Below are 115,343 nucleotides of genomic sequence, written 5' to 3'. Positions count from 1 at the left end.
ACTGCGTTAATATCTTTACTGAATTACTTCTCGTTGGTTGTTCATCACAACCACTTAACAACATCATTCCCATTAACATTATAGATAAAGAAAACACATGCCAACGAGATTGCTGAGTTGAAACTTTCATTAAAATGACTCTCGCAAAGATAAAATCGCAGATCGATGAACTAAACGCCATACTGGCCATGCTCCAGCAACAAGCAGTGCTAATAAAGCCGTGCCTAATGTCATAAAATAATCATAAGGGAAATATTGGACTTGCATCGTCCAACCAAAGGAATATTTCAACACAACATCAATCAAAAGCTGTGCTAAAAGTAAACCTAAAGGCAATGCTATCAGTGCGGTCATAAGCCCTATAACTAACAATTGACCGCCACCCAATAACGATAATTCAATGCTTGTCATTCCCATACAACGTAATAATGAATATTGTCGTTGTCGTGAAATTTCACCAGCAATAGTGGAAAAGAACAAACCACAAATAGCAATGAATAACGTTAGATTACCTAACGTTGATGTCACGACAAACGTACGATCAAATACGGTCATTGCTTGTTTCATTAACGCGGCATTATTGCGTATACGTTCTGGTTGTAAGCGGAATCGCTCACCTAACTTTGCTAATAATAATTCGGATTTTGCACCCTTTTTCAAATGAATAGCTAATCCGACTTGCCCTGAATGCGGCCAAAAACGTTGCCATTTTTGCTGAGAGATTAATACTTGTCCGTAAGGGTTACCATAATCATAATAAATACCCACCACTCGCCATTTCTGATTCATGGGAGCGGGAAGATTAATAATATCTCCAGGCTGCCAATGGTGTTTCAGCGCCATAGACTCACTGACCATTACCGCACGATCATGATGCAGTTGCTGCCAATAATTATTAAGGCCCACTTTTACCGACAGCGCTTTTTGCTCACCGGATGTTTGGCCAATACTCATAACTTGAATCGTGCCATTATTTGAGCGAGTGGCTTTTTGTCTGCTCCACCACACTTGATCCACTTCGGGTTGTTGTTGAAGCCATTTTGATATCCGTGGTGCCATGTTCATTGATGGGCGAATATAAATATCCGCAGCTAAACGCTGTTCAAGCCAGTTTTCCGTTGTATTACGAAAACTGCCAACCATAGTCTCCATACCGATGTTAGAAGCTAACGCCAACATAAACGCCATTGCTGCTATACCGCGATAACTTAAACTGGCAGCCGCATCAAAGAAAAACCATCGCATGCGCGCTTTACTGCTGATATTACCGAGAAAATGGAACAGCAACCACAGTAAATAAGGCATCATCAAGCCAGAAGCTATAAGAATAAAGGCGATTAAAACAAAACCTGTTAACTGGCCATGAGCAAGCTTATAAACAATCACCGCACCAATAATAAAGATGCAAGAAAACAAGGCTTGCCACGCAAATTCTCGCCCACTAAATCGAACTAAAGATAAATGTGTCGCTAGTCGTGCGGGTGGCGATTTAATTAAGCGCACAACCGGCCATGTACAGGCAAATGCACAACCAAAAATCGCAATTGCTAAACTTGCAGCACCCCATTGCCAATTCCAGTGGACTTGTAAACCAACATTGGCGTTATATAAATCATTCAATGATGCCGCAACAGATGGCAGTAATTGTTGAGCTAATAATAGCCCAATAAGATTACCACCAACCAGCCCAACGAACACCCACAAACACAGTTCACCAATAAGCGCTCCAGCGAGTTGCGTACCATTAACGCCTAATTGACGTAAAATACCAACTAACGGCTGTCGTTGTGCTAACGAGAGCGACATTGCTTGATAAAAAATGAACAATCCCACCACAAACGCCAGCATTCCCATCGCAAACAAATTCAAATGAAAGGCATTGGTTAAGGGTTCTAGCTTGGCGTTTTGTTGACGTTCAAGTGTTAATCCTGGTGGTAAAATATGCGTCAGTTTCATTAACTGCTTACTGCTCATTTCACCGCAAACAATCGCGCTAAATCCAGAACTAGGTTGTAATTCGCGTAACAAAGCAATATCAGCAATCATACGTGAATCATTCATACGGCTGTCATTGATCACTTTCATCGGACCTATTTGACGCCCAGAATTAAGTGTCAACATATCTCCATTTTTGATACCAATATAATTAGCTAAATTTTCACCTAACATAATCGGATATGGAGGACGCATTAGTTGCAATAATTGAATTTTACTTTCATCAATGGCGCTATTTTGTAACGCACCAAAAATAGCCACAGGGTCAATACCGAGTAGCTGAAAGTCACGTTGTTTTTCTGTAATGATGCGATGTTCAACTAATGGCGCACATGTCTTAAGCCCGGCTCGACGCATTTGAATGTAAAAACCTTGCGGTACATTCATGCCTATTTGAGCATGGCGTATACGATATGGAAAAGGATTAGAAAAAAGTTGTTCGCCTTTACGATAGCTTTCTTTTGCTTGTTGATTAACTCCCATTACACCGACTAATAATGCAATACCCAGTGTTAATCCAAGCCACACTAAAACAATTTGCAATGGGTGGCGACGATAGTGTCCCCAAAGTGCACTAGCTACGGGGCGTAACATGTAACTGACCTCCCTGTAAGCGAATACAGCCTTGCATATGTGCTGCAACTTTCTCACTATGGGTAACAACTAATAAAGTGCAATTAAGGTGTTTTGTTAATGTAATAAGTAACCGAATAACAGCATCTGCATTTCGTTCATCTAAACTTCCTGTTGGTTCATCTGCTAATAACAATATCGGTTCCATATAAATTGCACGTGCAATAGCCGCACGTTGTTGTTGTCCCCCTGAAATCTCTTCAGGATAACGTGATAATAATGACATTAAATCCAATGCGGAAATTAGCTTTAACCATAACTTATCGTCGTCAGGTAATCCTTTTAGCTGTCGACAAAAACGAATATTATCAGCCACAGTTAAGGTTGGTAATAAATTATATTGTTGAAAAACAAGGCCAATATTTTCACGACGAAAGGCTGTTCGCTCACGTTCAGAAATTGCATGTATTGCCGTATCACCAAGCCATATCTCACCTGATTCAGGTTTATCAAGCCCAGCAATTAAATTCAGTAATGTACTTTTCCCTGAGCCGCTTTCTCCCATCAGTGCTAATTGCTCTCCAGAATGTAAAGCCAAATTAGCGCCCTGAAGCACAGAATGAAACTCGGTACCGTCTAGATACCCTTTGCAGAGTTTAGATAGTCGTAACATGTTCAATCACCAACGTTTGCTTGCATTACAAATTAACCACTATTTATTTTAATAATCGAATAATTAAAATAAATAGTTATTCAATACTACCTATTTTATTCCTCACAGAACAGCTTAGCTATATAAGTATTACCATTTATCACGCTTTCTTATTTGAATATTCTTCTTTAACAACAATCGACTACCATTAGGGTTAAAAAACCGTCATTAAATACAATTTTTATATTTCTAATTTGAATTTAATAACTATTATATAAAAACACATATAAATTAACTAACAACCATACGGATTGTTTAATTATCCATCTGATTTAGCTAAATTATATATCTCGATTTTGTTATTAAATGAATTATCACAACCATATGCATAAAAACCCATAATAATTGTGGTGATAATAATCATATTAACCTGTAAAAACTATCATCTTTTGCAGTTTATTATTGCTTTTAATCAATAAAAAGCCATTATCTTTAAAGGCGATATTAAAAAATTTAATAACAGAATTTTTTGCCTATCTATATCGCAACACGGAATTCAGAGTGGTTATTTAATGAGCAGAAATATTCTTGTCGTTGGCGCTTCAGGTTATATTGGCAGTCATCTTGTGCCGCAACTATTAAAGTTAGGCCATCACGTAACAGCAACAGGACGGAACCTCAAGCTCTTAGAGAAACGTGGCTGGGGAAATATTGATAATCTAACATTGGTTGAATTAGATTTAGATATTGACCAAGACTTAACGGATCTATTTGCAGATATCGATACCGTTTATTTTCTGGTTCATGGTATGAATCATGGTCATGATTTTATTGAATTTGAACTCGATTGTGCTAAACATTTTAGTCAGTATCTTGCCCTCAGTAACGTTAAGCATCTTATCTATCTTGGCGCCTTACAATCACCTACCAGCCAATCGAAACATTTAATGGCACGCAAAGAAACCGGTAATATTCTTCGTGATAGTGGAAAATGTGTTACTGAATTACGGGCGGGTATTATTATTGGGCCAGGATCAGCCGCATTTGAAGTCATGCAAGACTTTGTTTATCACCTACCCATAATGTTAACTCCGCGTTGGGTCACTTCACGTAACTCTCCTATTGCCCTACGCAACTTACTCTATTATCTCACTCAGCTTATTGATTGCCCTCAAGACAAAAATCTAATCTTAGATGTCGCGGGGCCCGAACAAATGACCTACCAAGATCAAATGGTTCGCTTAAGCAAAGTTCATGGCAAAACAATCCGAGTTATTCCATTAAAATGGTTAAGCCCTCAAATGGCGACCTATTGGCTTCGTTTTATAACGTCGGTTCCAACTAATATTGCCCGCGCACTTATTGGAGGACTAAGTTGCGATCTTCCCGCTGACGGCAGTGAACTTCAACGTCGAATACCTCAACATTTGATCAGTTATGAAGAAGCCATTCAAGAAACACTGATAATGAATACTGAAGTCGTTAAAAGCGAAATCTGGGGATTTGATCCTGATGCCCTACTACGCTGGCAAACAGGTTATGGCTACTATCCGAAACAAGCAGGTTACACGCTTAAAACAGATGCCAGTTGTGAAGACTTATGGCGCCAAGTACAGCTGGTTGGCGGTGAAGAAGGTTACTTTTATGCCAATGGATTATGGCGAGTACGAGAATGGATGGATGCCATGATTGGTGGTGATGCCCTCAAGCGTTATCGGCGTGATCCTCAACAATTACAATTGGGCGATCAAATTGATTCGTGGAAAGTGATCAGTCTTGAAAAAAATCATTTCCTATCGTTATTATTTGGTATGAAAGCCCCTGGCTTAGGTCGATTAGAGTTTACCATTGAAGATTGTGGTGATCATCGCACTATCGACATTCGTGCGTGGTGGCACCCAAAAGGCTTTATGGGGCTACTTTATTGGTTTGCGATGATGCCAGCTCATTTGTTTATTTTTCGAGGCATGACCCATGCCTTAGTGAAACGCTGTAAAGCAAAAATACAACAAGGCAATATCGAAACAAAATAATACGGCTTATCTAATTATCAACCACATTACTTATCGCTAGTATCAATGTGGTGATGATTAGATAGTCATTAAAATAGAGACATAAAAAAAACCGAAAGCATGACACTTTCGGTTTTTTGTATTACTAACTGAATGTAAAAATCACATCACACACATTAAGCCGCCTTGGCTACTTTAGATGCACATGTCATCTTCCATGCCGCAACAGGACCACTTAATAGTGTTAATCCAATCAGCAATGAAACAGGTACCGCGGTAATAACAATAAAGGATTGTAGTGCATTTAAACCACCATCCCCGGCTAATAACAATACTGCAGCCACGACACCCATAGTAATCGCCCAGAATAAACGGTGCTTACTACTAGGTTCATTATCACCCGAAACGACCATCGCAATCGAGTATGCCATTGAGTCACCTGTTGTGACGACAAAGGTTGTAGTTAGCACTAAAAACGCAGGTAATAGAATATAACTCAGAGGTAAATTAGACAGTGTTGCTAATAATACTGAAGGTAGACCACCATCATTCAATGGTCCTGAAATCATACCTGGGTTATTCAGTTCTAATGAAATACCTGTACCACCAAGCACAGCGAACCAAAAGTTAGTCGCAATCGGTGCACCAACAGCAACACATAAGATTAAACTGCGAATACTACGGCCTTCAGAAATACGGGCAATAAAGATCGCCATCATTGGTGCAAAACCAATGAACCAACCCCAGAAGAACCATGTCCACCATAAATTCCATTCAGGCTTTACGGTCGTCAAACTCATTGAACCCATGTTTTGTAAGTAGCTACCAAACGCAGAACCAAACTCTTTCAATAAGAAAGTTGTTGGCCCTAAGATTAGCATTGCCGCTAACAGTACAAATGCACCGATAACATTAAGGCGTGATAACCACTGTAAACCTTTGTCCATTCCAGAAGCCGCTGAAGCAGAATAAATAGCGACAACAACAGCTAAAATAATCAGCTGTGATTGGGTATTGTTTTCTAAGCCCGTTAATAACTCAAGGCTATAACCTAATTGAGAGGCTAAAAAGCCTATAGGTCCAATAGTACCTGCAGCCACAGCTATAATTGAACATGCGTCAATAACACTGCCTACCCAATGATTTTCTAAACGATGACCAAAAAGCGGAAATAATAAAGCGCGTGGGCGAAGTTTAATGCCATGTTCATGGTGAGCATACATTAAAACAATCGTTGAAAGCGTACCGAGTACAGCCCAAGCAAGAAAACCCCAGTGTAAGAAGGCTTGATCTAATGCTGGTGTTACTGCGGCAAGCGTACCCGCTTCTACACCAGGAAATGATGGAGACGGGGTCATGAAGTGATAAATAGGTTCTGCGGCAGACCAAAAAACGCCGCCACCAGCAAGTAGCGTACACATGATCATTGCTAACCAACGGAAAGTGCCAATGGTTGGTTTAGCAACACTGCCCATCACTTTTTTACCTAATGGACTAATCGCTACAATTAATGCTAGAAAAAAGTTCACCAACATCAACCACTGCCAACTTGAACCGAAGTTATTTGCAGCAGAACTGAATGATGTTTGAATCATTGAGGTAAAAGCAGGCATATCAATTAAAGCAGAAAGAACGAATAAGGTGATAAACCCAATCGTTAGAGCAGGAACGAGTTTATTGTCTAAACCTTTTAGTCCCATAACTATATTTGGAGCTACGTTGTTGCTAATTTGACTTGTATTGCGTCGCATAAATGTCTCACGCTGTGTGTGAGGGAAGACACACTATCAGCATCCAAACCGTAACGCTAGTTAAATTTTCCCTATGATTTTCAAAGGAAAAAGGATTTAAGCCGTCATTTAATAGGATTGTAATTTGAAAACAGAAACTTATAACTTGTTACATAAACCTGCCCATTAAGAAATAAAAATAATCGAAACCATCAAAAAAACTCATTAAGCTTTACTTGCATAAGAACAATAAAATAGTTACTGAACAAACAAATTTCAAATTAATAGATGCAAACTTAGTTATCAATTAATGCTTTTAAACGATGTAATGAGTGTGATATTTCACGCAAATACCCCTATTTCTATGCCCTATAGTAATAAGCACTTTTTTAACGGCAATGGAGAGGTATCTTATGAAATACACATTACTTTACGCTGTGGTCGCGGCAACAGTTTCCCCGTCAATTTTAGCTTGCACAACAATTCTTATCGGTAATCAAGCCACAACTGATAGTAGTTATATTATTGCGAGAAACGCAGACCATAGCCCATTAGTCAATCCACACTGGTTTAATCATCCTCATCAAACGAATAAAACGGGTGAATTTCGCTCTAGTAGCAATGCGTTTACTTACCCTTTACCTGCAACCAATCTTGCTTATAGCAGTTTTTCTAAAGCAAAAACGCATGACACTTCTTTTGGTTCTGCGGGTTTTAATGAGCTTGGAATTGGAATGTCAGCCACGGAAACTATTTATAACAACCCCACTGTCCTTGCCGTTGATCCTTACAATGAAAAAGCCGGTATCAATGAAGATTCGATTGTTAATGTTATTTTACCGCGAGCAAAATCAGCCAAAGAAGGCGTACAACTCTTAGGTGAGATTATTGAAAAACAAGGTGCTGCAGAAGGTTTTGGGGTGGCTTTTGTTGATAAAACGGGGATCTGGTATTTAGAAACAGGCAGCGGTCACCAATGGATGGCAACCAAACTCGATAATAACAATTATTTTGTTTCTGCTAATCAAGGGCGATTACAACATTTTGATCCTGACAACACCGATAAATACCTTTCTAGCCCAACGCTGATCAGTTTTGCTATTGCTCAAGGTGTATATAAGCCTAAACAAGAGGGTAAGTTTAATTTTCATCGCGCCTATTCCATCGATAACAACAACGATCGTCTTTATAATTATCCACGCGTACACGCCTTACAACATATGTACAGTAACGGCATTAAAACAACCTTAGCCGATCCACAGGCTTTTCCTGTCTTTGCTGAGCCTGCACATAAATTATCGGTCGAGGATGTTAAACAAGGACTACGAAATCATTATCAAGGTACCTCACATGATCCCTATGCTAACGTTAATCCTAAAGAAACTTATCGTCCTATCTCAGTATTTAGAACCTATCAATCCCATATTCTTCAAATTAACCCAGCATTACCTCAGGCCATCGGCGAAGTGGCTTACATTGGCTGGGGCATGACCGATCTCACCCCTTATATCGCATTTTATCAAGGTGCAAAAATTCCGGCTATTTACAAAACAGGCGTTGGCACCATCGCTGATAATATGTCAGCTTATTGGCAATTACGTAAGGTACAGACCCTTGCAATGACAGACTATAATCAGTTTGCACCAATGGTGAAAAAAGCCTATGCCGAATTTGAAAAGAAACAAACTGCACTCATGGCACAAACACAAAAAGATTATTTAGCAATCTATAAAACTGAGCCTCAAAAAGCACAAACACTGTTAAATAATTTTGAATTAACCGTCACTAATCAAGCAATGGCAACAGCCAATAATCTTCAAAATAGAATTATTACCAAGATGACATCAGATACCAATGCCATTTACCCATTCAAGGGGGCTTAATTAACACTGTTTAATATTTATAATTGAACAATAAATATAATAGAACAGTAAACATCGCTGATTACGATTACCACCGATATTAAAAAGGCAGCCTATTTAGACTGCCTTTTCAATATTACACACCACAGGTTAATCAATAATTAAGTCATACTGCGTACAGTGATGATTAACAATATGTGTAATGGTTTGACGCGGAATTTTTTGCCATGAACCAGAATGATCTAATGGCTCAGAAGCAATAATAGTTTTTTTGTTTGAACACTGGATAAACACTGGTGGTGGTTGATGGTCAGAACTATAACGCACCACCCAAAATTGCTCACCATCAGAGATACAAAGCGACGTTTTTAGCGGCCCCGTTATCGACTTATCTTCCATTGCTTGTTCAATTTCATATAAAGTCTGATTAATCGCGGCAATAGGATCAATGCGAAGCCCATTTTTAATCATCATTAAGAAAATTAATTCGCTATCCGTCGTGCCAACTCGTTTTAAAAATAATTCTTCCGTTAATTGACGCACTAACGTGAATTTTACCTGATCAAAGCCACTGATCTGACCATTATGCAAAAACATCCAATTATCGAGCACAAACGGATGACAATTAACTCGAGATACTTGGGATCCTGTTGAATGGCGAATATGTGCCATAAAACGATGTGAACTAATATGATGCGCTAGTGAGCGTAAATTCTCATCACCCCATGCGGGTAAAATATCATGATAATAGCCCGGCAATGCACGATGAGAATACCAACCTAAACCAAAGCCGTCGCCATTCGCACGAACAGTGCGCTTTTTATTCGATTCGACACTTTGCTGAATTAATGAATGCTCTGGCTGATAAATCAATTCATCCAAATAGATACTGTCACCATGATAGGCTAACCATCGGGACATAACGTATTCCTTACTCAAAACAATACAGACTAAACAAGTTACTTAATTTACCACGCACAACCACTGATCACTATGCTTATATCGTTTATCACAACCCACTTATTTCAATACACATATTCATCATAATAGTCATTAATTATCGTTGCTTCATGTATTGCTTTGGCGGTCGCCCTAAGGTTTTTTTAAAAAACAAAATAAATGCGCTCACTGATTCATAACCTAAATCTTCCGCTACCCGTTGTACCGACTCCCCCATCGAGAGCTTTTGTAATGCCACTACAATATGTAACTGCCCACGCCAGCGACCAAAAGTGAGGCCGATTTCTTGTTTAACCAAGCGTGCTAATGTTCGTTCACTCATTGCAAATTGTGCCGCCCACTCACCCACGGTTTTTCTATCACCAGGATTTGTGAGTAAACGTTGCGCAATTTGGTATAACCGAGCTTCAGATGGAATAGGAAAATCAAACTGCTCGGTTGGCATTACTATCAATTCATCAACCAACACATCAACTAAACGTGCTACTGCGCCTTCTTTAGCATAATTTTGCTGCTCTTGTGCTAAACGAATAATTAATTCACGCAATAATGGGGTAACAGACAGTGTGCACGCTTTATTTGGCATTCCAATAATATCTTGATCAACAAACAGCATACACACATCAGCATCCATCGAAATTTGATTGCTATGCGGTACTTGACTCGGAATCCAAACAGCGCAATGTGCTGGCACCATCCACACTGCATCGTCAATATAACATTTAGCAAACCCAGTTAACGGCATCACTAATTGCCCTTTATGATGATGGTGGAATGGCGCTTCCTCTTCTTTTTCAATACCTGCAACCCGTAATGCTAGTACCTTTTGTGAGTATAGATCGGTATCAAACCCCATAACATTGGTTTTAACATTCATAATATGACCGTTTTAGGCTATAAAATGTCAATACAACCAAATAAAGAAATGAATGTAAAGTCTATTATGACCTCCATATTTTTATAGGAGGCAGATATGTCACACTCCATTCGTAAAGTCGCGCACCCCGTGTTAATGATTATCAGCATTTTATTAATTGCCAGTAACCTTCGCGCCCCGATTACCGGTTTAGGTCCTATTCTAGAGTTTATCTCGCATGATCTTCACTTATCCCCCACACAAGGAGGCATGTTAACAACACTACCTTTGCTTGCCTTTGCGCTTTTTTCACCTATATCTTCTGGGCTAGCAAGAAAAATAGGCCTTGAATCTTCGTTGATGATCGCCCTGACACTGATTTCATTAGGGATTATCATTCGTTCATCAGGCTCAATAGCAACACTTTTTTTAGGGACTTGTATTATTGGGATAGGTATTGCTATTGGTAATGTTTTATTACCCAGTTTGCTTAAAAGAGACTTTCCAACTCAAGTACCAACATTAACAGCCATCTATGTACTTGTTATGGGGATTGGCTCAACCATCAGTTCTAGTACTGCTATTCCGCTGTTGAACTTAGCAGAAAAACTCCACATTACAGCAATACCATCGTGGGCATTTTCATTAGCTAGCGTTATTATCTTTCCCGTAGTCTCTATCTTGATGTGGTTGCCACAATTAAGTACTCATACTCGACCATCAGTCGATACGGCAGATATAGATAGCCATAGTTATTTATGGCGTTCAGCTGCTGCGTGGCAAGTGACAATATTTCTCGGCCTTAACTCATTTATTATGTATATATTTATCAGTTGGTTACCAAGCATATTAGTTGATAATGGCTATACAGAGAATCAAGCGGGTTATATTCACGGTATTCTTCAATTATCAACAGCAATGCCGGCACTGATCCTTATTCCACTAATGGCAAAAATAAAAGATAAACGCACAATGAGTGTCATAATCGCAATATTGTCATTCTCTAGTATTCTAGGACTGTTATTGATGCCTGAACACGCTATTGTGTGGGTGATTTGTATTGGTTTTAGTTGTGGTGGAGGCTTTATTCTTGGTCTGTCTTTTGTTGGTATTCGTACTCACGATGCACATCAAGCCGCAGCATTATCAGGCATGGCACAATGTATGGGTTATCTATTAGCGGCCAGTGGTCCTCTCATTTTTGGTTCGTTACACGAAATGACAGCCAGTTGGTCATTGCCCTTATTAATGACCACAAGTGTTTGTGTGATATGGGCTTTATTGGCATTGTATGCAGGTCGACCCCAAATTATTATACGCACACAAACAGGCAACGATATTATTATCGATAATACCCACCCCCGACATCAGTCTTAATCGAGCCTACATTATTTAATGACTGCCTTATAACAAAAAAGGTCACTCAAAAGTGACCTTTAATAAACCATAATAACGGTTAACCCAATTGCTGCTCAATCTGATCCGCTTTAATAAACTTATCATGCGTTGCTAATTGAGCTTGATAGCGTTGAATATTAGGATAATTCACAATCATGCCGTTATTTTGCAGTATTTCAGCAATAAACGACATCATGATATCTGCTCCGGTGAGCCGTTCTTCAACTAAATACGTTTTGCCTTCAAGGCTCTGCTCAAAATAACTGATAACTTTTTCAGCTTCTACGTCTGCATAGCCTTCTAAGAAATTAGTTTTAGCACCATCTTTAGCAACAAACATCTTTAATAATAACGGTAAAATAGCTGAACTTTCAGCAAAATGAAGCCATTGTAAATATTCAATATAAGCTGGTGTTCCCACTTTAGGTGCTAAATTAGGATTATAAGTCTGAATTAAATATTCAGTAATAGCGCCAGATTCAGCAATCACCGCCCCATTGTCTTCAATAACTGGTGATTTTCCCAACGGATGAATATTTTTCAATTCTGGTGGTGCTAAAAACGTGACGGCGTCACGTAAATAAGGCTTAACTTCATATGCTAAGTCAAGTTCTTCTAATAACCAAATAATGCGCTTTGAACGTGATTTATTTAAGTGATGAAGTGTGATCATATTCTATTCACCTTATTATTGAGCTTGATTGGTTTGAATAACCAATTTGCCAAAATTCTTACCGTCTAATAAACCAATAAACGCTTGAGGAGCATTTTCTAGCCCTTGCACTAAATCTTCACGATAATGGATTTTGCCTTCCGCTAACCATTGGCTCATATCTGTGGCAAATTCATCATAACGATCTGCATAATCATCAAAGATAATAAAACCTTGCATCTTGATACGCTTAATCAATAGCGTGCCCATTAGCATCGACATGCGATCAGGCCCTTGCGGCAATTCAGTGGCATTATATTGAGAAATCAAACCACATAATGGAATACGAGCGCCCGTATTAAGTAGCGGTAATACTGCATCAAAGACTTTACCACCGACATTTTCATAATAAATATCAATGCCTTTATCACAAGCAGCTGCTAATTGTACTGCGAAATCATCAGCTTTGTGATCAATACAATCATCAAAACCTAGCACGTCTTTGGCATAGCGACATTTTTCTTCGCCACCTGCGACACCCACAACGCGACAACCTTTAATTTTACCAATCTGGCCCACCATTGAACCCACGGCACCTGTTGCAGCCGCCACAACAATCGTATCGCCAGGCTTAGGTTGACCAATATCAAGCAAACCCATATAAGCGGTAAAACCCGGCATTCCCATCACACCCAACGCATAGGATGGATGTGTTGGCTGCATGCCTAATTTAATTAATCCGTCACCATTTGAAACAGCATAATCTTGCCAACCTGAATAAGATAACACCCACTCACCTTGTGCAAAATCAGCATGATTAGACTGCTCAATTTGACATACCGTACCACCAACCATAACCTCACCTACCGCAACAGGATCAGCATAGGATTTAGCATCACTCATACGACCACGCATATAAGGGTCTAATGATAAATACACACTACGCAATAAAATCTCCCCTGCCGCTATCGTAGGAATAACGGTTTGTTCTAGACGAAAATTATCAGCTGTTGGAGCACCAACAGGGCGAGATGCTAATACGATTTTGCGGTTTAGGTTTGTCATTGAGCTATCCTTTTCTTTTTATTAAATATTAGACCAGTCGTCTAGTTTTAGGTTTTAAAAAATCCCATCATAAAATAATGGGATAATTAATAAGCAACCGCCATTAAACGACTAGCTGTAGCTGCGTTTTAGTCGTGATTAGCGCTTGCTGTAATACTGTGACATCTTGGCTAAGTTTATAAAACAAACTCGCACCCAGCCATAATTGATATAAGGTTTGAGCCGTTAATTGACTGTCTGCTACCGTAATTGAGCCGTCTTTAATACCATCATCAATGCATAATGCAATCAAGTTTACAATGCTATAAGCTCCTTTTTTTAAGGCCTCACGCATTGGTTCAGACAAATCAGAAACTTCAGCACTGAGCTTAACCACCACACATTTATTGACGTTACAGGTGCCATTATCAATAATTAACCAACGTGAAAAATAATCAGTTACGCGATCAAAACCAGTTCCAGTGCCTTGCTCTAAAATTGCGCTAACGTGTTCTAAATACTGCTCAAAATAGTGTTGAATTAACGCCTCACCAAATTGCTCTTTTGACTTAAAATAATGATAAAAAGAACCTTTTGGTACCGCTGCTGTTTTTAAAATTTCAGACAGGCCAACATTCGTGAATCCCTTGGTGACCACAAGTTGGTAACCAATATCTAAAATATGCTGACGTGTATCGTTTGTTTTTGTTTTCATGTGATAACTATAAACGCGACTAGACCAGTCGTCTAGTCCTATGGCCTAATTATTTTAAATAGTACAGTTGCCACTGGTAATGAATAACTTGTTTCTATCTTATTTATATCGACGGATATTAATAGACATACAGCGCTGAACACGTATGATCATCAACAATTAGCAAAACACCTGTATTACACTGTCAATTGGAATATCGTTTTGATTAGAGAAAATGTCTTTACCCCTTTTGCAACTTGGAGCAAACCTTTAGTTTCTGAAGTTGCAGAAGCAATTAACCTATTAAAAGATAATGGGTATGATGCCAAGCAACTTACTTTAGCAACAGGTCTACAAGAAAAAAACATCTGTAATTGGACTGCTAAATATAAAAAAGAGCCACTAGATGTTTCTTCAATTCCTTACCCTTGCTGGTGTTTTATTGCCGCACTGATTGGCCGACCTAACATCGCAACCAATGGTAAAGTGATTGAAGTTGACGAAATCAAACGTGTATTACGCTTATTTAAGCCTTCTGCATTTGGCAGTCAAAATACGTTTGTTTGCCCGACTAGTGATCAGTTCGCAAAATTGATCGACAGCGGTTTATTTGCAGAAATGACCACTGAAAATATCGCGGCATTATTTAACTGGAAACCAGAGAACGTCACTGAAAGTTTAGGTGCAGGTAAATTACCTTACTTAAACTGGTGCCTAATCATGATGATGTTTGGCATTAACATTCAAAAAATGGCATTAAAAGACTTGGACAATGAAATTACTATTAACCAGTAATTCTCCTCGTTAGTCGCTTAAACATACGCCTTGTGATTGGTCTTTACCCACAAGGCGTTGTTTATTTATTAATATCTGAACCAGTAATAACTTGATTCATCGTAATACCTGATTAAAATAGTCGATTATTCTCGCAGTCAGGATCTCACAGCATATGCCAACGACAACTCACCATTTGGCGTTAAAACCTACCACCTTATTTACGCTCTATTGCATTATCTTCCTTGGCTCTGCGGGCTTTTTTATTACAATCCCAGCGTATGTGAGTTTATTTTTAACTGATCACTCACTTGCTATCGCACAAAATATGCCAATCGAACAACGTCGTACTTTATTTGGTACGGTAATGTCAGCCGCTCCTTTTATCTCCATGTTTTTTACCCCACTCATTGCGCGTTTTGCTGACCGCTTTAGCCGTAAAGTAACCATGGTCTTATGTTTGATCATTGCTGCGATTGGTTTTGCGATGCCTATCTATGCCATTGTGATCGGATCTATTGCATTATTATTTGCAGGTAACATGATCAATAGCCTTGGCTCTGCTAGCCAGCCGATTGCACAAGCGATTCTTGCTGATAATAGCCGTGGCAAAACCAAAGCGACATTAATGAGTATGGTCGCGATCGTAATGACAGCGGCGATGTCATTTGGCCCAGCATTAGGCAGTAAATTGTCAGCAACCTATGGCACTCAAGCACCATTTTACGCTTGTCTTATTATTGCTATCTTTTGTTTAATACTACTAAATCTTATTCGGTTACCGCCGCAAATCGCCTTACACAACGAAAATCCACTCTCTTTTGTTGCCCCATTAAAACGTAGCCAATCGGGCTTATTGGCTTGTTTAGCGATCGTTTTTATTTGCCAATTTAGTTGGAGTTTATACTTTCAAAATATCGCGTTTATTTTCCCTCAGAAATGGGGCATTAGTGTAGAAAGCAGCTTCTACCAATATTTTATGATGGCTATCGGTGTAGTCATGATCTGTTCGCTATTACTGCTTCCTCGACTCATTCTAGCGCGTATTAACGTACTCTCAGCATTGCGGATCACGACCCTATTTGCTGCGATTGGTATGATTTTATTAGCAATAACGCCTACACCTAATACACATATTGCTGCGATGATATTTACCGCCGTTATGGTGGCGATTGCATTTCCATTTTACATTACGGCGTTATCAGACAGAGCCAGTGAAGCAGATCAAGGCTGGGTTATGGCAATGTCGAGTGCAATGGTAGGCCTTGCGTGGACATTAAGCGGCTATTTAACCAGTGTATTTGTCAATATTGATTTAATTCTACCGACAGCGATTGCCGCCATCGGTTATGTGATTGCGATGATTATCGTCCCTAAAAAGGCAGCAACGCTCATTACGGCGGCTAATTAAGATGATGAATAGGACAACATACATGACACCATTAACCAGTGCACTTCAAGCTCATCAGTTTCATGCGGTGATCCCAGAGCCACTTCAATTTGGGCGTGGACTCATTGTTGATCTTTCCCCTGCCAGTGCGCTTTGGCAAAGTGTTAGCACCAATCACAGTTTTGCTGATGAAATAGCCCGTCAGTCAACAGCAATGAACGCACAAATAGTGATTGGTCGTTATGCAGAACAACGGCTAATTTATCAAGATAAAGAAAATTTTAGTGACAGTAAAAATCGTACCGTTCATATGGGAATCGATTTGGGTGTCCCCTCTTTAACACCTGTCTTTGCACCGCTTGATGGCAAAATCCATAGTATTGCTAATCATCAAAATGAAGGTGATTACGGTCCCACTATTATTTTACGCCACCAGCTTGAGGGAATAACCTTTTTTACTTTATATGGTCATCTTCACCAAGCCGCACATACACAATTGCAGGTTGGCGATCTTATAAATGCAGGTCAACAATTTACGGCAATCGGCACCACAGCAGAAAATGGCGGTTGGGCTCCGCATCTTCATTTACAGATCATTGAGAATATGGGATCTAACACTGATGATTATATTGGCGTTGTTGATCCCATTGAATTAGATTTTTACCGCAATAACTGCCCTAACCCTAATTTGATTCTTAAACGATCCGATCTTGATTAAAAATTAACGGCTAAAGCTTAAATCGCATATTGATAAATACATGATATGCGATTTAAATTTTATGCTTAATATACCAACAATAATCTCGGCATTATTTTCTAACGCTATCAAGCCAGCTATACACCGTTTCTAAGGTTTCATACGATGGTAAACGATTATTGCGCGCTTGAATTTGATCAACTGTATAAATATCACTCGCCCGTCCATTAGCTAAATAGTGTCGCTTTAACCCTATGGTGACGCGTTCTGGCATATGCATTTTATACACTAAATACTCACCCTTAATAATCCGATGATGGTAAATAGCGACATAGTGATTTTGTTCTATACCTTCAAGCTCAAGCTGCTGATAATTTCGAATCGGTACAATATTACTATTGCCATCATAAGGAATCTCATACTCCTTGTCGCAACTTGGATCTGGTATAACTTTTGCTGTTTTTTGAGCAATTAACCATCGATCATGTAATTTTTTCAATTCATCATACGATGTTACAGCATGAATACGTCGCACTGAATCAACATCAAGCACACGATAACCTAACTGAAACACATCCGATAATATCTGATTAATTCGCAGTCGTTCTCGCGGTGACGCTTTAATTAAATAAAAGCCTAATTTTGTGCCCGTTAATGTTGGCCATTGTAAATACACTTGCAACGTTAAAGTCGTGATTGCTGAATAATGCCGAAACAGTTTAAATGTCATCATTTCAGGATCGAGCAAACGATGGATCACAATCACCACAGAACGAGTGGAAAAATCACTTTGAATACGATCAATAAAACGCAACGCTGAACGGCACGATGCTAAGCCTAAATGAGCTAATATCTTACGTTGGCCTAGTTCACATAAAGCTAATACTTGTTCATGATCTAATGGATAACGTTCACACATCAGATAAAGTAATATTGGACGTTGGGCTAATAAATGGCGAGCTTTATCACTCATTGCCGCCATCTTGAGCATGTACACCCCCAAATCAGCATAAGCGCGGGCTTTATCAACCAATCCTGCGGGAATACTTTCAATCCACGCTTTACCACCAGCCAGTGATTCAATATGTTCGATATAAAACGAACAACTGCCTTCTAATAACTCACGGTGTCCATCACGATAAGCACGATACATAATCAAACCATCTCGCCAATCATAGAACTCCAATACAAATGGAAAGAAAGTTAATGTCTCATCAAACGATAAGATCAAAGGTGTAGAAATATGAGTAGACTGGTGTTCAGTACAACAAACAGGCATAGATGTCCCTATTAATCTGTTATCCCTCTCACAGTGACAATAATTATTATCTTAATACTATCTGTATTACTGCGGTAATTAATAAGTCTATCATGACTTATTAATATCAATATTCAACTTAAAAAATATCAAGATGAGAGCTTTGCGTAGAATAGATATTCTACAATATTACAGGTTATTTAAATGTTTATTTGGCGTTAAATCTTCGCAAAAAACGAGTCAATAATAACAAATATTCATCTTACCGCGATGACAATTAAAATATATCACCTCTAAGAATTACGATTTAGATTCAAGCATAAAATTCAGTGGCGTGAATCCTGTTTTTTGACGAAAGAAACTAATAAAAGCACTATCATTCGCAAAACCTAAACGGTATGAAATATCAGTAATACGCTGATGTTGCGATAATAATTCAATTGCGGTTAACAATCGCCATTGTTGACGCCAACTCTGATATGGCATTGCTGTTTCTTTATTAAAAATGCGGGTAATGGTTTTCTGGCTCGCCCCCACTAACAGACTAAGATCAGCTAACGTCGGCGCAATAAAATCGGGTTCATTAATCTCTTCAAGCCACTTAGATAATCTAACATCATCAGGTAACGGCAGATTCAAATGACTTTCAGTGGCAGAATTAAGCTCTTCTATCAATAAATTAACTGAGTTTAATTGCTCATTATTGGGTTTATCAAACGGCCACATTGACATTCTTTCAAGCAGTATCGCCATCAATGGATTAATATCAATAATCTTCATTTCACGACTTAGTTGTGACTGTAAAGCTAGATCAAAATACAACGAGCGATACTGAGTTACATTGGTCATCTGCGCATTATGCAACATCCCAGCAGGGATCCAAGCTGCGCGCATAGGAGGCAATACACACTTAACCCCTTCAAGAGTGATTACCATACAACCATGGTGTGAGAATAATAGTTGATCTTTGTCATGCCGATGCTCGCCAGAATTATGATCACCAACATTCGCCGCCAGACCGACAACTAAACCATCAAAGTCATTGGGACAAAATTGTTGACCTTCTTCAATATATGCCATTACTGACGTCACCTGTCCTTAATTTAATATATATAGTCTTTATATTAATATAAGTTCAAAAATGAGCACCTTATAATAATTACCATATTGAAACAATACGTATATTCAAGATAGCAATCCTACGCATTAATAAAAAGAATCGTTTTAGCTTATATTTTTAGAACGACATCATGGAATTTATAAAAAATCATATGAATAACAATATTAATAAAATATCAATGCCGTTAGCGGTGACATTATTAATGTTTCCACAAATCATCGAAACCATGTATAGCCCAGCATTAACGTCAATTAAAACCCATTTTAACGTTACGGGTTCAACTGCAGCACAAGGCATGTCGGTGTTCTTTATCACCTTTGCTGTTGGGGTCGTTTTTTGGGGTAGAATGTGTGACATCATTGGTCGTCGTTATTCGACACTGATTGGACTCATTATTTTTATCAGCTCTGCTGTTTTCACTTTATACGCATCGACATTTACATTACTTCTTATCGGCTTTGGTTGTTGTGCCTTTGGAGCGGCGGTGGGTTCAGTCTGTACTCAAACGATCCTTCGTGATTGTTACCAAGGTCCAGAGCTCGGACGGGTATTTTCTATTATTGGAACATCCATTGGCATCAGCCCTATTATTGGCATGATAACGGGCAGTTGGTTAACCGTTAATGGCGGCTATAAATGGGTGTTTATCGGCATGATAATACTAACCAGTGGCTTACTCTGCTGGAGCTTATTGCAATTACCCGAAACAAAACCAACTCAAACCCAACGAGATAGCTTGCTCTTTATCGGCACCAAAATGCTGAAAGATCTTCACATTTGGTACATCATGTTGATGGTTGCCATTTTTAACATTGCATTATTTTCCTATTATAGCCTTGCCCCTTTTATGTTTGAAAAATTACATGTCAGCATTAAATTATTCGGCTATACCAGCGCTGTACTGGCGTTAGGCTCAATCCTTGGTGCAATGCTTAATATGCGATTACTACGTCGACATGTCATATCACAAACTATCATCACCCTTGCATCTATCATACTGCTCATAAGTAGTATTGGCGTTTATCTATTACAAACCTCAATTTGGTTTTTCTTACCGATGATTTTTATATCACTGTCATTTGGTTTAGCTTTACCTAATTTATTAAGTACCGCATTAAATAATTACCGTGATCATTTAGGCACTGCTGGCGCATTACTGGGGTTATTTTATTATCTCGTCATTGGAGCCGGTTTACATAAAGCCGCTATAGTGGGCGATCTTGGTATCACACTTATCATCTGTGCCATCCTTGCGATAACACTGGTACTCTTTCATCATATTAATAGATGGCTTCAATAAAACCAGTACGATAACCACCTAACGCTATTTACCCTCTCTTTCTTCGTTTATCTCAAATACAACTAAGCCGCAATAATGCGGCTTAGGGGGTAAAATCAATTTAGTTTATAGTATTCGAGTCGGTAGCTCTGGCAAATGAGTACCCGTATTTGATGGGTAAATAATGTATTCCCCATGAAATTTAACTTTAGACTTATAGTCAGTAATTTTGAATAACAAAATTCCATGTTGGTAAGCCGTATCAATAAACTGCTGCACATTACCACGTACGTACAAAGATAGAGGTTTAACTAACTCACCCTCATCATTCATTGATGCTGCATATTGCGCTGAACAAACAACTAATGATGCTTTACCGTCTGTATGGTGACTCACTTTACGATTCACTTCGTATTCATTAGTCACTAGCCAATCTTGCTGTTCTAACGCGGTATAAAACGTTGTCATTACTGCTGATGTAATCGCAATTGATTGTCCTTGCTCATCAGTGACTTTAGCGTAAGTTTCCGCTAAACGTTCAAAATGCAATTTTAGCTGTGCATTTTTACCCATGGTTCGTGATTGTTGCTGCCATTCCTGCAATGTTTTCACTACACAGCGATCAAAACTATGTTGTTTAAGCACTTTTGTTACCCAAGCACTCAAAAAAATACTTTCACTGACAGGGTTCTTCTGTGCTTTACCTGTTGCTTGTGCCTCTTGTAAAGCCACTAACCCGCTGTTAACTACATTGTAAATTTCATTAAAAAAAATGGTCATGATTTATTTCAAACAATCCAAAAATATCAAATCACCACACAACCTTTAAGCTGTGCGGGCAAGGAACCAATAAAAACCAGCCGATAATATAGCACATGATGCCATGGTCAATGCCATTGGCCATGCATTACTATCCGGCATTAATGCAACCAGACCACCAACAATAGAACCAATACCAAACCGGAACGTTCCACCTAAAGAAGAAGCAGTACCCGCCATTTGTGGATAGCTCGATAATAAACACGCCATGGTGTTACTACCAATAGTAGAGAGTGTACCGATAAATAACGCAACCGGAATAACAACACCCCATAAGCCTAACCCTAGCCATTGCCCCAAAAATAGCAACACACCAGCGGTTAATTGTATCGCTAACCCAAACCGCAACATCCAATGGGTACCTTTTCGTTTCACAAAACGGCCATTGATACTCGTAAACAAAATCATGCAAAGAATGTTCAAACAAAAGTAGTAACCAAAATTCTCAACACTGACGCCATAAATATCAATGTAGACAAAAGAGCCAGCGGTTAAGAATGTAAACATACCAGCGAAAGAAAAACCACTGCAACACACTAAGCCAAATGCAACTGGATTAGATAGTAGTCGTTTGTAATTTTTTATGATTGACGATAAATGAAACGGCATCCGTTTTTCTTTGGGCAACGTTTCTTTAATTTGGAAAAGAATAGACACTAAAACAATAACAGCAAAAACAGCTAACGCCCAAAAAACCGCACGCCAACCAAACCAAACGGAAAGATGACCACCCAACACTGGGGCAACTAATGGTGCGATAGTCATAACCAGTGTCACAAATGACATGGTTCGAGAGAACTCTTCGCGTTCAAACATATCACGCACAAGTGCGCCAATAATAACCGCCGCAGCCGCACCAGCAAAACCTTGCGCTACACGCACAATAGTTAACTCGGTAATATTAGTACTTAATGCACCTAAAATAGTTAACACTAAAAAGCTCACCGTACCAGCAATGAGCATCGGACGACGACCATAACTATCAGCTAATGGGCCATGAATTAACTGACCAAAAGCAAAACCTGCGGTATAAGCGGTTAAGGTGACTTGAACAGCACCAGGAGAAACTAAAAAGTCTTTGGCAATATTGGGCATTGCCGGTAAATACATATCAATAGCAAAAGGAGTTAAAGCGGCAATTGCACCGAGAATGAGAATGAGCTGTAAACTCAATTTAGATGAGGCTTGTTGAGTCATAAGGATTCTTTTTTATAAAAATAACAACGATAGGCCGAATATAATTGCTATTGAAGAGACAATGACCCTATTGTACGCTAAAAAACAACAATCATTCTTTCCTAATAGGAAATAAAAAATTTCTAACGGTTGTAACCCAAAGAGATGTTGTTGTTTAATATATCACTTATAAAAAAAGCACAAATAAGGCTATTTATGCTTTTTAGTTTTTAAAACAATCATTAAGATTATTTAGCTAGAAATGATGCAATCTCTTCATCCGTTAATGGACGGTATTGACCAGGTTCAAGATCTTCATCTAGTTCAACCGTACCTACGCGCTCACGGTGTAGACCGACAACACGATTACCTACCGCAGCAAACATACGCTTAACCTGATGATACTTACCTTCAGTGATGGTTAAGACACCCTCACGTTCACCTACAATTTCTAACTTTGCAGGTCGAGTAAGCTCTTTCTCACCATTCAGTTGTACACCAGCTTCAAATTGCGCAATATTTTCAGCAACAATAGGATCAGCCGTTTCTACAAAATACACTTTCTCACACACATGGCGTGGTGAAGTAATACGGTGTGACCATTGGCCATCATCTGTTAATAATGTTAAGCCGGTTGTATCACTGTCTAAACGTCCAGCCACATGCATTTTTTCAGGGCTAACTTCATCAAACAATACAAAAACAGTCGGATTGAAATCATCAACATGTGAACACACAAAACCTTGTGGTTTATTCAACATGAAGTAACGAGGCCCTTGCAGGCGAAGTGGACGACCGTTAAATTCTACATTGTTATCGTCACCGACAGAGAAAGAAGCACTGCGAACAATTTCGCCATCAACTTCAATCATTTTATCACGAAGAAGTTTACCGGCTTCTCTACGGGTGATACCTAAAGTGGTACCTAAGAATTTATCAAGCCTCATTGACTGGCTCCGCTACTTACAAAAGATTCGGTATTATAGGAAGCAAATCACAGATATGCATTAAAAACTTCATTTTCGAACACATTCATGCTTTAAACACATTGAAACGGCAACAAACAACAATAAAAATAGTTAACGCTGCCGTTATTTCATTAAAAATATGAACATTTCTATGACTCAATTGTCATATATCTGCTAGATTACAAATTAAAAAAATATTCACTCTATGCAAATACAACAACTTACTCACACGTTGTAATCAATAAAGCTTTCAAGATAAGGCTTTAACTTAGGGACTCAGTATGAACATTTCTCTTCGCACACCAATACTTTCTTCATTAGATAAATTTCTTCAGTTAATCGATGAATTATTTGATTATGAGGCCTTACCTCAAAAGGCAGAGCAGACCATGATCGCGGCGAAGCAACTGCTAAGTAATCCAGAATTGGGACAGGCATGGTTCATTGAAGTAGAACAGCACGGCGTTAAACATATTGCTGGGCATATTATTGTTAGCTACAGCTTCAGTCTTGAGCATGGTGGTAAAATTGGTTTAATCGATCAGTTCTATTTAAAAGCAGATTGGCGTCAACATGGCATTGGAACTGAATTATTACCACAACTTGAAGCATTGGTCATTCAAGATGGCGTTAAAGCATTATCACTTGAGGTCAATATCGGTAATGCGGGTGCACGTAATTTCTATGAAAAGCATGGCTTTACACCACGTCGTCAATTTTGCATGATGACAAAAAACTTAACAGAATCTCCAGTACCAGCCACTCTTGCCTCATAAATTAACCTAATAATGACGATTAATCTGCATTTAAGCCTTGTTTTGACAAGGCTTTTTTCGTTATAACTAAAGGAAACCTAAATACAGGTAGCCACACCCCTTGTTCCTCGCTACTGGTTTATATAAAGGAAAATAACAATGTTAATAAGTATAATCGTCTTTATAGCACTGGTTGCTGGGTTATATATTGCAATGCGCAACAGCCTTATTGGTAAAAAGAACCAAGTAGCAAATGCAGAGGCAAGCATTGATGTCATGCTGAAAAAGCGATTTGATTTACTCCCCAACTTAATTGAAACCACTAAAGCTTACATGAAGCATGAGCAGTCGGTTCTAACTGAGTTAACCGCATTACGACAACAATCACAGCATGTCGATACGGCAAATAAACCACAATTAGATAAACAGCTATCAGAAGCTGTTTCTCACTTTAAAATTGCGGTTGAAGCCTACCCTGATTTAAAAGCAAGTGAGAATACAGCCCTGTTAATGCGTTCAATTAATGAAACGGAAGAGCAAATTTCAGCCGCTCGTCGTAGTTTTAATGCCGCAGTAACACGTTATAACAACGCCATTGAAATGTTTCCATCAAGCTTTATCGCCAATCAAATGATGTTAACCACTTTACCGTTATTTGAAATTACAGACGTAGAACGCACTAACATTGATGCGGCACGTTTATTTAAGCAGTAGGACATCAGTATTTATGGATAGTAAACTTACTGTACTTTACGAAACCCATCTTAAACCTCAATTAGAAGCGCTTGATCAGGATCGTAAAAAAGTCATCAAACAATATTGGCTATCATTACTGCTTGGTGTCGGGTTTGCCGCTATTATCATTCCATTAAGCTTTATGTATAACTTTCAAGCTTTTGGTATTATTTTTTCGATTATTATTGCCATCGTTATGCACCGTTTATACAGCAAGCGATGGGATCAATATAAAAAAGATTATAAGCATAAAATTGTCACCAAATTAATCAGTTCTATTGATAGCAGCTTTAGTTATAAGCCAACACAATGTATTGATAAACTAGATTATAAAAATAGTGCCCTCTTTGGTCGCCACTATGATCGCTATCGCGGTGAAGATTTTATTGAAGGCCAAATTGATAAAACATCGTTACGTTTTTCTGAGTTACACACGGAATATAAAACCCAAGGTCGAGATAACAATGGCAAAAGCCAAGACCAATGGCACACGATTTTTAAAGGGCTCTTTTTCGTTGCTGATGCGAATAAACATTTCTCAGGTCAAACGACCATCATGCCGAAAAATCATAGTATTTTTTCAGCGATGGGACAAAAACTCTCCGATATTTTCAGCAATAACCAACAACAAGTTATTCTTGAAGATCCAGAGTTTACGCAACTGTTCAATGTGTACAGTAACGATCAAGTAGAAGCACGTTATTTACTGTCGCCAGCAATGGTGCAGCGGCTGATCAATTTCAGTAACCGCTCAGATCATACGATAGCCTTCTCATTTGTTAATGATCATCTGTATATTGCAATTTCAAGCTCTAAAAATTATTTTGAACCTAAATTGTTCCAACAAGCTGACTCACTAACATTTATTGCTTCTATTTATTACGATCTAAAGTTTGTTATTAATATCGTTGATGAACTCGATCTCAATACTCGAATCTGGACAAAGCCATAACAACCTGTCATAGATTGCAGCCATAAAAAAACGGAAGCTCAAAGCTTCCGTTTTTATTACATATTATATGGCAACTAATCGTCTAATCTGCCAGAAATGCCGCTTCCAAAAAGTATGATGTAAATTTGAAATAGACACCCCTCGCGAGCTTGCTGAGTTCATAAAATCACCATTAGAAAGATAAATCCCCACATGACGTTCATTACGTCCTGTTTTGAAGAAGACTAAATCCCCTAACTTGGCTTGATCCTTACGCACTCGTCGACCTAGCTTTACCTGTCCTAACGTTGTTCGAGGTAAATATCGATGAAATACCTGACGGTACATCTTCATCACAAATGCAGAGCAATCAATCCCTCGATGGCTTGAGCCACCAAAATGATAAGGTGTCCCTTTCCATCCATAATAAGCATGGAAAATTTTACGTTTCACCAAGCGAACATGTCGTCGTTCTTGTGCCTTTGTAAGGTGATGAGCCTTACGTACATGGTGTTTATAGTGTAATGTGTGCCCTTGTCGCTTACTTTTATGTAAGTAATGACGATGAATACGAGCATGATGCACTGTTACATGAGCAGTCGTTCGCGTCGTCGACGCAGCGGCATACCATGATAAAAATGCCGATAAAACGATAATAATTCTGAAAATATAAAGCATTGGTCGAATTTTTAATTATAAGTAAAGATTATAGCTAAGTTACAATGTAACATTATTATTAGTGCTACATTGCCCTATTTATGCAATATATAAATTCAATAACGACCACGGCTATTACTTCAAAATAAACCTTATTTCCTTGACAAGTTTTATTTTACGCACTCTAACCAATTGGACGTTCATTCAGTAAATTATTGCTCTCTGTTTAGCAACCGTTAGCACTTGCCAAAACACTGGTTAAATGTACACTAGTAACAGTTCATTTGTCATAGATTTGCTGTATGTATACTTTACGTCCTTACCAACAAGATAGCGTTAACGCTACCATTCATTACTTTCGCAAACATAGCACACCCGCCGTTCTTGCTCTGCCTACTGGCGCAGGTAAAAGCCTCGTTGTCGCAGAATTAGCACGTATTGCTAGAGGCCGCGTTCTGGTGCTCACTCATGTAAAAGAGCTGGTGGAACAAAACCACGCTAAATATGAAAGCTATGGTCTTAAAGCGGCTATTTTCTCTGCGGGATTAGGACGAAAAGAAACCGATCAACAAGTGGTATTTGCTTCAGTTCAATCAATGGCAAACAGTCTTAATAAATTTCATGAACAATTTTCATTGCTGGTTATTGATGAGTGTCATCGCGTGCCTGATGATGAAAATAGCGCTTACCGCAAAGTTATCAAACATGTACAAACCGTTAATCCCAATATCAAAGTGCTTGGATTAACTGCCACCCCTTATCGATTAGGTACAGGCTGGATCTATAAATACCATACCCGTGGTCAAGTAAAAACGGAAACCGAGCGTTTCTTTCGCGATTGTATTTTTGAATTACCTATTCGTTACTTGCTTGATGAAGGTTTTTTAACTGAACCTAAAGTAATGGATATGGCGGTATTAGGTTATGACTTTTCATCACTGACACCATCCAATACAGGTCATTATAAAGAATCAGATCTTGATAGTGTGATTGAACAATCAGGCCGCGCTACACCAATGATCATCGAACAAGTCATCGATTACGCCAAAGATCGCCGCGGTATTATGATCTTTGCCTCTACCGTTAATCATGCTCAAGAGATCATGGGTTATCTCGCACATGAAAATGCTGCACTTGTTATCGGCGACACTCCTCTTGATGAACGCGATCGAATCATTAATGATTTTAAAGCACAAAAAATCAAATACCTTGTTAACGTATCCGTATTAACCACCGGTTTTGATGCGCCCCATGTTGATCTTATTGCCGTATTACGCCCAACAGAATCAATTAGCCTTTATCAACAAATCGTCGGCCGTGGTTTACGGTTATTTGAAGGTAAAAAAGACTGCCTTATTCTTGAATATGCGGGTAACTGTTACGATCTCTATCAACCTGAAGTAGGTGATCCTAAACCGAATGGCGACAGTGAAGTGGTAATGGTTCCCTGCCCTGCATGTGGTTTCAATAATAGCTTTTGGGGCAAGCTTGATCCTGCTGGCTTCCTCGTTGAGCATTATGGTCGACGCTGCCAAGGCTATTTTGAAGATGACGATACGGGTGAGCGTGAAGAATGTGGCTACCGTTTCCGCGCTAAATATTGCGAAGAATGTGGCGCAGATAATGACATTGCCGCTCGCCGCTGTCATCAATGTGATGCGGTGATGGTTGACCCTGATAAAAAGCTACGCGAAGCATTAAAGCTCAAAGATGCAATGATAATGAAATGCACCGATATGCGCTTAGAACCGGGTAAGAATAAGTTTGGTAAGCCACAACTTAAAGTGGTTTATATTGGCGAAGAAGACAATGAAATTAACGAGATTTGGCAGTTATCAACTAAGACTCAAAAAAGTGACTTTCTCACCAAGTTCATTAATCCGCACTTAGTGGATAGGCATCGCCCCTTTACCGATACCGCCCCGACAAAAGTGGCGAATAACGAACATCGATTACGCCCACCAGAAATCATTATTGCCCGTAAAAGTGGCCGCTTCTGGGCAATTCGCGATAAACTTTTCGATTTGGATCAGTATCAGAAAGGCTGAAGCAATAACTGATTAGCTGTACTAACTTTTACTCGTCTTACAGCTAAGATACTGGTTTTGAAGTTTATAGTTGGCTAGAAGTTAGTTAGTGATCGGACTCTAACCAAGTGGTAAAGCATGGGGAATAACAAACAATAACGTTCAGATTATCTTTATGAACAACATGTTACCTACCTAACTTTACAAGGAAAACGTCCAGCTACTATTGATAGTTATAGTCGTGCACTTCATCATATTACTCACCATTGAATAAATCGCCTGATACGTTAACCACCGATGATCTCAATTGATAATTGGCTCAATTAATTAAAGCCCATTCATGGAGCACCGTCAGAATTGATCGTAATGGATTGTGAAAGTTATGAGTGTCCTATGTTTTTCTTATCTGTTATGTGCGCACTTTTCAATCTATCAATTTAAGATCTTTTATTGCAAGTTCTCTAGTTATAGCAATAATATCATTAACAAGAATCCCACAAGCTTTATGATGTTCAACAGACCTTTCAAGAAAGTCTCCGGTATCTTCATTATCATCTTGAGATATCTTTTCGTCATAAAGTTTTGATCTAAGCTTACTTAACAATGCCTCAATACCTTTAAGCTCTGGATCAAGGTACAATGATTTAATAGAGAATACACTTTCTAAATTTGTGAAACTTTCTCTTGTATGATTTGATAATTCTTTACTTGCCTTAATTGCAACCTCAGACTGATATTTTTCATTAAATGCATCTTGTTCATCTTTAACATACTGAGCATAAGATTCCTGATGTTCTTCATTTTCATAATCATAACAGCCAGATCCAATATGAATAAAACTATACAAATAATCATTCATATATAACATTTGTTCATCTAAGTATTTTTTCGTTAAATGTAAACATTCCAAAATGTCTTCATAAGCAACTCTTTTTGTTTCCCATACCTGCTGCTTTACCCAGTACTTTTCATTTAATTGACTCTTTATGCTTTCTACTGCATCAGTACTTTTTTTCAGTTGTTCTATTGCACCATTAAAGTCATGTTTTGTTGCTAGATTCTTCACTCGATTTTTAACATATAAGCCAGCAGGCCCCACAATACACGCTGTTACCATTGCTGGTATAAAATCTATAAATTCCACAAGGATTCCTATTGTTGATATTGATTAGCAGTTAACGCCTGCATAACACGTTTACTATTATGCAATTATACTTAATATTGACACCTTAAAACGAGAAACACCCGGCAAACTGAGATTGCCGAGTGTAGTAAATCGTGCTGATGCATTTGTTGAACGAAGCCGCTGTGCGGCAGAGTAAAGCAGACAGCGATTAAGCTACCTTTAATACTCCTTATAATGAAGTATTAAAAATGAATCACTAACAACAGCAACGTTAAGATTATCTTTATGAACAATATGTTACCACCTAAATTTACAAGGTAAACGTCCAGCTACTATTGATGGTTATAGTCGTGCACTTCGTCGCATTACTCACCATTGAATAAATCGCCTGATACGTTAACCACTAATGATCTCAAACGATACTTTACTCAACTGATTAAAACCCATTCATGGAATACCGTCAGAATTGATCAAAATGAATTACGAAAGTGATGGGTGTCCTATGTTTATTTTTCCTTAGCCTAATATCCGTCATCTCGGAAGTGAGGCACGAACTATCCGTGATCTACTCAACGCGTGATCGAGCCTTAAAGACGTCAGTGAAACACGTTAAATTTCACGTAGAAACATAGAATCTATAACACTGAATAGTAGATTCTCTATTACTCATATTGAATAAATTGACTGATACATTAACTACAGAGGATCTCAAGCGATACTTAGCTCAACGGATTACAACCATTTATGGAGTACCGTCAGAATTGATCAAAATGGATTACGAAAGTTATGGGTGTCCTATGTTTTCAACAAAACAAAACATTGGACAGCCATATGTTTTTTCACGTCATTAGTAGTATTTTTTCGATAATAGAATCTATCAATAGCTTTAGATATATGAAGTTCAGCAGAAGCACCTTCCGAAGGGGTTTCACTAGCTTTATTTAATTCAGACTGTGTATTTATAAACATAATTACTCTCTATTTTCTACTTAAAACTATGCTTATTTTTCAGCTTAGCCTGCCTAATAACTTTAGATTGAGGTGCAGTAGCAACATAACGCCTTCATAACACGTTTGCTACGATACAGACCTAGCTGAATTTTAATGCCTTAATCACTAAAATTAAAGGCAAACTGACAACGCCGAATGTAGAAAATCATGGTGATGCAATTATTATAGCGTTCCATCAGTTAAATACTTAGACGCTACCCAACCTTTAATTTTTCCATCACTAACTAAAGACCAACCATTTTGATTACTCTCGACAATTACCCTATCACCTCGAATAACTTGATTTACAATATTCGCTTCTGCTGATGGCTCAGAACGAACACGCAAGCTTTTCGCTGTAACGGTTTTATAAACTAATTCAACATCACTGTCATTGCCATTTAATAAGGCTGAAAGCATAAAAATAATACCGAGCCCAACTAATATTTTAGTAAAAAGTGAACCTGTATTTTTTGGTGACGATACTTGTCCTTGAGAGGAATTTTTCGATAAGTTCTGGCTATATGAAAAACCAGAACCAGGAACTCCAACCGTCGCCTTAACTCCTTTTTTACCAATATTGATCGTTGCCCCTGGCTTTCCAATAGATGTACTAATCCCACTTTTGCTTAGGTTTATATTAATACCAGGAGCAATTTTGATTCTTTTTCTAAATTTAAAGCCCATATCTAACCTGTAATCTTATAATTTTCAGCCTGAAATTATCACGTTTTAATAACCATGAAAATAATAATGATAATTAGCCTTGAGATAGTGCAAGAGATAGCTCATTTTTGAATTCGAAAAGGAATCGTAAAGAGCTATAACAACTTATTATATTAACGACTTGCCCGAATTTGTTCTTTGAACCTGCGCCTGTATTTTATTCGTAATTATACAAAAAACATTACAAATCAAACATATTATTATATTTACCACCCGATATAAGTCACAAAATTAAATATATTCCTTTTAGCTTTATTCCTAATACTAATTCGGGTATCCATTAACAAAACATTCAAAACATTGGACAGCCATATATTTTTATTTTAAATAGAATAGAATCAAAAAAAAACCGACGAGTTATTTGCACGTCGGTTTTTATTATTTGAGCTTACTGTTTGTCGTCGTTCTAATGAATACGACCAATACGGTTGAAGCGAACGCCATTAGGTAACCAATGCGGCCACATTGAACCAGCATCATGATTGAAGGTAAAGCTGATCCAAATAAAGGTCGCTTTACCAACTAAGTTCAGTTCTGGCATAACAATCACTTGGGACAGCCATATATTTTTATTTTAAATAGCATCTAAAAAAAACCGACGAGTTATTTGCACGTCGGTTTTTATTATTTAAGCTTACTGTTTGTCGTCGTTCTAATGAATACGACCAATACGGTTGAAGCGAACGCCATTAGGTAACCAATGCGGCCACATTGAACCTGCATCATGATTGAAGGTAAAGCTGATCCAAATAAAGGTCGCTTTACCAACTAAGTTCTGCTCTGGCATAAAGCCCCAGTAACGGCTGTCTAAACTATTATCTCGGTTATCACCCATTGCAAAGTAATGACCTTTTGGTACAACCCATACGCCCATTGGTGAACCTGGCTGTTGGTAATAACGGTAAAGTTGTTCTGGTAATGCAGGATCTCGCAAAATATGATGATTAACTTTGCCTAGTTGCTCGTTGTATTCATCTAACCGCACCCCTTGCTCAGTAAAGTTAGTTAAGCCAACATATTGTTTAGGCACTTCTTGCGCGACAGGGCAGACTTTTCGACCATTACAAGCAGGTTTAATATAAAGGGTTTTATTTTGGTAAATAACGGTATCACCCGGTAAACCAACAATACGTTTAATTAAATCGATCTTTGGGTTAGACGGATCAATAAATACGGTAATGTCACCACGTTGTGGCTTACCCGTTGGAATTAATGTTTTATGGAAGATAGGATCGCGTAGTCCGTAAGCGAACTTTTCTACGCCAATAAAATCACCAGGAAGTAAGGTTGGTTGCATGGAACCACTTGGAATTTGAAAAGGTTCGATAATAAATGATCGAATAATCAAAATAGCAAACAATACAGGAAACAGTGAGCGAGCTTGAGCCACCCAACCTGATGCACTCTCCTGTGTTAGCTCTGCTCGTTTAGGTTGCCATACAAACTTATCTAACGCGAACATAATACCTGTTATTAAGGTCGCAAGAGTAAGAATAAGTGAGAACAATTCTGCTGCGTTGAATACTGAAAGCATGTTCAATCCCAAAAACTGTTTAAATAGAATAATCTATGAATAAAATACGTCTTATTAAACATGATTAATGTACTAAATAAAACGGTCCGATTTCGTAAACTATGATCTCACTGTGTTAGTAATCACTTTAATAACAATTTGGACAATTTAACAATTTGGACAGCCAAATATTTTAGTTTCTAAATCGAGCCTCTAAAAAATAAACTATTCCACCAGTAACAGACTCTTTTACTGTAAAAATTACCGCTTATTTTTATATTCTTGGTTAAATCGATTCTATTCCCATATTTCAGGATCAACAACGCCTACAATCCTGATGGTTATTGCAGTATTTTTATCTCATTCAAAGAAGCTATATTTAATTAGGATGTAACTGATAACTCGCTGACTTCCCTTTACACCAATGCCCACCTACATGTTGTTTGAAAGCACACATTTGGGACCATTTACCACTCACATTGGCATAATGCTCCATAAACTGTTCACTGTGTTCAAGCCAAGCATCTGCTGTTATTCCCATTTGCTGTAAAATCTTGGGTTGATTAGGTGCAATAAAGCCTTTTTTATCATTTCGAATACAGCGACCAGTCCAGTCAATTAGTTCAAGGTAATCGGCAAAAGCAAAGTTTATCCCTGCGGTTTTAGCTTGATGTTCTGCGCCAACAAAGGGTAATAATTGGAAATGACTTTTGTTTGATGAGGATGGTTTAAAGGGAGTTTTCGTTTGATTATATTCACGAATACGCTGCTGAATTGAGGTAAAATCTGATTGTTCTAGCAATGGTGTAACTCCCGCCCTGATCGGATTTAAATCAACGTACATCATGCATGATAATAACGCTTGTTCGTCGAGTAATGCTTGAGACTTAAACCGCCCTTCCCAAAATGCACCTTTACATTGATCTTCTTTATTGGCTTTTCGCGCAATTTCTTCATTAAGACAGCGCATAAACCAGCTAATACTACCCAATCGTTGCTGCCATTCAGCCACTAAATTTGATAATGCTTGTTGTTTATCTATCGCTATTTGTCCATCTTTTAAAAAATCGACAGCGATTGGATGACCATTAAATAGCTGTAACCAGCGTGATATTACCGCTTCTTGAAGTGGCATAGTTAATTTGGCCACCTAGTTAGAGGTGATATCATCACCTCATAATTTAATAGGTGACACTATGACTAAAAGAATACGCCCTAATTTTACACCTGAATTTCGATTAGAATCAGCACAACTCGTTTTAGACCAAGGCTACTCTGTAAAAGAAGCTGCGGAAGCAATGAATGTTGGTAAATCAACAATGGATAAGTGGGTTCGACAGCTGAAAGATGAACGTGGTGGAATGACACCGAAAGCAACACCAATGACGCCTGATCAGCTTAAAATTCGTGAATTAGAGAAGAAGATTAAACGGATTGAAATGGAGAAAGAAATACTAAAAAAAGCAACCGCTCTTTTGGCCTCGGACTCATTCAAAACTTCATATTAGTTGATGAATTAAAAGCTTATTATCCTGTATCTATCCTTTGTCATGTCTTTGATATTCATCGCAGTAGCTATAAATATTGGACTAAACGGCCTAAAACGCAGTCAAAAGAGCAAGTGCTATTATCTAGTGAAGTGAAGGCTGCACATCGTGCCAGTAGTGGCTCTGCTGGAGCCAGAACAATTGCAGGTATCGTTACGACTAAAGGCGTGCCGTTAAGTCGATATAAGGCAACTAACATCATGAAACAACTAGGATTAGTCAGTTGTCAGGTTAAAAAACATCGTTATAAAAAAGTAGAAAATGAACATTTAAATATTCCCAATACATTAGATCGCCAGTTTGCAGTTACTGAGCCTAATCAGGTTTGGTGTGGCGACGTGACATATATTTGGTCAGGACAACGTTGGTTGTACCTTGCTGTTGTGATTGATTTATTTGCCCGTAAAGTGATTGGTTGGGCAACGTCAGGCTCACCCAATACAGATCTAACAGGTAAAGCCCTTTCGATGGCTTATGAAGTTCGAGGGGCGCCTAAAAGTGTTATGTTTCATTCAGATCAAGGCTGTCATTACACAAGTAAACAATATCGCCGATTACTTTGGCGGTATCAAATTACACAAAGTATGAGTCGACGTGGAAATTGTTGGGATAACGCCCCAATGGAACGATTTTTTAGAAGTTTTAAAACAGAGTGGATGCCAACTGCGGGTTATCGCTCATCGAATGAAGCTAAAGTGGCGATCACTGAATATATTATCCGATATTACAACCAAGTCAGGCCCCATCAATATAACGGTGGCTTGACGCCTAATGAATCAGAACGCCGATTTAATAATGAATACAAATCAGTGGCCAATTTTACTTGACCACTTCATCTGGAGTTAACTTTTGTTGTTGCTCAGTATCTATTTTTAGCACTAAATGATAATGGTTATTCATCACAGCATAAGCACACACATCAATACAAAACACAGCGGCTAATTGTTTGATTTTATTTACTATCCAACCACGACGATGCTGATAGTTTTTACCATTATACGGGTCATCACCACACAAATAGGCACGCCGTACACAGCGATTAATAACATGATAAAAAGGTGTGATTTGAGGCTCGATCAATTTACGTCTTGAGATTGTCATTCGTATAACCATAAGCAACTTGAAGCTTAACTATAGTAGCTCATGGTTGATGTGCAAGGTTATGGCTGTCCATTGTTTCTCCAAGATCCTCTTTTCGATACCATCACATTGCACAAAACGCCCATATCATTGAAATATATTTACAAGCCTATGTTCTGTATTGAAAACGCTCCATAAAAGTTTTAGCTTATAGAAAAGCCTTTATTTTCAACACTCCCCTGATGCGTATGCATTCAATAACGCTCACTATTCTGAGCCACATCATCGGTCGAAAAAGGTTAAACCATCAACTAGGCCAAGAACATGAATATAGATAATCCTAACAATGCCCCTTTCGGTACTTTACTCGGCTATGCAGCGGGGGGTATCGCTATTTATTCTTCTGATTACAGTACGATAGATGAAGATGAATATGCTGATGACTCTGCAATGAGGAGTTATGTTCATGGTGAATACATGGGATATAAATGGCAGTGTGTTGAGTTTGCGCGTCGTTTTTTATATATCAACTATGGATTGGTGTTTACCGATGTAGGAATGGCGTATGAAATTTTCTCGTTACGGTTCTTACGCCAAGTGGTTAACGATAAAATTTTACCCTTATATGCTTTTGAAAATGGTTCACGTCAAAAACCAGTTGTTGGATCATTATTGATTTGGCAAAAAGGAGGGGAATTCCAAGACACAGGCCACGTTGCGATTATTACTCATATTGAAGATGATAAAATAATGATTGCTGAACAGAATGTGACTTTTGCTCCCTTACCACTAGGTCAACAATGGACTCGTGAACTTACGTTACATGTTGAAGATGGTGGTTACACCATTGAAGATACCTTTGATGATACCGAAATTTTAGGTTGGATGGCTTACAATGCAGATGCAACTTATAGCCTACCCCAACCCTCACCTACCCCTGAGTTACTTAACATTCAAGCAGCTTGGCGATTAAATAGCGGTCAGTTTGCAAACGACTGGTTAGATAGTAATGACGAGCTAGAACAAACGTACTCGCGCGTTAATGCTAACAAGTTACTCAATGATGATATCTACCGCTATTTCACTATTTCAGAAAGTGCGGAACAAGAGTTGGCTAAAGCAACCAATGAATTGCATCTGATGTACTTACATGCAACAGATAAAGTGCTGCAAGATGATAATTTATTAGCACTGTTTGATATTCCAGAAATCCTATGGCCACGGCTACGTTTATCATGGCAAAAACACCGCCATAGCATGCTAACAGGTCGTTTAGATTTCTGTATGGATGAAAATGGCTTGAAAGTTTATGAATACAATGCTGACTCAGCCTCTTGCCATACTGAAGCTTGTTTGATAATTCAAAAGTGGGCCGAACAAGGTGGCGACCTTACTGAAAATAGCCCAGCAGAAGATTTACTGAATGAACTTGCCAGTGTATGGAAATACAGTCAGAAATATTCTTTCGTTCATATCATGCAAGACGATGATGACGAAGAAGATTATCACGCTTTATTCATGCAAAAAGCCCTTACTTTAGCAGGCATTGATAGCAAAATACTGAAAGGATTAGACGGTATTCACTGGAATCCAGCCGGGCAATTAATTGATGATAATGAACGTTTAATTGAATGTGTCTGGAAAACATGGGCGTGGGAAACAGCCATAGATCAAGTGCGTGAAGTTAGCTCTACCGAATATGCAGCAGTGCCGATTCATACTGGCTATCCAGATACAAAAGTACGTTTAATTGACGTGTTATTGCGCCCTGAAATCAAAGTATTTGAGCCACTATGGACGGTGATCCCAAGCAATAAAGCAATTCTGCCCGTATTGTGGTCATTATTCCCTCATCATCATTACTTATTGGATACCGATTTTCACATTACAGATGAACTCAGCCAAACAGGTTATGCAATTAAACCGATTGCTGGGCGTTGCGGCAGTAATATCGATTTAGTCAGCCATAATGAATCAGTATTGGATAAAACCGATGGTCAATTTAACGACCAGAAGAACATTTATCAGCAATTATGGTGTTTACCAAAAGTCGCTAATAAATATATTCAAGTCTGTACTTTTACTGTCGATGGTAATTACGGTGGTGTTTGTTTGCGTTCTGATAATTCATTGGTCATCAAAAAAGACAGTGATATTGAACCATTAATTGTTCTCGAAGACAGTGCATTTCTAAAAAATCTATAACGCTTTAATTGTTAAAATCAAAAAAGCCGTGTTAATGAACTTTACATTAAAAAGATCATAACACGGCTTTATTCTTACTGTTTTTTAGCCCATAAAAGCTTAGAAATCGTAGTTAAGGTTGATACCAAAGTTACGTCCAGGCTGACTACGACGATCAATACCATCAGTCGTTTTGCTTGCACCTGCCAGATCTTGATATTCCCAATACTCTTTATCTAACGCATTAAACAATCCCGCACGAATAGTCATATCTTTTACTGGATGATAATACGTCGTTAAATCAACTACGGTGTAGCCAGCAACATTTAGATTATTTTTATCTTGCCAATTATCTTTTGCTGCAACCATCTTAATATCTACCGCAGTACCCCACGTTTCATTTGGTGCATCATAACCCACACCAACAACGGATGTTAACGGCGTGATTGTATCAAGTGTTTTACCCGTTTCTTTATCTTCACCATCTTGGTAGGCAATAGTAGCTTTAGCATAGGTACCCATAGGGGCATTAATAATTTCATCTAACCACACGTTTGCCGATAGTTCTGCACCGTAAATACGGGCTTTATCTATATTTTCATTGGTCGTAATATCGATATTATTAGAGTTTGTTGTCACTTTCTGAATAAAATTAGAATAATCATTATAGTAAACAGATGCCGTTACATTACCGATACGATTTTCTGCACGTAATCCTAACTCATAAGAATTACTTTCTTCAGGTTTAAGATTAGGGTTTGATTTAATAATGTACCCATGTGCAATATTATTTTTATCGTAATACATTTCATACAGTGTTGGCGCTCTAAATCCTTGACTGTATTGAGCATAAGTACTGAAATTATCGTTCCAATGATATACCGCACCTAAACGGGCAGTAAACGCTTCACTTTTATGATCTTCCAAACCAGAATTTGAATCGGGCTTAGCTTCAAATTCATCATAACGTGCGCCAGCTGTTACCACGGCTTTATCATTAAGCATGAAGATCTGATCTTGAATAAACACACCACGTTTTTCAGATTTCGCCTTCGGCACTTCCGTCGGCCCAGGCTTAGAAGTGCCATTGTCTACATTATAATCAATGTAATTTAAATCAAACTCATCATTGACGATCGTCGCACCGTAAGTCAGTTTGTGGCGTGATTGCGTTAACTCAATGGCTTTAGCAAACTGAATATCAAATTGCTTACTGGTATCTTCCCCTTCACGATAACGGTTACGATTACCAAACATATCGGTATGATCATAATTATCATGTTGGCTATGTTGTTGTTGCCAATTGACTTGCCATTTTAATGAATCAAACACGGCATTATTTGCTAGCCATTCATGCTCAAAACCAAATCGTTTACGATTATCCTCATCGACACCGCGAGTTTTAGTATAAGTAAACCCAGGCATAACGCTATAACCATCACGAGACAAAATATCGCCATTAGCACTACGCGTATAATACTCACCCGTAAATCCAATGCGGTTAGCGTTGTTAATCTGATAAAACGCTTTCGCTAACACATTATGCGACTCTATATTCAATGGATCAGCTGACTTACGGTTTATCCCTTTGCTGTTGTCATGAGTATCATAAGCATCGGTCTCATGGCCATTACGGTAGGTATAGATGAACATTGTCTCTAAGTCACCAATTTGCTTAGCCGCTTCAACACCTAACTTATATTGATCATCAGCACTTGCGTAACCACTCTTTAAACCTACATGCGATGATTCACCGTTTAATAAGTCTTCAGGATTTTTAGTACGCATAATCACTGTGCCACCCAAAGCATCACTGCCATATAAGGTTGATGTTGGCCCCTTATTGATTTCAATTGCTTTTAATGTATCAATTTCATAATTATTGCTATTTTTACGCATTGCATTTGCGCCGGGGTTATAAGATGTTGGTTGTTCAACACCATCAACTAATACTTTAACGCGACTACCTTTCATTCCTCGAATGGTAATATCTTCCATACCAAATCGACCCTGACCATTGACTGAAACCCCTGGCTCATATTTCAATGCTTGCTTTACATCAGTAGCTAAATTTTTATTCATTTGTTCAGAAGTAATTTTAGCAACAGAGGCGGGTATATTTTTTATCGATTCTTCTGTTCGAGTGCCTGAAACAACAATTTCATCAAATTGAGAAACGCTATCTTGCGCATAAAGTGATGGTGAAGAAAATGCCATAACGAGTGAGCTAGCGATAAGTGTCAGTTGTTTGTTCATAATTCCCTGCTTTAACAATAATCCAACAATGTAATTCGACGATGATTATACATATCTAAATGATAATTACTATCATTATCATTGGTATTATCGATCAAAATAAGCAGATTCTTAAATTAATTAACTATTTGAATGAATGAAAATAAACCAGCTGATTACATATCCATCTATCGCAGACGAAAACAATAAAAACTGATAAAATCGTAGCCAATGTTCTTGCATATAACAATATTGGTTGTTAGTATGCGCGCTCGTTTTACGATACTAAGTAAGGTCGCATTACTTAGTAAATTATTAAATCAAAGAGTATTGATTATGAAATTTAATGCAATTGTACGTACAGACCTTGGTAAAGGTGCGAGCCGCCGCCTACGTCTTACTGAGCACTTCCCTGCAATCGTTTACGGTGGCGAAGCTGCACCAGTAGCTATCACTCTTAAGCACAGTGATATCATCAACCAAATGGATAAGCCTGAGTTCTACGAAGGTTTTGTTCTTGTAATCGATGGCCAGGAAGTTAAGGTTAAGCCTCAAGACATCCAACGTCACGTGTACAAGCCAAAGGTTGAGCACATGGACTTTAAACGCATCTAATTGCGTGTTCATAAAACTCTTCAAAAAAGCACTCTTCGGAGTGCTTTTTTTATGGCTTCGATTTTTGAATATCATCAAATATAAATTGTTGTTGCGGTGATGAAATACTACTCTCTTGAGTATCAGTATTTCGCTGACGACGCATAATACGTAAATAGCGCTGTCGGCATAATTTTATAACGTTAATCTTTTGATCTGCAGTCATCTGTTGCCAATAAAATCGCTCATCCCGACTTCGATAACATCCTTTACAATAACCTCGATTATTGACTTGGCAACAGCCAACGCAAGGACTTGGCACATCAAAAAAATCAAGTTGCTCCATGTTGCTTCACTCTTGAATGACTCTATTCTCCTTTCTTGATCATAAACCATTCTCATCAATTCGCATTTAAATCGTAACCGTATATACCACCAAATAATGTTATTAAAGCAGTAATATTGTGTTTATTGTTAATATTAATTGTTATTTTTGTGTGTTGATTTTTAGTCACTAATTCTGCTAAGGTTATTAGCATTGTCACGGCAGATAATTATTTATCACTTAAATGTTTCTATTTATTGATTAGAAAATAAAGACATTAACTGGAGGGAACCATGGATTTTTTCGTACCATTGGCTAAAAATGTTGATCAAGCACAATCTGTTTATTCATCAATTGCAGAACATGTATCAGCGCCAAAACCAACGAATGATAAACGTATTCAAAAATTAGTCTGGACTCATGAAGGCGTTGAATGTATTGGTGAAATTGGAAAATTACCACCTGAAGTTTTTCGTGCTAATGACGAAATTTTAGCGATTTTTGAATGTGATAATGTTTATAAGATTTGTACTCAAAATCGTGGTGTTATTAATTTTGACCCTATTTTAGCAAGTACTGATACTGTAAAACACGTGACTTATTTTGATTAATTGTCTTTAGTTCAAAAGAGAAGCGCGCTCAATACAGCGCGCTCTAAATTATGTCTTAACTACATCTGTTTGACTATTGTAGCTGGAAAAATATGCATTTTATTTAATTGCATCCCTATATACTTAGTTCCAGCACGAGTTGTATGACGTCGATCAGAATAGAAAATATTATTATCACCATCAATAACATCACACTTATCGTTATGACACATAATCTTAGTCATATTAATAAAATGATAATTATACTTTGCTAAAACTGATTTTGATTCAAACAATTTATTCTGGAATACCCTGTTCTCTTTATTATTACTTGCGATATTTTTCGCAGCATAAGAACCAATATCTATTTTTTTACGATAAGCATCGTAAACAAGTGTTGATACCTGAGTATTAAAAGATTTTCCTCCAACTACATATATTTCTGCATTAGGATTTTTCTTTCTAATATTTTCAATTGATTTAAATATCCAATCCATATTTACATTTTGCCAATACATAGCAAGAATTATCACATTTGCATCTTTTAACGCATTACCATCATCAACATGCTTTATGAATTTTTTACATTTATTCTGCCACATTGTACTGTTTTTGATTGTTGGCGACTGTAAATATGCACTTTCTTGTTCATTTGGTGTTAAATAGAAGAACCCGCAATCTGCTTCTACCACACGAGTAACTATTTCAACATTTTTAGTTAATTTCGCATCATAAAAAGCATTTAAAAAATCACCCGCTTGCGAATCACCAATCACTAACACTTTATTTTTAGTATGCGTAATAAAGTCTATTTGCTTATTCAGTTTTCGAATCCTACTCCACGTATAAGCACCATTATGATCAGTTTTCGTATTAGTCACAACAGCTTTAAATATTGATTTAGGGATATTATAAAAAATATTTATATGTGATAAAACAATATATGATAGAAGCAACACAAATAAATAAGGAATAAAAATAGCTTTTAATTCAAACCGTTTCTTTTCAATCAAGGTATAACTTAAAAAGCCCAATAATACAGAGCTTGGAATACCAATTACAGCCCAATATTGAATATCTAAATAACGACCAAGAACAACAATAGGCCAATGCCATAAGTAAATAGAATAAGACCATAAGCCAATTTTTTGTATATATTTATTACTCGTAATTATACTATCTTGATTTGCAGCTAATATAACTAATGCAGCTCCAAAAACAGGTATTAATGCCAAATATCCTGGCCACATATCTGTTTTTGAAATAAAGAAATAACTGGCAATGATAAAAAATAGCCCACTATATTCAACATATTTCTTTTTAGATACTTGCATATTAATAGGGTATAGAAAAACTAGTCCCCCCATCATCATTTCCCAAGCTCTTGTCGGAAATAGATAATATGCAGGTGATGGCCAATAATATGATGCATAAATACTAAATATAAAACCAAGCATGGTCATAATAACTAATATTTTTTTAACCACATTTAGAGAGAAGATTTTACTCAGCAGAACTAATAAAATAGGATATAGTAAATAAAATTGCCATTCTACTGATAACGACCAAGTATGTAATAACCACTTAGTTTGAGATGATGTATCAAAATAACCAGATTCTTTCCAATATGTTATATTTGACATGAAATTAAGGCTACCCATAACATGTCGACCAAGTTGTTCAAACTTTAATGGTATTAATATAAAATAACACAGTAATAAGACCGTTACACTCATAACGAGTAATGCAGGTACAATCCTAATAGCTCTAGCTTTATAAAAAGAAAGAATTGAGAAGTTATTATTATTTATTCCTCTAATGATAATACTTGTCATTAGAAAGCCAGATATCGCAAAAAAAACATCTACTCCAGCAAAGCCACCAGAGAGTAATGGAGTATTAAAATGAAAAAGAACAACCGCTATAACAGCAATTGCTCTTAAACCATTTATATCATGTCTAAATTTCATAGTTATCACCAATTAAAAATCAAGGTGATTATATATGAACGCAATACCATATAGTTTAAAAAAAAATAAATTATTATAAATAAACAATCAAAAATAGATTGAATGAATATGTAGTAATTAATACATAACTATTGTTGTTTATTAAAATAAACCTAACTGTGGTGCCGTTATGTTGTCAAACGATTTTCCTATGAAAATAAGAATGCCGTCAGCTACAGGTTTTAATTGCTTTTCTAAATAATGATTATAATCAATCACGTTTTGGCGATATTCAACAGGCTCAGCACCTGATGTTGTAAACACATATTCTATCGCACCTTTATGTTGATATTGCAACGGACGCCCTAGCTTAGTATTCATTTCATCTGCCAACCTTGCCGCGCGCACTTGAGGCGGAATGTTTTTCTGATAATCATCTAAATTACGACGTAAACGCTTACGATAAATTAACTGATCGTCAAACTCCCCAGCCAACGTTCGATTGGTATAATCACGCACATAATCATCAACATCGAGATCATGAAAGACCATTGAATATAATGTTTGCTGAAAATGTTGAGCTAATGGTGTCCAGTCTGTGCGTACAGTTTCCAAACCTTTAAATACCATTTGTTCATTATCACCTCGCCACACAAGTCCTGCATAACGCTTTTTACTGCCCATTTCTTGGCCGCGAATTGTTGGCATTAAAAATTTATGATAGTGCGTTTCATATTCAATTTCTAATGCTGATACTAAGCCGTATTGCTGCTGTAAATGTTGTTGCCACCATTGGTTGATATGTTCAACCAGAGCATTACCAATATGATTTGCATCTTGCTGAGAATGGGCTTTTTTTAGCGAAACAAATGTCGAATCTGTATCGCCATAAATCACTTCGTAACCTTTTTCTTCAATCAGCTCACGAGTGAGCTTCATAATTTCATGACCACGCATGGTTATTGATGACGCTAAGCGGTGATCAAAAAAACGACAACCCGATGAACCTAACACACCATAAAACGAGTTCATGATGATCTTAATTGCTTGTGAGAAAGCTTTATCACCCTCTTTTTTAGCACGATCACGAGCAGCCCATAACGATTCAATCATCTCAGGCAAAAAATGACGTGTTCGATGAAATTGACCACCACGAAAACCAGCAATAGCTTGGTGTTCAGCTTTTCCCTCTTCTAACAATAAACCTTCCACCAGCCCCATTGGATCAATCCTAAATGATCGAATAATAGAGGGATACAGTGACTTAAAATCTAACACTAATACGGAATCATATAGTCCAGGCTTAGAGTCCATAACATAACCGCCAGGACTAGCGATCCAATTATCACTTTCAAGATTAGGAGCAATATAGCCTGCACGATGTAACTGCGGCATATAAAGATTGGTAAACGCAGCCACTGAACCGCCGATACGATCAAGTTCAACTCCCGTAAGACGACTTCGCTCAATTGCAAACTCTAACAAATGTGTCTGTTTAAAGATGCGTGTCACTAACTTACAGTCTTGTAGGTTATATGTTGCCAGTGATAATTTGTCGTGCTTAAACATATGGTTAATTTCCGCCATACGATCATGCACATTATGAATGGCTTTACCTTCCCCTAATAACTCTTGCGCCACCGCTTCTAATGACCACGAGCGAAAATTATAAGATGCAGTTTTTAAGGTATCAATGCCATCCATGACCACTCGGCCAGGAATACTAATAAAGCCTTGATTGGCATTTTGAGTCGAACGTCGATAATGCGGGGTTTGTTTACCTCGGCCGATACGAAGGCTAATTTTATTCCATTCCGCGCGATGCAGTAGTAATCGAAAATCAAAATCAATCACGTTCCAGCCAATAATAATGTCTGGATCGTACTCAATAAACCATGCTTCTAGCGCCAACAATAATGCTTTTTCGTCAGCCACCCATTCAATATTAAGTTCAGAATTAGGTTGATAATCAACGGGCTTATCTCCCACCATAATGACGCGACTGTCCATCTGGCTATGAAAACCAATCGAATATAAAACACCTTTTTCTGAACACTCAATATCCAGTGATACCAAACTCAGATCAGGGATATAATCTGCCGCTTTAGCCTTTGTAAATAATACATCATGGTATCCATTACGCTGCCTTACCTCACCAGTAAAAACCAACCCACCGCGAATAAAACGTTCCATCAAAAAACGATCAGCTAATCGAATATCCGCTTCAAACGCCTGAATACCCTCAGCTTGTAAGCTTTTACTAATGGCGTAATTATCACGAATAGTATCGCTATAGCAACCAACGATATCCTGATGCTGAAATGTTTTTAAGGTTAATGGCTTCCATTGCACTTGAATATTAATCGCTCGAATAATATCCATGGCTTGCTGTTGCTGATGAGCACAAATAAAAAGCACAGGTTTGTCGCCAATAATAGATAATCGACAAGGACCCGTGGCGGTTTTCACCCACAGAACAATTTCCGTTTGTCCTTTTATGTCTCGACTTTGACGAGTTAATACAAACCCAGTTGAATGTGACTGCAAAGAAACCTCAATCTAACCTTGATACGACAAAATAAGTGTTAACCAATTTTTCGTTCGATATTATTAAACTCATTCACAATCCATGCCCCAAATTGCGATAGCATAAAAATAGACGCTTTCTTTGGCACTTGTGGGCCATTAATTAACACAAATAGCCGTTCAATCTCTGTTACTTTATTTGGATAACGTGCCAGAAAAAAATTCGCACATTGTTGATCAGTATATGCCCAACCATCAACATCAATGGCTACCAGCATAAAACAACTTCTTAGCATTTTTTTACCCGCGCACCGACAATAATATTGGTATTCAGTGATACTTTTAGTGCGTCTAATCTGTTTTTCTATAGCAACTAAAGCCGCGGCAATATCGTGATTAAACGCTTTTGCTATTTCCCAACAAGGTTCAAAATTACCAAATTGTTCACTGAGATTAGTACCATATAAACACACGCTGCAATGTTTTAGCCAAAAACCCCATTTAAAGATAGATGCAATAGATAACACATCATCAAGCAGTACCCATGTAATATCAACTGCTGAGATCACAGGATAATTACGACTTAATGTCTGCGACACACAGGCGATACGATGTTGCTCTTCCACTGTTAACGGTGATGTGATCACTACGGTCAGATTCAAATCGGAAACACCACTTGTTGCCTGCCGATATGCAATACTGCCATTCAGATAAATACTGTGTAAGGCTGTTACTTGCGCTTGTAAATCTGTAACAACCGCCATAAGCAATGGCATAAAATCTAATTGAAAAGAGGTTTGACTATCCAACCGAGGTAAAAACTTAGCCACAAAACATACTCATTACATCAACTAACACATATTAATGACGTTTTATTATCAATCTTGGTCATTAACTTACTAAATAAACACCACTCTTTCCCCCTACTATATCGACCTCAAGCATGACAATCATCAGTTTCGCTAACGATTATCGCTAAATATCGCATATTCCAAGGGTTTCGGTATAATAACACTACTAAACACAGATAGAGATCAATCAGTATCATGGAAACAGAAAACCTTATTTCATACGATGATGTTATTGACGTTGCATACGATATTTTTCTAGAAATGGCAGCGGATAACTTAGAGCCAGCTGATGTATTGCTTTTTACCATGCAATTTGATGATCGCGGCGCTGCTGAGGTTGTTGAAACCCGTGATGATTGGGAAGAACATTTAGCGTGTGAAATCGATAAAGACCTTTACGCAGAAGTATGTGTCGGCCTAGTTAACGAAGAAAATGACGAACTTGACGATGTTTTTGCTCGTTTATTGATCAGCCGCGATCCTGAAAACAAAGGCTGTCATATTTTATGGAAGCGTGACTAAGTCAATACGCTATCTATAAAAAAGGCGCGAGATACACTTTCAACTAGATATTAACTAGTAAAAAGTCATATTCCGCGCCTTTCATTTATCTAACCGTTGCTATTAGCTAATCAACTTTATAACCAGTAAATATGATTAACGAGCAAGAATTGTAGTGTCTTGTTTGCTGTAACGGATCCACCATAAACTCATGATAACGATAATCGCCATCACCGTCATAACAGCACCTAAGCTAAATTGGCTTTGTGCATTTAAAAATGATGCAGTTAGTGTGGCGGCACCCGCCCCTACATTTTGTAAGCCACCCAGCACGGCGCCCGCGGTTCCCGCATGATTAGGAAAAGGTTGTACTGCCGCTGTCGTCGCAACAGGACATAGCATACCTGTACCAACAAAATACAAGAACGCACCACCAATCAAACTCTTGATTGTAATTAAGCCCGCAAAGCCAGGAATAATAATCGTCACCGCACCCAGCACAAGTGCAATCATGCCGATAACCAACACTCGATCAATACCAAGGCGTCGTACTAATCGACCCGACAACCATGCCCCACCTAAATATCCAGGTAAAGGTAAAATAAACAACCAGCTCACGGTGATCGGATCTAGCTTTAATACACTACCCAATAACACACCCGCCGATGCTTCAAATACTGCAATACCCGCAAAGGTAGCAATAAGACAAATCACATAGCCTTGAAAGCGGCGATTACTTAATACATAACGGTAGCTTACAAGTACACGCTCAGCATGACGCTTTTCTGGTGGCAATGTTTCGGTAAAGTATTTCATCATCGCAACAGTAACAACAGCACCAAAGACTAATAGAAATGCGTATACCGATTCCCAACCAAAATGCTTAGAAAGATAACCGCCTAACACAGGAGCAATCAGTGGTGATAAAATAACCCCCATACTAATTAAACTATTTGCTTGGTGTAAATCATCACCATCATAACTATCACGAGGCACAGTACGACACATTGCACCACTACAACCGGTACCACAACCTTGGATAAACGTAGCAACAAGGAACCAATGGAAATTCGATGACAATAATGCGCCAAGGCTACCAATAAGGAAGATCACCATGCCAGAAATAATGACCGGACGGCGTCCAATACGATCAGATAATGGACCATAAATAAACTGTGATAACCCGTAAGGGATAAGGTATACAGCCATTACCGCTTGTAAATAAGCGGATTTGATCGAGAAAAATGTTGCCATGTCAGGAATAGCTGGCACATACATTGTTTGTGTCATTTGTCCCACAGCAACTAAAATAATAAGTAAGAATAATAACTTACCCATGTTGCTAGCCGAAGATTGCTTAATCACAACCATCACCCTCAAAAAGATTAATATTGTTAGTTAATTATTGATAATCAACATATTAAATAAGAAGAAAAATATAGAATAGAGTATCTTTGCTATTGAAGACGAAGCTAGTTCGTTTAAATAGTATCTATGCCTATAAAATCAGCGCAAATAGTAGTCTTCTGATCAGTAACTAACAAGTGAATCTTGTTGATAACGCACGATAGTTTATTATGAAATGCATTAGAAAAACTAATCCATAGCAAATATTGGTTTTTAGATGCAATTTTTAGTTAAAAAAAGCCTCATAATACTTTCAACAACAAGAAAATATCATGAGGCTATTTTATTTTATAAATATTAGTCAAATTTTAAGCGATGCTTACCATGTGAAGCTTTCACTTTTAAATAATTTTCATTGCCGTCTTTAACATGCGCTTTTGTACCAACGACTTCAACGATGTTGATGCCATTTGCTTCTAGGTCACAAATCTTTTTGGGATTGTTCGTCACTAAACGTACTTCATTAATACCTAGCGCTCGCAACATCTGCGCAGCTTCAGAGAACTCACGCAAATCATCACCAAAACCAAGATGATTATTAGCCTCATAGGTATTCATACCTTGAGTCTGTAATTCATAGGCATCGATTTTATTATATAAACCAATGCCACGCCCTTCTTGGCGTAAATAAAGAATGATACCGCCAACTTTACCCATTTTTTCGATGGTTTCATCAAGTTGTTCACCACAATCACAACGTGAAGAATGGAACACATCACCCGTTAAACATTCTGAATGCATACGAACCAACGGGGCTAACGTTTTATCTGCACCTTGAAAAATAATAGCAACATGTTCTTTTCCTGACTCAAGGCCATTGAACGAAAGCAATTCAGCGGGGATATTGCTGCTAAGACCTACTTTAAAAGGCACTCTTGCCCTAACATTTACCATATTCTTCCTATGCATTTCTTCATACCCCTGTCGTAGAGGAATATTTAATTATGACTAAATAATACCGAAATTAGGGTACTAACAACAACAAAATCAATCAGGATTATTGATCCTATCAGTTCTGAATGCGTTACATTACCACTTAGCACCCTAAATATAAATGTTATATTATAACAATTTTCACTAATGAACTGTATTACCGTTAAAATGATAAAACAAATACATCTTTAATGTCCACGCAAAGCTAATAATTAAATGCTATCGGCTAAGGCCATCAATTGCTCAAAAATATGCTCGCCATCAACACGTAAGCCATTATGCTCATATTGATTCGTTTGCCATGATTTTGCATTTGCCAATAAAGCTAAGGTTTCACAGCTATAACGATATTCAACATACATATCTTCAACATACACAGCTGCTGCAACAGGTACGGTATTTTTAGCTAATTGTTGCGCACAATATAATGGAGACCAGTCCTCTTTTGCTGCTAAGAAATGTGCCGCTTCACGTAATGGTTGCAGGCATGTCATTTGATCAAACATCCACGGATAAACCATTTCTCCCGTAAAGCTTACATCATCACCTGTTTGATATTGGTATTGAGGATAGTGCTGACGTACCCGCTCTGCCGCCCATTTAGATGCACACTGTTGACAATAAATAGCTTCATGTAAAATCGCATAAAGAGGATTTGTTTGATAGCTCTGTTGATTTAGCATTGTATTAAGGAAGTCATAACTCAGCACTTGTTGCCCTTCTATATCAACAAATGCACCTTCTATAGTGTAATACATGGCTAAATCACCACCTGTCCCCCCTAATGTTATACCCCATGTTTGAAATTGCTCAACAGTGAACAATTGTCCATTTGGCAAATAGGTCTGATTATTTGAAAGATACTCAGCAATGGCATTACATTGTTGTTGTGCGCCAGCAAAACGCTTAAAAAATGCCTTGTTCTTATCAGCAACTCTTTTATACGTTGCCTGATATACCTCATCCGCTGTTGCCGTAATTGAAGGTATTCCGCCAGTAATAAACACTTTGGATAAACTTTGCGGATAAAAAGACAAATAATGTAATGCGCAGAACCCCCCAAAACTTTGTCCAAGTAACGCCCACTGTTTAATATTAAGGTGTTGACGTAATTGCTCGGCATCACGAACAATATTATCTGCACGAAAATGGCTTAAATATTCAGCTTGTTGCTGAGCTGACTTTGAAGCTAGCGTTTGATGAGTAATGGCACTACTTGCACCTGTGCCTCGTTGATCAAGCAAGAGAACACGATAATGTTTTAATGCGGCTTTTAACCAACCACTGTTAGCCTCAGGTCGTGGTGCAGCAAAACCTGGACCGCCTTGTAAATAAACCAACCACGGAAGATCTGCATCAATGTTTGATTTATGTACAACCTCTCGAGCAAAAATAGCCAAGGTACCGTCTGTTATTTGTTCATAATTCACCGGCACATTAATATTTATATTTCGAAAGCAAAGTTCATTATTCTTAATAAAGTCTTGCAATGGTTTTCTCCTTTACCATAATAAAAACAATTATCATTTAACATCGTCTAAATAATAATACATTTAACAATAATATTATTCCGTATTTTTCTTTCATTTTAAAATCAACAAATAAAAACAATAATTATCAATAAGTTAAATATTCACCATTCCCAAAAAGCTATTCAGTAACATTAATAATAATTATCAGTTAATGATTTCATATTTGAAATCTTTTTTCCAAAAATTAAATAGTCTTATTTATAAAAAAAAGCGTATATTTATTCCATTCACAAAATAGGCAATAAAATCTATTTTGTTGCTATAAATGATAACTTATTATAATAATCTTTATAGCGGGAGATGATGTTCCTCCTTTAACCGCCTTATTGGATTCTTTAAGGATAATGACGTCTGACAACATTCGGCTTTTAATAGTCGAGGACCGTGTTATTTTGTTACTTAATATCTGATGATATTTGTTTTTAAACACGTCGCGTTGTTTGCGTATAACGTCCTCTTCTTATTATCTGCACGATAACGAATTATCAATTCTACACTGCTAACTGTAATAGGTTAATACATACCATTTGTATTATCTTATTGCTTATAATGCGGTGTCTATGAGGCAGAGCAATGCAATACTCAAGTGAAGTTCAAAACATGTGTCCTATCTCTCGTGGTCCACAACACGAGTCAGCACCAATCCCTGTAGAAGGTCGTTGGGTTAGCCCTAAAGACGTTATTGCTATTTCTGGTTTAAGCCACGGTGTTGGTGCTTGTGCGCCTCAACAAGGTGCTGCAAAACTAACGCTTAACGTTAAAGATGGCATCATCGAAGAAGCTCTAATCGAAACTATCGGTTGTTCTGGTATGACACACTCTGCAGCAATGGCTTCAGAAATTCTTACTGGTAAAACTATCCTTGAAGCACTAAACACTGACCTTGTGTGTGATGCTATCAACGTTGCAATGCGTGAAATCTTCCTTCAATTTGTTTACGGTCGTACTCAAACTGCATTCTCTTTAGACGGTCTACCAATCGGTGCTGGTCTAGAAGATCTAGGTAAAGGTCTACGTAGCCAAGTAGGTACACATTACGGTACTCGTGCAAAAGGCCCTCGTTACATGGAGATGGCTGAAGGTTACGTAACTAAAGTTGCATTAGATGACAACGAAGAAATCATCGGCTACCGTTTCGTAAACGTAGGTAAGATGATGGAATCTATTGGTAAAGGCGTTCCTGCAGCAGAAGCTATGGAACAAGCTACTGGTCAATACGGTCGCTTTGATGAAGCTGCTCGTACTATTGATCCTCGTCACGAGTAATCATAGACCTATATCACACAAGTAAATGACGCTTTTATTTCGACTCTCTCAAGAGTTACAGCGTCACTGAAATTGTTTTTACCGAATTAGAGGAAACTCCATCATGGCTGCATTATTTGAAAGTTTTGATCGTCGTATTGAAAAAATCACTCCAGTACTAGAGCAATATGGTTTCGCTTCACTAGAAGAAGCTCGTGATTACTGTAACGAACATGGTGTTGATGCATACAACATCGTTAAAGAAACACAACCTATCGCGTTTGAAAACGCATCTTGGGCTTATGTTTTAGGTTCAGCTATCGCACTTAAAGAAGGTGCTAAAACAGCAGCTGAAGCGGCTGAATACCTAGGTCTTGGTCTACAAACTTTCTGTATTCCTGGTTCTGTTGCAGACCAACGTCAAGTAGGTCTTGGTCACGGTCGTCTAGGCGCTCGTCTACTAAGCAACGAAACACAATGTTTCGCATTCCTTGCTGGTCACGAATCATTTGCAGCAGCTGAAGGCGCAATCAAAATTGCCCTAAACGCTAACAAAGTACGTACTAACCCACTACGCGTTATTCTTAACGGTCTTGGTAAAGATGCTGCTTACCTAATCGCTCGTATCAACGGCTTTAACTATGTTGAAACTAAATTCGATTACGTTACTGGCGAACTAAACGTTGTTTCTGAGCGTCGTTTCTCTAAAACACAACGTGGTGACATCAACTGTTACGGTTCTGATGATGTACGTGAAGGTGTTGCAATTATGCACCGCGAAAACGTTGATATCTCAATCACTGGTAACTCAACTAACCCAACACGTTTCCAACACCCTGTTGCTGGTACGTACAAGAAAGAACGTCTAGAAGCAGGCCAAGCTTACTTCTCAGTAGCATCAGGCGGCGGTACTGGTCGTACTCTTCACCCTGATAACGTTGCTGCAGGTCCAGCTTCTTACGGTCTTACTGATACTATGGGTCGTATGCACTCTGACGCTCAGTTTGCAGGTTCTTCATCTGTACCAGCTCACGTTGAAATGATGGGTCTTATCGGTATGGGTAACAACCCAATGGTTGGCGCAACTGTTGCTGTTGCTGTTGCGATTGAGCAAGCTCAAAAAGCATAAGCTACGTAGCTAAATAAAATTTATCTTCAAATAACGAACAAGGCGCAAGATTAGACACTTGCGCCTTTATTTTTTATCCATAATTGTTATTTCTGCAAAATACTCTACAATCTTCCCGCACCACAGTTCTTGATTACTCTTATTCCTGTAAAACACAATCTCTTCTAGGTATAATCAGTAAAGAACCAAGTTAGTCTTATATATGTTACACAGCACATGCTGTGACAGATAAAGTAAAGGAAATATCATGATCCAAGTTGTAGGTCACAAAAACCCAGATAGTGACAGTATTTGTTCTGCACTCGTTTGTACTGCATTTCTTAAAGCTCGTGGTCTTGAAGCGACAGCAATTCGTCAAGGCGAAATGAATCGTGAAACTCTACACATTCTTGAGCTAGCTGGCGTTACAGCTCCTGAGCTACGTACAAGCGTTGCTGGTGAGAAAGTATGGTTAGTTGACTACTCAGATCTAGCTCAAGCACCTGATGACCTAGCTGAAGCAGAAGTTGTGGGTATCGTCGACCACCACCGTTTAGGTGATGTGATGACTATCAACCCAATGGAAGCTTGGATCTGGCCTGTAGGTTGTACTTGTACAGTACTCTTTAACCTATTTAAAATCGAAGGTCACGAAATTACACGTGAACTAGCGGTTCTAATGATGTCAGCTATCCTATCTGATACTGTAGGTTTCGCATCTCCAACTTGTACACAAAAAGATAAAGATGCGGTGCATGAGCTTGCTCAAATCGCTGACGTACAAGATCTAGAAGCATTCATCAAAGCACTATTAATTGCTAAGACTGACATCGAAGGTCTAACCGCTGCACAATTAGTTGAAAAAGACCTTAAAGGTTACCCTTTCAACAATCGTGATGTTGTTGTTGGTCAAATCGAACTTGCAACACTTGAGCAAGTAGATAGCATGATTGAAGAGCTTCAAGCTGATCTTCAACGTCGTTGCGACGAAGAAGGCCTAGGTATGGCTGCATTAATGCTAACTGACATCACAACAAGTACAACTCGCCTACTTTACACTGGTGATTGGAATCACATCCTTGATACACACGCAACTGACGGTGTATTAATGATGGAAAATACGCTAAGTCGTAAAAAACAAGGCTGGCCTTGGCTACAAACAGTACTTGCAAAATAATTATTTCAACTAATTATTGATAACAAAAAAGGCTCTTTTTAGAGCCTTTTTTTTGTTTTAATCACTGAAAAATCCCGCCAACAACGGTTCAATAATCCCCGCTTAGTCAACTATTCATTACAACACTTTCGATATTAGAGCAAATACTTTAATTTATTTATCAATCGAAATATATCTATAAAGCATCAATATGCACAAAGTATAACCAAACAAACTATTTTATTGTGATATTTGTCTATATTTGCTTATTATTCTCTTGAGGTATAACTATAATTCTTCCTCTTTTAAATCCAACCTTCTTTGAAGGGTGAGACAGCAAGAAGCTACTAGAAATTATAGAGAGACAGTTTAATGTCCATAAATAAAAAATATATCGCCTTCATTATTACAGCCACACTTTCAAACCAAGCACATGCTGCTGGCTATCAAGTATCAGAACACTCGGCTGCAGGTCTTGGCCGTGCATATGCAGGTGAAGCTGCCGTCGCTGATACCGCTGCAGTACTAGCGCGTAACCCTGCTGCAATGACTCGCTTTAAACATGCTGAAGTTTCAGGCGTAATGAGTGTCATCAACCCATCGATTAATATTGATGATCATACCCATAATGAAACCGCAAAAGATATTTCACCAATCAGTATTGTACCTGCGGCTTACTATATTCAGCCGATTAATGACAGGACAGCCATTGGTTTAGCCATTTTCAGTAATTATGGTGTAACAACTGACTATCCTACAGCAATGCAGGCTGGCAGCTTAGCAGGCAAAACGTCATTAGAAACGGTTAACTTCAACCCCAATATTGCTTATCGTCTATCACCACAATTAAGCATTGGTGCAGGTGTAAGCCTTGTTTACGGTACTGCAGAATTTAACCGTCGTTTAGGCTCTTTAGCTTATGCTGCGCCCAGCCATAACCTGATCGATATGGAAGGCACCGACTGGAGTTGGGGCTGGAATATTGGTGCATTATACGAACTCGATAATAATAACCGTTTTGGATTAAGCTACCGTTCACAAGTCGATCTCAATTTTCATGGCCATTTTACTGACTACTTGGGACAAGCAACCTCAAAGCCAAATGAAACTGTTGCAGCACAGCTTAATCTTCCGCTGCCTGCCATTGCTGAATTTTCTGGATTCCACCAGCTGAATCAACAATGGGCTATCAGCTATAGCGTTCAATGGACGCAATACAACAAGTTTAAAGAAATTAGAGCAACAAGTTCTCAATGTGCAACTGGCACCTGTTTCGTTAAAAAAGAAAACTTCAAAGATACTTACCGTTGGGCTGTAGGTACAACTTATACGCTAAACCCAACATGGACACTGCGTTATGGTTTTGCCATTGATCAAAATGCAGGACAAGCAACACTGAGTATTCCTGATACTGATCGTTATTGGTATTCAGCAGGTGCGACTTATCATTACAACCCTGCTCTATCTGTCGATCTAGGCGTTGCTTATATTCACAGTAAGAAAGCTGATTTTATCGAGCAAACACCAACAGGTGAAAATGATAGTTTTACTTCATCCGGTAAAGCTTACCTTGCAGCCGCTCAAGTTAATTACCGCTTTTAATGCGTACTAAACTATAAAATCATTAGGAATAACAATGAAGATACGTTCAATAGCATTATTAGTCACCTCGGCACTGAGTTTAATTGGCTGTAAGGGTAACGGTACCTTAGAAAATCAAGCGCCGATTGATCCGAATATCGCAGCAAGTTTACAGGCTGAAACTCAAATTAATTTTGACCTTTTGTCTGCTAATAAGAAGCTTATATTACCCACATATTTAGCAATGGATGTACAAGACGGTACCCTTGCAACAGAAGCAATGGCGCAAGATCAAACCAATACTTCAGATCCCTTGGTTGCTATGGGGCAAACCGATGGTTGGAGCACAACCCAGCCGATCACAATTAATTTTACAGGTAAGAATTTAGATCCATCGACAGCTGCGCGTGGTTTCTATCTAATTAAATCAGGCGATCCGACTAACCCTGCAGATACCACAAAACCAACCCGCTTAACTCAACAAGCGGGCGACTTTATGGTAACGGTTTCAGGTGATAACTTAATTGTGATATTACTAAAACCGTTAGATCCTGCGAGTAACTACATGTATGCCGTTACTGACGATCTAAAAGATGTAAACGGCCAAGCTGTAGGCATGAGTAACTCATACGCATTATTAAAGTCGCATAATCTGCCACCAGCACCTGCATTATTACCAGCACAAAAGATCACTCATGCCACTGAAGAAGCTTTCCATGGTATTGTGCAACAACGCGATATTATCTTCTCATCATGGTTTACGACATTATCATCTGGTGATGTGTTATTTGCAGCGAAGATGGCAACAGAAGAAGCTATGGCGCTAGGGACTAATAATGTATGGCAAGGCTCTGCTATTGCAAAGACAATAACGCCAGAGCAACTTTCAACATTATTTACGTTTTCTCAACCCATAAAAGTTGACGATCCAAATAAAGTTGATGATAAAAGTAATGTCACAATCTATCAAGGCACTGTTTCATTACCATACTACCTCGATATTCGCGCTAATAAATTCATGAATACCCCTTGGCAAAGTGGTATGCCAAGCCTTGCTAAGATTAAATATGTATTAAGCAATGGCAGTGAGGCGGATAAAGCGACTATTTTAGCTCAATTGGCAGATGTGAAAGTTACATTAGCAGACATGGCGCAAGTGGCAACAAACCCACAAGTGCAGATTAAAGTGCTCACTCGCTTAATGGGTAAAACACTTTATTTAGCGAATGGTAATCAACTCGATCCTAAGCGTCTGATCACCCGTTATAGTGCCGTACCTGAACTTAAATCAGTACAAACAATTGATTACACATTAGTTTTGCCTAACAATAAAAAATGTCAGGCGCTGGGCGCTAATGATGTCACTATTTTCCAACATGGAATTACCGCAGATAAGAGTGTATTAACGGCGCACAGTGATGGTTTACCTTCTTTAGCTGAAGCGTTAATTGGCAATCAATGCCGCGCAATCTTTGCCATCAACCAACCACTACACGGTGAAGATCGTGGTATTCATACCATCGACAGCCAAGGTAATAGCCAATATAAAAATGCCGCAATAGATCCATCAATGTACTTAAATCTTGAAAACTTAACCGTTGCGCGAGATAACCTACGTCAAAGTACTATTGATGTCGTCAACCTACGAGCGGCTATTGGTAAATTATTTACTCATATTCAGCAACAACAAAAAGAAGATCAAACGACAAGCAATGTTTCACCGTTAGAGATGTTAAATCCTAATAACGGCGTAAGTTTTGCGGGTCATTCACTAGGTGCGATTGTTGGTACCAATGTCGGTAATATTGCTAACCGTCCAACGATGAACCCAGCATTTGATAAACAATATTTTGCGATTAATAAACTGGCGTTAGCAAACCCAGGCGCAGAGATCCCTTACCTACTATTAAACTCTGGCAGTTTTGGTGGTCTTCTAAAAGCAGGCGTGCTTCAAAGTACTGTATCTAATCCAACACAAATAACACCTGATGTCATTGAAACAGGTAAATTTCTGCAAACGTTGAATGCTTGTTATATCGCCCAAGATGATAAGCACAAAGATTTGAACAAGTGTTATGTTGATAACATTACAGCGATTAAAAATAACAACCCTAGCCTATTCGCCACATGGACGCAGACTTACGTTAAGTTTGCCTATGCGGCACAAACAGTAATGGATCCCGTTGATCCGATTAACCTAGCTAACGGCATTCCAGCATCGGTTCCCGTGTATGTTCAAATGGTTAAAGGTGATAGTACGATTCCAAATATTACTACACCAAGCAATCTACCTTACTCACCGTTCACCGGTACTGAACCACTGATTAAGCAATTAGATTTAGCATTAAACAATGCAACTAAAGGTTGGAAAGAATATACACCAGGCAGCCATACATCATTACTCGATGTCACGATGCCAACAGCAAATGATAGCTTTACCATTGAAGCATCTAAAGCAACAACAAAGAGTATGCAAAAAGATATGGCTGATTTTTTAAATAAATAATCTAGCCTAACAAAAAGCCTTGATAATCTTGTGTATACCACGCAAGTTATCAAGGCTTTATTTTATGTGCTTTTTTATATACTAGGCCTAACGCAAATGCTGCATCAGACTGGTTTTTTGATTCAATAACTGTGAAAAAGACGTCACAAACTGTTCTCCAATTTGTTTACCCTGCTGATAATCCAACTCTAAATCTTCATAGCTACTTAATAGCGCACTACTATTCAATGCTTTTTCTGGTGCAATTTGAATAACCTGTAACCCTTGCGGTGGATTGACAAGAAAATCATTCACATCACGATAGGTATGATGATAACGCGCCAACATTTCTAATATTTCTGAATTTGTTCCCTGCCCTGTGATCTCTAATAATCGTTCAACATTCAGCGGTGAGAACCAACTTTTCTTGGATATCGTCTTCGTTTTACTGACTGTGTTTTGATCATTATCTTCCTTATCGTCCCAATGCTGTTGTCGCCATTGTTCAAACCGTTGACTTAGCTCTTGATGAATATTCTTAATTTTATCAACCGACTCATTTAAGCTTAATTTATCAATATAATACGGTAATTGTGTTTCAATATTTTCTCGCCAATCATCTAAAATCCCCCGCTCCTCACCACGGTTCATTTCAGCGACACTGTCTTCTAATGGCTCAGTGCGAATAACAACCACGAGGTCAGCACCACGTCGCCACGCTTCTTTAACAGGAATAGCTGCACTCACACCACCATCGACCCATTGCAGTTCATCCATATTAACGGGCTGGTTATAAAGCAGAGGAATCGCACAGCTTGCCAGCAAGACTTCACTCCAGTCTTGTTGATACATAGGTAAATAATAATCTTGTAGGGTATCTTTACGAGTAGCACATGCAAGAGCCGTTCTATGGGCCAGTGTTTTATGAGCGGTAGCAATGTCAAGCGGGTATAAACCAGAAGCTGACACTTGCTGTAATGCCCATTCCAAGTTCATCGGCTGTTGTTTACTGAGATATTTATATAAATTAAAGAATTGATCATCCATCGAAACATTACGAATAAAATGATACCCAAATCGTGGTTGACGGCTAATAAAAGAAGATAAATTAAGCGCACCGGCAGAGGTACCAATATACAACTCAAACGGATCAAATTGATGTTCAAGGAAGCTATCAAGCACACCCGCAGAAAATATACCGCGCTGGCCGCCACCTTGAACTATTAAGGCTATTTTTTTAGTGGATGCGGTATGAATAACCGAAGAAAAATCATCAATGGATTTATCATTAACGTCACGTAAGCTAAACGGAAGATAATTCATTTCTTCTCCCTGTTAAATATGCACAAAACATATATTTATATATCTAAGAGAGTCGAATATACAATTTGTACATACCAATGGGAAATAATGTTAGAAAATATCACCCTAATTTCTCTAACATTACTCTTTCAATAACTATGCATGTATAGCAATCAATCCATAAATTACTAATGTAAAGAGTATGACGGTTACCGTCATCAGTGTAAATTTGAATTCAATATTCATCACGACCTCCATATATAACATAATGTTAACTTAAGTTTATGGTCAGATTATCAATAAAATCAATCTTCATCGCGATAATTACAACAGCTATCACACTATTTAGCGCATTATTTCATGATCAATACTATCGTTAAATTGCAATATACCTCATATGCTATCAAGCACATCCTGTTACCGTTTAGCACCATTAATTTTCAACAATAAACATCTTATTTTCCAATGCTACAATATGAATATAAATATCTCACTTATCTTCTTTTTGTGCTTATAATCTATAAGATTAAACGGATTATTTCATAGGAAAAATAATGAAACCACTACTCACTGTCGGCTTAATTGCTACTGCAATAATCTCCACCGCGACACAAGCTAGACCCGTCGATTGGACCCCGGGAATTGGCGGTGATATTTCATTGATGGTTGGTTACAATAGATCAAACTCACAGTTTAATAGCGACAACCACACTACCTCAAACTTAAACAGCCATGGTGATGAACAAGATAAAATGTTTGTTGCTCCTATTGGCAGCCTCAGTTACACCTTTAATGCAGGTGATAAACAACTGTATTTAGGTACTAACCGTTCTGATATTGCTCTGGGTCGATTTCATGTTGAAGCAGGTTATCGACAAAAGTTTGCTGATAATTCCATGCTAACCCTGAGCTATATACCCGGTTTGCTGACCCAGAAAACATGGCAAGATCCTTACCTTAAAAATGTAGAGCGCAGCAAAACAAAAACCAGTATTAATGCATTTAGCGTCAAGCTTAACGATATTCGCGGTTCACGTTTTTCAGGCCAGTTAGCTTATGGTAAGTTTAGTGTTGATCAAGAACGCAGTGGCAACGATCCTATACTTGCACTTACACCCAATGAAAAAGCCGCCCTCAATCGTAATGCTACAGTTCTTTTTACAGAAGGTACTTATGTACAACCGTTTAGTCGCAGTCTGATGTTACGCACAGCGGTTAACTATACCAACATCGATGCTGACGGTAATGCTATGAGTAATAATATTTATGGTGTGGCTGCAACGATTATTCAGATATTACCCCAATCTAGTTTTGCCTTTACCGTCAACTATAAACGTGCTCTATTTGACTTAACTAACCCTGTATTTAATCAAAAACAACAAGATAATAAATACAGTGCTTTCTTCGCCTATGAATATAACCAACCCTTTAATTGGAAAAAATGGGGCTTAGTTTCACTGATTGGCTATAGCTCAACCCAATCAAATATTGATTTCTATGACAGCAACGATCTCTTTGTTAGTGCGGGCTTAAATTACAAATTCTAATAACAATGTAGTAAATAGCCACACTCTCTAAACCCTCGATTTTATTTCGGGTAGTTATATTTTAACTACACCGAAATAATGCGAGACATCACTCAAAATATCGATTAAATTGACTATACTTTGCCAACGTTATGGAAACGTTAAATAAATTATGGCGGCTAATAATCGTACAGCAGATGCATCCCTAGAATCTTTGCATCGCATATTCACAATACCAGAAGCACCTGATTCAACATTAGGATTAATCGAAAAAGAGCTTTCAGAAAACCTTAACGAGTTTCTGCGAACCCACATAGCAGCAATCGAAAAACCCTTAGCTGAAATTGAAAAAGATTTCTCTACTGCGGATATTCCTGAAGTCCCTTCTTTTGTCTCTGAACATACCCAGTTCTTATTGAATAAACTTGTTGCTCAGTCTGTTCATACTGCTGCGCCTACGTTTATTGGTCATATGACCTCTGCTCTGCCTTACTTCATGATGCCTTTATCTAAAATCATGATCGCGTTAAACCAAAACCTTGTAAAAATAGAAACATCAAAAGCGTTTACGCCACTTGAGCGCCAAGTATTAGGCATGCTGCATAAATTAATTTTTAATCAAGAAGAAAGTTTCTACCAACAATGGATGCACAGTGCTGACCATTCTTTAGGGGCTTTTTGTTCGGGTGGCACCATCGCCAATATCACCGCATTATGGGTTGCTCGTAATGCTGCTTTGCAACCAGATGGTGACTTCACTGGTGTAGGCCAACAAGGTTTACTGCGGGCGATGAAGCACTATGGCTATGATGATCTGGCTATTCTGGTATCAGAGCGTGGACACTATTCTTTAAAGAAAGCCGCAGATGTTTTAGGTATTGGCCGAGATAGCCTGATTGCCATAAAAACTGATGACAACAATCGCATAGATCTCAATGAATTAAAAATAACACTCGCGAATCTAAAGCGTAAAAATATTAAACCTTTTGCGATTATTGGTATTGCAGGCACCACAGAAACGGGCAACATCGATCCTCTAGAACAACTAGCAGATATTGCCGCAGAACATCAATGTCACTTCCATGTTGATGCAGCTTGGGGCGGTGCAACCTTAATGTCGAATAAATATCGCCATTTATTGAAAGGGATTGAGCGCGCAGATTCCATTACCATTGATGCTCATAAACAGCTCTATATTCCGATGGGTGCTGGCATGGTGATATTTAAAAATCCAGAACTCATGACCGCAATTGAGCATCATGCTGAATATATTCTTCGAGAAGGTTCAAAAGATTTAGGCAGCCATACTCTGGAAGGATCACGCAGTGGTATGGCGATGTTGTTGTTTGCAAGTATGAATATTATTAGTCGCCCTGGCTATGAATTATTGATCAATAACAGCATTGAAAAAGCCGCCTACTTTGCACAATGTATTAAACAGCATCCTGATTTTGAGTTAGTCACAGAGCCTGAATTATGCTTACTAACTTACCGTTATGTCCCTGCTAATACACAGCAAGCATTGCAATACGCAACCCCAGATCAGCGTGAAACATTGCTAGAATTGCTTAATGATCTCACTCAATTTATTCAAAAACGCCAACGAGAATCAGGTAAATCATTTGTATCTCGTACGCGTATTACTCCAGAAAAGTGGCAGCGAAAAGCAACAACCGTGTTTCGCGTTGTACTCGCAAACCCTCTGACAACCACTGAAATTCTAGAAAATGTACTCATCGAACAACAGCAACTTGCACAAAAAAGCACTATTAGCTTGCCTGAAATCGTTAGATTGACAGGACAAATAATAGAAAAAAGAGCTAAAACCAATACATAACGCGCAAATATCTATACGGTATTTTTCTAAATTTAACGATATATCGCATTTTTTGATGATTTTGCGTTTTTAAACATTACAAAAACGCTAGTCAATATATGTCTATTTTATGAATAACTCGCGACTTAACTATGAACAGTGGATGATTGTAGTGTGAATAGCACCATAAATGAGCCCTTTTTCATGTTATTAATACGCATAAGTAGCAGCAGTAAAAAGCCCCGTTTTCGTAAAAAACGGTTTTGCAAGAAAATATAGCGCAAAATACGCATTCATAAGATTTCATTTTTCAATGGCATTGTTATTAAATAGTGAATAACAATGTCACAACAAGATGATAAATGTTTTCACAATGTTACAAAATATCCTTGTTATTAATAATAATTCTCAATACCGCAGTTTGTTCCTTTTTGACCCAAAAAAAAATATCTTTAATTGATGATTTAAATCAAAAAAAGCCCCAAATGGAGCCTAAAAAAAATGCCCTATTCTTTTCAAATAGGGCATTTTTATGTCAATTTATGTCATAACTATTTTATTAAAACTATGTTTTTCTAACCCAAACAAGACCAATATTAGTCACCAGCAAACATATATCCTTCGCCATGAACAGTGACAAAAATCTGTGGATTCTTCGGATCAAGTTCCATTTTAGAACGCATTCTACGGATTAAAACATCAATAGTTCGGTCATTTGGCGCTTCAACACGGTGGCTTAACATGTTCAAAATACGCTCACGGCTTAACACCACATTAGGGTGTGATGAGAAGACAACTAACAATTCATATTCTGCTTTAGTTAGCTTCACTGGAAGACCATTATGAGTCAGTGCGCGTTTGTTAATATCAAACTGCCATTCACCAAAACGAATGATGTTATCTTCCTGCATTTCAACCATAGTTTCGTCGCGTGCTTTTTCTACTAACGTCATGCGCCACAACAAGTTTTTCACTCGAACTAATAGCTCACGCAGTTCAAAAGGTTTGGTTACATAGTCGTCTGCGCCCATTTCTAAACCGACGATTCTATCAATACTATCAGTGCGTCCAGTCACCAAAATAATACCAACTTCAGAGCGGCTACGAAGCTCTCGCGTTAGCATCAAACCATCTTCGCCAGGTAGGTTGATATCAAGCATTACAAGGTCAATTTTTTCCGTTGCCATTACTTCGCGCATCTGTGCGCCACTGTCTGCTTGGCTTACCTTGTATCCTTCATTTTCAAAATACCCAACCAGTTTTGTACGGGTAACAATTTCATCTTCTACAACAAGTACGTGATGGGTCATGTCGTTCTCTTTTTAGTTTTTGGTTTTCTAGCTGAACGGTAGCACAAACTAAGACCATTCACAATTTGTCATAACTATGCCTTTGCTATTCATTCGTAGCGTTAACCTTATTCATATCGTAACAATAAGATTACCCCATAAAATTTTAACCGTCACCGTAGCCTACGGTGAGCATTCTTTTAAATGGAATCTTTCAAAATGAAGAAAATTTGGCAGATGTTGACGAAACCAAGTAGCAAGTATTCAATTCTTGCTCTGGTGCTTGTTGGTATTGGTATCGCCGTGAGTGGCATTTTTGCTGTACACAAAGGTTTTGAACACGCATCAACCAATGAATTCTGTATTGGTTGTCATACCATGAAACAGAACTATGAAGAGTACACTCAATCTGTACACTTCAAAAATGCATCTGGTGTTCGCGCTGACTGTGTTGACTGTCACCAGCCAAAAGATTTAGTCGGTATGATTGAAACAAAGTTAATGGCATCAAAAGATGTGTATAACCAGTTCATTACCAAGAAAATCGATACGCCTGAAAAATTTGAAGAGCACCGTTTAGAATTAGCTCAGATGGTTTGGAAGCGCATGGAAAAACAAAACTCAAGCACATGTAAGAGTTGTCACAACTATTCAGCGATGGACCATGCTAAGCAATCACCTGAAGCCGCTGCTGCAATGACAGACGCTGCTGCAAAAGACATGAACTGTATTGAATGTCACAAAGGTATTGCACACGAACTTCCAAACATGGCTGGCGGTTTCCAAAAAGACTACCAAGCACTAGAAGCTGAAGCGACCTCTCAAGGTGCAACAGCTGAGAAGCTTTACTCTCTAGGTGAGAAAGATATCTTTGCCACTGACGATGCTAAAGGTAAGTCAGAAGGTAAATTACTACCCGCTTCTGAAGTCACTGTACTTGAACGTAAAGGCGACATGCTGAAAGTTGAAGTTAACGGCTGGCTAGAGAAAGCTGGTAAAGGTCGCGTAATGACTGAGTACATGGGCAAGCGTGTCTTTAAGGCAACTATCCGTGGCGAAGTGAAGGCGAACGAGAAAATCATTAAAGAAGAAACTGATCCTGCAACTAACATTGTGTGGCAGAACATCAGCGTTCAAGGTTGGATCACTAAATCAAACATGATTGATAGTATCAAACCAATCTGGAACTATGCAGAAGATATGTACGCGTCTACATGTAACGCTTGTCACGCGGCGCCAGATCCTGGCCATTTTACTGCAAATGGCTGGATCGCAAGTCTGAAAGCCATGAGCTCTTACTACCGTCTGACTAAGACTGAAGAACGCACACTACTTAAATATCTTCAGAACCACGGCAGCGATACAGGTGGTGCTGGCGCGCATTAATCCAGCGTACCAATAAACGATTAAATGATAGGCGGGTGGTAATAGTTATCCCCGCCCCATCGATAAAAATTAAAGTTTAAGGATTCTCCAACTATGGCGACTCAAAACAATCATAAAGGCATTACACGCCGCCGCTTCCTATCAGGTTTAGCGATTGCAAGTGCTGCATCCGTTGTCGGTACTAGCCTACTTGCTCCTCGTAAAGCAATGGCTGCGACAGAAACAGTATCAGGCTTTAACGGTGAAGTGCTTTGTGGCTCTCACTGGGGTGCTTTCCGCGCTAAAGTAGTGAACGGTGTATGGACTGAAACCACGCCGTTTGAGAAAGACCCACACCCAACAGTTATGTTAGATGCCGTACGTGAAGTGGTTTATAACCCTGCACGTGTTAAATACCCAATGGTACGTATCGATTGGTTAAAGCAAGGCTACCGTTCTGATACAAGCCAACGTGGTAACAACCGTTTTGTACGTGTGCCTTGGTCACAAGCATTAGATTTCTTCCAACACGAATTAAACCGTGTTCAAGAAACTTACGGCCCAAGTGCATTATACGCAGGTCATACTGGCTGGCAGTCTGTAGGTAAACTACACAACGCCGGTACAATGATGAAGCGTGGTATCAGCCTTCATGGTACTACCCTTGGTAAAATGGGTGACTACTCAACAGGTGCTGCACAAGTTATTCTTCCTTACGTTGCGGGTGCAATGGAAGTTTACGAACAGCAAACCTCTTGGGATATCGTACTTAAAAACACAGATACCATCGTAATGTGGGGTACGGATCCAGTTAAAAACCTTCAAGTAGGTTGGTTGGTTCCTGATCACAGCGTATACGGCTCATACCAGCAGCTTGCTGAAAAAGTGAAAAACAAAGAAATTAAAGTTATTCACATTGACCCAGTACGCAACGAAACCATGAAGTTTGTTGGTGGTGAGCAGTTACCTGTACACCCACAATCAGATATTCCGTTGATGCTGGCGATTGCGCACACGCTATACACTGAAAATCTATACGACAAAGAATTCATCGCAAACTACACCACAGGCTTTGACAAGTTCATGCCTTACGTAATGGGCGAAACTGACGGTATCGTTAAGACACCTGAGTGGGCAGAGAAAATCTCTGGCATCAAGGCAAGTCAGATCCGTGAACTAGCACGTACAATGGCGGGTGGTCGTACTCAGCTTGTGGGTGGTTGGTGTCTACAGCGTATGCAACACGGCGAGCAATGGGCGTGGATGCTGGTTGTTCTTGCTGCAATGCTTGGTCAAATTGGTCAACCTGGTGGTGGTTTCGGTTTCGGCTGGCACTACAACGATGCCGGTACTATCACGTCTGCTGGCCCACTGATGTCTGGTTTTAGTGGTGTTACTGGCGTAGAACCAATCTACAACGGTTCATTTAAAGGTTACGCAAAAACGATCCCTGTTGCACGTTTTGTGGATTGTATCTCTAACCCAGGTACGAAGATTCAATGGAACGGTAACGAAATCACCTTCCCATACATGAAGATGGCGATCTTCAGTGGTAACAACCCATTTGCTCACCACCAAGATCGTAACCGTATGATCAAAGCGTGGACAAAACTAGAGACGGTTGTTTCTATCGAGCACCAATGGACAGCGACATGTCGTTTTGCAGATATCGTCTTACCTGCAACAACCACTTACGAGCGTGATGATATCGAACAGTTTGGTAACCACTCCAACAAAGGTATCCTTGCATTACGTAAGATTGTTGAGCCAATGTTTGAATCTAAAGATGACTTTGATATTTTCCGTGAGCTATGTGCACGCTTCAACCGTGAAGAAGCATTTACTGGCGGTAAAAAGAAAATGGAAATCATTGAAGAGATCTACAACGGTGCGCGTCTGCAAGGCCGTGGTATCGGTGTTCGTATGCCAACCTTCGCTAAATTCTGGGAAGGTGATGGTTATATTGAATTCCCTGCGGGCAAAGAGTGGGTACGTCACGAATCATTCCGTAACGAACCGGATCTTGAGCCACTAGGTACAGCATCAGGTCTTATCGAGATCTACTGTAAGACAATCGCAGATATGGGCTATAACGACTGTCAAGGTCACCCAATGTGGTTTGAAAAAGAAGAACGTAGTCACGGTGGCCCACGCTCTGATGTCTACCCGCTTCACTTACAGAGCTGTCACCCAAATAACCGTTTGCACTCACAGTTATGTTCATCAACTGACTTCCGTGCAACTTATGCTGTTGCAGATCGTGAGCCGATTTACATCAATACTCAAGATGCAGCCGCACGTAATATTAAATCAGGTGATTTGGTACGTGTATTTAACGGTCGTGGTCAAGTATTGGCAGGCGCAGTAGTAACTGATGACTACTCTCCAGGCGTATGTCGTATTCATGAGGGTGCTTGGTATAGCCCACTTGATGGTGGTAAAGCGGGTACAATTTGTACTTATGGCGATCCAAACGTACTAACGTTAGATATCGGTACTTCTAAGCTAGCACAAGCAACATCAGCACATACTGCTGTGGTTGATATTGAGAAGTACACTGGTCCCGTACCTGAAGTAACGGGCTTTAATGGTCCAACTTATGAAACAGGTATTGACCCACTATTCCCAGCAATGGATAAATAATCCCTTGTTGTTAGCATAGTAAATCAAACCATAAAGGCGATGAATCTTATTTTCATCGCCTTTATTTCATTTTTTAGAACCTATTCTAATAACCCTTAGGTATACTCTACCTAACTGCTTTATTTGAATATGTTTTATGTCTGGAGTGACCATGCAAGAATTTATCGCATTCAACGAACAACGTGCTGAAATCTACTGGTGGATGTCTTCGCTTTTTGCCCGTGAATTAAGTGATGCAGATCTACATGAATACCATGGCGGTGAGATGTATACGTTCCTGTCTGGTCTTGGTATGACTGAGGAATTAAAAGCACCTGTCGATACTTTCCGTGCTGCTATTAAAAAATCACATGCACGTAGTGACGAACAACTAGAACTTGCTGCTGATTTTTGTGGTTTATTTTTAAGTACACCAAAATCAGGGGCGTTGCCTTACGCATCAATGTATGTCGGTAAAACAGGCTTACTAAACGATAAGCCAGCACAAGAAATGCATGAGCTTATGGCATCATTTGATATTGCCCAGCGCAAAGAATTTAATGAACCTGCAGATCATCTTGCGATTGAATTAGACTTTATGGGCAATTTAATCATCATGGGTAATCAGCAACAGACAGAAGAACAACGTGAAGCATTAATGCAATCACAGCTGTCATTCATCAACACCATGCTATTAAACTGGTTACCCTTATTTGCTAAAGAATGTCAGCTTCGAGACCAGTTTGGTTTCTATGCTGCCGCTGCAAATCTATTGCTCGCTTTTTGTATGCTTGATAAGAAATTTCTACTTGGTGAGTAAGCTTATTTAGCCAATCCTGCCCATTAAAAACGCCTTTATTTAATCAAATAAGGGCATTTTTTGTGTCGTATTACTAAAAAAATCTAATTTTAGAATTCCCCCCAACCTCCCTACGAAATATTTATATTTTAATTCGCTTTTATATTGCATAACCACGCATCTAGTTGATCAATTATCCAAATCACAACTTCAAATAAAACCATTATTTATCATAGTGTTACAGTTACAAAAAGTGCCGTAACACATTGAAATAATAGCAATTATCATTATCAATCGTTAAATTATGCATAGCGTCATTTTTGACTTTTTATATTGTCACACAAATTTTCAAAATCTGATGTAGATCAATTAATTGTATTGATTTAAGTCATAAAATTAAATAGTAATACTTCCAAAGTATATTTAATCATAGCTAACAAGGTTGATAGATGGATTCGCATGCAGCCCTTTTTGAACTCGGCCAAAAACGTCTTGCCGAGCTTCGAAAAATGAAACCTCTTCGTGAGGGTTCTTTTCAGAAAAAACTTGAAAAAAATGGCATTACCCGTCGTGACTTCATGATTTGGAGTGCAACCATCACTTCATTACTGGCACTACCCCTACCTTTTAGTACCATGGTTGCCGAAGCTGCAGAGCTTTCAGATCGTGTACCACTTATATGGTTGAGCCTTGCCGAATGTACTGGTTGTTCTGAATCATTAGTACGTAGTACTACACCAGATATTAGTACATTACTGTTTGAACATGTATCACTTGAATACCAAGAAGTGCTCATGGCTGCCGCTGGCGATCAAGCAGAAGAAAACCTTGATAACGCAATGAAAGCCTACAAAGGTCAATACCTACTTGCTGCTGAAGGTGCCGTACCAACAGCTAACAACGGTACTTTCCTTACTATAGGCAGCAAAGCTGAAACGGGTGTATCACTGATTAAACGCGTTGCCGCAGATGCAGCCGCGGTTATTTGTGTGGGTACATGTTCATCTTTCGGTGGTATCCAAGCCGCACGCCCTAACCCAACAGGCGCAAAAAGTGTCGGTACGATTATTGACCGTCCAGTGGTTAACGTTGCGGGTTGTCCACCAAACCCGACCAACATTACTGGTACATTAATGTACTTCATCATGTTTGGTCGCCTGCCTGCATTAGATATTTTCAACCGCCCTAAATGGGCTTATGGCGCACGTGTTCATGATAACTGTGAGCGCCGTGGTCACTTTGATGCGGGTGAATTCGTAACTCAATTTGGTGATGATAATGCCAAACAAGGTTACTGTTTATTTAAAATGGGTTGTAAAGGTCCTTACACTTATAACAACTGCCCTACAGAGCGTTTTAATGCTCACACCAGCTGGCCAGTACTTGCAGGTCATGGTTGTATCGGTTGTTCTGAACCTGATTTCTGGGATGACATGGCAGATTTCGAAAAACCATTAAGCCGTCAACCTGTCCATGGTTTAGATGCTACCGCAGATACCATTGGTGCCGTTATTTTAGGTGTCACTGCCGTAGGTATTGGTGCACACGCCGTCAGCAGTATTTTTGCTAAAAAAGTCGAGGAATAATTCATGAGCAAGCGCGTCGTTATCGATCCCATTACTCGTATCGAAGGCCACTTACGCATCGAAGTTGAACTTGATGCGAATAACGTAATCAACAAAGCATGGGCATCTTCTACCCTATTTCGTGGTCTTGAAATTATCATGAAAGGTCGTACACCATACGATGTCGGCCTATTAATGCAACGCATCTGTGGTGTATGTACATCATCACACTACCTATGTGGTACGTTAGCGGTTGAAGATGCAATCAATGCCCAAGTGCCTATCAACGCGAAATACATTCGAAGCTTGATTCTAACTACCCTGCAATTGCATGACCACATTGTGCATTTCTACATTCTGCATGGTCTAGATTGGATAGATGTTGTTTCTGCATTAAGTGCTGATCCTGCAAAAGCTGCGGTTGAGGCAATGAAATATTCAGCAACACCAATGGCTGCTGGTGAAGGTGATTTACGTGCTGCACAAGAAAAAGTACAGGGCTTAGTCAATACCGGTAAGTTAGGTCCATTTGCTAATGCTTATTGGGGCAACAAAACTTACAAATTCACACCAGAGCAAAACTTAATCGGTTTAAGCCACTACCTTAAAGCACTAGAAATTCAGCGCATTGCCGCAGAATGTATGGCGGTTTGGGGTGGTAAAAACCCACACCCACAATCGATTGTTGTTGGTGGCGTAACCTGTGTACGCGACATGTTAGACCCTGCTCGCCTACAAGAATTTAAGCAAAAATATCAACATGTTGCAGATTTTGTTGAACGTGCATATCAAGCTGACATTTTAATGGCGGCAGCCGCTTACGGTAAAGCGCCAAGTGTGCTCGGTGGCTGTAACGTTGATACCTTCATGTGTAGTGAATCTATTTTACTTAACTCAGATGAGCACTTATTCGTAAGTGGCGTTATTCGTAATAAAGATTTATCTAAAGCTGAAAAGGTTGATATTAATCTGATTGCGGAAGACGTGACTCACGCATGGTACGACGCTAATAAGCCTCAACATCCATACGATGGCACAACTATCCCTGAGCACACGCCATTTATTGAGCGCGATACCATTGTTGGTAAGCGCCCTACAATCAATGAAGCGGGTAAATATTCTTGGGTTAAATCACCACGTTATAATGGCGATCCAGTAGAAGTAGGCCCACTAGCAACTATGGTGGTTAACTACGCTCAAGGCAACCCACGCGTAACACCGATTGTAAATGAATTCCTAAAACAAACAGGTCTTCCTGCTGGTGCATTATTTACCACTCTAGGTCGTACTGCTGGTCGTATGTTACATACCCTAACCATCTCTCGTTATGGTTTAGAAACTTTTGAATCTATGGTGCACAACCTCAATTCAGACCACACAACTTACATTGAACCTACCATTGATCCTGATAAAGAATACAAAGGTGTAGGCATCATTGAAGCACCGCGTGGTTTCTTGAGTCACTGGTTACGCATTAAAGATGCAAAAGTTGAAAACTACCAAGCAGTAGTACCAACAACATGGAACGCAGGTCCTATTGATGGTAACGGCAAAGTGGGACCATACGAAGCATCGTTAGTGGGTTTACACCTTGAAGATCCGAAAAAACCGCTAGAAGTATTGCGTGTTATTCACTCATTTGATCCTTGTATGGCGTGTTCAGTACACGTAATGGATTATAAAGGCCAATCATTGAGTGAATTCCGTATTCCAGCTCAGGCAATGTAACTAAGGATTTATCATGTCAACAGATACCGTGTTGTATAAACGATCCTATGTATTTTCATTCATTATCCGTTTATGTCACTGGTTACGTGCCTTTGCAATTTTTGGGTTAGTTGTTACTGGCTTTTATATTGCTTGGCCGTTTTTAGTTGCACCCAATAGCACCAATGTGCTTGAGCAAGGCTGGATCCGTTTAGTGCACGAGGTGTTAGGCTTTATTTTAATTGCCGTGACCTTAATTCGTGTCTATCTGTTCTTTTTCAGCCACAGTAATGTTGAACGCCGCTCAATTCAGGACATCATCAGTCCAAAGAGCTGGGTAAAACAGATCAAAGCTTATTTTTGGATGGGTAATGCACCCCACCGTGGCGCTTATGGTCCATTGCAACTCATGGTTTACGCAGGGATTTCTATCGCTGCCATCTTCATGTGTGTGACTGGCTTAACGCTATATGCTAATGTGTACCACTTAGGTATTGGTGGCATGATGTGGGAACCTGCTCAATGGGTCGCATACGCGATGGGCGGGTTAGATGAAGTGCGTAAATGGCACCATTATATTACTTGGGCATTCATTATTTTTGTATTGATCCACGTGTATATGGTGATTTGGACAGGGATCCGTTTCCGTAACGGTTCAGCTGATGCCATTATGTCTGGTTACGATTACCACCCAGTAAACGTAAAAAAAGCAGATAAAGGCAATCATCCAGTCCAGCATCATGCTCACCACAATAGTCATTCAAAAAATAAAGGCCACTAGCGCAAATGAAGATATTGCTGCTTGGTATTGGCAATGTCTTGTACGCCGACGAAGGAGTCGGCGTACATTTCGTCAATTATCTCACAGAAAATTACCGCTTTACGCACCCCGACCATCAGATTGATCTTATTGATGGCGGCACGTTAGCACATTGTCTTATTCCGACATTAACCCAATACGACCACCTGGTTGTGGTTGATACTGTTAATGCCGCCGATGTAGATGCTGGTGAAGTGTATTTCTTTGACTTTGATAAAGCCCCTGCTGAAATCGATTGGCAAGGTAGTGCTCACGAAGTTGAAATGCTACAAACATTAATCATGATGGAATTGGTTGGCGATCGTCCAAAAACGTATGTTTTAGGGGTAACACCAACAGTTTTAGAACCTATGCACATGGGTTTAACGTCTAAAATTAATGCTGCAATACCGATTATGGAGTCTGCATTGATTAAACACCTTTCCGCACTCGACATAGATTGCGAAAAAGTGAACAATATTGATATTAACAGCCTGATTCCAACTGCTTACAAGCGAGGTATTGAACAATGAAATTAATTCAGTTTTCTTTTACCTGTTCACGTCCTGTGCCCTTCTATGCGCAATTATGTAACGATTATTTAGCGAGCCAGCCAGTAGAAATTACCATTGGCTATGAAAAAAATCGTTATATCATTGAAGCCGTTGGCACCCAACCACAACTTGAAGCACTAGCAGACAAAATAGCAAAAGATTTTTTACTGTCTATTTGGCTGATTGACTCTTCAATTAAAGAAATTCGTCACCGTGAAGGGCGTATTGTTCCTTTAACAACAACGCCACATCACTTACCGTTTTGCAGTTATTGCGAACCCGCTCTTGGTGATAACCAATCTGAACTCTTTGGTGAGATTGGCATTACCTGTTCCCATTGCCATGGTGAAAAACTGGTTGATTCATCGATTAGCAATGAACAAATTCAGCAATGGGCTGATACGGTAATGAACACGGGTCATGTTAGCTTTAGCTTACCGCTGCCTAACAACCAACAACACGAGTTTCATCTAAGCCGTGGTCCGATTGCTGCAACACAGCATCAGCGTCAACAAGTTATTATCTGTAACCCTAATAATGTACCGATGCATTTTATCGTGCCATCAATCCATGTATTAGCGTTATCAAGCTTAGAAAAACCCCGTGTCACTGTTCGCGCTAAACGTCACCATGCTCAGCTTGATCAACCTTTATATGATCTCTGCTTTAGCTACAATCGCGTCTTAACAGTACTCACTGAAATATTGCGTGTGCGTGGTATCGATTATTTACACATTGAAACCAATCATCAACAACCGTTAATTGCACGCATTAATAAAGGGTGGAGTCAGGTTTGTAGTGATCCTGCTATTCATCCTCTAGTGCCGTTTAAATCGGTTGAGCCTTTGCACGATCAAGCTTGCATCAATGGCCTAAACGCCTATTGGAGCAAACGCCGAATTCGGTTTGATTACCAACCCAATCATTCTAATGATGTTCCCGCTCATACCTTGCCTATCTGTGCATTGCATGGCGGAATGTTAGAATCAGGTGTTGGTCGTCATAGTGCCGCGATTTATTTTGGTCGTTATGCTGCTGGTGAAATTGTCAGCCAAGATAAATTCACTCGTACAGATACGTTCTTAGTGATGCCTACCCTGCCACATTCTGGCACAGAAATGATTGCAGTATTAGCTGCGGGTGAGCAAGCGGATGTTTTGGCTAAGTTTAAGCACCAAATACCGGTGAGTTATAATGATCTTAACAAGCTAGTCTTGAATGAGTGTAATGATCAACTTTCAGGCTTATTTGCTGTTGTTGCAACGGTTCTTGGCCTATCAAAATCGGGGCATGATAGCGTTCAATATCTTAACGATGCACTGATCGCTAAATCACTACACAATGATAGTAACCAAGGTCATCGTGTTGATTTTTCATTAGACATGGTAAATAGCAAACGCACCATTGATTGGGCAAAAATGCTTGGCAGTTTAATGAGCTTCAGTTTAGTGGTTGATGAAGTCGACTATGACAAACTCGCCTTTGGTGTAATGGACTCATTAGCTGATTATATTGCTAACTGGATCGAACGTATGGACGAAACCACTGGCATTAAAGCCGTTACCCTTGCAGGTAGTGACTTTGCTAATGAAGTGCTGGCAGATCGCATCTGCTTACGTGTAGGTAAGAACTTCCCTATCGTAACAAACCGCAAGTTAGAACTTGATGGCAGCAACTTAAGTGCTGGTGCCTTGTTCTTAAAAATGCGCCGCCGTTAAGGTTTATTCTATTGAATTAAATAGCCCCATTGCTTTTAAGTGATGGGGCTTTTTTGTGGGGTTATTTTTGTTACTAACCAATACTTCTATTTACCAAAGTGCATTTCACGATGGCAGTTAGGGCATAGAGCTTTCACATTCTTAAGTGAATCTTCGCCACCTTGAGATAAGGGCTTAATATGGTGGACTTCTAGATAAGGTTCACCATTGGATTTTTTCGTAAATGGTGCAAACTGACGACATTTTTCACAGATACCCTTTGCTCGATATAAGGCTTCCGCCACTACATCAGGATTTCTATTATAGTCATAAACAGATCTTAGTACTTTTTGAGGAGCCTTATCTGCTGATAACATTCTTTTTTTGCGTTCAGCTGATGTACTAATTAGAGAATGACCCACAGCATTATTAAATTTAATATTATATTCAGCCTGGGTTTCTTTTATTAATATTGAATCATTTTCATCAAGTTCTTTTAAAGAAATAAATCTTATATAGGTTTTCTTCTGCTGATTATCAAAATTTTCAATTAAACCTAAATGTACATTTCTTAATTTTTTGTTAGCTGATTTGCTAATAACAAATAAAGGAATTTTAGCGTCAAAACAATTTTTAAGGGCTTGGATCTCATTTTTATCATGGGAACCATGTCGTTTTGTTGCGGGAAAATCGTAATTAATACCTTTCTCTGAAAAATCATCATCGTAATCTTTGCCTGTATGTAAAATACTTACAGCAACACCAGCATCATCAGAAACAATACCTTTGGTTAATGCAGTATTAACCCATACTCCAGCAGCACCACTGTAAATACCAAATTCTCTTAATTGGCCTGCAGTAACATCTGTTGCATTATCATCATACGTGATCTTATTAAATAACTTTTTACGACGTTCTATTTCTTGTTTTATCGATAGGTTATTCACATTCTCTCCAACTAATAATTTATCAGCTGAGTATTTACTCAATAGATAATTTTCCGTGATGGATTCTATTACTCAACCTATGGAATATCATGCTTAACCTATTGAAAATGTGATGCGCATCATAATGAATGTGCAACTAAGTTAAAATACCTGTTACTTACGATTAAAAGCTGAGTGATATATAGAGAATGGTGTTGGTTATTTTCCCGTCATCCCGTCATCCCGGAAGTTGAGGAACGTATATGGACTCCCCGTGTAATGCAAGAGTTTGAGAAAGCGTGTTGGCAAGTGCACGTATATTCGGTTTCTTTATGGGGAGCTACCCCGAACCTGTATGGCTTCATTCACGTTGCAAGGATTCTATACGAGTTAAAGGTGTATCAACACCGTCGTCCCTCTCAGATTTTTCCTTGCCTGCTTTGATTACACGTTATCCACGGTTTCTTGCAACTACATTGGTGAGATATTGCACTTCATGTTACATCGCAACCTTATCTAAGCACTACTAAGCAGGCAGCTTTTCTTGGTAAGGTTGGTTTGATTTCAGCATGGCACAAGCCATCCTGACGGTCTTATTGGCTAATGCTATAACAACTTTATTAAAATGATTTCTTTCAAGTAAGGCTCTTAGCCAGCAACTAAGTTGATCTGATTTATCTTTGATATTACTAACGACAGATCTTGCCCCATGTACAACGACTGCACGTAATGTTCGATCTCCCTTTTTACTTATACCTAATAGCTTATTATGACCACCACTACCTGAATGAGCGGGGACTAAACCTATACTGGCACTTGCATCGCGTCCGCATTTATATGCTGAAGCATCGCCCATTCGAGCATAAAGTGCGCTGGCAACTATCCAGCCAACGCCTCTTAATGTCATTAGTAACTGACAGGCTGGTATTTGTTTAGCGTAAGCGATTAAATAATCAGTAACCTCCTGAATAGGCTTATCAAGTTCAATAAGCTGATTAAGAAGCTGATGTAAAACAAAACGGGCAGAAGACGTTAATCCATTATTAGGATCTTCCAATTCAAGAGGAAGTAAAGCACGTAATTTAGTGGTGCTTTGCGGGAATTTTATTCCATATTCCAAGGCAAAGCCTCTAATCCGATTTGATATCGCTGTTCTTTGTTTTATATAACTTTCTCTGAGATGCAACACACTTGCTATATCTTGTTGCTCAGTTGTTTTGACTGAAACAAAGTGTATGTCTGGACGTTGGGCTGCTTCATAAATAGCAAGAGCATCATTTGCATCATTTTTATTACCCGCTCGATACATCCTGACAATTTGAGGTGGGAGAAGATGAACATGATGCTTATTATTTTGAAAATATCGCCCCCAATAATGAGCAGAACCACACGCCTCCATATAAATCATAGATGCGGGATATTGGGCTATAAATGTGACCATTTTAGCTTGAGACATTTTTTGATTAGACTTTAATTTTCCATGTTGATTAAACAATGCAACTTGAAAAACGTTTTTAGCGAGATCAATACAAATAGTGCTAGGCTTATTCATGGTATGGGCTCCTTTTTGGTTGACGCTATAACTGTAGCTGACAATGTCAGTAAGGTGGGGAGTCCATACCATTGAGGGCTATCCGTGATCTATTCACCGCGTATTTGAGCTTCAAAGACGCCAATGAATACAGTCACTCGACAACGCATGGATAGTAGATTCCCTATCGCCCTCGCGGGCATTCACTGTAGGGAATGACGGGGTTAAGTTGGCATTCGTTGTAGGGAATGGCGGGGGTAAAGTAACTCGGTGACTCGATGACTCGATGACTCGATGACTCGATGACTCGATGACTCAATGACTCGAACCTGATTTTCCTCCAACAAAAAAGGCCATACCAGCATTAACTGATATAGCCTTTTTTAGTGATAATCGCTGCTTATGCGTCTTTGCTTTGCTCAACTTCTAGCTGCATTAGCATTAAGTCTTCGCCATCAAGTACCTGAGTATGATTGCTACCGCAATGCTGACAAATAATGCTGCGCTCGTTATGAGTGGTTTCTTGTCCACATTCGAGGCAGGATAACACCAGCGGCTGAATATTCATTTCAAACTCAGCGTCATGGCAAATGCCTTCCAGCTTAAAAGTCTGAAAAGCCGTTTCAAGTAAGGCTGGTTCTACCCCACTTAAAATGCCAACTTTAATTGCAACGCGGGTAACTTTGTCTGCATTGTTATCACGAGCATGTTGTTCGCATTGTTCGATTAAAGCGCCAACAATGGAATACTCGTGCATTAACAGATCCTCGGTAATAATTCACCTTGAGGAAGGTCAAGATAACGACGACTGCCCCAACCACTGGTTAGAATAACACGACCCGTATGTTCATTATTAACCGAACCAATCACACAGGCGTTGTCACAAGCGGCAAAGGCTTCAAGCACTTCTAATGCTTTTTGCGCTTGTGCTTGGGGCAATGCAATAATAAACGTGCCTTCGTTGGCTAAATCAAACGGTTCAAACCCGTATAACTCACATAAGCCGCGCACTTCTTCACTTACAGGTACATCATCTTCAACAAGGTTGATACCCACATCAGAGGCTTGCGCCCACTCGTTTAATACCGCAGATAAACCGCCACGGGTTGCATCACGCATTGCATGAATATCAAGCCCTGCCGCAATTAATGCTTCAACCGCAGGCCATAACGTATTGCAGTCACTGATAAGCTCAGATTCAAGGGTTAAGCCTTCACGCGCCATTAAAATAGCCGCGCCATGACGACCGACATCGCGCGAAACAATAATTGCATCACCATCAGCAAGATTACGGACTGAAATGCCTGTTTGCATGATTTTGCCAACACCGGTGGTATTAATAAAAATACCGTCAGCACACCCTTTAGGCACTACTTTAGTATCACCACAAACGATTTTAGCACCTGAAATACTTAACTCATTTGCCATGCTATTAACGATAGTTTTAAGTTTATCGATTTCAAACCCTTCTTCGATAATCACACTACAACTTAAATATTGCGGTTGTGCACCCATCATCGCTAAATCATTCACAGTGCCTGCAATGGCTAATTTACCAATGTTACCACCAGCAAAAAACAACGGTGACACTGTAAATGAATCAGTGGTAAAGGCTGTTTTGCCTTCAAGGGTTAATACCGCAGCATCTTCTTCACTACGCAAAATCGCATTATCAAACGCTTTAAAGAATAAACCTTTAATGAGTTTATTCATTTCTTGACCGCCACCGCCATGACTTAGTTGAATAGATTTTGTAGTCGATAAAGCGGAGAAATCTTGTTCACTCATTTTACACCTCGGTAACGGAAATACGCATTACACGCACCTTCTGAACTCACCATGCAACTGCCAAGTGGCGTTTGTGGCGTACAACCACGACCAAAGACTTTACAATCTTTTGGCTTTGCTAAACCACGTAGAATATCACCGCACTGACAGGCTTTATGATCATCAATCGGTGTCATTGGCAAGCAAGCAGCAAATTTAATTTCAGCATCACGATGGCGATATTTTTCATTAAGTTGTAATGCTGAGTTAGCAATCGGCCCTAAACCACGCCAGCGGAAACTATCACGAATATCAAAACAACGTTTAACCGCCGCTTGAGCAACCGTGTTACCTTCTTCTGTTACCGCGCGTGTATATTGCACATCAAGTTCAGCAATGCCTGCTACTCTTTGCTTGGTTAAGCGCAGAATAGATTCCATCACATCAACGGGTTCAAATCCTGCAACCACGACTGGCGTTTGATACTTTTCAACCACTGTACGATAAATTTTAGCGCCTTCAATAACACTCACGTGTGAAGGGCCAATAAACGCATTCACTTTCACTGCAGGATCAGCCATTACTACATCAATTGCAGGTGGCACTAATACATGGTTAATATGAAAGTAAAGGTTATTGATCTGACGTTGCTCGGCGAGTTCAATCAAAATCGCCGTCATTGGGGTTGAGGTTTCAAAACCAATCGCAAAGAAAACCACGTCTTTATCTGGGTTATCAAGCGCAATGGCTAAACAATCTAACGGATCGTAAATTGGTCGAATATCACACCCTTGAGCGCGATATTGTGCCAAGCTGCCTTTTGAACCAGGAACACGAATCATGTCGCCTAAAGTAACTAAAATCACATTAGGTTGACTCGCTAATGCCGCTGCATGATCAATGCGCTCTTTAGGCATAACACACACAGGACAACCTGGGCCGTGAATAAAATCAATATTCTCGGGTAATAGCTGCTTTAAACCATACTTCATAATGGTATGAGTATGACCACCACACACTTCCATTACTTGCATCGGCTCAGGTAAATCAACCGCAAGTTGCTTAATCTGTTCAGCTAAACTCAATACTGTATCGGCATCACGAAAGCCTTCATACAGTTTTTTTAGATCGAAACTCATATTGGAAGTGGCCCTGATTCATCCATAATAAACTGATACATTTCAAGACTTTCTTGCGCATCTTTATCATCAATTTTGCTCATGACAAAACCGATATGGATCAATACATACTCACCTATAGCAAGCGGGTCCATTAAGAGATGACAGCTTACGCGACGTTTTACGCCCATAGTATCAACCGTGACGGTATTATCTTCGTGAATCTCTACAACTTGCGATGGAATCGATAAACACATAATTACGCTTCCTGTGGACGTTGATTAGCGGTTAGCCACTTAACTAAAGGCGCAAAAGTTACTTCATCTTTGGTTGATAGCGTAATCACTTCAACATTAGGATTCAGTTTCTTCAGTTGTGCTTTCGCTTCATCAATGCTGAAATCAAAATACGGTAATAGATCGCATTTAGTGATCAGAACCACATCCGCCCGACGAAACATCACTGGGTATTTTTCAATCTTGTCGTCGCCTTCTGGGACAGAAACTAAAACAATATTTTTATGCGTACCCACATCGTAACTTGCAGGACAAACTAAGTTACCCACGTTCTCAACAAAGCAAATATCAAGATTTTTAAGATCAACATGGTGTAACGCACCATGAACCATGAAGGCATCAAGGTGACACGCAGAACCTGTTTGAATTTGGTATGCGTCAATACCGTGTGCTTTTAGACGATCAGCATCACGCGAAGTTTCTAAATCACCTTCAATAACTGCATATTTTAAATCGGTATACTTATGTAAATGCTCCAGTAATGTGGTTTTACCGCTACCAGGGCTACTCATCAAATTAAATGCAGTCACATTTTGTGCTTCAAAATGGGCGCGATTATGTGCAGCCTCCACATCATTCTTATCTAGAATTTTATGAATAACTGATAATGTCTTTTTATCATTTAATTGAGGGTTTGCTTGTAGTTGGTGATGATGGTGATCACCTCTTGGTAATGAACAACCGCAATCTTGGCACATATGAACTCCAGCATAGAGGGGCTTTCAGCTATCGTTTTAATCAAAAAATGGCTAAACGGTAGGAAAATTAAACAGGATTCAGTTCAGATTATTGAACACTCAAATTCTGAGAATTATGAGTGTCGATTATCTATGCTTTAAGCGGATAAATCAATTTGTGTGATAATTTATTTAGCGGATCATTAGATTGATTATATATATATATCGTCCTTACTGATGAACTGATAAAGTATGTGTTTACAATTCAGTTTAGCTTCAGACTTAATGACAATGATATGACATAACCCTAAATTTTGACGCGTATGTTATGTCATAAGCACTTCAAGATTAATCACGATGAGACTTGCTTTTAATGCTCTCTCACGCCTTCTTGAATAAGAATGTTATTCATCGAACAAAAGAGAAACCATAATGCAAACAAAAACATCTAACTTAAAAACCAAGCTTCTAAAATTAGCTGCACCCGTTGCGTTAGCTTGTGCATTTGCAGCTGCACCAACAGTAGCGATGGCTCAAGATGCTCCGAATGCCTCTGTGGTAGCATCTCAAAAAATCACAGCAGAGCAACAACACGTTGCTGCTGAAATTGGTAAAATCCAGCAAGAACTTGCAGCTATTCGTGTGAAAACATTAAAAGCAAACCCGCAACTGATCACTGAGATGAAAGCTTACGAAACAGCATTTAACAATAAAGTTAAAGCAATGGGCTACCAACCAGAAAAACTAATCAAGCGTGCTCAAGAAATTCAAGTTGAAGCAACGAAGAAAGACATTTCAAATGACAAGCGTACTGAGTTGATTAAAGAATTCACAACTATTCGTACTACGCTTGAGAAGCAACAACGTTCAATCTTAAATGATCCTGCAATCAGCAAGCAAGACAAGCAAGTACAAGATGACGTTATTGATGCAATGAAAAAGCAAGATTCAAAAACAACTGATCTACTAAAACAATTAGATCAACTTGTGATGCAATTTAAAAAATAATTGCGCAAAATAACTGAATAAGCTTTTATTCAAAAAAAAGGATAATCAAACGATTATCCTTTTTTATATCTACTGTTTTATCTCTAATGAATAGAATATATAACTACAGTTTAACCGCTTGATTTTGACTTAACAATTTCATGCCGTTAATGATTTTTGCAAACCACACCACTATCGCAACGATAGCAATAGCACCACCAATAAACGGTAATACGTTCAACGCCTTATCCAGAATCTCACTATGAATCCAGTATTCAGCACCTGCAATCATGCCCGTTGTTGTTGCTGCCGACACACCCAACACCACAAAAAAAGTAAGAAACAAAAAGAAGCTACGAATAATGGTGTAGTAATGGCTATAGGCAACTTCATCAGCGCCTTTATCAAGTTTATAGCCAGCATAAATAATGGCGATAATTCCTGATAATAATAAAGTAAACGGGGTTAGAAAGCTGGCAATATATGCAAACCAAATACCCTTTTTATGTTCTTCCGTCATCATATGGTCCGAATAAATAAGCAATGTATAAGTTAATTATCACTGATATTTACTTGAGTTCAAGTTTCGCTCTAAATTACGATGATCGGGATCAACTTCTCGATCATTACTGTCGCTAGGGTCTGCTATAACGCCCTAAACGAACACATGCCTGCGATAAATCGACAGGCATGAGTAGGTTTATTTTACGACTGCGAACAAATGCTATTTATAATTTATCCGTTGGCGTTTCAATTTCAGAGCCATCTTTAATACGACGGTGGCCCTGTTCTAAATGAACAAAATCCACTAAATCATCACCACTAACTTGAAACGCTTTACCAAACCCTTTTACAAATAGCCCTTGCGTTGGTGCTAAGCGGAATAAGACAAAATCTTCTAAGCCACTTAAACCATCAATTATCTCACCAAAGCGATCATGTAACGCTACCACTGCCGATGTCCAACGATCACTATTACGCTCAACCACACTCACATCAGCTTCAAAGGTTAATCGTTTACGGGCATACAACGTTTTGGCCGTGGTTTCATCTTCAATCATCATGAGAGAGACTTGAGGATTTTCCAGTAAATTACGCGCATGCTTGGCAATCTGACTAATTAAGACGTAATACCCATCATCAAGTAACGCAAAAGGTGCATAACTAACATTAGGTTTGCCATTAATATCAACCGTCGCCAGTTGCAGTGTTAAACACGCTTCACGAAATTCTTTAATCTCTGGTCCTAAACGGTTTTGCAGTCGTTCTTGTTTTACTTCACCCATTTTATTTCCCTTCTTCCTTTTTAATGCAGACTGACTAACATTCTATTTTTATATTGTTATTATATTTTTAACTCATGTTTTTAAAATAATGGTTCTTTTTAACTAATGACGGCTTCTCATAAACCAAACATTTAATTTGCTAGTAGTTTGAGCTGTTGAAATTTTTCAATTTGATCTGAGAATAAGTTGCGCTGTTTATCTCGCCCCAAATAGACTTTAAAGATACATTCACCGTGTTCGGAAAAGAAACCTATAAAATAGCTTTCCTGACCCATAAATGGCTTACTGACTAATGCAATATGCTCAACTAAATCTAATCGTAGATGACCATGTAATTCACCCTCTTTACCCATTAAATTATAGTAGCCGCGGGCTAATTTTCCTTTGGGAAACGGTGCTTTTACTTCAAAGATAGATCCCATTGAATGCACGATGGCCGTAACTGGCCCCCAACTCGGTAATGCCTCTACGATGGTTTGTGCCACATTGCCAGCCAATGGAAAAACTAACTCAGATGGCAGCGATAACACCACTTCACCTTCTGTAACCTGTAGTTGTTCAGCAATTGCACCTGCATGAAGTTTTTCATCCTGCTGCAATATTTGAGCAACTTTCGTTTTTAATTCATCATGAGAATAGCGAGTAAACACAGTTATCATCCTTTTAATTACAATTAGCTAATAAATTTAATTTTCACACGGTTAAGATTGTGCTTTTACCGTTGCAGTCGTTATTACTTGAATCAAGGCTTGCGCCAGCGTTACCGCCCAAAATTGCCCCGCTAACGTCAGATTTAAATAGCGGTGATGCCCGAGTTGTTCTATTTCGACAAAACCATGTTGTTGCCACTGTTGAAATAATGGCATGCAAAAACTAAACAATGGCCAACCGGCTTGCTTATCGAGTTGTTTTGCAACAATCACTCCACGATCAAAGCCCGCTTTAATTGCCGTATTAACTGCAGCATGAGGTGATGATTTAACCATCATCGCGAGTGGAATTCGTTGGTTATTAACATCATCCATATAACGTTCAAGTTTGCGATGTTGCATATAACCATAACCGCCAACATTGCCCCCTGCACCCGCCCCTAGCGGTAAGACTTCTGCGGTGGTTTTAGCAAGACTGTTATAGCAACTTCGTTCGCGGTTATCGCGCGCCCAATGATTAACACTTAAACGGCGTAGATGATGTTTAGCCATATAATCTACCCCCATTTCAAACATTGAAGCTTTAGTCATAGTATCAGCCGGCTCTGGTAAACGGCCTTGTTCAACCATTTTCCCCATTGGCGTATTGCCCATTTCAATCAGCTGATATAAATCAACACCATGGGCACCAGAATCAAGAAAATCATTTAAATCTAGTTGCCACACATCAAGATTCTGGTATGGCAGTCCATAGAGTAAATCAATCACAATTGGCGCTTGATCGGTTGCTGCTAACTCACTGACGCGTTTCAGCACTATGTCACGATCATCTAAACGTTTTGCTTTACGGCGCACTTGTGTATCAAAACTTTGCACACCAAAAGAAAAACGGTTAAACCCGCCTTCAAGTGCCGATTCAAACATTTCATCGCTAAAACGGTTAATTCGCCCTTCTAGCGTTAACTCACAATCAGAGGCTAACGGAAAGTGATGGCGAATCATGGTGCCGAGTTGTTTAATTTGTGCCGCAGTTAAATCTGTCGGAGTACCGCCACCAATATAGACCGCTTGAAAAGGTGCAGCCTGCGTCCATGGTTGCGCAGCTTTATACTTAAGCTCAACCATTAATGCTGCAAAATAATCATCAATCAGACGTTGGCTTGATGCATATTCAAAAAAACTGCAATAAGTACAACGTACACGACAAAATGGAATATGAACGTATAAACAACGCTTATTAAAAGGTGGGTCTGTTAGTTGCAAAATCTGCTGTGCTAACGGCTGTATTTGGTCTGGAGCAATAGGATTATGACTGCCACCACCAGCATGTGCCGATAATTTACGTCGAAAACCAAATCGCAACGGATCCGGCGTATTTTCTCCAAATATATCACCACCAAAACTAGATATATCCAAACTAGCTGGCGTATTTATAGGCAATATAGGTTGTTCGGCATTTATCATATTAATGGCTATATCCACTAGCCCCTCTTCAGTAACTTGTGATGTGTAACTTCGATAAGGTTGGCGACAAATCGACCCACATCACATCATTTATGATTATTTGCTATCACTTTTCAAGCTGCTTATTTCAAGATATTTCAATGTAGAAACGGTGCATTGCCATTCCCATCAATGATTCTTTATCTCATTTGCGGTCATGATATTTTGCATTGAATAATATTGCAAATGATAATTGATATTATTCGCATTTCGTGGATAATGGCTAAAAATAAAGAGTCTATATTAATGGTTATCTAAGTAACCACATGAAAATGCTGACAAAACGGACTGTACACACAAGGGGTGGTATTTTGCATCAATATTCAATCACTATCGACAACGTTCTTTTTAGTGTTATTTTTAGGTAATAATAGTGAATACAAAACGTTACGTTGCCGCAGGGGCGGTATCATTATTGGTTCATAGTATGTTTCTTGCTGCTATGCCAACCAAAGATCCAATCACACTGACGATGGGAAGCGATACTCCACACGTTAGTTTAACCTTCGTTGCAGTTCCACCTGCTGTGGCGAAAACACCACCACCAACGGTAACGCCAGTATCCACCCAGACAGAAGCAGTACCAACAAAGTCTGCGCCAGTAAAGCCCCCAGTTATATCGACTATGAAGCGCTTAGCAAAGACCGCAACAGTGGATAAAACCGTCCCTAAAAAAGCCCCAACACTTAAAAAAACTGCACCACCGAAAAAGAAAACTACACCGCTGATTAAAAATAGCGTTACCCCAATAAAAAACGTCACCTCAGTAAAAAAGAAGCAGCTTACACATAAAAAACCTTTAAAGCAGACATCATCAACTGTAACAACGATGACGGATACAAAAACAGCGCTAAAATCAACAAAAACACTGTCAAATCAATCGAATAAAACAGCAGCCACCGCTGTCGATAATGCAGGAACACAAGCATTACAATTGGTATCAAAGCCGACCTTTGTGACACGACCAGGCGCTGTCAATTACCCCAAATTAGCCAAACGTCGCGGAATTGAGGGTCAAGTACTGATTGAAGTCTGGATTGGTATAAAAGGACAACAACTCAAACAAAAACTGATCAAATCATCCGGTGCTCATATCTTAGATAACGCAGCAATTACGGCGATTAAGAAATGGCATTTTTCTTCTCATATTGTGAACGGTAAGGCGATTGCCCACCGAGTACAGATCCCTGTACGTTTTAAACTGGACTAAACCATGACTGTTATCGACAACCTCACCCAACAATTTGGCCTTATGACATGGCCGCTGCTTACATGCTCAGCACTAACGATCATGATTCTCGTCGAGCGTTTTATACAAGTACTACTCTGCACGGGCGTTGGAAAAACCAAAATCACCGCCCTTTTAGATAAACAGAATCGACATGATGATCGTGCGCTAGATCAGTTAGCAGACCAACTTAAGCATCAACGACCATTACTGTGTAAAGGCATTGCAATGCTTATTTCTCATCGTCATTTCACGAAACCATTACGTGAAGATGCCGCGGGTATTTGGTTACTTCAACAGCGCCAGCAATTACGTTCAGGGCTACGATTACTGAGTTTAATTGGTGTGATTAGTCCGTTATTAGGTTTACTTGGTACGGTGTTGGGCTTAATTGAAATGTTTAAAGGCATTGCCCTATCAACAGGCTCGGTTACGCCAAGTGATCTTGCTGATGGTTTAGGTTTAGCAATGCGTACAACAGCGGCTGGCTTAATTATTGCCCTGCCCGCTATTACAGGTTCACAGCTATTAGGTTTATGGGCCGATAGCATTATGGCGAAACTGGAGCACAGCTTAAATCGTTGTAATTTATGGTTAGAAGGCATGAACATTGATGTCGGTAATAGCCCAGTAAAGCCATGTGATACTTGTGAAGAAAACCCTGCTTACACTGGCAAATCAGCATGATTAGTATCAATAATAGTCAGCAAAATGCAGACGAACTCAATCCTGATTTAACGCCTTTATTGGATATTATCTTTATTGTTATGGTGTTTTTATTACTTACCGCAACAGTAAAAATTAAATCACTAGATGTGGAATTGCCGCAGACCTCAACCCAAATATTACAAACAACCAAGGCCGATCCGATCACGATAAATCTGGTTGCGACTGAACCTTATTGGGCATTAGACGGTCAATCGGTCGACAACTGGGACAACTTTTCACAGCAATTATTAGCCGCTGTAAAAGCACATTCAGATAAGCCTGTCGTTATTGGTGCTGATAAAAAAGCATCCGTAGAACAAATGCTCAAGTTATTAGCTTTTCTACAAAAAAATGACATTAAAGCCACGCAACTATTAATGGAAGATCAACAATAATGGACAGCTACCGTTCTTTTATCGCCTCACCTTGGCGTCATGTTTCTCAAAAAATACTGTTATCAGCAACACTATTTATCACAGCTTCAAGCATATTTAGTCCTCTCGCCCATGCACAAGCAAGTTCTGCAAGAGTTATTAGTGCAGGTGCGGCTATTACAGAAATCATTAACGCTTTAGGGGCTGAAAAGCAATTAATAGCTGTCGATGTTACCAGTAAAACCCTTGTAGCGGATGATATGCCTAAAGTCGGTTATCACCGTCAACTGTCAGCGGAAAGCCTGATTGCTTTAGCCCCCACTCGTATTATTGGCTCTGATGAAATGGGGCCACAAAAGACATTAACCCTTTTAAAACAATCGGGAATTGAGGTGGATATTGTTAACGGTGGCGAAACGGTGTCTGATTTACTGCATCGAATCGATCAAGTTGCGGCCTTAACCCAACATTCACAACAAGCACAGCAACTTAAGCAAACTATCGCAGCGACAGTAAAAAACATCGAAAAAAACAATACTCATCAGACTCAACCGAAAAAAGTATTGTTCTTAATGATTCATGATGGACGACCAATAAGCGTTGCTGGCAAAAATACCACCGCTGACAGTATTATTACTTTAGCGGGAGCAATAAACCCAGCGGCAGCCGTTATCGCAAACTATAAGCCAGTTTCAACCGAAGCTATTTTGCAAATGCAACCCGACATTATTTTACTTAGCAGCCGCACCACAGCCTCAATTAAAAATATGGCACAACTCATCAAAAAAATGCCGGTATTAGAAGCCACTCCTGCGGCAAAAAATAATGCCATTGCCGTGATTGATGGTACGGCATTAATTGGTGGCTTAGGCATTCATAGTATTAATGAAGCCATGCGTCTTAATCATGTTTTTTACCCACAATCGTAATCTGAGATAAATGTCACCATGAACGTTAGTCGTATTTCACCCCATGTCATTTATTCGATTAGTCTAGGTGCATTACTCTTTGCACTATTAAGCTCTATCGCTATTGGACCGATGGATATCAGTTATAAAGACAGTTTTTTATCTTTATTACCAGGTAAGCATCAACTCGCCACCCATGTTGATTTAGTGATCCATCAAATACGCTTACCACGAACATTATTGTGTATTGCGATTGGTGCCATACTTGCGATCTGCGGAGCGGTGCTACAAGGGTTGTTTCGTAATCCTCTTGCCGATCCGGGCATTATTGGTATTTCAGGAGGTGCTGGCCTAGGTGCTGCGTTTGCGATCATTTTATTTGCCCCATTAATGGCGCAATACCCTTTATTAATGAATATTGGTGCTGTGCCCTTCTTCGCTTTTTTGGGTGGCGCGCTGAGCACATATTTGGTATATCACCTCGGCACTGATAAAAACGGCACATCTGTCGTGGTAATGCTATTAGCAGGTGTCGCAATTGGTGCTATTTCTGGTGCTGGTTTGGGGCTACTTAACTATATTGCCGATGATCAAGCGCTACGTGATTTTTCATTATGGTCAATGGGATCACTTGCAGGGGCGACTTGGTCAAGTATCTGTCTTGCCTTTGTGAGCCTCATTGTTATCTATTATTATTGTTATCGCCAAGCTAATGCATTGAACGCCTTTTTATTAGGAGAAGCTGAAGCCCGCCATATGGGAGTGGATGTTCAACATCTAAAGCGCAGTTTAATTATTGTATGTGCTGCTGGTGTGGGGATTACCGTTGCTATTACAGGTCCTATTGGCTTTATTGGTCTGGTGATCCCCCATTTAGGGCGCATGATTTCAGGCCCTAATCATAAAACATTATTGCCAATCTCAGCTATTCTAGGTGCTTTAATTTTACTTGTCGCAGATATGATCGCGCGTAGTGCGTTTGCACCACAAGAACTCCCCGTTGGTATTATTACCGCTATTTTAGGCGCTCCATTCTTCATTTATCTATTGAATAAACAAAAAGGCAGAATCGCATGACGGTAACCTCTGCACGCCCAACTGTCATTTCGGCACGTGATTTGCAATTAACATTGGCAGGAAAAGTATTATTAGATGACTTTAATATTGATATAAAAGCGGGTGAAATAACGGCGCTACTTGGGCCTAATGGCGCAGGAAAAAGCACGTTACTTAAAATACTCTGCGGTGAAATGACACCTGAAAATGGGCAGGTTACATTTTTTAATCGCGATATTGAAGATTGGCAACGATCTGAATTGGCGTGCCATTTAGGTATTTTACCGCAACACAGTTCGCTGTCTTTCGCCTTTACCTGTAAAGAAGTGGTTGAACTTGGCACTATGCCGCTATGTTTGTCACGCCAAGAAATTGACGATATCACCCTCACAACCATGCGTAATACTGATGTTCTTCATCTTGCACCACGCTTATATCCCACGTTATCAGGGGGTGAAAAACAACGAATCCATTTCGCACGCGTGCTAACACAACTCAGTCAAGCTGATGATAAATGTATTCTAATGTTAGATGAGCCAACATCTGCCTTAGATCTCGCCCACCAGCATAAAACGCTACAAATGGCACAAACCATGGCAGCAAAAGGTGCCGCGGTTATCATCGTATTACATGATCTCAACTTAGCTGCGCAATATGCTCAACGTATGGTCATTATTCAACACGGTAAGATTCAAGCCGATGGATCACCATGGCAAGCATTACAGCCTGAAATAATTAACAATGTCTACGGTTGGAACATTTCCGTACATCCCCACCCTGTTCATGGTTATCCTTATCTACTATCCTAGTATTAAAGTTCATCGTCTTTTTGATTATCTCTTGTAAATTTCAGTAAAATTACTGAAATTTACGATTTTTTGTTGATAGTTATCAAATAATTTACTCCCAGACAATTGAAACGTTGCACTACGCGTAACACTCAGTAAAATGTGAACGCAAGCGATTACACTTGAAAAATATGCAATAATTATAAAGCCGCGAATAAATGCGGCTTTTAGTGTTAATACTATTTAAGTATGCAGTAGACACATTATTGGTGCCAAATTGAATAATTAACGAGAGACTTTACCGAAAAACATTGAATTATATTCATCTCAGTAATTACTCAATTTGGTACCTCACGATTAGCTAGAAACATCTCTAGCACCCATTATTAGAAGAATAAATATGGCAACCATTAAAGATGTTGCACGTATGGCTGGCGTTTCAACTACAACAGTTTCACACGTGATCAATAAAACGCGCTTTGTCGCAGAAGCAACACAGAAAAAAGTACTTGCTGCTGTTGAAGAGCTTAACTACGCACCAAGTGCTGTTGCGCGTAGCCTAAAATGTAATACAACCCGTACAATTGGCATGCTAGTCACTAAGTCAACCAACCCTTTTTTTGCTGAGGTTGTACATGGTGTTGAAGAGTATTGCTACCGTGAAGGTTACACGCTCATTTTATGTAACACTGAAGGTAACCTTTCTAAGCAATATGATTATTTGCGCATGCTTGCAGAAAAGCGTGTCGATGGCTTATTGGTAATGTGTTCTGATCTTGATCAGAAATTACTGGATTTACTTGAGCGTCAAAAAGACCTACCAATGGTAGTGATGGATTGGGGTCCAGAAAGCCCACATACTGATAAAATTCAGGATAATGCTGAGCAAGGTGGCTACATTGCGACTAAGTATTTTATCGATCATGGTCATAGCCGTATCGGTTGTTTATCAGGCCACAACGATAAATCAACGTGTCGTGAACGTCTAAAAGGCTTTAATAAAGCAATGGCAGAAGCAAACTTAGCAGTTAACGAAAACTGGATTCTTGAAGGTGACTTTGAGTGTGATTCAGCCGTTGAAGCTGCTGAGAAGTATATTGCAATGACAGATCGCCCAACCGCCATTTTCTGTTTCAATGATATTATGGCAATGGCACTGATCAGTACTTTTGAACAAGCAGGGTTACGCGTTCCTGGTGATATTTCAATTATTGGCTACGACAATATTGATCTTGCGCCTTACTTCGCGCCACCATTAACAACTATCCATCAGCCAAAGCGTCGTTTAGGTAAAACCGCCATTAAGATTTTAATGGAACGCATGAAGAACAAAGATCATGAACCTCAAATCTTTGAAATGACGCCAGCCATCGTTGAGCGCAAGTCAGTAAAGGATTTACGCTAACACGCCCCCTTTTGATTGAGCCAATATTTTTATTGGCTTTTTTATAGCTAATGAATTTCGCTCGATGATCCTACAAAAAATATCTTATTCTCAAAAACATGAACAAACTCACAGATTCATCAGCTTTAATTAATATTAAAACTTACCTTTTTAAAAGATCGAATATAATAGGTCTTGTAAATACATATAATAGTAAGCAAAAGACTTACAAATTATAAATAATACTTCTATATTGATAATATTATTTATAAAGTGATACATGGATGATTTAGAGTAGGAAAATTCTCTCGTAAATAACTTTAATAATAAGTCAATTTACGACTACTTTAATGTTAGGTGACACTCATTTATTCACCGAGTAGAAGTATGGATAAACCAATATTAAAAAACTCATTAAAATTATTAGACCATTTAGGTAATGTTAAATCGCGTTCTATATTTGGTGGCTTTGGTATTTTCGCAGGCGAAGCAATGTTCGCACTTGTGGTTAATAATAAACTTCACCTAAGAGCAAACGCTAAAACTGAAGAGGAGTTTCAACAAGCGGGATTAGAACCGTACATCTATAAGAAACGTGGGTTTCCTGTAATAACTAAACATTACGCAATTCTTGATGAATGGTGGGAAGAACCTGAAAAAATAATAGAGCAAGCTAAATATTCTCTTGAAGCAGCACTTGCTGATAAAAAAGCAAAAGAATGTTGCGCGCCAGCTAGGATAAAAGATTTACCTAACTTACGCCTATCAAATGAAAGAATGCTCAAAAAAGCAGGTATTCAAACTATTGATCAACTATACGATCTTGGTGCACTCAACGCCTATAAGGCATTACAAAAAACACAAGAGGCATCATTAAGTTTAGAATTATTATGGGCTCTAGAAGGTGCTATACATGGCCAACATTGGTCTGTAATACCAGAAAGTAGACGTAACGAACTGCTCGCAAAACTATAATAAATATATTCGTCAACTGGCTAAGTGACGCTTAAGAATAAAGAGGCTCAGTGCCTCTTTAATTTATTTTATTCGATATCTGCATATAATCTTTCCAAACTATCCTTACTTGAACCTGCACTTCCTCTGAACACATCTTACTGTGTACATTAATTATACAGCACAATTAAAAATACACATTCCATGAAGAAATAGTTATCCAAGATCCTGTTTATTCTTTATATCGAAAATCATAGATACATCCTTCATAAAAACGTATTTTTAACGTTCTTGAACGAATATTTATCCAATACCACACTAAAGCATCATTCACCACATAAAATGTAACAATTCATACATTCATTATTGTTATTTGTTCTTTGTTATATCTAATAATTTTTTGAATAATAAAAATTTTTGTCATTAAATGAAATACAATATCACTTCCCTCGGTCTTGCTACTTAATAGTCGATGTGATTCTCATTTAATAAGGACATACCTTGCGTATATTAACCAAAAAAACATTCTCATTATGGGTCAAACCTTTGCTATGGCTTCAAAAACGCCATTTTGGCAATATTCTCAATCCCGCGAAACTATGGGGACAAAAACCAGTGCTTTTCTGGTTAGTGGCTTTGTTCTTTGGTTACCTTGATCGTAAAAAATCACCGATTGATGCAGTGATACGTTCATTAGTCTGTGTACGAGTATCACAACTAAATGATTGTGCTTTCTGTGTTGACGCTAATGGCATGAAATTAGCAGAGCGCTGCCATTCATTAGAAAAAATTAAAGCACTTGCACACTGGCAATCTTCTGATCACTTTTCAGAGCAAGAACAAGCAGTGTTAGCTTATACCGAAGCAATGACTCTTAGCGATCAACATGTCAGTGATGAAATGCTAGCAGCGCTTGCAACATGGTATAGCAGCGATGATATTATTGAATTAACCGCATTAGTGAGTTTTCAAAATTTATCCGCTAAGTTTAATACTGCGCTAGATGTTCCTGCACAAGGTTTTTGCTCATTACCTATTCAGCCTCAACAAAGGAGCCACGATGAAAAGTAATAAACTTTTGTTGCTTACCGTTATATTGGCAATTATTGGCACTTGGTTTTATTTTGACCTTGGCCAATACCTTACCCTTGAAGCGGCTAAACGTGAACAATTAACCCTGCAAGACTATATTATTGAAAATCCAATTACATCTTATATTGGCTTTTTTAGTTTATATATTTTAGTCACTGCTCTGTCTATTCCTGGCGCATCAATATTAACCTTATTAGGCGCAGCTTTATTTGGTTTCTGGGCCAGCCTAATTATGGTGTCTTTTGCCAGTACAATAGGCGCAACACTGGCCTTTCTATCTAGTCGTTTTATTTTACGTGATTGGGTACAAGCAAAATTTGGTAATCGCTTAACAACCTTAAATGATGGCATAAAGAAAGAAGGCGGATTTTATCTGCTGAGTTTACGTTTAATTCCTGTTTTCCCTTTTTTCCTTATTAATCTTTTAATGGGATTAACCATAATTAAAACCCGTACTTTTTTCTGGGTTAGCCAATTAGGAATGTTAGCGGGTACTGCCGTTTATATTAATGCGGGTACTCAACTTGGAAAAATAGATTCACTCAGTGGCATCATCTCTGCCCCCGTTTTATTCTCTTTAGTTCTACTTGGCATTTTCCCATTACTTACAAAATGGATCATGAAAACAACGGCTATTAAAAAACAATACAAACAATGGCAAAAGCCCGCTCGCTTTGATCAGAATCTAGTTGTCATTGGTGCAGGTTCTGGCGGTTTAGTTAGCGCGTACATTGCTGCCGCAGTAAAAGCAGATGTTACTCTTATTGAACGTCACAAAATGGGAGGCGATTGTTTAAATACTGGTTGTGTTCCATCAAAAGCACTTATTCGTGCAGCACATACTGCGGCTGATATCAAAAATGCATCAGCACTTGGTATCGATGCTCACATTGATAATATCGATTTTGCACAAGTGATGGGCCGCATTCATAAAGTCATTACTAAAATTGAACCCCATGATTCTATCGAGCGTTACAGTAAGCTTGGCGTAAATTGTATTACCGGTGATGCAACTATTGTCTCGCCATGGGAAGTTGAAGTGAATGGCACCCGTATTACAACCCGTAATATTGTTATCGCAACGGGTGCGCGTCCATTAGTACCAGCCATACCTGGTTTGGATACTGTTAATTACTTAACATCTGATACTGTGTGGCAATTAACTGCCCTGCCTAAGCGATTATTAATCCTTGGTGGTGGCCCTATTGGCTGTGAATTAGCACAAAGTTTTTGTCGATTAGGTGCCGAAGTCACTATTGTTGAAAGATCACCTCAGCTATTAAATCGTGAAGATCGCGATGCTGCTCAATTAGTTGAACAATCGCTTGTACACGATGGCGTTAATATCTTACTGCAACATAATGCTGTTCAATTTGAATCAACGTTTGATGATAATGGTCAACGAATTCAACGTGCCATCGTTGAACATAACAACCAACAAGTTAGCATCGAGTTTGATGCAGTAATGGTCGCTTTAGGCCGTGTTGCAAATGTGCAAGGATTTGGTTTAGAGGAACTCGGCATTACCACAACAGAGCGTGGCACTGTCGCTGTAAACCAATACCTACAAACACAATATCCTAATATTTATGCCGTCGGTGATGTTGCTGGCCCTTACCAATTAACTCACGTAGCTGCACATCAAGCATGGTATGCCGCGGTTAATAGCCTATTTGGTGCCATTAAAAAATTTAAAGTCGATTATTCAGTTATTCCAGCCGTCACTTACACGGCACCTGAATTAGCAAGAGTTGGCATTAATGAAAAAGAAGCGCAAGCGCAAGGGATTGATTATGAAATCACCCGCTATGGATTGGATGATTTAGACCGCGCTATTGCTGATGGTTATGATGAAGGTTTTATTAAAATATTAACCCCTAAAGGTAGCGATAAGATTCTGGGTGCCACTATTGTTGGTCACCATGGCGGTGATTTATTAGCTGAGTTTACGCTCGCAATGCGTCATAACTTAGGGCTAAATAAGATCTTAGGCACGATTCATCCTTACCCAACCATGAGTGAAGGTGCAAAATACACCGCAGGCGTATGGAAACAAGCCCATGCCCCTCAAAAACTGCTTGCTTGGGTCAAAAAATATCACCACTGGATGCGTAATTAATCATTACGCCAATAAGGATATCGATTGTGATAACAGCATTTTCTACTTTAAAAAAGCTGACGTTAACTGCTGCACTGGTCATTGGTAGTGTAACGGCACACGCCAGTGAACAGCATAAAAACGTTAATATTATGCCCACATGGCAACAAACCCTTGCTCAAGCTAAGGGAGAAACCGTCTATTTTAATGCTTGGGGTGGCAGCCAAGAAATAAATGATTATCTGTTATGGGCTAATACCCAATTACAACAGCGTTATGGTGTCACTTTAAAACAAGTTAAAGTGACCGATATAGCGGAAACCACACAACGTTTATTGGCAGAAAAAACCGCAGGCAAAAACAACGGTGGTAGTGTTGATATGGTATGGATCAATGGCGAAAACTTTCGTTCAATGAAGCAAAATGGGCTGTTGTATGGGCCATTTACGCATCAGCTTCCAAACTGGAAATATGTCAATAAATCACTGCCTATTGATAAAGACTTCTCTGAACCAACTCAAGGACTAGAAGCACCATGGGGTGTTGGCCAACTGGTGTTTATTTATGATCCTGAAACGCTAAAAAATCCACCCAAAAGCTTCAAGGCATTATTAGCTTTAGCTCAGCAACATCCTGGAAAAATTAGCTACCCTAAGCCACCAGAGTTTCATGGAACAAGCTTTTTAAAAGCAGCACTGTTAGAACTCACACCAGACAAAAAAGCATTATATCAACCCTTACAGTTACCTAAAGATCAAGCGCTGTTTGATCGCGTAACAGCACCATTATGGCATTATCTTGATCAGCTCCACAAAGTAGCATGGCATCAAGGAAAGCAATTCCCTGCGGGCACAGCTGAAACGGTACAGTTACTTGATGATCAACAATTATTATTAGCGATCACCTTTAACCCTAATGCGGCAGCTGCAGCCATTGCGAATGGTAATTTAACTGATAAAGCAAAAACTTATGCCTTTAGTGCTGGCGCATTAACTAACATCCACTTTGTTGCAATTCCGTGGAACGCAAATGCCAAAGCCGGTGCATTAGTAGCGATTAATTTCTTATTAAGCCCAGAAGCACAAGCGCACAAAACTGACACCAATGTGTGGGGAGATCCTACTATTTTAAGTCCGCAGGCGTTTAAACAATTGCCGCCATCATATAACAAACCGAGCTTTACGCCTTACCCTTCAATTGCAGAGCCAAACCCAACATGGCTAGCAGCAATTGAACATCAATGGCAGCTAAGATACGGCAACTAATTTACAGTAACTAACTCACTGTTATATTTATTATAAATTAAGCTAACTTGCATTATGATAGCAAGTTAGCTTTCCTTGTTTGATGTTTATTTGAGCCCTATGTTAGCCATTATATTTGTTGTCACATTATTGCTATTTGCAAGTCCATTGATCATTGGCTTTCTTGGTATGCTTGCACCTGCTTTTGCATGGCTACCAGCATTAAACATGCATCAACCATCGCTATTAGGTTGGCAGCAACTTTTTGCCTGGCCTGATCTTGGTCATTCAATTGCTTTAACACTACTGTCAGGTTTAGGCAGTACATTACTGGCACTATGGTGGTGTTATTTGATATTGCGCCGCTATTGGCTTAGCCCAAAGTGGCAAAAAATTGAACGCTTACTAGCCCCGTTACTCGCTTTCCCTCATATTGCTTTTGTGCTTGGTTTTGGGCTGATGTTCTCATCAACAGGCTGGATTGCCCGTATTTGGCACCATACAGGCCTCGCAGATACTCTTTATCCTGTGCTTATTCATGATAGCTTTGGTTTAGGATTACTGTTTGCATTAGCCATTAAAGAAACACCCTTTTTATTATTAATGAGCATCAGTATTCTAAAACAGCTGGATATAAAACGTCTTTATCAAGCATCTATGAGTCTGGGATACAACCATCAACAAATATGGTACATGGTTATACTGCCGCTATGGCTACCCAAATTACGCTTGGCGATTTTCGCGGTTGCCGGTTACGGACTTGCCGTGGTTGATGTGGCATTAATTATTGGCCCCACTCACCCCAGCACATTTTCAATGCTAATTTGGCAATGGTTTACTGATGGTGACTTAACCCAACTTCCACGCGCAGCAGCAGGAGCATTGTTATTATTTGGTATTGTCATCATTACTTTTGGACTATTACGTTTAATAGAATGGTGGCGATTATCATACGCAACATCATGGCAATATCGCGGCGCAATTCGACACTCAACCCGTCGAATTCCCTCGCCTATTGCCGCTTTTTTTAGTCATGGTTTATTATTGTTACCGTTAATTATGCTGCCTATTTTGGCCGTATGGTCATTTGCTTTACGGTGGCGTTTTCCTGACTTACTACCCAGCCGTTATAGTGTCCGTTTTTGGCAACAGCAATTTGAACCACTACAACAGCTCATCGGTAACAGTATTTTTCTCGCATTAATCAGCAGTTGTTGTGCCTTAATCATGGTGATTCTTTGCCTTGAATATCGCCAAAAGTATCAACGTGGAATCCCTACAGTACTGATCGCGATTCCAATGGTTGCGCCACAATTATCGCTATTATTTGGTATGCAGACAGCGGTCTCTTTTGTCTCTGGCCACTATTTTTGGCAATGGGTAATTTGGAGCCATTGGCTTTATGTTTTCCCGTATATTTATCTTACGTTAGATGGGCCATGGCGCAGTTATGATCAACGATTAGATCAAACAGCAAGAAGTTTAGGCTTAAATGGCTGGCAAACATGGTGGCGAGTTAAGTTTCCACAGCTAAAACCTGCATTATGGTTAGCCTTTGCGGTTGGCTGTAGTGTCAGTTTGGCACAATATTTACCCACTCAAATGCTAGGCGCTGGGCGCGTATCCACCTTAACCACTGAAGCGGTAACGCTTGCTAGCGGCCAAGACCGACGCATCAGTGCAATTTATGGGCTATTACAAGGATTATTACCTTTGGCCTTTTTTACTATCGCGATGGTATTAGCACAACGCAAATCATCACCCGCTCAAACTCAAATAAGCAGGTAATCTTATGGCCCTTTCTGTTTCACAATTAACCTTACGTCATCGTAATAATAATGTCGTGATAGGCCCGTTAACTTTTGAGGTTGAAGCGGGAGAAATAATGACGTTAATGGGGCCTAGTGGCAGTGGTAAATCCACGATTCTTAGTGCGATTGCAGGTCACCTAGCCCCTGACTTCACAGTCACAGGTGAAATACAGCTTAATAAACAATCAATAACCTCGTTAGCACCTAATATGCGCCATATAGGTATTGTTTTTCAAGATGATTTACTGTTTCCTCACCTTAATATTTGGCAAAATCTCGCGTTTGGGTTACCACAAAATATTAAAGGTAGCCAACGTAAGCACCAAGCGTTAGCCACATTAGACGAATTGAATTTACTTCATTTACAACATCAGCAAGCCCATGAAATTTCAGGAGGTCAACGAGCAAGGATAAGTATGATGCGATTATTATTGTCGCAACCCCAAGCAGTATTACTTGATGAACCCTTTAGTAAATTAGATAAAACCCTACGCGCAGCATTTCGTCAATTTGTATTTAATCAAATTCAACAACGCAATATTCCGGCATTGATGGTCACACATGACGACGATGATATCCCCCCAAATGGCGATGTTTTACACTGGCCTTGGCAATAAATATTCAAGCAGGACACCACATGCTCGACCGTTACAGTATTACTCTTATACGTCAGCCATTAGCAAAGCTGGCGATGTTGCCTGAAAAATATGGAATTAGTGCTAATCAAATCACCCTCAGCGGTTTTGTGATTGGCCTGTTTGCACTCCCTGCATTAGCCTTTGAGTATTATGGATTAGCGCTATTTTTCATTATTATTAACCGACTATTTGATGGCTTAGATGGCGCAGTGGCACGCCGTCAAGGCATTACCGATTGTGGCGGATTTCTTGATATTACGTTAGATTTCTTATTTTATTCTTTGATTCCATTTGGCTTTGTATTAGCCGATCCACAATACAATGCCGTTGCTGGCGCATTCTTGATCTTTTCTTTTATCGGAACCGGCTCAAGCTTTCTTGCGTTTGCAATTATGGCAGGGAAACGCAATATAGAAAGTCCAGTATATAAACATAAATCGTTGTATTACATTGGTGGTCTCACGGAAGGTACTGAAACTATTGCCTGTTTTGTTTTGTTTTGTTTACTTCCGCAGCACTTTGCCACTATTGCCTGGATTTTTGGCTCACTATGCTGGATCACCACCGCAACACGTATTTGGGCAGGTTACCACACTCTAAAAAATTAAATTAATACCGCTGGATGTAGCACAACCTCATCCAGCGATCTCTTTTCATTTTTCAACTTCTTCTCTTTATCACAAGTAACCGTTACTCAACGTACCCACTGATGATGTAACTGTTCGCTATCTCCTAAATAATCTAATAACCAACTTACCGCGGGATTCATGGTTTCAGTATTCCATGCTAAACAACAAGGGCTCACTGACGGTTTAATGGCTAACTCTTTTTCAATTAGCTCTCCCGCTTCAATTAGTGGAATGGCCATGTGACTTGGCACTACACTCACTCCTAACCCCGCTTTTAAACACTGCATTGCACTGTACCAATTAGGAACAAGTATTCGGCGTTGGTTATCCATCAGCCATGTGATCCGTTTCGGTAACGTACGAGAGGTATCTTCTAAACAAACGGCTGGATATTGTGCTAACTCATGCGGTTCTAATGGATGATCACAAGTCGCTAAAGGATGCAGGGGATCAATCACAAACTTCCATGTTAATGTTCCCATATCTCGATAATCAAAGCTTCCCCCCACTGGTACTGCAGCAGTTGCGCCAATGGCAATATCAGCCCGTCCATCTGCTAAGGCATCCCATACACCATTAAATACTTCCATGGTGAGGTGTAATTCGACATCAGGGAAATGTTCATAAAAGTCTTTAACTAACATATTAACGCGACTTTGACGCACCACAGTATCTAAAGCGACAGATACATTTTGTGACCAACCATTGGCAACGCGTTGTGTTTGATATTTCATTAATTGCATCTGTTTGATTATTTTGCGTGATTCTTCAACGAAATACTCCCCTGCTGGCGTTAGTTTAACCTGCCTATGCAATCGAACAAATAATTCGACAGCTAAACGCTCTTCTATCAATCTAACAGTATAACTGATGGCGCTAGGCACTTTGTGTAATTCTTCCGCAGCGCCTGAAAAGCTGCCACGACGGGCGACTACGTCTATAACTTGGAGATCATTATAAGAAAACATATCACATCAAATTTTTTGAAAGCATGGTTTAAATTTTAGCGTTTCACAGCTATTAAAACCAGTATTACACTAGTACATATTGAAATATTGACGAAAAGTATAAAATGAAAAATACCCCTTCTAAAATTACCCTATTCTGGTTTGCATGTTTAAGTATGCTTGGCTTCCTTGCTACTGACATGTATTTACCTTCGTTTGAAACGATCCGTGCCGACTTTGCAACAACCCAATCTCTTATCGGCCTTTCGCTCAGTGTCTTTCTACTTGGTATGGCATTAGGACAAGTTATTTACGGTCCATTATCAGATCGTGTAGGACGTATTAAAGTACTTGTTGGCGGTATGGTGCTGTTTAGCCTTGCCTCTATTGCATGTTCTTTTGCCCCCAACATTGAAGTCTTCCTTGCTGCACGTTTTGTGCAAGCATTAGGCGCATGTAGTGCAACGGTTATCTGGCAAGCGGTTGTGGTTGACCGTTATGATGGCAAAGTATCAGAGCGTGTGTTTGCGACAATCATGCCGTTGGTTGCATTGTCTCCAGCTTTAGCACCTTTATTAGGTGCCATGCTTGAGCATCAATTAGGCTGGCGTAGTATTTTCATCGCATTAGTTGGTTTTGGTGCAGTGCTAGCTATCATGACACTAAAAGAGCCTGAGAGCGCTAACCTTAGCCAACAGCAAGAAAAGCTAACGGTTAAACTGCGTAGTGACTACAACCAAATTCTAAGCTCAAAGAAATTCTGGGGTAACATGCTAATATTTGCTGCATGTTCAGCCGCTTTCTTTGCTTATTTAACTGGCTCACCTTTTGTTATGTCAGCAATGGGTTATTCAGGCACTGATATTGGCTTAAGCTACGCACCACAAACAGTTGCCTTTATTGTCGGTGGTTACGGCTGTCGTACTTTGCTGAATCATTTTGAGAGTAAAAAGCTTCTACCATGGATTTTGGCACTGTTCTTTAGCAGCGTTTTGATTATGTTTGTTATTTCAATCTCAATCAATGTAACGACTATCTGGCCAATTCTTATTCCATTCTGCTTCCTTGCGGTTGCTAATGGTGCAATTTACCCACTGGTTATTAGTGCTGCCTTATCTGATTTTAGAAATTGTAGTGCAACGGCTGCTGGCCTACTGAACTTTATGCAAACAATGGTCTGCTTTGCAGCAAGTGGTTTAGTCTCTGCCTTTGCTGGATTTGGTTTATTAACAGTCACAGTAGCGATGTTCATCACAGGCTTTATCGCTATTATCGGTTTCATTCTGGTGACAAAAGCACGCCACCAGCAAGCAGTAATAGCAACCGCGTAATAACTTGCTCTCTTTAATTATTAGAAGCAGCCTTCGTCGGCTGCTTTTTTTTGCCTATTTGTTGTGGCTTAATGAACTTGTACGCCTTTCATTGGCTCCTCCTATCTTCCTATCTTCCTACCTTCCTATCTTCCTACCTTCCTATCTTCCTATCTTCCTATCTTCCTATCTTCCTATCTTCCTATCTTCCTATCTTCCTATCTTCCTATCTTCCTATCTTCCTATCTTCCTATCTTCCTATCAATATGTGCTATTTAAGCATAAATAAAAACAATAATATCGCCCCTATCCAACTATAAATCCACTTACATAATGACTCACACAACAATGACTAATTAATCATTCCATTAAAACAATGAAACATCTCTTTCTAATCACTATTATGCACTCAAACTCTAACATTTAGATAAGGTTTATTAATTGTTAAAAATAAACATTGTAACCAAGTAATTTAGCAGGTTAAATCATTAGTAATTAAACAAATACGCAACATATTATTTTTTTATACATTTTCCTTGCATAAGATATCGTGATGAGTAGTATATAAATTAAGTGATGATTAATGCAGTATTAGAGCATGAGTATTCAAGTAAGTAATATCAATAAATTTTACGGTCAAAACCAAGTACTGCATGATGTCAGCTTTACTTGTAACACTGGCGAAACCCTCGTTTTATTAGGCCCAAGCGGCGCAGGAAAGAGCTCGTTATTGCGTGTATTAAACCTGCTAGAGAACGCAACAGATGGCAATTTAACGATAGCTAATAATATATTTGATTTTTCAAAGCCTATTTCAGAACAAAAAGGCTTAGCGTTGAGAAAAAAAGTGGGAATGGTTTTTCAACAGTACAATCTCTGGCCCCATAAAACAGTGATTGAAAATTTAATCGAAGCACCAACCAAAGTATTAGGTCTCGATAAAGCGATTGCTAAACAACAAGCATTGGATATTTTGACGCAATTACACCTTGCAGATAAAGCAAATGCATGGCCGTTACAACTTTCAGGTGGCCAACAACAACGAGTCGCGATTGCGCGTGCATTGATGATGAAACCTGACGTATTGCTATTTGATGAGCCAACCGCAGCCTTGGATCCAGAGATCACTAGTCAAATCGTTAAGATCATAAAAGATCTCAGCGGCACAGGGATAACCCAAGTTGTCGTTACTCATGAAGTTGATTTTGCAAAAAAAATTGCAAGTCACATTTTATATATGGAAAACGGACGTGTGATTGAACATGGTAACCATGACTCTTTTACAACACCAAAAACCACCCAATTTGCAGAATACCTTAACCATTAATAGGTCTCTTTTTTAAAACTGCGTAGATAGAAAACTACGTGATCAATCCGCATGGAGTATAGCGATGAAAAAAATGTTATTAGCGGCAATAATTGGCTTAGCATCTGGTCATGTCATGGCACAAGATCTTAAATTTGCAACAGAAGCGACTTATGCACCATTTGAATACATGGATGCGAACAATCAAATTCAAGGTTTTGATATTGATATTGCTAAAGCCTTGTGTTCAGAAATGAAAGCAACCTGTACGTTCCATAATCAAGCGTTTGATAGTCTAATTCCTGCGCTAAAATTCAAACGTTATGATGCTGCAATTTCAGCAATGGATATTACCGAGGCACGTCAACAACAAGTCAGTTTTAGTAATACCTATTATGACAATGCCGCTGCGTTTGTATCATTAAAAGACCATGTTGCTGATCAAGCAGCCCTAACAGGTAAGCGTGTAGGTGTACAAAATGGTTCAACACACCAGAGCTATATCACCGATCAAATGCCTGACGTAACAGCGGTACCTTATACCAGTTACCAAGATGCATTTATTGATATGCAAAATGGCCGTATTGATTCTGTATTTGGTGATACTGCTGTTGTGGCTGAATGGTTTAAGAAAGACAACGGCGACAAACTGTCTTATGTCGGTAAGCCGGTTACCAATGCGAAATATTTCGGTAATGGTTTTGGCATTGCAGTAAATAAAAACAACCAAGCATTAGTAGAACAATTAAATAAAGCGCTGGCAGCCATTAAAGCAAATGGCCAGTACCAAGCAATCTTTGAACAGTATTTTGGTAAGTAAGTTATGATATTAACGGGATATTCACAATCCCTGCTAGAGGCTAGCTGGATAACAATCCAGCTTGCTTTTGTCAGTTTAGCGGTAGGGTTAGTTTTAGCGATGTTATTTGCAGGCGGCGAAATGTCACGATATCGTGCTATCGCGTGGCCAACAACATTTATCGTGACTATCCTCCGTGGTCTGCCTGAACTATTAGTTGTACTTTTTATCTTTTTTGGTTCGGGCGAAATTATTTTTTATGTCACTGGCGAATTCATTGAGATCAGCCCCTTTTTATCTGGTGTCATTGCATTATCACTTATCTTTGCTTCTTATGCCGCTCAAACGATACGAGGAGCACTTAAAGCTGTTCCCAAAGGTCAACGCGAAGCAGCAACGGCACTTGGAATAAGTAAACAACGTACTTTTTTCAGCATTATTTTGCCGCAAACAGTGCGTCATGCGTTGCCCGGTTTGACTAATCAATGGTTGGTATTATTAAAAGACACCGCACTTGTTTCGTTAATTGGTGTTACTGATTTATTAAAGCAAGCCCAATTAGCATCAGCAGCAACGCATGAAAGCTTTACGTGGTATGCCACGGCTGCAGCGGTGTATTTAATTATTACCTTAATCACGCAACGTCTGATTAAAATAATTGAAAAGAAATTCAGCGAGCAAGATGGCTCTAGTACTCAAACCCATAAAAGCCAAGGAGCAACCGCATGAATGAACAAAATTTTTGGCTAATGGTACAAGGGCTAATTACCAGCCTTGAGTTAACCGCAGCCTCTTTATTGGTCGGTTGTAGTTTGGCGTTATTAATGACGGCAAGTTTGATATTACGTACCCCAATTCTTCACTGGATCAGCCGCGGTATTATCACCCTCTTTACGGGAACGCCATTATTAGTACAAATATTTTTAGTCTATTATGGCCCAGGACAATTTGAAGTTATTCGTCAAAGCTTCGTATGGGATTGGTTAAGCCAACCTTGGTTTTGTGCCATGCTGGCATTGGCTTTAAATACGGCAGCTTATAGTACCCAGCTATTTAAAGGGGCTTTTGATGCCATACCTCAAGGTCAATGGCATGCTTGTCGCGCTCTTGGTATGAATACTAAAGCAACATTGGGGGTATTACTGCCTTTTGCTATTCGTCGTGCAGTGCCTGCTTATTCAAACGAAGTGATCTTAGTATTTAAAGGCACATCACTTGCCAGCACGATTACGATTATGGATATTATGGGTTATGCACAACGTATTAACGCACAAACTTATGATACTTTGACGGTCTTTGCTGTGGCGGGAGCATTCTATCTTGCGGTTAATGGTTTACTGACATTACTGTTTCGAGTGTTTGAGAAAAAAGCGCTTGCGTTTGAAGCTGCACGTTAAGATTGAGTATAGTAGCTCAATAATAGCGGCATATTACCTCGATTAAAAAGCCGATATAATGTCGGCTTTTTAATTACTAAATACAATAATATTTATCATAATTTAATGACTTAGTTTGGCATTGATTTTTAAAACTAATTGGGATTTTGTGTTCTCAACTACGTCAATTTTATTCTCTTTAATATGAGAGAATTGCGCTAACAACGCACTTAACTCTTCTTTCATCAATTGTAAATGTCGTGATGTTCTGTGGCGGGTAATCTCACTTACAAGCCTTTCCTTTGCTTGTAATGCTGTTGTTACTTTTGCAGCCTTCTTTTTTGAACGGAAGAAGAAGTTCATAGTAAACATCCTTATTTTTTATAAACACCTATAAAATATTAGATTATGATACTAAATACCATTAAATAGTTTCATATTTGTTAACTCGTTATAATAATAGCTGCATTATATAACTAATAACCATATAACCAATAACCAATAACCATCTAATATATAAATAATCATAATCATCGCTTATTTACATTGTAGCTCATAGTTAATATCCACCACTTATTTCAAACTCCATTCTCTTGATTGATATACAACTAACCAACTGTTTATTAAGAAGACCGCCTGAAATTATAATTTATAATTAAAACAACCATAACTAAAATAGAACGTCATTATTCCTATCTTTAAGAAATGCGGCTCGAAAAATCACACGATCTCCTCCTCAAAAAAGCACCTTTTACTCTATCTTTAAATAACAAGATTTAATTACGCCACCGTTAATACACGATCATAATGATAAAATAGAGTATCGACTATGACACAACATTCATTCGTTAGATTCATATTCACAACTTGCACCTTCCTTTGTTCGATAGCCGTTACAGCCACAGAATCCAATACGGAAACACAGTATTTGCAAGGCAAAGAAAAATCAGTGGTATGTATGACGTGTCATGGTGTTGATGGCATTTCTACCATTGATACCTACCCTAATCTTCAAGGCCAAAAACAAACGTATTTTGTCGCAGCATTGAAAGCCTATAAATTACGTCAACGTAATGACGGGTTAGCCATTCTTATGCATGCACAGGCTGACGTATTAAGTGAACAAGATATGCTAGATATTGCGTATTATTTTAATCACGTTAAATCAAAATCTACAAACGATAATAATTAGTAACCATATATCAATAGCAACATAGCGCGATTAATTTAACAAATTGTTTTTTGACAAATAACACAGTCAAAGGTTTTAAGAATGGATATTCAATACAATTATAAAGTTGTTAAATACTTCATGGTTACTAGTGTTATCTGGGGACTAATAGCCATGACGATAGGCGTTATTCTTGCAGGACAACTTTATTGGCCCGCGCTCAATTTAAACTCAGAGTATTTTCAATTCGGTCGCCTACGACCATTACATACCAACGGGGTTATTTTTGGTTTTGTGGTGAATATTTTAATGGGTACTTCGCTTTATATCGTTCAACGAACCTGTAAAGTGCCATTATTTAACCACTGCCTGTCTTGGTTTGTTTACTATGGTTGGCAACTTATATTAATCCTTGCTGTTATTACGCTACCACTTGGTTTTACTACCTCAAAAGAATATGCCGAACTTGAATGGCCAATTGATATTTTAATTGCAGTTGTTTGGGTTCTGTATGCCATTTTATTTTTTGGCACCATCACCAAAAGAACCGTGGCACATATATTTGTCGCCAACTGGTTTTATGGCGCTTTTATTTTAGTTATTGCGATGATTTTTATCGTCAATAATCTTGAATTGCCCGTAACCTTCTGGAAATCATATTCAATTTATTCTGGCGCTGAAGATGCAATCGTACAATGGTGGTGGGGGCATAATGCCGTTGGCTTCCTTCTGACCGCTGGTATTATTGGAATGAACTACTACTTCATTCCTAAAATATCCGACCGCCCAATCTACTCTTACCGTTTGTCTATTATTCACTTTTGGGGCCTAGTCGGATTTTATACATGGGCCGGTACACACCATCTTATTTATTCATCTGTTCCTGATTGGCTACAAAATCTTGGGATCGTAATGTCACTTATTTTATGGCTCCCCTCTTGGGGTGGTGCATTTAATAGCATTATGACCTTACTCAGTAACAAACCTAAGCTCAAGCATGATTACATTATGTGGTTCTTTTTCTCCGCCATTATCTATTATGCCCTTGCCACATTTGAAGGCCCATTACTGGCTATTCGTTGGTTTAATATGATTGCGCACAACACTGACTGGATCATCGGTCATGTGCATTCTGCGGCTCTAGGTTGGGTGGGCATGTCTGCCATTGCGGTTTTTTATTATTTTATTCCCCGCCTTTGGGGCCACCAGCAATTATGGTCGAATCGCTTAGTTAAATGGCATTTTTGGTTTGCACATATAGGAATTCTTATTTACGCAGTAGCATTGTGGATCGCTGGCATTGGTCAAGGTTATATGTGGTTACAACAAGAGCCAAATGGCAGCTTAACTTATAGTTTTGTAGATGCAATGAACTTTTCCTCACCATGGATGTTGGCGCGTTTCATCGGTGGTGTCAGCTTTGTATTTGGGTTAGTACTAATGATATATAACCTTTATCGCACCCTAAAACAGCCATTAACAACCCCATCCTCAACTGAGGAGATCAATGAACATGCTTAATAAAGATTTCACACAATCGGTGTTTATCTTAATTATTTCCACCGTCATTGTTGCCAGTATTTCTTTTCTTGTTTGGGTGCTACCCGCATTCTTTTATCAAGACAAACTAATTGCAGAATCCAGTGCTAAACCACTGACAGCATTAGAAGTCGAAGGCCGAGATGTCTACATCAGTGAGGGCTGTCATACTTGCCATACTATGATGGTGCGCCCCTTAGATGCAGAAATAAAACGTTATGGCCGCTATAGCCGAGAAAGCGATGACATTTATGAATTTCCTAATTTATGGGGATCTAAACGTACCGGCCCTGATCTCACCAATCTTGGACGCAAATACTCTGATCAATGGCATGCTATACACCTCAATAATCCACGTGATGTTGTACCCACCTCTATCATGCCCGCCTATCCTTGGTTATTTGAACAGGTGCTAGATGGAGAAGATGCAGAAGCAAAACTCAAAGCATTACGCATATTAGGTGTGCCTTATAATGATAAAGAAATACAACAAGCACGCCTTGCCGTTAAAGGTCATACCAAAGCTGAGGCACTGATTGCTTATTTACAAAGTCTAGGACACGAGCAGGGAGTACAGCAATGAACACTTTCTGGAGCAATTGGGTTACATTATTGACCTTACTGTTTTTAATTTTTATGCTCATCGTCGTGGTGTATTATTGGCGAAAAAATCATACTGCAGATAAAGATAAAACAGTTGATAGTTTTGATAACATTCAAGAAAACGATGCTGCTGTTCCTAAGTTATTATTGTTCTCTTATGGCATTGCATTTCTATTCGCTGCTATATTTTTAGTGCTTTACCCTGGACTTGGTAACTGGCAAGGCTTAATGGCATGGAAATCAACCAGTGAAGCTACTCAGCCTCATGCGACTGATTTAAAAGCACAAATCATACAAGCAAAACTCAGCGACAGTTCATATCTGCAATTGAGCCAAGACGATACCATAGTAACCACGGGTAAAGCCCTGTTTCAAACCCATTGTGCCGCTTGTCATTTGAGTGAAGCGGAAGGTCAAACCCACTTTCCTAACTTAACTGATGATGTGTGGCTTTATGGCGGTACAGATAAAGATATTTATCACTCCATTACTCAAGGCCGTAATGGTGTTATGGCGGGTTGGAAAACTATTCTATCTGCTGAAGATATCAATCATGTCGCCACTTATATTGCCTCGTTACAAGCTGATCGTATTCTTTCAGCATCAAGTTTTGCATTACAGCAAGGTAAAACTGTCTTTAATAAAAACTGTACCAGTTGTCACGGTAGTGATGCAAAAGGCAATCAATTACTAGGTGCACCCAATTTAACCGATAATATCTGGTTACATAATGGCAGTATTGAGGGCATTACGCATACCATAAACAATGGTCTTAATAATGTTATGCCAGCCTTTGCCCAGCAACTTTCTGATGCTGAAATTCAAGCATTAGGCGCCTATCTACGTCATCAAAATACTGTTCGTAAAACCGAAATTGCCCAATTAAACAAAGAGCAAATTACTCAAGGACAATATCTCGCTTACGCTGGAGACTGCGTTGCTTGTCATACTGGTGAAGGTGGCGAATTATTTGGTGGCGGATTAGGTTTTGTTACTCCATTTGGTACATTGTATTCCACTAATATTTCATCGCACCCTGAATTTGGAATTGGTGATTACACATATACTGAGTTTTATGATGCTCTGCATAAAGGTAAAGGCAAACACGGCTATCTTTATCCTGCAATGCCCTACTCTTCTTATCAATACATCACTGATGCTGATACCAAAGCATTGTGGGTATACATGCAATCACTCGATTATGTGAATACTCGTAATTTAGATAACCAAATGATGTTTCCAAGTAATATTCGCTTAGGCTTATTAGGTTGGAATATCGCATTTCTTGATACCGACCCATTACAATATCCAGCCAACAGCACTGAAACTTGGCGTCGAGGTAAATATTTAACCATGAGCTTAGGTCACTGTTCTGAGTGCCACACACCACGAAATATTGCTCAAGCGTTAATTGCCGATAAGCTCTTTCAAGGTAATTTAATTGATGGTTGGATGGCACCTGATATTACCGCAACCGAGCTTTATCAAGATCGCTGGGATGTAAATTCACTGACTGATTTTCTTAAAACAGGCCATTCCGAAAAAGGCACCGCATTTGGTGGTATGGCGGAAGTGGTAAAAAACAGTACCCGCTATTTAACCCGTGAAGATGTCAGTGCTATTGCGGAATACCTTATTACAGGCGACAAATATAACGTATTAGATAAATCGGTTGGTCAAATTACACCACCAGGCTTTGGTGATTTAACGCCAGCACAAATAAACATTCAGAATCCTAATTTAGCTGAAGGTTCTGCCGATCAACAAACTAAAGATCAACAATTATATGGGCTGTACATTCAAACCTGTGGTGCTTGTCATGGTCCAGATGGTAAAGGTCGCGAAGGTATTGCACCAGCACTGCTTAATAATGGCATCATCATGCATAAAGATCCGTATGACACTATTGCCGTTACTATTCGAGGCTTAATGCCAAACTTCTTAGAACAAGAAATAGATTTTATGCCAATGAGTAGTTTTAACACCGTTTTAAATGATGCTGATTTGGCTCAATTAATTACATTTGTACGTCAAAAATTAGGGGGAAGAAATATCCCTGTGACAGAAAAAGAGGTAACTAAAATTCGTCAAGATCTTATCAAAGCAGGATTTGCAGGCAATATTCATAATATGACCCAACCGATAAATGAGGCTCCTGAATAACGAAACAATATGCAACAATAACGAAATAAGCATGCGCTAACTGATTGAAACTATAATCAGTTAGCTGAGCTGCTGTATTTTAAACCTATTACACAATTTAGCATTATTTTTTATTGCTTGTGAGAAATATCTAGGTATAGTCAAGACTAATCCTTTGAGTAGAGGCGCGCTGCCTAAAAGTATTCGGTTGGAGGGAGATCCCCAATGAGAGCCGAAGAAAGGAGTCAGCGCCGAAGTAATTATTGAGTCATCAATAATCGCTGGTTCTGTATTTAATAAGTACAGAACTGCCATAGTTATGTTGTCTATGGAGCGCTACCCTAAGGGATAAGAAGTATTATTTCTAAAGAAATCTGTTTCTCTATCCTTTCGGTAGATCTCCACCTTATTATAGGTGTTTAAGAGATCCATGAATTTAGTTCAATATTCTGATTCATTATTATCAGTAGTTCCCGCACTACTGGCAGTTATTCTTGCAATTACTACCCGCCGCGTATTGTTATCTTTAGGCGTGGGCATTGTTGCAGGATCAATCCTTCTAAATAATTTCAACCCACTCGCAGCACTACAATATCTTTTACATCAAATTCTTGGCTTAGTTTGGGCTGATGGTGCGATCAATACCAGTAACGTTAACATGTTATTATTTATGTTATTACTCGGTGGTTTGATTAGCTTAATGACCGCAACAGGCGCAACCAAGGCATTTGCTGAATGGGGTGTTCGTCGCTGTAAAGATCGTCGCAGTGCCAATATCTTAACGGGTATGATGGTATTTGCCTTCTTTATTGATGACTTCTTCCACAGCTTATCTGTTGGACCTATTTGTCGCCCCGTAACTGACCGTTTTCAAATTTCACGTGCAAAATTAGCTTACCTGTTAGATTCAACCGCAGCACCGGTATGTGTTATTACCCCTATTTCATCGTGGGGCGCATATATCATTGCGATCCTTGGTGGTATTTTGGTGACCAACGATATTACTGAAACGAGTCCGATTTCATTATTCGTACAGATGATTCCAATGAATCTGTATGCTGTGTTTACCTTATTAATGGTGCTTGTGGTTATCACGTTCCAACTTGATATTGGTCCAATGCGTAAGCACGAAGAGCGCGCACGTGATGGCCAACTTTGGGATGAATCAAAAGGTCACCCAAAAGGGCTAGAAATCACCACAGAAGGTGAAGGTAATGGCACCATGATTGATATGGTCTTACCGATTCTTACTCTGACTGTTTCTAGCGTTGTGTTTATGATCATCAGTGGCGCAGAAGTTTTAGCCGCTAAAGGTCTGGCATTTAGCTTAATTGGCTCAATCGAGCATACAGATGTCGGTTCATCATTAGTGTATGCCGCATTATGTAGTCTTGTAGTATCCATTGTGTTGGCACTGCGCTTAAAGTTACCACTAAAAACATGGTTAACAGCTGCACCTCAAGGTGTTCAAGCGATGATGCCAGCAATTATCATTCTGTTATTTGCATGGACAATTGGTACTGTTGTCAGCGATATGGAAACTGGCCAATACTTAGCATCATTAACAAAATATGGCCTACCTGTTGAGTTACTGCCTGCATTAGTGTTCTTACTTTCATGTGGTATGTCTTTTGCGACCGGCACTAGTTGGGGTACATTTGGTATCATGCTGCCATTGGCAGGTGATATGGCGATTGCAAGTGATGTTAACTTATTAATGCCTATGCTATCAGCAGTATTAGCAGGTTCTGTCTTTGGTGATCACAGTTCACCGATTTCAAGCACCAGTATTTTGTCAGCAACAGGTGCAGGCAGTCATCACATGGATCACGTTATGACGCAGTTACCTTACGCATTAACTGTCGCTTTCGGTGCTTTCCTTGGCTACCTTGTAATGGGTATAACAGGCTCAACCATTATCGGTATTGCAGTAAGTTCAGTCTGGTTCATCGGTTGTTGTGTCTACCATGTGCGCCAAGATAAGAAACAACAACTCGTTGTAGCGACACAAACTCATTAACAACAACCGCTATTAACGATAATCCCCGTTCGTTTTCGTGCTTATTTGATTTATTCTATAGCACTAAACCGCGGGGATTTTTTTGATCAGGAGAGAAGTAATGGAATATTTACACACTATGGTACGTGTCAGTGATTTAGATGCCTCACTGGACTTTTACTGCAATAAATTAGGGTTAGTTGAAACAAATAGAAAAGAAAGTGAACGTGGGCGTTTTACATTAGTATTTTTAGCCGCA

100 protein-coding genes, 3 pseudogenes and 2 riboswitches (2 of these 105 running past the window's edge) are annotated in these 115,343 nt (G+C 39.1%); of the genes and pseudogenes, 59 read left to right on the top strand and 44 right to left on the bottom strand.

The features are described from left to right. The 3 genes in view from ACJZU6_RS08535 to ACJZU6_RS08525 are tightly spaced (each overlapping or abutting the next) and all read right to left on the bottom strand, a layout consistent with a single transcriptional unit that may run on beyond the window. Window positions 1–130, bottom strand: the start of a protein-coding gene (locus ACJZU6_RS08535; protein WP_080157587.1) for a lipocalin-like domain-containing protein. The gene continues 980 nt to the left of window position 1, outside the view; 130 of the gene's 1,110 nt are visible here — the first part of the coding sequence; its start codon is at window positions 128–130; the stop codon falls past the left edge of the window. Next, window positions 130–2,589, bottom strand: coding sequence for an ABC transporter permease (locus tag ACJZU6_RS08530; protein ID WP_080157588.1), 2,460 nt, complete (start codon window positions 2,587–2,589; stop codon window positions 130–132). Before ACJZU6_RS08530 ends, ACJZU6_RS08535 begins: the two co-directional genes overlap by 1 nt. Further along, on the bottom strand, window positions 2,570–3,241 hold the full coding sequence (locus ACJZU6_RS08525) for an ABC transporter ATP-binding protein (RefSeq protein WP_080157589.1): 672 nt from the start codon (window positions 3,239–3,241) through the stop codon (window positions 2,570–2,572). Before ACJZU6_RS08525 ends, ACJZU6_RS08530 begins: the two co-directional genes overlap by 20 nt. Before the next feature lie 551 nt (window positions 3,242–3,792). Here ACJZU6_RS08525 and ACJZU6_RS08520 point away from each other — a divergent pair. Next, window positions 3,793–5,253: an SDR family oxidoreductase gene (locus ACJZU6_RS08520; RefSeq protein ID WP_408900078.1), complete on the top strand. Its 1,461-nt coding sequence runs from the start codon at window positions 3,793–3,795 to the stop codon at window positions 5,251–5,253. 155 nt (window positions 5,254–5,408) lie between these two features. Here the strand turns inward: ACJZU6_RS08520 and ACJZU6_RS08515 are convergent, their stop codons facing one another. Then, a complete protein-coding gene (locus tag ACJZU6_RS08515) occupies window positions 5,409–6,983 on the bottom strand; it encodes a BCCT family transporter (RefSeq protein WP_080157591.1) in 1,575 nt (524 codons plus the stop codon). A 392-nt stretch (window positions 6,984–7,375) separates the two neighbouring features. Between ACJZU6_RS08515 and ACJZU6_RS08510 the strand changes: the two genes are divergently transcribed. Beyond that, window positions 7,376–8,845 carry a C69 family dipeptidase gene (locus ACJZU6_RS08510; protein WP_408900077.1) on the top strand — a complete coding sequence of 490 codons (1,470 nt, stop codon included), beginning with the start codon at window positions 7,376–7,378 and terminating at the stop codon, window positions 8,843–8,845. 129 nt (window positions 8,846–8,974) lie between these two features. Here ACJZU6_RS08510 and ACJZU6_RS08505 read toward each other — a convergent pair whose 3' ends face one another. Together ACJZU6_RS08505 and ACJZU6_RS08500 are read right to left on the bottom strand one after the other, a co-directional pair. Then, a complete protein-coding gene (locus ACJZU6_RS08505) occupies window positions 8,975–9,745 on the bottom strand; it encodes a class II glutamine amidotransferase (RefSeq protein ID WP_080157593.1) in 771 nt (256 codons plus the stop codon). Between the two features lie 136 nt (window positions 9,746–9,881). Then, on the bottom strand, window positions 9,882–10,661 hold the full coding sequence (locus ACJZU6_RS08500; protein WP_408900076.1) for an AraC family transcriptional regulator: 780 nt from the start codon (window positions 10,659–10,661) through the stop codon (window positions 9,882–9,884). A gap of 96 nt (window positions 10,662–10,757) precedes the next feature. Between ACJZU6_RS08500 and ACJZU6_RS08495 the strand changes: the two genes are divergently transcribed. Then, window positions 10,758–12,017, top strand: a complete 1,260-nt coding sequence (locus ACJZU6_RS08495; RefSeq protein ID WP_408900075.1) for a CynX/NimT family MFS transporter — start codon at window positions 10,758–10,760, stop codon at window positions 12,015–12,017. A 79-nt stretch (window positions 12,018–12,096) separates the two neighbouring features. On the opposite strand, the gene ACJZU6_RS08490 is transcribed toward ACJZU6_RS08495, so the two are convergent. From ACJZU6_RS08490 to ACJZU6_RS08480, 3 genes are all read right to left on the bottom strand, one after another. Continuing rightward, complete coding sequence (locus ACJZU6_RS08490; RefSeq protein ID WP_107276344.1) at window positions 12,097–12,711, bottom strand: glutathione S-transferase family protein; 615 nt, start codon at window positions 12,709–12,711, stop codon at window positions 12,097–12,099. 15 nt (window positions 12,712–12,726) lie between these two features. Further along, window positions 12,727–13,755: an NADP-dependent oxidoreductase gene (locus ACJZU6_RS08485; RefSeq protein WP_080157597.1), complete on the bottom strand. Its 1,029-nt coding sequence runs from the start codon at window positions 13,753–13,755 to the stop codon at window positions 12,727–12,729. Between the two features lie 103 nt (window positions 13,756–13,858). Then, on the bottom strand, window positions 13,859–14,449 hold the full coding sequence (locus ACJZU6_RS08480; protein ID WP_080157598.1) for a TetR/AcrR family transcriptional regulator: 591 nt from the start codon (window positions 14,447–14,449) through the stop codon (window positions 13,859–13,861). Window positions 14,450–14,650: 201 nt separating this feature from the next. Between ACJZU6_RS08480 and ACJZU6_RS08475 the strand changes: the two genes are divergently transcribed. The 3 genes from ACJZU6_RS08475 (at window position 14,651) to ACJZU6_RS08465 (ending at window position 17,310) form a co-directional block, all read left to right on the top strand. Then, on the top strand, window positions 14,651–15,223 hold the full coding sequence (locus ACJZU6_RS08475) for a hypothetical protein (protein WP_080157599.1): 573 nt from the start codon (window positions 14,651–14,653) through the stop codon (window positions 15,221–15,223). Between the two features lie 154 nt (window positions 15,224–15,377). Beyond that, window positions 15,378–16,613 (top strand): MFS transporter, encoded by a 1,236-nt coding sequence (locus tag ACJZU6_RS08470; protein WP_408900074.1) that lies wholly within the window; start codon window positions 15,378–15,380, stop codon window positions 16,611–16,613. A 22-nt stretch (window positions 16,614–16,635) separates the two neighbouring features. Then, window positions 16,636–17,310 (top strand): peptidoglycan DD-metalloendopeptidase family protein, encoded by a 675-nt coding sequence (locus tag ACJZU6_RS08465; protein WP_297481663.1) that lies wholly within the window; start codon window positions 16,636–16,638, stop codon window positions 17,308–17,310. Between the two features lie 91 nt (window positions 17,311–17,401). Here the strand turns inward: ACJZU6_RS08465 and ACJZU6_RS08460 are convergent, their stop codons facing one another. Both ACJZU6_RS08460 and ACJZU6_RS08455 read right to left on the bottom strand, forming a co-directional pair. Then, on the bottom strand, window positions 17,402–18,568 hold the full coding sequence (locus ACJZU6_RS08460) for a PcfJ domain-containing protein (protein ID WP_080157602.1): 1,167 nt from the start codon (window positions 18,566–18,568) through the stop codon (window positions 17,402–17,404). A gap of 279 nt (window positions 18,569–18,847) precedes the next feature. Then, window positions 18,848–19,627 (bottom strand): AraC family transcriptional regulator, encoded by a 780-nt coding sequence (locus ACJZU6_RS08455; RefSeq protein WP_408900073.1) that lies wholly within the window; start codon window positions 19,625–19,627, stop codon window positions 18,848–18,850. Between the two features lie 191 nt (window positions 19,628–19,818). On the opposite strand from ACJZU6_RS08455, the gene ACJZU6_RS08450 reads away from it, so the two are divergent. After that, the gene (locus tag ACJZU6_RS08450; RefSeq protein ID WP_408900933.1) at window positions 19,819–20,967 is read left to right on the top strand and encodes an MFS transporter; all 1,149 of its coding nucleotides are present in this window, start codon (window positions 19,819–19,821) and stop codon (window positions 20,965–20,967) included. Between the two features lie 105 nt (window positions 20,968–21,072). On the opposite strand, the gene ACJZU6_RS08445 is transcribed toward ACJZU6_RS08450, so the two are convergent. The 3 genes from ACJZU6_RS08445 to rsuA all read right to left on the bottom strand — a co-directional run bounded on the left by ACJZU6_RS08445 (window position 21,073) and on the right by rsuA (window position 23,888). After that, the gene (locus tag ACJZU6_RS08445) at window positions 21,073–21,726 is read right to left on the bottom strand and encodes a DUF2913 family protein (RefSeq protein ID WP_327779757.1); all 654 of its coding nucleotides are present in this window, start codon (window positions 21,724–21,726) and stop codon (window positions 21,073–21,075) included. Window positions 21,727–21,771: 45 nt separating this feature from the next. Next, a complete protein-coding gene (locus ACJZU6_RS08440) occupies window positions 21,772–22,962 on the bottom strand; it encodes a Bcr/CflA family multidrug efflux MFS transporter (RefSeq protein ID WP_080157605.1) in 1,191 nt (396 codons plus the stop codon). 227 nt (window positions 22,963–23,189) lie between these two features. Beyond that, window positions 23,190–23,888: a 16S rRNA pseudouridine(516) synthase RsuA gene (rsuA, locus tag ACJZU6_RS08435; protein ID WP_408900072.1), complete on the bottom strand. Its 699-nt coding sequence runs from the start codon at window positions 23,886–23,888 to the stop codon at window positions 23,190–23,192. Window positions 23,889–24,190: 302 nt separating this feature from the next. On the opposite strand from rsuA, the gene ACJZU6_RS08430 reads away from it, so the two are divergent. The 3 genes from ACJZU6_RS08430 (at window position 24,191) to ACJZU6_RS08420 (ending at window position 26,351) form a co-directional block, all read left to right on the top strand. After that, a complete protein-coding gene (locus ACJZU6_RS08430; protein ID WP_080157607.1) occupies window positions 24,191–24,685 on the top strand; it encodes an N-acetyltransferase in 495 nt (164 codons plus the stop codon). Window positions 24,686–24,823: 138 nt separating this feature from the next. Continuing rightward, window positions 24,824–25,378, top strand: a complete 555-nt coding sequence (locus tag ACJZU6_RS08425; RefSeq protein ID WP_080157608.1) for a LemA family protein — start codon at window positions 24,824–24,826, stop codon at window positions 25,376–25,378. A 13-nt stretch (window positions 25,379–25,391) separates the two neighbouring features. Then, window positions 25,392–26,351, top strand: a complete 960-nt coding sequence (locus tag ACJZU6_RS08420; RefSeq protein WP_158258939.1) for a DUF3137 domain-containing protein — start codon at window positions 25,392–25,394, stop codon at window positions 26,349–26,351. A 63-nt stretch (window positions 26,352–26,414) separates the two neighbouring features. Here ACJZU6_RS08420 and ACJZU6_RS08415 read toward each other — a convergent pair whose 3' ends face one another. Continuing rightward, on the bottom strand, window positions 26,415–27,008 hold the full coding sequence (locus ACJZU6_RS08415) for an NlpC/P60 family protein (RefSeq protein ID WP_080157610.1): 594 nt from the start codon (window positions 27,006–27,008) through the stop codon (window positions 26,415–26,417). A gap of 281 nt (window positions 27,009–27,289) precedes the next feature. On the opposite strand from ACJZU6_RS08415, the gene ACJZU6_RS08410 reads away from it, so the two are divergent. After that, window positions 27,290–29,035 (top strand): DEAD/DEAH box helicase, encoded by a 1,746-nt coding sequence (locus tag ACJZU6_RS08410; RefSeq protein WP_107276339.1) that lies wholly within the window; start codon window positions 27,290–27,292, stop codon window positions 29,033–29,035. A gap of 138 nt (window positions 29,036–29,173) precedes the next feature. Further along, a pseudogene (locus ACJZU6_RS08405) lies at window positions 29,174–29,388 on the top strand (phage integrase N-terminal SAM-like domain-containing protein); the annotation flags it as partial. 50 nt (window positions 29,389–29,438) lie between these two features. Here the strand turns inward: ACJZU6_RS08405 and ACJZU6_RS08400 are convergent. Continuing rightward, window positions 29,439–30,158 carry a hypothetical protein gene (locus ACJZU6_RS08400; RefSeq protein ID WP_107250689.1) on the bottom strand — a complete coding sequence of 240 codons (720 nt, stop codon included), beginning with the start codon at window positions 30,156–30,158 and terminating at the stop codon, window positions 29,439–29,441. A 263-nt stretch (window positions 30,159–30,421) separates the two neighbouring features. Between ACJZU6_RS08400 and ACJZU6_RS08395 the strand changes: the two are divergent. Further along, window positions 30,422–30,626 (top strand): annotated as a pseudogene (locus ACJZU6_RS08395) (phage integrase N-terminal SAM-like domain-containing protein); the annotation flags it as partial. Window positions 30,627–31,313: 687 nt separating this feature from the next. Here the strand turns inward: ACJZU6_RS08395 and ACJZU6_RS08390 are convergent. From ACJZU6_RS08390 to ACJZU6_RS08375, 4 genes and pseudogenes are all read right to left on the bottom strand, one after another. Continuing rightward, on the bottom strand, window positions 31,314–31,817 hold the full coding sequence (locus ACJZU6_RS08390) for a DUF4236 domain-containing protein (RefSeq protein WP_327766497.1): 504 nt from the start codon (window positions 31,815–31,817) through the stop codon (window positions 31,314–31,316). A gap of 445 nt (window positions 31,818–32,262) precedes the next feature. Continuing rightward, window positions 32,263–32,397 (bottom strand): annotated as a pseudogene (locus ACJZU6_RS08385) (S26 family signal peptidase); the annotation flags it as partial. Between the two features lie 111 nt (window positions 32,398–32,508). Beyond that, the gene (gene lepB, locus ACJZU6_RS08380; protein WP_408900071.1) at window positions 32,509–33,390 is read right to left on the bottom strand and encodes a signal peptidase I; all 882 of its coding nucleotides are present in this window, start codon (window positions 33,388–33,390) and stop codon (window positions 32,509–32,511) included. Between the two features lie 358 nt (window positions 33,391–33,748). Further along, window positions 33,749–34,504 (bottom strand): Mobile element protein, encoded by a 756-nt coding sequence (locus ACJZU6_RS08375; RefSeq protein ID WP_408900070.1) that lies wholly within the window; start codon window positions 34,502–34,504, stop codon window positions 33,749–33,751. A gap of 61 nt (window positions 34,505–34,565) precedes the next feature. Here ACJZU6_RS08375 and ACJZU6_RS08370 point away from each other — a divergent pair. Then, window positions 34,566–35,743 (top strand): IS3 family transposase gene (locus tag ACJZU6_RS08370; RefSeq protein ID WP_408900069.1). Its coding sequence is split into 2 segments (ribosomal slippage): window positions 34,566–34,824 and window positions 34,824–35,743, totalling 1,179 coding nucleotides; the frame shifts between segments, so codons are not numbered across the junction. Here ACJZU6_RS08370 and ACJZU6_RS08365 read toward each other — a convergent pair. After that, on the bottom strand, window positions 35,736–36,017 hold the full coding sequence (locus tag ACJZU6_RS08365) for a hypothetical protein (protein WP_408900068.1): 282 nt from the start codon (window positions 36,015–36,017) through the stop codon (window positions 35,736–35,738). The two genes, ACJZU6_RS08370 and ACJZU6_RS08365, sit on opposite strands and share 8 nt — an antisense overlap. A 303-nt stretch (window positions 36,018–36,320) precedes the next feature. Here ACJZU6_RS08365 and gss point away from each other — a divergent pair, with 303 nt between their 5' ends. Beyond that, on the top strand, window positions 36,321–38,201 hold the full coding sequence (gene gss, locus ACJZU6_RS08360; protein WP_408900067.1) for a bifunctional glutathionylspermidine amidase/synthase: 1,881 nt from the start codon (window positions 36,321–36,323) through the stop codon (window positions 38,199–38,201). Window positions 38,202–38,300: 99 nt separating this feature from the next. Here the strand turns inward: gss and ACJZU6_RS08355 are convergent, their stop codons facing one another. Continuing rightward, window positions 38,301–40,436 (bottom strand): TonB-dependent hemoglobin/transferrin/lactoferrin family receptor, encoded by a 2,136-nt coding sequence (locus ACJZU6_RS08355; RefSeq protein WP_408900066.1) that lies wholly within the window; start codon window positions 40,434–40,436, stop codon window positions 38,301–38,303. 315 nt (window positions 40,437–40,751) lie between these two features. On the opposite strand from ACJZU6_RS08355, the gene rplY reads away from it, so the two are divergent. Continuing rightward, window positions 40,752–41,030 (top strand): 50S ribosomal protein L25, encoded by a 279-nt coding sequence (gene rplY, locus ACJZU6_RS08350; protein ID WP_036794333.1) that lies wholly within the window; start codon window positions 40,752–40,754, stop codon window positions 41,028–41,030. A gap of 49 nt (window positions 41,031–41,079) precedes the next feature. Here the strand turns inward: rplY and ACJZU6_RS08345 are convergent, their stop codons facing one another. Continuing rightward, on the bottom strand, window positions 41,080–41,355 hold the full coding sequence (locus ACJZU6_RS08345) for a DUF1289 domain-containing protein (RefSeq protein WP_080157622.1): 276 nt from the start codon (window positions 41,353–41,355) through the stop codon (window positions 41,080–41,082). A gap of 272 nt (window positions 41,356–41,627) precedes the next feature. Here ACJZU6_RS08345 and ACJZU6_RS08340 point away from each other — a divergent pair, with 272 nt between their 5' ends. Next, window positions 41,628–41,945 carry a hypothetical protein gene (locus ACJZU6_RS08340; protein ID WP_107276333.1) on the top strand — a complete coding sequence of 106 codons (318 nt, stop codon included), beginning with the start codon at window positions 41,628–41,630 and terminating at the stop codon, window positions 41,943–41,945. Between the two features lie 59 nt (window positions 41,946–42,004). Here the strand turns inward: ACJZU6_RS08340 and ACJZU6_RS08335 are convergent, their stop codons facing one another. The 3 genes from ACJZU6_RS08335 to ACJZU6_RS08325 all read right to left on the bottom strand — a co-directional run bounded on the left by ACJZU6_RS08335 (window position 42,005) and on the right by ACJZU6_RS08325 (window position 47,229). Next, window positions 42,005–43,894, bottom strand: a complete 1,890-nt coding sequence (locus ACJZU6_RS08335; RefSeq protein WP_408900065.1) for an acyltransferase family protein — start codon at window positions 43,892–43,894, stop codon at window positions 42,005–42,007. Between the two features lie 141 nt (window positions 43,895–44,035). Further along, on the bottom strand, window positions 44,036–46,420 hold the full coding sequence (locus ACJZU6_RS08330; RefSeq protein WP_408900064.1) for a DNA polymerase II: 2,385 nt from the start codon (window positions 46,418–46,420) through the stop codon (window positions 44,036–44,038). 38 nt (window positions 46,421–46,458) lie between these two features. Further along, window positions 46,459–47,229, bottom strand: coding sequence for a nucleotidyltransferase domain-containing protein (locus ACJZU6_RS08325; RefSeq protein ID WP_408900063.1), 771 nt, complete (start codon window positions 47,227–47,229; stop codon window positions 46,459–46,461). A gap of 216 nt (window positions 47,230–47,445) precedes the next feature. On the opposite strand from ACJZU6_RS08325, the gene ACJZU6_RS08320 reads away from it, so the two are divergent. Further along, the gene (locus ACJZU6_RS08320; protein WP_036794328.1) at window positions 47,446–47,772 is read left to right on the top strand and encodes an HI1450 family dsDNA-mimic protein; all 327 of its coding nucleotides are present in this window, start codon (window positions 47,446–47,448) and stop codon (window positions 47,770–47,772) included. Window positions 47,773–47,907: 135 nt separating this feature from the next. On the opposite strand, the gene emrD is transcribed toward ACJZU6_RS08320, so the two are convergent. The 3 genes from emrD to ACJZU6_RS08305 form a co-directional block, all read right to left on the bottom strand. Further along, window positions 47,908–49,122 (bottom strand): multidrug efflux MFS transporter EmrD, encoded by a 1,215-nt coding sequence (gene emrD, locus ACJZU6_RS08315; protein WP_107276330.1) that lies wholly within the window; start codon window positions 49,120–49,122, stop codon window positions 47,908–47,910. 333 nt (window positions 49,123–49,455) lie between these two features. Next, the gene (gene ribA / locus ACJZU6_RS08310; protein ID WP_107276329.1) at window positions 49,456–50,052 is read right to left on the bottom strand and encodes a GTP cyclohydrolase II; all 597 of its coding nucleotides are present in this window, start codon (window positions 50,050–50,052) and stop codon (window positions 49,456–49,458) included. A gap of 251 nt (window positions 50,053–50,303) precedes the next feature. Beyond that, window positions 50,304–51,581 (bottom strand): alpha/beta fold hydrolase, encoded by a 1,278-nt coding sequence (locus ACJZU6_RS08305; protein ID WP_408900062.1) that lies wholly within the window; start codon window positions 51,579–51,581, stop codon window positions 50,304–50,306. 329 nt (window positions 51,582–51,910) lie between these two features. After that, a riboswitch (Fluoride riboswitch) is annotated at window positions 51,911–51,984 on the top strand. Between the two features lie 212 nt (window positions 51,985–52,196). Here ACJZU6_RS08305 and ACJZU6_RS08300 point away from each other — a divergent pair. From ACJZU6_RS08300 to ACJZU6_RS08280, 5 genes are all read left to right on the top strand, one after another. Then, window positions 52,197–52,889 (top strand): iron-sulfur cluster assembly scaffold protein, encoded by a 693-nt coding sequence (locus ACJZU6_RS08300; RefSeq protein WP_080157628.1) that lies wholly within the window; start codon window positions 52,197–52,199, stop codon window positions 52,887–52,889. 103 nt (window positions 52,890–52,992) lie between these two features. Further along, window positions 52,993–53,997: a GGGtGRT protein gene (locus ACJZU6_RS08295; RefSeq protein ID WP_408900061.1), complete on the top strand. Its 1,005-nt coding sequence runs from the start codon at window positions 52,993–52,995 to the stop codon at window positions 53,995–53,997. A 247-nt stretch (window positions 53,998–54,244) separates the two neighbouring features. After that, entirely contained in the window at window positions 54,245–55,153 is a 909-nt protein-coding gene (locus ACJZU6_RS08290; protein ID WP_080157630.1) for a manganese-dependent inorganic pyrophosphatase, read from the top strand. A gap of 351 nt (window positions 55,154–55,504) precedes the next feature. Continuing rightward, window positions 55,505–56,734 carry an outer membrane protein transport protein gene (locus ACJZU6_RS08285; RefSeq protein ID WP_408900060.1) on the top strand — a complete coding sequence of 410 codons (1,230 nt, stop codon included), beginning with the start codon at window positions 55,505–55,507 and terminating at the stop codon, window positions 56,732–56,734. Between the two features lie 34 nt (window positions 56,735–56,768). After that, window positions 56,769–59,219, top strand: a complete 2,451-nt coding sequence (locus ACJZU6_RS08280; protein WP_408900059.1) for a VolA/Pla-1 family phospholipase — start codon at window positions 56,769–56,771, stop codon at window positions 59,217–59,219. An 87-nt stretch (window positions 59,220–59,306) separates the two neighbouring features. On the opposite strand, the gene ACJZU6_RS08275 is transcribed toward ACJZU6_RS08280, so the two are convergent. Continuing rightward, the gene (locus tag ACJZU6_RS08275; protein WP_080157633.1) at window positions 59,307–60,521 is read right to left on the bottom strand and encodes a patatin family protein; all 1,215 of its coding nucleotides are present in this window, start codon (window positions 60,519–60,521) and stop codon (window positions 59,307–59,309) included. A 533-nt stretch (window positions 60,522–61,054) separates the two neighbouring features. On the opposite strand from ACJZU6_RS08275, the gene ACJZU6_RS08270 reads away from it, so the two are divergent. After that, complete coding sequence (locus tag ACJZU6_RS08270) at window positions 61,055–62,047, top strand: DUF2860 family protein (RefSeq protein ID WP_408900058.1); 993 nt, start codon at window positions 61,055–61,057, stop codon at window positions 62,045–62,047. 151 nt (window positions 62,048–62,198) lie between these two features. Next, window positions 62,199–63,863, top strand: coding sequence for a pyridoxal-dependent aspartate 1-decarboxylase PanP (panP, locus tag ACJZU6_RS08265; protein ID WP_408900057.1), 1,665 nt, complete (start codon window positions 62,199–62,201; stop codon window positions 63,861–63,863). Between the two features lie 575 nt (window positions 63,864–64,438). On the opposite strand, the gene torR is transcribed toward panP, so the two are convergent. Further along, window positions 64,439–65,152 carry a two-component system response regulator TorR gene (gene torR, locus ACJZU6_RS08260; protein ID WP_408900056.1) on the bottom strand — a complete coding sequence of 238 codons (714 nt, stop codon included), beginning with the start codon at window positions 65,150–65,152 and terminating at the stop codon, window positions 64,439–64,441. Between the two features lie 198 nt (window positions 65,153–65,350). Here torR and torC point away from each other — a divergent pair, with 198 nt between their 5' ends. The 8 genes from torC to ACJZU6_RS08220 all read left to right on the top strand — a co-directional run bounded on the left by torC (window position 65,351) and on the right by ACJZU6_RS08220 (window position 76,260). After that, complete coding sequence (gene torC, locus ACJZU6_RS08255; protein WP_080157636.1) at window positions 65,351–66,517, top strand: pentaheme c-type cytochrome TorC; 1,167 nt, start codon at window positions 65,351–65,353, stop codon at window positions 66,515–66,517. Window positions 66,518–66,610: 93 nt separating this feature from the next. Beyond that, entirely contained in the window at window positions 66,611–69,139 is a 2,529-nt protein-coding gene (gene torA / locus ACJZU6_RS08250) for a trimethylamine-N-oxide reductase TorA (protein WP_080157637.1), read from the top strand. Window positions 69,140–69,290: 151 nt separating this feature from the next. Then, complete coding sequence (gene torD / locus ACJZU6_RS08245) at window positions 69,291–69,938, top strand: molecular chaperone TorD (RefSeq protein ID WP_080157638.1); 648 nt, start codon at window positions 69,291–69,293, stop codon at window positions 69,936–69,938. Between the two features lie 428 nt (window positions 69,939–70,366). Then, window positions 70,367–71,503 (top strand): hydrogenase small subunit, encoded by a 1,137-nt coding sequence (locus ACJZU6_RS08240; RefSeq protein ID WP_080157639.1) that lies wholly within the window; start codon window positions 70,367–70,369, stop codon window positions 71,501–71,503. A 3-nt stretch (window positions 71,504–71,506) separates the two neighbouring features. Further along, window positions 71,507–73,210: a nickel-dependent hydrogenase large subunit gene (locus ACJZU6_RS08235; protein ID WP_408900055.1), complete on the top strand. Its 1,704-nt coding sequence runs from the start codon at window positions 71,507–71,509 to the stop codon at window positions 73,208–73,210. 13 nt (window positions 73,211–73,223) lie between these two features. Then, a complete protein-coding gene (gene cybH / locus ACJZU6_RS08230; RefSeq protein ID WP_080157641.1) occupies window positions 73,224–73,970 on the top strand; it encodes a Ni/Fe-hydrogenase, b-type cytochrome subunit in 747 nt (248 codons plus the stop codon). Between the two features lie 5 nt (window positions 73,971–73,975). Further along, the gene (locus tag ACJZU6_RS08225; RefSeq protein ID WP_080157642.1) at window positions 73,976–74,521 is read left to right on the top strand and encodes a HyaD/HybD family hydrogenase maturation endopeptidase; all 546 of its coding nucleotides are present in this window, start codon (window positions 73,976–73,978) and stop codon (window positions 74,519–74,521) included. A 428-nt stretch (window positions 74,522–74,949) separates the two neighbouring features. Continuing rightward, window positions 74,950–76,260, top strand: a complete 1,311-nt coding sequence (locus ACJZU6_RS08220) for a hypothetical protein (protein ID WP_408900054.1) — start codon at window positions 74,950–74,952, stop codon at window positions 76,258–76,260. 86 nt (window positions 76,261–76,346) lie between these two features. Here the strand turns inward: ACJZU6_RS08220 and ACJZU6_RS08215 are convergent, their stop codons facing one another. From ACJZU6_RS08215 to hypB, 7 genes are all read right to left on the bottom strand, one after another. Beyond that, window positions 76,347–77,228, bottom strand: a complete 882-nt coding sequence (locus ACJZU6_RS08215) for an HNH endonuclease (protein WP_408900053.1) — start codon at window positions 77,226–77,228, stop codon at window positions 76,347–76,349. Between the two features lie 463 nt (window positions 77,229–77,691). Further along, on the bottom strand, window positions 77,692–78,717 hold the full coding sequence (locus ACJZU6_RS08210; protein ID WP_408900052.1) for an IS110 family transposase: 1,026 nt from the start codon (window positions 78,715–78,717) through the stop codon (window positions 77,692–77,694). A 379-nt stretch (window positions 78,718–79,096) separates the two neighbouring features. Beyond that, on the bottom strand, window positions 79,097–79,453 hold the full coding sequence (hypA, locus tag ACJZU6_RS08205; protein ID WP_408900051.1) for a hydrogenase maturation nickel metallochaperone HypA: 357 nt from the start codon (window positions 79,451–79,453) through the stop codon (window positions 79,097–79,099). Continuing rightward, window positions 79,453–80,484, bottom strand: a complete 1,032-nt coding sequence (gene hypE / locus ACJZU6_RS08200) for a hydrogenase expression/formation protein HypE (protein ID WP_408900050.1) — start codon at window positions 80,482–80,484, stop codon at window positions 79,453–79,455. The genes hypA and hypE overlap by 1 nt, the downstream gene beginning before the upstream one ends. Next, window positions 80,481–81,602 carry a hydrogenase formation protein HypD gene (gene hypD, locus ACJZU6_RS08195; RefSeq protein ID WP_107276315.1) on the bottom strand — a complete coding sequence of 374 codons (1,122 nt, stop codon included), beginning with the start codon at window positions 81,600–81,602 and terminating at the stop codon, window positions 80,481–80,483. The genes hypE and hypD overlap by 4 nt, the downstream gene beginning before the upstream one ends. After that, a complete protein-coding gene (locus ACJZU6_RS08190; RefSeq protein ID WP_080157651.1) occupies window positions 81,599–81,838 on the bottom strand; it encodes a HypC/HybG/HupF family hydrogenase formation chaperone in 240 nt (79 codons plus the stop codon). The genes hypD and ACJZU6_RS08190 overlap by 4 nt, the downstream gene beginning before the upstream one ends. Before the next feature lie 2 nt (window positions 81,839–81,840). Beyond that, entirely contained in the window at window positions 81,841–82,575 is a 735-nt protein-coding gene (hypB, locus tag ACJZU6_RS08185) for a hydrogenase nickel incorporation protein HypB (RefSeq protein ID WP_408900049.1), read from the bottom strand. A 411-nt stretch (window positions 82,576–82,986) separates the two neighbouring features. Here hypB and ACJZU6_RS08180 point away from each other — a divergent pair, with 411 nt between their 5' ends. Beyond that, complete coding sequence (locus ACJZU6_RS08180) at window positions 82,987–83,562, top strand: hypothetical protein (protein ID WP_080157653.1); 576 nt, start codon at window positions 82,987–82,989, stop codon at window positions 83,560–83,562. A gap of 103 nt (window positions 83,563–83,665) precedes the next feature. Here ACJZU6_RS08180 and ACJZU6_RS08175 read toward each other — a convergent pair whose 3' ends face one another. The 4 genes from ACJZU6_RS08175 to hutW all read right to left on the bottom strand — a co-directional run bounded on the left by ACJZU6_RS08175 (window position 83,666) and on the right by hutW (window position 86,941). Next, window positions 83,666–84,061, bottom strand: coding sequence for a hypothetical protein (locus tag ACJZU6_RS08175; RefSeq protein ID WP_080157654.1), 396 nt, complete (start codon window positions 84,059–84,061; stop codon window positions 83,666–83,668). 208 nt (window positions 84,062–84,269) lie between these two features. Then, complete coding sequence (gene hutZ / locus ACJZU6_RS08170) at window positions 84,270–84,827, bottom strand: heme utilization protein HutZ (protein ID WP_408900048.1); 558 nt, start codon at window positions 84,825–84,827, stop codon at window positions 84,270–84,272. Window positions 84,828–84,958: 131 nt separating this feature from the next. Then, window positions 84,959–85,486 (bottom strand): heme utilization cystosolic carrier protein HutX, encoded by a 528-nt coding sequence (gene hutX, locus ACJZU6_RS08165; protein WP_408900047.1) that lies wholly within the window; start codon window positions 85,484–85,486, stop codon window positions 84,959–84,961. A 42-nt stretch (window positions 85,487–85,528) separates the two neighbouring features. Then, the gene (gene hutW, locus ACJZU6_RS08160; RefSeq protein ID WP_408900932.1) at window positions 85,529–86,941 is read right to left on the bottom strand and encodes a heme anaerobic degradation radical SAM methyltransferase ChuW/HutW; all 1,413 of its coding nucleotides are present in this window, start codon (window positions 86,939–86,941) and stop codon (window positions 85,529–85,531) included. A gap of 412 nt (window positions 86,942–87,353) precedes the next feature. On the opposite strand from hutW, the gene ACJZU6_RS08155 reads away from it, so the two are divergent. The 14 genes from ACJZU6_RS08155 to ACJZU6_RS08090 all read left to right on the top strand — a co-directional run bounded on the left by ACJZU6_RS08155 (window position 87,354) and on the right by ACJZU6_RS08090 (window position 101,871). Further along, window positions 87,354–88,190, top strand: a complete 837-nt coding sequence (locus ACJZU6_RS08155) for an energy transducer TonB (RefSeq protein ID WP_408900046.1) — start codon at window positions 87,354–87,356, stop codon at window positions 88,188–88,190. A 3-nt stretch (window positions 88,191–88,193) separates the two neighbouring features. Beyond that, entirely contained in the window at window positions 88,194–88,895 is a 702-nt protein-coding gene (locus tag ACJZU6_RS08150; RefSeq protein ID WP_080157658.1) for a MotA/TolQ/ExbB proton channel family protein, read from the top strand. Next, a complete protein-coding gene (locus ACJZU6_RS08145) occupies window positions 88,892–89,311 on the top strand; it encodes a biopolymer transporter ExbD (protein WP_080157659.1) in 420 nt (139 codons plus the stop codon). The genes ACJZU6_RS08150 and ACJZU6_RS08145 overlap by 4 nt, the downstream gene beginning before the upstream one ends. Beyond that, the gene (locus tag ACJZU6_RS08140) at window positions 89,311–90,219 is read left to right on the top strand and encodes an ABC transporter substrate-binding protein (protein ID WP_327769010.1); all 909 of its coding nucleotides are present in this window, start codon (window positions 89,311–89,313) and stop codon (window positions 90,217–90,219) included. Before ACJZU6_RS08145 ends, ACJZU6_RS08140 begins: the two co-directional genes overlap by 1 nt. Window positions 90,220–90,237: 18 nt before the next feature. Then, window positions 90,238–91,275: an iron ABC transporter permease gene (locus ACJZU6_RS08135; RefSeq protein ID WP_327769011.1), complete on the top strand. Its 1,038-nt coding sequence runs from the start codon at window positions 90,238–90,240 to the stop codon at window positions 91,273–91,275. Then, window positions 91,272–92,063 carry a heme ABC transporter ATP-binding protein gene (locus ACJZU6_RS08130; protein WP_408900045.1) on the top strand — a complete coding sequence of 264 codons (792 nt, stop codon included), beginning with the start codon at window positions 91,272–91,274 and terminating at the stop codon, window positions 92,061–92,063. Before ACJZU6_RS08135 ends, ACJZU6_RS08130 begins: the two co-directional genes overlap by 4 nt. A 379-nt stretch (window positions 92,064–92,442) precedes the next feature. Further along, the gene (gene purR, locus ACJZU6_RS08125; RefSeq protein WP_080157663.1) at window positions 92,443–93,447 is read left to right on the top strand and encodes an HTH-type transcriptional repressor PurR; all 1,005 of its coding nucleotides are present in this window, start codon (window positions 92,443–92,445) and stop codon (window positions 93,445–93,447) included. 366 nt (window positions 93,448–93,813) lie between these two features. Continuing rightward, on the top strand, window positions 93,814–94,401 hold the full coding sequence (locus ACJZU6_RS08120) for a TfoX/Sxy family DNA transformation protein (protein WP_408900044.1): 588 nt from the start codon (window positions 93,814–93,816) through the stop codon (window positions 94,399–94,401). Between the two features lie 480 nt (window positions 94,402–94,881). Then, the gene (locus ACJZU6_RS08115; protein WP_080157665.1) at window positions 94,882–95,451 is read left to right on the top strand and encodes a carboxymuconolactone decarboxylase family protein; all 570 of its coding nucleotides are present in this window, start codon (window positions 94,882–94,884) and stop codon (window positions 95,449–95,451) included. Then, window positions 95,441–97,591 carry an FAD-dependent oxidoreductase gene (locus ACJZU6_RS08110; protein WP_408900043.1) on the top strand — a complete coding sequence of 717 codons (2,151 nt, stop codon included), beginning with the start codon at window positions 95,441–95,443 and terminating at the stop codon, window positions 97,589–97,591. The genes ACJZU6_RS08115 and ACJZU6_RS08110 overlap by 11 nt, the downstream gene beginning before the upstream one ends. A 131-nt stretch (window positions 97,592–97,722) precedes the next feature. After that, window positions 97,723–98,835 (top strand): ABC transporter substrate-binding protein, encoded by a 1,113-nt coding sequence (locus tag ACJZU6_RS08105; RefSeq protein WP_408900931.1) that lies wholly within the window; start codon window positions 97,723–97,725, stop codon window positions 98,833–98,835. Between the two features lie 99 nt (window positions 98,836–98,934). Beyond that, on the top strand, window positions 98,935–100,602 hold the full coding sequence (locus ACJZU6_RS08100; RefSeq protein ID WP_408900042.1) for an ABC transporter permease: 1,668 nt from the start codon (window positions 98,935–98,937) through the stop codon (window positions 100,600–100,602). Window positions 100,603–100,606: 4 nt separating this feature from the next. Next, window positions 100,607–101,242 carry an ATP-binding cassette domain-containing protein gene (locus ACJZU6_RS08095; protein WP_080157668.1) on the top strand — a complete coding sequence of 212 codons (636 nt, stop codon included), beginning with the start codon at window positions 100,607–100,609 and terminating at the stop codon, window positions 101,240–101,242. Between the two features lie 20 nt (window positions 101,243–101,262). Next, window positions 101,263–101,871 carry a CDP-alcohol phosphatidyltransferase family protein gene (locus ACJZU6_RS08090; protein WP_080157669.1) on the top strand — a complete coding sequence of 203 codons (609 nt, stop codon included), beginning with the start codon at window positions 101,263–101,265 and terminating at the stop codon, window positions 101,869–101,871. Between the two features lie 86 nt (window positions 101,872–101,957). On the opposite strand, the gene punR is transcribed toward ACJZU6_RS08090, so the two are convergent. After that, window positions 101,958–102,860 carry a DNA-binding transcriptional activator PunR gene (punR, locus tag ACJZU6_RS08085; RefSeq protein WP_080157670.1) on the bottom strand — a complete coding sequence of 301 codons (903 nt, stop codon included), beginning with the start codon at window positions 102,858–102,860 and terminating at the stop codon, window positions 101,958–101,960. Between the two features lie 104 nt (window positions 102,861–102,964). On the opposite strand from punR, the gene punC reads away from it, so the two are divergent. The 5 genes from punC (at window position 102,965) to artM (ending at window position 107,651) form a co-directional block, all read left to right on the top strand. Continuing rightward, on the top strand, window positions 102,965–104,170 hold the full coding sequence (punC, locus tag ACJZU6_RS08080; protein WP_080157671.1) for a purine nucleoside transporter PunC: 1,206 nt from the start codon (window positions 102,965–102,967) through the stop codon (window positions 104,168–104,170). 577 nt (window positions 104,171–104,747) lie between these two features. Further along, on the top strand, window positions 104,748–105,476 hold the full coding sequence (gene artP / locus ACJZU6_RS08075; RefSeq protein WP_408900041.1) for an arginine ABC transporter ATP-binding protein ArtP: 729 nt from the start codon (window positions 104,748–104,750) through the stop codon (window positions 105,474–105,476). A gap of 64 nt (window positions 105,477–105,540) precedes the next feature. Further along, window positions 105,541–106,275, top strand: a complete 735-nt coding sequence (locus tag ACJZU6_RS08070) for a lysine/arginine/ornithine ABC transporter substrate-binding protein (protein WP_080157673.1) — start codon at window positions 105,541–105,543, stop codon at window positions 106,273–106,275. Between the two features lie 3 nt (window positions 106,276–106,278). Next, window positions 106,279–106,983: an arginine ABC transporter permease ArtQ gene (gene artQ, locus ACJZU6_RS08065; RefSeq protein WP_408900040.1), complete on the top strand. Its 705-nt coding sequence runs from the start codon at window positions 106,279–106,281 to the stop codon at window positions 106,981–106,983. Beyond that, on the top strand, window positions 106,980–107,651 hold the full coding sequence (artM, locus tag ACJZU6_RS08060) for an arginine ABC transporter permease ArtM (protein ID WP_080157675.1): 672 nt from the start codon (window positions 106,980–106,982) through the stop codon (window positions 107,649–107,651). Before artQ ends, artM begins: the two co-directional genes overlap by 4 nt. Window positions 107,652–107,753: 102 nt before the next feature. On the opposite strand, the gene ACJZU6_RS08055 is transcribed toward artM, so the two are convergent. Next, on the bottom strand, window positions 107,754–107,993 hold the full coding sequence (locus tag ACJZU6_RS08055; protein WP_080157676.1) for a hypothetical protein: 240 nt from the start codon (window positions 107,991–107,993) through the stop codon (window positions 107,754–107,756). Window positions 107,994–108,459: 466 nt separating this feature from the next. Between ACJZU6_RS08055 and ACJZU6_RS08050 the strand changes: the two genes are divergently transcribed. From ACJZU6_RS08050 to ACJZU6_RS08025, 6 genes are all read left to right on the top strand, one after another. Continuing rightward, window positions 108,460–108,822: a c-type cytochrome gene (locus tag ACJZU6_RS08050; RefSeq protein WP_408900039.1), complete on the top strand. Its 363-nt coding sequence runs from the start codon at window positions 108,460–108,462 to the stop codon at window positions 108,820–108,822. 81 nt (window positions 108,823–108,903) lie between these two features. Further along, window positions 108,904–110,322 (top strand): cytochrome-c oxidase, cbb3-type subunit I, encoded by a 1,419-nt coding sequence (ccoN, locus tag ACJZU6_RS08045; protein ID WP_327771152.1) that lies wholly within the window; start codon window positions 108,904–108,906, stop codon window positions 110,320–110,322. Beyond that, on the top strand, window positions 110,315–110,923 hold the full coding sequence (gene ccoO, locus ACJZU6_RS08040; RefSeq protein ID WP_107276968.1) for a cytochrome-c oxidase, cbb3-type subunit II: 609 nt from the start codon (window positions 110,315–110,317) through the stop codon (window positions 110,921–110,923). The genes ccoN and ccoO overlap by 8 nt, the downstream gene beginning before the upstream one ends. Beyond that, window positions 110,920–113,106 (top strand): cytochrome-c oxidase, cbb3-type subunit III, encoded by a 2,187-nt coding sequence (gene ccoP, locus ACJZU6_RS08035; RefSeq protein WP_408900038.1) that lies wholly within the window; start codon window positions 110,920–110,922, stop codon window positions 113,104–113,106. The genes ccoO and ccoP overlap by 4 nt, the downstream gene beginning before the upstream one ends. 151 nt (window positions 113,107–113,257) lie before the next feature. Next, window positions 113,258–113,432: riboswitch (Lysine riboswitch) on the top strand. Window positions 113,433–113,515: 83 nt separating this feature from the next. Continuing rightward, window positions 113,516–115,105: a Na+/H+ antiporter NhaC family protein gene (locus tag ACJZU6_RS08030; protein ID WP_408900037.1), complete on the top strand. Its 1,590-nt coding sequence runs from the start codon at window positions 113,516–113,518 to the stop codon at window positions 115,103–115,105. 100 nt (window positions 115,106–115,205) lie between these two features. Then, a protein-coding gene (locus ACJZU6_RS08025) for a VOC family protein (protein ID WP_080157681.1) crosses the window boundary here: on the top strand, window positions 115,206–115,343 show its 5' end (the start). Its footprint extends 303 nt past the window's final position; the window shows 138 of its 441 coding nt (coding positions 1–138); the start codon lies at window positions 115,206–115,208; its stop codon lies beyond the right edge, outside the window.

This window comes from Photobacterium piscicola, assembly GCF_046058925.1.
GTDB classification, from domain to species: Bacteria; Pseudomonadota; Gammaproteobacteria; order Enterobacterales; family Vibrionaceae; genus Photobacterium; species Photobacterium piscicola.
Note: the sequence above shows the minus strand (reverse complement) of the source record. Positions and strands in the feature narration are given on the sequence as shown.

What these genes read in the sequence shown, in the direction of transcription:
- ACJZU6_RS08530 (WP_080157588.1), bottom strand. Translation starts at nt 2,589, where the DNA reads ATGTTACGCCCCGTAGCTAGTGCACTTTGGGGACACTATCGTCGCCAC.
- ACJZU6_RS08525 (WP_080157589.1), bottom strand. Translation starts at nt 3,241, where the DNA reads ATGTTACGACTATCTAAACTCTGCAAAGGGTATCTAGACGGTACCGAG.
- ACJZU6_RS08520 (WP_408900078.1), top strand. Translation starts at nt 3,793, where the DNA reads ATGAGCAGAAATATTCTTGTCGTTGGCGCTTCAGGTTATATTGGCAGT.
- ACJZU6_RS08515 (WP_080157591.1), bottom strand. Translation starts at nt 6,983, where the DNA reads ATGCGACGCAATACAAGTCAAATTAGCAACAACGTAGCTCCAAATATA.
- ACJZU6_RS08510 (WP_408900077.1), top strand. Translation starts at nt 7,376, where the DNA reads ATGAAATACACATTACTTTACGCTGTGGTCGCGGCAACAGTTTCCCCG.
- ACJZU6_RS08505 (WP_080157593.1), bottom strand. Translation starts at nt 9,745, where the DNA reads ATGTCCCGATGGTTAGCCTATCATGGTGACAGTATCTATTTGGATGAA.
- ACJZU6_RS08500 (WP_408900076.1), bottom strand. Translation starts at nt 10,661, where the DNA reads ATGAATGTTAAAACCAATGTTATGGGGTTTGATACCGATCTATACTCA.
- ACJZU6_RS08495 (WP_408900075.1), top strand. Translation starts at nt 10,758, where the DNA reads ATGTCACACTCCATTCGTAAAGTCGCGCACCCCGTGTTAATGATTATC.
- ACJZU6_RS08490 (WP_107276344.1), bottom strand. Translation starts at nt 12,711, where the DNA reads ATGATCACACTTCATCACTTAAATAAATCACGTTCAAAGCGCATTATT.
- ACJZU6_RS08485 (WP_080157597.1), bottom strand. Translation starts at nt 13,755, where the DNA reads ATGACAAACCTAAACCGCAAAATCGTATTAGCATCTCGCCCTGTTGGT.
- ACJZU6_RS08480 (WP_080157598.1), bottom strand. Translation starts at nt 14,449, where the DNA reads ATGAAAACAAAAACAAACGATACACGTCAGCATATTTTAGATATTGGT.
- ACJZU6_RS08470 (WP_408900074.1), top strand. Translation starts at nt 15,378, where the DNA reads ATGCCAACGACAACTCACCATTTGGCGTTAAAACCTACCACCTTATTT.
- ACJZU6_RS08465 (WP_297481663.1), top strand. Translation starts at nt 16,636, where the DNA reads ATGACACCATTAACCAGTGCACTTCAAGCTCATCAGTTTCATGCGGTG.
- ACJZU6_RS08460 (WP_080157602.1), bottom strand. Translation starts at nt 18,568, where the DNA reads ATGCCTGTTTGTTGTACTGAACACCAGTCTACTCATATTTCTACACCT.
- ACJZU6_RS08455 (WP_408900073.1), bottom strand. Translation starts at nt 19,627, where the DNA reads ATGGCATATATTGAAGAAGGTCAACAATTTTGTCCCAATGACTTTGAT.
- ACJZU6_RS08450 (WP_408900933.1), top strand. Translation starts at nt 19,819, where the DNA reads ATGAATAACAATATTAATAAAATATCAATGCCGTTAGCGGTGACATTA.
- ACJZU6_RS08445 (WP_327779757.1), bottom strand. Translation starts at nt 21,726, where the DNA reads ATGACCATTTTTTTTAATGAAATTTACAATGTAGTTAACAGCGGGTTA.
- ACJZU6_RS08440 (WP_080157605.1), bottom strand. Translation starts at nt 22,962, where the DNA reads ATGACTCAACAAGCCTCATCTAAATTGAGTTTACAGCTCATTCTCATT.
- rsuA (WP_408900072.1), bottom strand. Translation starts at nt 23,888, where the DNA reads ATGAGGCTTGATAAATTCTTAGGTACCACTTTAGGTATCACCCGTAGA.
- ACJZU6_RS08430 (WP_080157607.1), top strand. Translation starts at nt 24,191, where the DNA reads ATGAACATTTCTCTTCGCACACCAATACTTTCTTCATTAGATAAATTT.
- ACJZU6_RS08425 (WP_080157608.1), top strand. Translation starts at nt 24,824, where the DNA reads ATGTTAATAAGTATAATCGTCTTTATAGCACTGGTTGCTGGGTTATAT.
- ACJZU6_RS08420 (WP_158258939.1), top strand. Translation starts at nt 25,392, where the DNA reads ATGGATAGTAAACTTACTGTACTTTACGAAACCCATCTTAAACCTCAA.
- ACJZU6_RS08415 (WP_080157610.1), bottom strand. Translation starts at nt 27,008, where the DNA reads ATGCTTTATATTTTCAGAATTATTATCGTTTTATCGGCATTTTTATCA.
- ACJZU6_RS08410 (WP_107276339.1), top strand. Translation starts at nt 27,290, where the DNA reads ATGTATACTTTACGTCCTTACCAACAAGATAGCGTTAACGCTACCATT.
- ACJZU6_RS08390 (WP_327766497.1), bottom strand. Translation starts at nt 31,817, where the DNA reads ATGGGCTTTAAATTTAGAAAAAGAATCAAAATTGCTCCTGGTATTAAT.
- lepB (WP_408900071.1), bottom strand. Translation starts at nt 33,390, where the DNA reads ATGCTTTCAGTATTCAACGCAGCAGAATTGTTCTCACTTATTCTTACT.
- ACJZU6_RS08375 (WP_408900070.1), bottom strand. Translation starts at nt 34,504, where the DNA reads ATGCCACTTCAAGAAGCGGTAATATCACGCTGGTTACAGCTATTTAAT.
- ACJZU6_RS08365 (WP_408900068.1), bottom strand. Translation starts at nt 36,017, where the DNA reads ATGACAATCTCAAGACGTAAATTGATCGAGCCTCAAATCACACCTTTT.
- gss (WP_408900067.1), top strand. Translation starts at nt 36,321, where the DNA reads ATGAATATAGATAATCCTAACAATGCCCCTTTCGGTACTTTACTCGGC.
- ACJZU6_RS08355 (WP_408900066.1), bottom strand. Translation starts at nt 40,436, where the DNA reads ATGAACAAACAACTGACACTTATCGCTAGCTCACTCGTTATGGCATTT.
- rplY (WP_036794333.1), top strand. Translation starts at nt 40,752, where the DNA reads ATGAAATTTAATGCAATTGTACGTACAGACCTTGGTAAAGGTGCGAGC.
- ACJZU6_RS08345 (WP_080157622.1), bottom strand. Translation starts at nt 41,355, where the DNA reads ATGGAGCAACTTGATTTTTTTGATGTGCCAAGTCCTTGCGTTGGCTGT.
- ACJZU6_RS08340 (WP_107276333.1), top strand. Translation starts at nt 41,628, where the DNA reads ATGGATTTTTTCGTACCATTGGCTAAAAATGTTGATCAAGCACAATCT.
- ACJZU6_RS08335 (WP_408900065.1), bottom strand. Translation starts at nt 43,894, where the DNA reads ATGAAATTTAGACATGATATAAATGGTTTAAGAGCAATTGCTGTTATA.
- ACJZU6_RS08320 (WP_036794328.1), top strand. Translation starts at nt 47,446, where the DNA reads ATGGAAACAGAAAACCTTATTTCATACGATGATGTTATTGACGTTGCA.
- emrD (WP_107276330.1), bottom strand. Translation starts at nt 49,122, where the DNA reads ATGGTTGTGATTAAGCAATCTTCGGCTAGCAACATGGGTAAGTTATTA.
- ribA (WP_107276329.1), bottom strand. Translation starts at nt 50,052, where the DNA reads ATGGTAAATGTTAGGGCAAGAGTGCCTTTTAAAGTAGGTCTTAGCAGC.
- ACJZU6_RS08300 (WP_080157628.1), top strand. Translation starts at nt 52,197, where the DNA reads ATGCAATACTCAAGTGAAGTTCAAAACATGTGTCCTATCTCTCGTGGT.
- ACJZU6_RS08295 (WP_408900061.1), top strand. Translation starts at nt 52,993, where the DNA reads ATGGCTGCATTATTTGAAAGTTTTGATCGTCGTATTGAAAAAATCACT.
- ACJZU6_RS08290 (WP_080157630.1), top strand. Translation starts at nt 54,245, where the DNA reads ATGATCCAAGTTGTAGGTCACAAAAACCCAGATAGTGACAGTATTTGT.
- ACJZU6_RS08285 (WP_408900060.1), top strand. Translation starts at nt 55,505, where the DNA reads ATGTCCATAAATAAAAAATATATCGCCTTCATTATTACAGCCACACTT.
- ACJZU6_RS08280 (WP_408900059.1), top strand. Translation starts at nt 56,769, where the DNA reads ATGAAGATACGTTCAATAGCATTATTAGTCACCTCGGCACTGAGTTTA.
- ACJZU6_RS08275 (WP_080157633.1), bottom strand. Translation starts at nt 60,521, where the DNA reads ATGAATTATCTTCCGTTTAGCTTACGTGACGTTAATGATAAATCCATT.
- ACJZU6_RS08270 (WP_408900058.1), top strand. Translation starts at nt 61,055, where the DNA reads ATGAAACCACTACTCACTGTCGGCTTAATTGCTACTGCAATAATCTCC.
- panP (WP_408900057.1), top strand. Translation starts at nt 62,199, where the DNA reads ATGGCGGCTAATAATCGTACAGCAGATGCATCCCTAGAATCTTTGCAT.
- torR (WP_408900056.1), bottom strand. Translation starts at nt 65,152, where the DNA reads ATGACCCATCACGTACTTGTTGTAGAAGATGAAATTGTTACCCGTACA.
- torC (WP_080157636.1), top strand. Translation starts at nt 65,351, where the DNA reads ATGAAGAAAATTTGGCAGATGTTGACGAAACCAAGTAGCAAGTATTCA.
- torA (WP_080157637.1), top strand. Translation starts at nt 66,611, where the DNA reads ATGGCGACTCAAAACAATCATAAAGGCATTACACGCCGCCGCTTCCTA.
- torD (WP_080157638.1), top strand. Translation starts at nt 69,291, where the DNA reads ATGCAAGAATTTATCGCATTCAACGAACAACGTGCTGAAATCTACTGG.
- ACJZU6_RS08240 (WP_080157639.1), top strand. Translation starts at nt 70,367, where the DNA reads ATGGATTCGCATGCAGCCCTTTTTGAACTCGGCCAAAAACGTCTTGCC.
- ACJZU6_RS08235 (WP_408900055.1), top strand. Translation starts at nt 71,507, where the DNA reads ATGAGCAAGCGCGTCGTTATCGATCCCATTACTCGTATCGAAGGCCAC.
- cybH (WP_080157641.1), top strand. Translation starts at nt 73,224, where the DNA reads ATGTCAACAGATACCGTGTTGTATAAACGATCCTATGTATTTTCATTC.
- ACJZU6_RS08225 (WP_080157642.1), top strand. Translation starts at nt 73,976, where the DNA reads ATGAAGATATTGCTGCTTGGTATTGGCAATGTCTTGTACGCCGACGAA.
- ACJZU6_RS08220 (WP_408900054.1), top strand. Translation starts at nt 74,950, where the DNA reads ATGAACACGGGTCATGTTAGCTTTAGCTTACCGCTGCCTAACAACCAA.
- ACJZU6_RS08210 (WP_408900052.1), bottom strand. Translation starts at nt 78,717, where the DNA reads ATGAATAAGCCTAGCACTATTTGTATTGATCTCGCTAAAAACGTTTTT.
- hypA (WP_408900051.1), bottom strand. Translation starts at nt 79,453, where the DNA reads ATGCACGAGTATTCCATTGTTGGCGCTTTAATCGAACAATGCGAACAA.
- hypE (WP_408900050.1), bottom strand. Translation starts at nt 80,484, where the DNA reads ATGAGTGAACAAGATTTCTCCGCTTTATCGACTACAAAATCTATTCAA.
- hypD (WP_107276315.1), bottom strand. Translation starts at nt 81,602, where the DNA reads ATGAGTTTCGATCTAAAAAAACTGTATGAAGGCTTTCGTGATGCCGAT.
- ACJZU6_RS08190 (WP_080157651.1), bottom strand. Translation starts at nt 81,838, where the DNA reads ATGTGTTTATCGATTCCATCGCAAGTTGTAGAGATTCACGAAGATAAT.
- hypB (WP_408900049.1), bottom strand. Translation starts at nt 82,575, where the DNA reads ATGTGCCAAGATTGCGGTTGTTCATTACCAAGAGGTGATCACCATCAT.
- ACJZU6_RS08180 (WP_080157653.1), top strand. Translation starts at nt 82,987, where the DNA reads ATGCAAACAAAAACATCTAACTTAAAAACCAAGCTTCTAAAATTAGCT.
- ACJZU6_RS08175 (WP_080157654.1), bottom strand. Translation starts at nt 84,061, where the DNA reads ATGACGGAAGAACATAAAAAGGGTATTTGGTTTGCATATATTGCCAGC.
- hutZ (WP_408900048.1), bottom strand. Translation starts at nt 84,827, where the DNA reads ATGGGTGAAGTAAAACAAGAACGACTGCAAAACCGTTTAGGACCAGAG.
- hutX (WP_408900047.1), bottom strand. Translation starts at nt 85,486, where the DNA reads ATGATAACTGTGTTTACTCGCTATTCTCATGATGAATTAAAAACGAAA.
- hutW (WP_408900932.1), bottom strand. Translation starts at nt 86,941, where the DNA reads ATGATAAATGCCGAACAACCTATATTGCCTATAAATACGCCAGCTAGT.
- ACJZU6_RS08150 (WP_080157658.1), top strand. Translation starts at nt 88,194, where the DNA reads ATGACTGTTATCGACAACCTCACCCAACAATTTGGCCTTATGACATGG.
- ACJZU6_RS08145 (WP_080157659.1), top strand. Translation starts at nt 88,892, where the DNA reads ATGATTAGTATCAATAATAGTCAGCAAAATGCAGACGAACTCAATCCT.
- ACJZU6_RS08140 (WP_327769010.1), top strand. Translation starts at nt 89,311, where the DNA reads ATGGACAGCTACCGTTCTTTTATCGCCTCACCTTGGCGTCATGTTTCT.
- ACJZU6_RS08135 (WP_327769011.1), top strand. Translation starts at nt 90,238, where the DNA reads ATGAACGTTAGTCGTATTTCACCCCATGTCATTTATTCGATTAGTCTA.
- ACJZU6_RS08130 (WP_408900045.1), top strand. Translation starts at nt 91,272, where the DNA reads ATGACGGTAACCTCTGCACGCCCAACTGTCATTTCGGCACGTGATTTG.
- purR (WP_080157663.1), top strand. Translation starts at nt 92,443, where the DNA reads ATGGCAACCATTAAAGATGTTGCACGTATGGCTGGCGTTTCAACTACA.
- ACJZU6_RS08120 (WP_408900044.1), top strand. Translation starts at nt 93,814, where the DNA reads ATGGATAAACCAATATTAAAAAACTCATTAAAATTATTAGACCATTTA.
- ACJZU6_RS08110 (WP_408900043.1), top strand. Translation starts at nt 95,441, where the DNA reads ATGAAAAGTAATAAACTTTTGTTGCTTACCGTTATATTGGCAATTATT.
- ACJZU6_RS08105 (WP_408900931.1), top strand. Translation starts at nt 97,723, where the DNA reads ATGCCCACATGGCAACAAACCCTTGCTCAAGCTAAGGGAGAAACCGTC.
- ACJZU6_RS08100 (WP_408900042.1), top strand. Translation starts at nt 98,935, where the DNA reads ATGTTAGCCATTATATTTGTTGTCACATTATTGCTATTTGCAAGTCCA.
- ACJZU6_RS08095 (WP_080157668.1), top strand. Translation starts at nt 100,607, where the DNA reads ATGGCCCTTTCTGTTTCACAATTAACCTTACGTCATCGTAATAATAAT.
- ACJZU6_RS08090 (WP_080157669.1), top strand. Translation starts at nt 101,263, where the DNA reads ATGCTCGACCGTTACAGTATTACTCTTATACGTCAGCCATTAGCAAAG.
- punR (WP_080157670.1), bottom strand. Translation starts at nt 102,860, where the DNA reads ATGTTTTCTTATAATGATCTCCAAGTTATAGACGTAGTCGCCCGTCGT.
- punC (WP_080157671.1), top strand. Translation starts at nt 102,965, where the DNA reads ATGAAAAATACCCCTTCTAAAATTACCCTATTCTGGTTTGCATGTTTA.
- artP (WP_408900041.1), top strand. Translation starts at nt 104,748, where the DNA reads ATGAGTATTCAAGTAAGTAATATCAATAAATTTTACGGTCAAAACCAA.
- ACJZU6_RS08070 (WP_080157673.1), top strand. Translation starts at nt 105,541, where the DNA reads ATGAAAAAAATGTTATTAGCGGCAATAATTGGCTTAGCATCTGGTCAT.
- artQ (WP_408900040.1), top strand. Translation starts at nt 106,279, where the DNA reads ATGATATTAACGGGATATTCACAATCCCTGCTAGAGGCTAGCTGGATA.
- artM (WP_080157675.1), top strand. Translation starts at nt 106,980, where the DNA reads ATGAATGAACAAAATTTTTGGCTAATGGTACAAGGGCTAATTACCAGC.
- ACJZU6_RS08055 (WP_080157676.1), bottom strand. Translation starts at nt 107,993, where the DNA reads ATGAACTTCTTCTTCCGTTCAAAAAAGAAGGCTGCAAAAGTAACAACA.
- ACJZU6_RS08050 (WP_408900039.1), top strand. Translation starts at nt 108,460, where the DNA reads ATGACACAACATTCATTCGTTAGATTCATATTCACAACTTGCACCTTC.
- ccoN (WP_327771152.1), top strand. Translation starts at nt 108,904, where the DNA reads ATGGATATTCAATACAATTATAAAGTTGTTAAATACTTCATGGTTACT.
- ccoO (WP_107276968.1), top strand. Translation starts at nt 110,315, where the DNA reads ATGCTTAATAAAGATTTCACACAATCGGTGTTTATCTTAATTATTTCC.
- ccoP (WP_408900038.1), top strand. Translation starts at nt 110,920, where the DNA reads ATGAACACTTTCTGGAGCAATTGGGTTACATTATTGACCTTACTGTTT.
- ACJZU6_RS08030 (WP_408900037.1), top strand. Translation starts at nt 113,516, where the DNA reads ATGAATTTAGTTCAATATTCTGATTCATTATTATCAGTAGTTCCCGCA.